112 protein-coding genes (2 of these 112 cut by a window edge) are annotated in these 112677 nt (G+C 59.8%); 38 read left to right on the forward strand and 74 right to left on the reverse strand.

The annotated features are described in order from the left end of the window. The 7 genes from IMCC20628_RS10125 to IMCC20628_RS10155 all read right to left on the reverse strand — a co-directional run. Positions 1–1004: the 5' portion of a BMP family ABC transporter substrate-binding protein gene (locus IMCC20628_RS10125; protein ID WP_047030108.1), read on the reverse strand. Its footprint begins 76 nt before the window's first position; only the first 1004 of its 1080 coding nucleotides appear in the window; its start codon is at positions 1002–1004; its stop codon lies beyond the left edge, outside the window. Between the two features lie 50 nt (positions 1005–1054). After that, entirely contained in the window at positions 1055–1975 is a 921-nt protein-coding gene (locus IMCC20628_RS10130; protein WP_047030109.1) for an ABC transporter permease, read from the reverse strand. Beyond that, on the reverse strand, positions 1975–3060 hold the full coding sequence (locus IMCC20628_RS10135; RefSeq protein ID WP_047030110.1) for an ABC transporter permease: 1086 nt from the start codon (positions 3058–3060) through the stop codon (positions 1975–1977). The genes IMCC20628_RS10130 and IMCC20628_RS10135 overlap by 1 nt, the downstream gene beginning before the upstream one ends. Continuing rightward, the gene (locus IMCC20628_RS10140; protein WP_047030111.1) at positions 3050–4639 is read right to left on the reverse strand and encodes an ABC transporter ATP-binding protein; all 1590 of its coding nucleotides are present in this window, start codon (positions 4637–4639) and stop codon (positions 3050–3052) included. The genes IMCC20628_RS10135 and IMCC20628_RS10140 overlap by 11 nt, the downstream gene beginning before the upstream one ends. A gap of 305 nt (positions 4640–4944) precedes the next feature. Further along, positions 4945–5682, reverse strand: a complete 738-nt coding sequence (gene pcsA, locus IMCC20628_RS10145; RefSeq protein ID WP_047030112.1) for a phosphatidylcholine synthase — start codon at positions 5680–5682, stop codon at positions 4945–4947. 26 nt (positions 5683–5708) lie between these two features. After that, positions 5709–6326 carry a DUF1326 domain-containing protein gene (locus tag IMCC20628_RS10150; RefSeq protein WP_047030113.1) on the reverse strand — a complete coding sequence of 206 codons (618 nt, stop codon included), beginning with the start codon at positions 6324–6326 and terminating at the stop codon, positions 5709–5711. Between the two features lie 18 nt (positions 6327–6344). Further along, positions 6345–7277, reverse strand: coding sequence for a DUF2182 domain-containing protein (locus IMCC20628_RS10155; RefSeq protein WP_047030114.1), 933 nt, complete (start codon positions 7275–7277; stop codon positions 6345–6347). 92 nt (positions 7278–7369) lie between these two features. On the opposite strand from IMCC20628_RS10155, the gene IMCC20628_RS10160 reads away from it, so the two are divergent. Then, positions 7370–8584, forward strand: coding sequence for a UbiH/UbiF family hydroxylase (locus IMCC20628_RS10160; RefSeq protein WP_047030115.1), 1215 nt, complete (start codon positions 7370–7372; stop codon positions 8582–8584). Here the strand turns inward: IMCC20628_RS10160 and IMCC20628_RS10165 are convergent. Then, positions 8561–9523, reverse strand: coding sequence for an AEC family transporter (locus tag IMCC20628_RS10165; RefSeq protein WP_047030116.1), 963 nt, complete (start codon positions 9521–9523; stop codon positions 8561–8563). The two genes, IMCC20628_RS10160 and IMCC20628_RS10165, sit on opposite strands and share 24 nt — an antisense overlap. Before the next feature lie 136 nt (positions 9524–9659). Here IMCC20628_RS10165 and hspQ point away from each other — a divergent pair, with 136 nt between their 5' ends. Further along, positions 9660–9989, forward strand: a complete 330-nt coding sequence (gene hspQ, locus IMCC20628_RS10170) for a heat shock protein HspQ (RefSeq protein ID WP_047030117.1) — start codon at positions 9660–9662, stop codon at positions 9987–9989. Positions 9990–10121: 132 nt separating this feature from the next. On the opposite strand, the gene IMCC20628_RS10175 is transcribed toward hspQ, so the two are convergent. Then, a complete protein-coding gene (locus IMCC20628_RS10175; RefSeq protein WP_047030118.1) occupies positions 10122–10730 on the reverse strand; it encodes an invasion associated locus B family protein in 609 nt (202 codons plus the stop codon). A gap of 300 nt (positions 10731–11030) precedes the next feature. On the opposite strand from IMCC20628_RS10175, the gene IMCC20628_RS10180 reads away from it, so the two are divergent. Together IMCC20628_RS10180 and IMCC20628_RS10185 are read left to right on the forward strand one after the other, a co-directional pair. Further along, positions 11031–12854 carry an extracellular solute-binding protein gene (locus IMCC20628_RS10180; RefSeq protein ID WP_082128098.1) on the forward strand — a complete coding sequence of 608 codons (1824 nt, stop codon included), beginning with the start codon at positions 11031–11033 and terminating at the stop codon, positions 12852–12854. Positions 12855–12891: 37 nt separating this feature from the next. Beyond that, on the forward strand, positions 12892–13572 hold the full coding sequence (locus tag IMCC20628_RS10185; RefSeq protein WP_047030119.1) for a DsbA family oxidoreductase: 681 nt from the start codon (positions 12892–12894) through the stop codon (positions 13570–13572). Positions 13573–13893: 321 nt separating this feature from the next. Here IMCC20628_RS10185 and IMCC20628_RS10190 read toward each other — a convergent pair whose 3' ends face one another. The 7 genes from IMCC20628_RS10190 to dusB all read right to left on the reverse strand — a co-directional run bounded on the left by IMCC20628_RS10190 (position 13894) and on the right by dusB (position 24213). Then, positions 13894–15363, reverse strand: a complete 1470-nt coding sequence (locus IMCC20628_RS10190; RefSeq protein ID WP_047030120.1) for a TrkH family potassium uptake protein — start codon at positions 15361–15363, stop codon at positions 13894–13896. A 4-nt stretch (positions 15364–15367) separates the two neighbouring features. After that, the gene (trkA, locus tag IMCC20628_RS10195; protein WP_047030121.1) at positions 15368–16744 is read right to left on the reverse strand and encodes a Trk system potassium transporter TrkA; all 1377 of its coding nucleotides are present in this window, start codon (positions 16742–16744) and stop codon (positions 15368–15370) included. Between the two features lie 54 nt (positions 16745–16798). Further along, positions 16799–18163: a sigma-54 dependent transcriptional regulator gene (locus IMCC20628_RS10200; RefSeq protein ID WP_047030122.1), complete on the reverse strand. Its 1365-nt coding sequence runs from the start codon at positions 18161–18163 to the stop codon at positions 16799–16801. Continuing rightward, on the reverse strand, positions 18153–20462 hold the full coding sequence (locus IMCC20628_RS10205; RefSeq protein WP_047030123.1) for a PAS domain-containing sensor histidine kinase: 2310 nt from the start codon (positions 20460–20462) through the stop codon (positions 18153–18155). Before IMCC20628_RS10205 ends, IMCC20628_RS10200 begins: the two co-directional genes overlap by 11 nt. Positions 20463–20580: 118 nt before the next feature. Continuing rightward, the gene (ntrC, locus tag IMCC20628_RS10210; RefSeq protein ID WP_047030124.1) at positions 20581–22032 is read right to left on the reverse strand and encodes a nitrogen regulation protein NR(I); all 1452 of its coding nucleotides are present in this window, start codon (positions 22030–22032) and stop codon (positions 20581–20583) included. Between the two features lie 4 nt (positions 22033–22036). After that, a complete protein-coding gene (locus IMCC20628_RS10215; RefSeq protein ID WP_047030125.1) occupies positions 22037–23200 on the reverse strand; it encodes a nitrogen regulation protein NR(II) in 1164 nt (387 codons plus the stop codon). Further along, complete coding sequence (gene dusB / locus IMCC20628_RS10220) at positions 23197–24213, reverse strand: tRNA dihydrouridine synthase DusB (RefSeq protein ID WP_047030126.1); 1017 nt, start codon at positions 24211–24213, stop codon at positions 23197–23199. Before dusB ends, IMCC20628_RS10215 begins: the two co-directional genes overlap by 4 nt. 160 nt (positions 24214–24373) lie before the next feature. Here dusB and IMCC20628_RS10225 point away from each other — a divergent pair, with 160 nt between their 5' ends. Both IMCC20628_RS10225 and IMCC20628_RS10230 read left to right on the forward strand, forming a co-directional pair. Then, positions 24374–25576 (forward strand): bifunctional 2-C-methyl-D-erythritol 4-phosphate cytidylyltransferase/2-C-methyl-D-erythritol 2,4-cyclodiphosphate synthase, encoded by a 1203-nt coding sequence (locus IMCC20628_RS10225; protein ID WP_082128099.1) that lies wholly within the window; start codon positions 24374–24376, stop codon positions 25574–25576. Beyond that, positions 25573–26127: a CinA family protein gene (locus IMCC20628_RS10230; protein WP_245307913.1), complete on the forward strand. Its 555-nt coding sequence runs from the start codon at positions 25573–25575 to the stop codon at positions 26125–26127. The genes IMCC20628_RS10225 and IMCC20628_RS10230 overlap by 4 nt, the downstream gene beginning before the upstream one ends. On the opposite strand, the gene IMCC20628_RS10235 is transcribed toward IMCC20628_RS10230, so the two are convergent. The 13 genes from IMCC20628_RS10235 to eno form a co-directional block, all read right to left on the reverse strand. Next, a complete protein-coding gene (locus IMCC20628_RS10235) occupies positions 26103–26564 on the reverse strand; it encodes a type II toxin-antitoxin system RatA family toxin (RefSeq protein ID WP_047030128.1) in 462 nt (153 codons plus the stop codon). The genes IMCC20628_RS10230 and IMCC20628_RS10235 overlap by 25 nt on opposite strands. Before the next feature lie 7 nt (positions 26565–26571). Next, entirely contained in the window at positions 26572–27561 is a 990-nt protein-coding gene (gene lipA, locus IMCC20628_RS10240) for a lipoyl synthase (protein ID WP_047030129.1), read from the reverse strand. 28 nt (positions 27562–27589) lie between these two features. Then, complete coding sequence (locus IMCC20628_RS10245; RefSeq protein ID WP_156174667.1) at positions 27590–27868, reverse strand: GlsB/YeaQ/YmgE family stress response membrane protein; 279 nt, start codon at positions 27866–27868, stop codon at positions 27590–27592. Continuing rightward, positions 27868–28119 carry a hypothetical protein gene (locus IMCC20628_RS10250; RefSeq protein ID WP_047030130.1) on the reverse strand — a complete coding sequence of 84 codons (252 nt, stop codon included), beginning with the start codon at positions 28117–28119 and terminating at the stop codon, positions 27868–27870. The genes IMCC20628_RS10245 and IMCC20628_RS10250 overlap by 1 nt, the downstream gene beginning before the upstream one ends. Next, on the reverse strand, positions 28116–29561 hold the full coding sequence (lpdA, locus tag IMCC20628_RS10255) for a dihydrolipoyl dehydrogenase (RefSeq protein ID WP_047030131.1): 1446 nt from the start codon (positions 29559–29561) through the stop codon (positions 28116–28118). Before lpdA ends, IMCC20628_RS10250 begins: the two co-directional genes overlap by 4 nt. Before the next feature lie 75 nt (positions 29562–29636). After that, a complete protein-coding gene (locus IMCC20628_RS10260; protein ID WP_047030132.1) occupies positions 29637–29873 on the reverse strand; it encodes a YdcH family protein in 237 nt (78 codons plus the stop codon). An 87-nt stretch (positions 29874–29960) separates the two neighbouring features. Beyond that, positions 29961–30602 (reverse strand): SGNH/GDSL hydrolase family protein, encoded by a 642-nt coding sequence (locus IMCC20628_RS10265; RefSeq protein ID WP_156174669.1) that lies wholly within the window; start codon positions 30600–30602, stop codon positions 29961–29963. Positions 30603–30644: 42 nt separating this feature from the next. Then, a complete protein-coding gene (locus tag IMCC20628_RS10270; protein WP_047030134.1) occupies positions 30645–31193 on the reverse strand; it encodes a DUF308 domain-containing protein in 549 nt (182 codons plus the stop codon). Positions 31194–31224: 31 nt separating this feature from the next. Next, entirely contained in the window at positions 31225–32589 is a 1365-nt protein-coding gene (locus IMCC20628_RS10275) for a pyruvate dehydrogenase complex dihydrolipoamide acetyltransferase (protein ID WP_047030135.1), read from the reverse strand. Positions 32590–32604: 15 nt separating this feature from the next. Beyond that, positions 32605–33993, reverse strand: coding sequence for a pyruvate dehydrogenase complex E1 component subunit beta (locus tag IMCC20628_RS10280; protein ID WP_047030136.1), 1389 nt, complete (start codon positions 33991–33993; stop codon positions 32605–32607). Between the two features lie 15 nt (positions 33994–34008). Beyond that, positions 34009–35046, reverse strand: a complete 1038-nt coding sequence (pdhA, locus tag IMCC20628_RS10285) for a pyruvate dehydrogenase (acetyl-transferring) E1 component subunit alpha (RefSeq protein ID WP_047030137.1) — start codon at positions 35044–35046, stop codon at positions 34009–34011. 134 nt (positions 35047–35180) lie between these two features. Continuing rightward, complete coding sequence (locus tag IMCC20628_RS10290; RefSeq protein WP_047030138.1) at positions 35181–35501, reverse strand: septum formation initiator family protein; 321 nt, start codon at positions 35499–35501, stop codon at positions 35181–35183. A 167-nt stretch (positions 35502–35668) separates the two neighbouring features. Continuing rightward, positions 35669–36943: a phosphopyruvate hydratase gene (gene eno, locus IMCC20628_RS10295; RefSeq protein ID WP_047030139.1), complete on the reverse strand. Its 1275-nt coding sequence runs from the start codon at positions 36941–36943 to the stop codon at positions 35669–35671. Positions 36944–37329: 386 nt separating this feature from the next. Between eno and IMCC20628_RS10300 the strand changes: the two genes are divergently transcribed. Further along, complete coding sequence (locus IMCC20628_RS10300) at positions 37330–39279, forward strand: HAMP domain-containing methyl-accepting chemotaxis protein (protein WP_047030140.1); 1950 nt, start codon at positions 37330–37332, stop codon at positions 39277–39279. Positions 39280–39386: 107 nt separating this feature from the next. Here IMCC20628_RS10300 and kdsA read toward each other — a convergent pair whose 3' ends face one another. Continuing rightward, on the reverse strand, positions 39387–40223 hold the full coding sequence (gene kdsA / locus IMCC20628_RS10305) for a 3-deoxy-8-phosphooctulonate synthase (RefSeq protein WP_047030141.1): 837 nt from the start codon (positions 40221–40223) through the stop codon (positions 39387–39389). Continuing rightward, the gene (locus IMCC20628_RS10310; protein ID WP_047030142.1) at positions 40220–41113 is read right to left on the reverse strand and encodes a VOC family protein; all 894 of its coding nucleotides are present in this window, start codon (positions 41111–41113) and stop codon (positions 40220–40222) included. The genes kdsA and IMCC20628_RS10310 overlap by 4 nt, the downstream gene beginning before the upstream one ends. Positions 41114–41252: 139 nt before the next feature. Between IMCC20628_RS10310 and IMCC20628_RS10315 the strand changes: the two genes are divergently transcribed. Continuing rightward, on the forward strand, positions 41253–42116 hold the full coding sequence (locus IMCC20628_RS10315; protein ID WP_245307914.1) for a D-alanyl-D-alanine carboxypeptidase family protein: 864 nt from the start codon (positions 41253–41255) through the stop codon (positions 42114–42116). Positions 42117–42174: 58 nt separating this feature from the next. Here IMCC20628_RS10315 and IMCC20628_RS10320 read toward each other — a convergent pair whose 3' ends face one another. Both IMCC20628_RS10320 and IMCC20628_RS10325 read right to left on the reverse strand, forming a co-directional pair. Continuing rightward, on the reverse strand, positions 42175–42585 hold the full coding sequence (locus IMCC20628_RS10320) for a hypothetical protein (RefSeq protein WP_047030143.1): 411 nt from the start codon (positions 42583–42585) through the stop codon (positions 42175–42177). Between the two features lie 1007 nt (positions 42586–43592). After that, entirely contained in the window at positions 43593–44999 is a 1407-nt protein-coding gene (locus IMCC20628_RS10325; protein WP_197078433.1) for a mechanosensitive ion channel domain-containing protein, read from the reverse strand. A gap of 376 nt (positions 45000–45375) precedes the next feature. Here IMCC20628_RS10325 and IMCC20628_RS10330 point away from each other — a divergent pair, with 376 nt between their 5' ends. Both IMCC20628_RS10330 and IMCC20628_RS10335 read left to right on the forward strand, forming a co-directional pair. After that, a complete protein-coding gene (locus tag IMCC20628_RS10330) occupies positions 45376–46044 on the forward strand; it encodes a hypothetical protein (RefSeq protein ID WP_052766383.1) in 669 nt (222 codons plus the stop codon). Positions 46045–46281: 237 nt separating this feature from the next. Further along, the gene (locus IMCC20628_RS10335) at positions 46282–46584 is read left to right on the forward strand and encodes a hypothetical protein (RefSeq protein ID WP_245307915.1); all 303 of its coding nucleotides are present in this window, start codon (positions 46282–46284) and stop codon (positions 46582–46584) included. 102 nt (positions 46585–46686) lie between these two features. Here IMCC20628_RS10335 and IMCC20628_RS10340 read toward each other — a convergent pair whose 3' ends face one another. The 4 genes from IMCC20628_RS10340 to tpiA all read right to left on the reverse strand — a co-directional run bounded on the left by IMCC20628_RS10340 (position 46687) and on the right by tpiA (position 51181). Beyond that, positions 46687–47853 carry an MFS transporter gene (locus IMCC20628_RS10340; RefSeq protein ID WP_047030146.1) on the reverse strand — a complete coding sequence of 389 codons (1167 nt, stop codon included), beginning with the start codon at positions 47851–47853 and terminating at the stop codon, positions 46687–46689. A 242-nt stretch (positions 47854–48095) separates the two neighbouring features. After that, a complete protein-coding gene (locus IMCC20628_RS10345) occupies positions 48096–49733 on the reverse strand; it encodes a CTP synthase (RefSeq protein WP_047030147.1) in 1638 nt (545 codons plus the stop codon). 157 nt (positions 49734–49890) lie between these two features. Beyond that, a complete protein-coding gene (gene secG, locus IMCC20628_RS10350) occupies positions 49891–50280 on the reverse strand; it encodes a preprotein translocase subunit SecG (RefSeq protein WP_047030148.1) in 390 nt (129 codons plus the stop codon). 130 nt (positions 50281–50410) lie between these two features. Beyond that, positions 50411–51181: a triose-phosphate isomerase gene (gene tpiA, locus IMCC20628_RS10355; RefSeq protein ID WP_047030149.1), complete on the reverse strand. Its 771-nt coding sequence runs from the start codon at positions 51179–51181 to the stop codon at positions 50411–50413. 180 nt (positions 51182–51361) lie between these two features. Here tpiA and IMCC20628_RS10360 point away from each other — a divergent pair, with 180 nt between their 5' ends. Next, positions 51362–52105, forward strand: coding sequence for an NYN domain-containing protein (locus IMCC20628_RS10360; protein WP_047032456.1), 744 nt, complete (start codon positions 51362–51364; stop codon positions 52103–52105). Between the two features lie 257 nt (positions 52106–52362). Here the strand turns inward: IMCC20628_RS10360 and IMCC20628_RS10365 are convergent, their stop codons facing one another. Then, positions 52363–53640 carry an IS66 family transposase gene (locus tag IMCC20628_RS10365; protein ID WP_047029005.1) on the reverse strand — a complete coding sequence of 426 codons (1278 nt, stop codon included), beginning with the start codon at positions 53638–53640 and terminating at the stop codon, positions 52363–52365. Between the two features lie 134 nt (positions 53641–53774). On the opposite strand from IMCC20628_RS10365, the gene IMCC20628_RS10370 reads away from it, so the two are divergent. After that, positions 53775–54611 (forward strand): hypothetical protein, encoded by an 837-nt coding sequence (locus IMCC20628_RS10370; protein WP_156174470.1) that lies wholly within the window; start codon positions 53775–53777, stop codon positions 54609–54611. A 77-nt stretch (positions 54612–54688) separates the two neighbouring features. Next, positions 54689–55072: a transposase gene (locus IMCC20628_RS25420; RefSeq protein ID WP_047030151.1), complete on the forward strand. Its 384-nt coding sequence runs from the start codon at positions 54689–54691 to the stop codon at positions 55070–55072. Here the strand turns inward: IMCC20628_RS25420 and IMCC20628_RS25090 are convergent. From IMCC20628_RS25090 to IMCC20628_RS25425, 4 genes are all read right to left on the reverse strand, one after another. Then, complete coding sequence (locus tag IMCC20628_RS25090) at positions 55050–55298, reverse strand: hypothetical protein (RefSeq protein WP_156174471.1); 249 nt, start codon at positions 55296–55298, stop codon at positions 55050–55052. The genes IMCC20628_RS25420 and IMCC20628_RS25090 overlap by 23 nt on opposite strands. 16 nt (positions 55299–55314) lie before the next feature. Beyond that, on the reverse strand, positions 55315–55650 hold the full coding sequence (locus IMCC20628_RS25095) for a hypothetical protein (RefSeq protein ID WP_156174472.1): 336 nt from the start codon (positions 55648–55650) through the stop codon (positions 55315–55317). 214 nt (positions 55651–55864) lie between these two features. After that, entirely contained in the window at positions 55865–56221 is a 357-nt protein-coding gene (locus IMCC20628_RS10385) for a YigZ family protein (protein ID WP_047030153.1), read from the reverse strand. A gap of 274 nt (positions 56222–56495) precedes the next feature. Next, a complete protein-coding gene (locus IMCC20628_RS25425) occupies positions 56496–56717 on the reverse strand; it encodes a hypothetical protein (RefSeq protein WP_197078434.1) in 222 nt (73 codons plus the stop codon). Between the two features lie 452 nt (positions 56718–57169). Here IMCC20628_RS25425 and IMCC20628_RS10395 point away from each other — a divergent pair, with 452 nt between their 5' ends. From IMCC20628_RS10395 to lexA, 6 genes are all read left to right on the forward strand, one after another. Next, entirely contained in the window at positions 57170–59059 is a 1890-nt protein-coding gene (locus IMCC20628_RS10395; protein WP_047030154.1) for a peptidylprolyl isomerase, read from the forward strand. Positions 59060–59088: 29 nt separating this feature from the next. Next, complete coding sequence (gene trpD, locus IMCC20628_RS10400; protein ID WP_047030155.1) at positions 59089–60123, forward strand: anthranilate phosphoribosyltransferase; 1035 nt, start codon at positions 59089–59091, stop codon at positions 60121–60123. A 4-nt stretch (positions 60124–60127) separates the two neighbouring features. Next, a complete protein-coding gene (gene trpC, locus IMCC20628_RS10405; protein ID WP_047030156.1) occupies positions 60128–60940 on the forward strand; it encodes an indole-3-glycerol phosphate synthase TrpC in 813 nt (270 codons plus the stop codon). Between the two features lies 1 nt (position 60941). Next, entirely contained in the window at positions 60942–61442 is a 501-nt protein-coding gene (gene moaC / locus IMCC20628_RS10410) for a cyclic pyranopterin monophosphate synthase MoaC (RefSeq protein ID WP_047030157.1), read from the forward strand. A 5-nt stretch (positions 61443–61447) separates the two neighbouring features. Further along, a complete protein-coding gene (glp, locus tag IMCC20628_RS10415) occupies positions 61448–62659 on the forward strand; it encodes a gephyrin-like molybdotransferase Glp (RefSeq protein WP_047030158.1) in 1212 nt (403 codons plus the stop codon). A gap of 111 nt (positions 62660–62770) precedes the next feature. Next, positions 62771–63487: a transcriptional repressor LexA gene (gene lexA / locus IMCC20628_RS10420; protein WP_047032458.1), complete on the forward strand. Its 717-nt coding sequence runs from the start codon at positions 62771–62773 to the stop codon at positions 63485–63487. A 165-nt stretch (positions 63488–63652) separates the two neighbouring features. Here lexA and IMCC20628_RS10425 read toward each other — a convergent pair whose 3' ends face one another. Then, entirely contained in the window at positions 63653–66112 is a 2460-nt protein-coding gene (locus tag IMCC20628_RS10425) for a ComEC/Rec2 family competence protein (RefSeq protein WP_047030159.1), read from the reverse strand. A gap of 314 nt (positions 66113–66426) precedes the next feature. On the opposite strand from IMCC20628_RS10425, the gene gltA reads away from it, so the two are divergent. Then, complete coding sequence (gene gltA / locus IMCC20628_RS10430; protein WP_047030160.1) at positions 66427–67716, forward strand: citrate synthase; 1290 nt, start codon at positions 66427–66429, stop codon at positions 67714–67716. A gap of 72 nt (positions 67717–67788) precedes the next feature. Here gltA and lpxB read toward each other — a convergent pair whose 3' ends face one another. The 14 genes from lpxB to IMCC20628_RS10500 all read right to left on the reverse strand — a co-directional run bounded on the left by lpxB (position 67789) and on the right by IMCC20628_RS10500 (position 82063). After that, entirely contained in the window at positions 67789–68949 is a 1161-nt protein-coding gene (lpxB, locus tag IMCC20628_RS10435; protein ID WP_047030161.1) for a lipid-A-disaccharide synthase, read from the reverse strand. Then, positions 68949–69830, reverse strand: coding sequence for a UDP-2,3-diacylglucosamine diphosphatase LpxI (gene lpxI, locus IMCC20628_RS10440; RefSeq protein ID WP_047030162.1), 882 nt, complete (start codon positions 69828–69830; stop codon positions 68949–68951). Before lpxI ends, lpxB begins: the two co-directional genes overlap by 1 nt. A 5-nt stretch (positions 69831–69835) precedes the next feature. Beyond that, positions 69836–70666 carry an acyl-ACP--UDP-N-acetylglucosamine O-acyltransferase gene (lpxA, locus tag IMCC20628_RS10445; RefSeq protein WP_047030163.1) on the reverse strand — a complete coding sequence of 277 codons (831 nt, stop codon included), beginning with the start codon at positions 70664–70666 and terminating at the stop codon, positions 69836–69838. Then, positions 70663–71136: a 3-hydroxyacyl-ACP dehydratase FabZ gene (gene fabZ, locus IMCC20628_RS10450; RefSeq protein ID WP_047030164.1), complete on the reverse strand. Its 474-nt coding sequence runs from the start codon at positions 71134–71136 to the stop codon at positions 70663–70665. The genes lpxA and fabZ overlap by 4 nt, the downstream gene beginning before the upstream one ends. Next, positions 71133–72206, reverse strand: a complete 1074-nt coding sequence (lpxD, locus tag IMCC20628_RS10455; RefSeq protein ID WP_047030165.1) for a UDP-3-O-(3-hydroxymyristoyl)glucosamine N-acyltransferase — start codon at positions 72204–72206, stop codon at positions 71133–71135. The genes fabZ and lpxD overlap by 4 nt, the downstream gene beginning before the upstream one ends. A gap of 50 nt (positions 72207–72256) precedes the next feature. Continuing rightward, positions 72257–74626: an outer membrane protein assembly factor BamA gene (gene bamA, locus IMCC20628_RS10460; RefSeq protein ID WP_047030166.1), complete on the reverse strand. Its 2370-nt coding sequence runs from the start codon at positions 74624–74626 to the stop codon at positions 72257–72259. A gap of 203 nt (positions 74627–74829) precedes the next feature. Further along, the gene (gene rseP / locus IMCC20628_RS10465) at positions 74830–75963 is read right to left on the reverse strand and encodes an RIP metalloprotease RseP (protein WP_047030167.1); all 1134 of its coding nucleotides are present in this window, start codon (positions 75961–75963) and stop codon (positions 74830–74832) included. A gap of 77 nt (positions 75964–76040) precedes the next feature. Then, positions 76041–76877 carry a phosphatidate cytidylyltransferase gene (locus IMCC20628_RS10470; RefSeq protein ID WP_047030168.1) on the reverse strand — a complete coding sequence of 279 codons (837 nt, stop codon included), beginning with the start codon at positions 76875–76877 and terminating at the stop codon, positions 76041–76043. Continuing rightward, entirely contained in the window at positions 76877–77632 is a 756-nt protein-coding gene (locus tag IMCC20628_RS10475; protein WP_280949433.1) for an isoprenyl transferase, read from the reverse strand. Before IMCC20628_RS10475 ends, IMCC20628_RS10470 begins: the two co-directional genes overlap by 1 nt. Positions 77633–77658: 26 nt before the next feature. After that, complete coding sequence (gene frr, locus IMCC20628_RS10480) at positions 77659–78219, reverse strand: ribosome recycling factor (protein WP_047030170.1); 561 nt, start codon at positions 78217–78219, stop codon at positions 77659–77661. A 57-nt stretch (positions 78220–78276) separates the two neighbouring features. Continuing rightward, positions 78277–78999: a UMP kinase gene (gene pyrH, locus IMCC20628_RS10485; RefSeq protein WP_047030171.1), complete on the reverse strand. Its 723-nt coding sequence runs from the start codon at positions 78997–78999 to the stop codon at positions 78277–78279. Positions 79000–79104: 105 nt separating this feature from the next. After that, positions 79105–80028, reverse strand: a complete 924-nt coding sequence (tsf, locus tag IMCC20628_RS10490) for a translation elongation factor Ts (protein WP_047030172.1) — start codon at positions 80026–80028, stop codon at positions 79105–79107. Positions 80029–80180: 152 nt separating this feature from the next. Further along, a complete protein-coding gene (rpsB, locus tag IMCC20628_RS10495; protein ID WP_047030173.1) occupies positions 80181–81050 on the reverse strand; it encodes a 30S ribosomal protein S2 in 870 nt (289 codons plus the stop codon). 278 nt (positions 81051–81328) lie between these two features. Next, positions 81329–82063 carry a tail fiber protein gene (locus IMCC20628_RS10500; RefSeq protein WP_047030174.1) on the reverse strand — a complete coding sequence of 245 codons (735 nt, stop codon included), beginning with the start codon at positions 82061–82063 and terminating at the stop codon, positions 81329–81331. 470 nt (positions 82064–82533) lie between these two features. On the opposite strand from IMCC20628_RS10500, the gene IMCC20628_RS10510 reads away from it, so the two are divergent. Continuing rightward, entirely contained in the window at positions 82534–82875 is a 342-nt protein-coding gene (locus IMCC20628_RS10510) for a hypothetical protein (RefSeq protein ID WP_047030176.1), read from the forward strand. 58 nt (positions 82876–82933) lie between these two features. Here IMCC20628_RS10510 and IMCC20628_RS10515 read toward each other — a convergent pair whose 3' ends face one another. The 5 genes from IMCC20628_RS10515 to IMCC20628_RS10530 form a co-directional block, all read right to left on the reverse strand. Beyond that, positions 82934–84238 (reverse strand): Hsp70 family protein, encoded by a 1305-nt coding sequence (locus tag IMCC20628_RS10515; protein ID WP_047030177.1) that lies wholly within the window; start codon positions 84236–84238, stop codon positions 82934–82936. Positions 84239–84497: 259 nt separating this feature from the next. Further along, a complete protein-coding gene (locus IMCC20628_RS10520; protein WP_047030178.1) occupies positions 84498–86054 on the reverse strand; it encodes a hypothetical protein in 1557 nt (518 codons plus the stop codon). A gap of 227 nt (positions 86055–86281) precedes the next feature. Beyond that, positions 86282–86452 carry a helix-turn-helix domain-containing protein gene (locus tag IMCC20628_RS24680; RefSeq protein ID WP_197078435.1) on the reverse strand — a complete coding sequence of 57 codons (171 nt, stop codon included), beginning with the start codon at positions 86450–86452 and terminating at the stop codon, positions 86282–86284. Between the two features lie 8 nt (positions 86453–86460). Next, complete coding sequence (locus IMCC20628_RS10525) at positions 86461–87657, reverse strand: NADH:flavin oxidoreductase/NADH oxidase family protein (RefSeq protein WP_047030179.1); 1197 nt, start codon at positions 87655–87657, stop codon at positions 86461–86463. A gap of 21 nt (positions 87658–87678) precedes the next feature. After that, a complete protein-coding gene (locus IMCC20628_RS10530) occupies positions 87679–88491 on the reverse strand; it encodes a cell envelope integrity EipB family protein (protein WP_082128315.1) in 813 nt (270 codons plus the stop codon). A 130-nt stretch (positions 88492–88621) separates the two neighbouring features. Here IMCC20628_RS10530 and IMCC20628_RS10535 point away from each other — a divergent pair, with 130 nt between their 5' ends. From IMCC20628_RS10535 to IMCC20628_RS25100, 5 genes are all read left to right on the forward strand, one after another. Then, positions 88622–89089, forward strand: coding sequence for a RidA family protein (locus tag IMCC20628_RS10535; RefSeq protein ID WP_047032460.1), 468 nt, complete (start codon positions 88622–88624; stop codon positions 89087–89089). A 5-nt stretch (positions 89090–89094) separates the two neighbouring features. Next, positions 89095–89826 carry a glycerophosphodiester phosphodiesterase gene (locus tag IMCC20628_RS10540; RefSeq protein ID WP_047030180.1) on the forward strand — a complete coding sequence of 244 codons (732 nt, stop codon included), beginning with the start codon at positions 89095–89097 and terminating at the stop codon, positions 89824–89826. 79 nt (positions 89827–89905) lie between these two features. Continuing rightward, positions 89906–91165: a GNAT family N-acetyltransferase gene (locus tag IMCC20628_RS10545; protein WP_245307916.1), complete on the forward strand. Its 1260-nt coding sequence runs from the start codon at positions 89906–89908 to the stop codon at positions 91163–91165. A gap of 111 nt (positions 91166–91276) precedes the next feature. Then, positions 91277–91702, forward strand: a complete 426-nt coding sequence (locus tag IMCC20628_RS10550) for an HIT family protein (RefSeq protein WP_047030181.1) — start codon at positions 91277–91279, stop codon at positions 91700–91702. A gap of 313 nt (positions 91703–92015) precedes the next feature. Next, positions 92016–92300 (forward strand): hypothetical protein, encoded by a 285-nt coding sequence (locus IMCC20628_RS25100; RefSeq protein WP_156174474.1) that lies wholly within the window; start codon positions 92016–92018, stop codon positions 92298–92300. 88 nt (positions 92301–92388) lie between these two features. On the opposite strand, the gene IMCC20628_RS10555 is transcribed toward IMCC20628_RS25100, so the two are convergent. Further along, positions 92389–93297, reverse strand: a complete 909-nt coding sequence (locus tag IMCC20628_RS10555; RefSeq protein ID WP_047030182.1) for an SHOCT domain-containing protein — start codon at positions 93295–93297, stop codon at positions 92389–92391. Between the two features lie 331 nt (positions 93298–93628). Between IMCC20628_RS10555 and IMCC20628_RS24240 the strand changes: the two genes are divergently transcribed. Beyond that, on the forward strand, positions 93629–94180 hold the full coding sequence (locus IMCC20628_RS24240; protein ID WP_156174475.1) for a hypothetical protein: 552 nt from the start codon (positions 93629–93631) through the stop codon (positions 94178–94180). A gap of 30 nt (positions 94181–94210) precedes the next feature. Here IMCC20628_RS24240 and IMCC20628_RS10565 read toward each other — a convergent pair whose 3' ends face one another. The 5 genes from IMCC20628_RS10565 to IMCC20628_RS10585 form a co-directional block, all read right to left on the reverse strand. Continuing rightward, positions 94211–94564 carry an AzlD domain-containing protein gene (locus tag IMCC20628_RS10565; protein ID WP_047030183.1) on the reverse strand — a complete coding sequence of 118 codons (354 nt, stop codon included), beginning with the start codon at positions 94562–94564 and terminating at the stop codon, positions 94211–94213. After that, on the reverse strand, positions 94561–95289 hold the full coding sequence (locus IMCC20628_RS10570) for an AzlC family ABC transporter permease (protein WP_047030184.1): 729 nt from the start codon (positions 95287–95289) through the stop codon (positions 94561–94563). Before IMCC20628_RS10570 ends, IMCC20628_RS10565 begins: the two co-directional genes overlap by 4 nt. 158 nt (positions 95290–95447) lie before the next feature. After that, the gene (gene clpA / locus IMCC20628_RS10575; protein WP_047030185.1) at positions 95448–97985 is read right to left on the reverse strand and encodes an ATP-dependent Clp protease ATP-binding subunit ClpA; all 2538 of its coding nucleotides are present in this window, start codon (positions 97983–97985) and stop codon (positions 95448–95450) included. 10 nt (positions 97986–97995) lie between these two features. Beyond that, on the reverse strand, positions 97996–98328 hold the full coding sequence (clpS, locus tag IMCC20628_RS10580; protein WP_047030186.1) for an ATP-dependent Clp protease adapter ClpS: 333 nt from the start codon (positions 98326–98328) through the stop codon (positions 97996–97998). A 249-nt stretch (positions 98329–98577) separates the two neighbouring features. Continuing rightward, positions 98578–98907 (reverse strand): phasin family protein, encoded by a 330-nt coding sequence (locus tag IMCC20628_RS10585; RefSeq protein ID WP_047030187.1) that lies wholly within the window; start codon positions 98905–98907, stop codon positions 98578–98580. 388 nt (positions 98908–99295) lie between these two features. Here IMCC20628_RS10585 and IMCC20628_RS10590 point away from each other — a divergent pair, with 388 nt between their 5' ends. Beyond that, positions 99296–100615, forward strand: a complete 1320-nt coding sequence (locus IMCC20628_RS10590; RefSeq protein ID WP_052766612.1) for a serine hydrolase — start codon at positions 99296–99298, stop codon at positions 100613–100615. Positions 100616–100696: 81 nt separating this feature from the next. Here IMCC20628_RS10590 and IMCC20628_RS25625 read toward each other — a convergent pair whose 3' ends face one another. Further along, positions 100697–100813, reverse strand: coding sequence for a hypothetical protein (locus IMCC20628_RS25625; protein WP_245307942.1), 117 nt, complete (start codon positions 100811–100813; stop codon positions 100697–100699). Between IMCC20628_RS25625 and IMCC20628_RS25630 the strand changes: the two genes are divergently transcribed. After that, on the forward strand, positions 100769–100972 hold the full coding sequence (locus IMCC20628_RS25630) for a hypothetical protein (RefSeq protein WP_245307943.1): 204 nt from the start codon (positions 100769–100771) through the stop codon (positions 100970–100972). The two genes, IMCC20628_RS25625 and IMCC20628_RS25630, sit on opposite strands and share 45 nt — an antisense overlap. A gap of 419 nt (positions 100973–101391) precedes the next feature. On the opposite strand, the gene IMCC20628_RS10600 is transcribed toward IMCC20628_RS25630, so the two are convergent. Together IMCC20628_RS10600 and IMCC20628_RS10605 are read right to left on the reverse strand one after the other, a co-directional pair. Then, complete coding sequence (locus tag IMCC20628_RS10600; protein ID WP_047030190.1) at positions 101392–102165, reverse strand: hypothetical protein; 774 nt, start codon at positions 102163–102165, stop codon at positions 101392–101394. Between the two features lie 133 nt (positions 102166–102298). Further along, on the reverse strand, positions 102299–102730 hold the full coding sequence (locus IMCC20628_RS10605; protein ID WP_047030191.1) for a DUF1489 family protein: 432 nt from the start codon (positions 102728–102730) through the stop codon (positions 102299–102301). On the opposite strand from IMCC20628_RS10605, the gene IMCC20628_RS25795 reads away from it, so the two are divergent. Beyond that, positions 102729–102857, forward strand: a complete 129-nt coding sequence (locus tag IMCC20628_RS25795; protein WP_280949435.1) for a hypothetical protein — start codon at positions 102729–102731, stop codon at positions 102855–102857. The genes IMCC20628_RS10605 and IMCC20628_RS25795 overlap by 2 nt on opposite strands. Before the next feature lie 22 nt (positions 102858–102879). Here IMCC20628_RS25795 and IMCC20628_RS10610 read toward each other — a convergent pair whose 3' ends face one another. Together IMCC20628_RS10610 and IMCC20628_RS10615 are read right to left on the reverse strand one after the other, a co-directional pair. Continuing rightward, positions 102880–103182 (reverse strand): hypothetical protein, encoded by a 303-nt coding sequence (locus IMCC20628_RS10610; protein WP_047030192.1) that lies wholly within the window; start codon positions 103180–103182, stop codon positions 102880–102882. Between the two features lie 46 nt (positions 103183–103228). Beyond that, the gene (locus tag IMCC20628_RS10615) at positions 103229–104629 is read right to left on the reverse strand and encodes an L-serine ammonia-lyase (RefSeq protein ID WP_047030193.1); all 1401 of its coding nucleotides are present in this window, start codon (positions 104627–104629) and stop codon (positions 103229–103231) included. A gap of 600 nt (positions 104630–105229) precedes the next feature. Between IMCC20628_RS10615 and IMCC20628_RS10620 the strand changes: the two genes are divergently transcribed. The 5 genes from IMCC20628_RS10620 to IMCC20628_RS10640 all read left to right on the forward strand — a co-directional run bounded on the left by IMCC20628_RS10620 (position 105230) and on the right by IMCC20628_RS10640 (position 108780). After that, positions 105230–105925: a DUF599 family protein gene (locus IMCC20628_RS10620; protein WP_047030194.1), complete on the forward strand. Its 696-nt coding sequence runs from the start codon at positions 105230–105232 to the stop codon at positions 105923–105925. Continuing rightward, a complete protein-coding gene (locus IMCC20628_RS10625) occupies positions 105922–106230 on the forward strand; it encodes a DUF3253 domain-containing protein (RefSeq protein ID WP_047030195.1) in 309 nt (102 codons plus the stop codon). The genes IMCC20628_RS10620 and IMCC20628_RS10625 overlap by 4 nt, the downstream gene beginning before the upstream one ends. Continuing rightward, the gene (locus IMCC20628_RS10630) at positions 106227–107156 is read left to right on the forward strand and encodes a DMT family transporter (protein ID WP_047030196.1); all 930 of its coding nucleotides are present in this window, start codon (positions 106227–106229) and stop codon (positions 107154–107156) included. Before IMCC20628_RS10625 ends, IMCC20628_RS10630 begins: the two co-directional genes overlap by 4 nt. 115 nt (positions 107157–107271) lie before the next feature. Further along, the gene (locus tag IMCC20628_RS10635; RefSeq protein ID WP_047030197.1) at positions 107272–108267 is read left to right on the forward strand and encodes a heparan-alpha-glucosaminide N-acetyltransferase; all 996 of its coding nucleotides are present in this window, start codon (positions 107272–107274) and stop codon (positions 108265–108267) included. 48 nt (positions 108268–108315) lie between these two features. After that, a complete protein-coding gene (locus IMCC20628_RS10640; RefSeq protein ID WP_047030198.1) occupies positions 108316–108780 on the forward strand; it encodes an isoprenylcysteine carboxylmethyltransferase family protein in 465 nt (154 codons plus the stop codon). Positions 108781–108795: 15 nt separating this feature from the next. Here IMCC20628_RS10640 and IMCC20628_RS10645 read toward each other — a convergent pair whose 3' ends face one another. Then, positions 108796–109722 carry a GlxA family transcriptional regulator gene (locus tag IMCC20628_RS10645; protein WP_245307917.1) on the reverse strand — a complete coding sequence of 309 codons (927 nt, stop codon included), beginning with the start codon at positions 109720–109722 and terminating at the stop codon, positions 108796–108798. Positions 109723–109936: 214 nt separating this feature from the next. Here IMCC20628_RS10645 and IMCC20628_RS10650 point away from each other — a divergent pair, with 214 nt between their 5' ends. The 3 genes in view from IMCC20628_RS10650 to IMCC20628_RS10660 are tightly spaced (at most 18 nt apart) and all read left to right on the forward strand, a layout consistent with a single transcriptional unit that may run on beyond the window. Continuing rightward, complete coding sequence (locus IMCC20628_RS10650) at positions 109937–110923, forward strand: TRAP transporter substrate-binding protein (RefSeq protein ID WP_052766386.1); 987 nt, start codon at positions 109937–109939, stop codon at positions 110921–110923. 18 nt (positions 110924–110941) lie between these two features. Next, a complete protein-coding gene (locus IMCC20628_RS10655) occupies positions 110942–111445 on the forward strand; it encodes a TRAP transporter small permease (protein WP_052766387.1) in 504 nt (167 codons plus the stop codon). 9 nt (positions 111446–111454) lie between these two features. After that, positions 111455–112677, forward strand: the 5' portion of a protein-coding gene (locus tag IMCC20628_RS10660) for a TRAP transporter large permease (protein WP_047030201.1). The gene runs 58 nt beyond the window's last position; only the first 1223 of its 1281 coding nucleotides appear in the window; its start codon is at positions 111455–111457; its stop codon lies off the right edge, out of view.

The following is a 112677-nucleotide window of genomic DNA, read 5'->3' on the forward strand; positions in this document are numbered from 1 at the left end:
CCATCAGCAAGCCATTCGGTACCGTCCTGCTTGGTGATCGGGCCGGTGAAGGGGTGGAATTCACCGGATGTGATCTTGGCCTGGGTTTCTTCAGCCATGGCTTTCACGTCGTCAGGCATGTTGGTGTAAGCCGCCATCACGACGTGGCCTTCGGCCATTCCGCCCCAAGTCCGCGACTGCTCCCAGGTGCCATCAAGCACGGCCTGGATGCGTTCGAGATAATAGGGGCCCCATTCGTCAACGATGGCCGTCAACTGGGTTTCCTTGCCGAAGTTGTACATGTCGGATGCCTGTCCGAATGCATGCGCGCCACGTTCGGCGGCCACCTGCATTGGTGCCGTGGAATCAGTGTGCTGGGTCAGGATATCGGCACCCTGATCGAGCAATGCCTTGGCAGCATCGGCTTCCTTGCCTGGGTCAAACCAGGTATTGGACCAGATTACCTTCAGCTTGAAATCGGGATTGACCGACTGCGCGCCGAGCATGAAAGAGTTGATACCCTGAATAACTTCGGGGATCGGGAACGAGGCAATGTAGCCTGCAGTGCCGACTTCGGACACTTTCGCCGCGATCTGGCCGAGGACATAGCGGCCCTGATAGAAGCGGGAATCATAGGTCGCAACATTGGGGTGTTCGGTCTTATAGCCGGTTGCGTGCTCGAACTTGATCTCCGGAAAGTCCTTGGCGACCTTGTTGGTCTGATCCATGTAGCCGAAGGACGTGGTGAAGATGATGTTGCAGCCCGAACGGGCGAAACGTTCAATGGCGCGTTCGGCGTCTGCACCTTCAGGCACGCTTTCGAGATAAGCGGTCTCGACCTTGTCGCCAAGCTTTTCCTCGACAAACTGGCGGCCCTGATCGTGCTGATAGGACCAGCCGAAATCGCCTACTGGTCCGACGTAAATGAAGCAGGCCTTGACCTTGTCCATGGCTTCGGCATTTGCCGGAGCAGAGAAGCCGGCGAGCGCAGTGGCCGCGGCGAGGAGAAAAAACGTCTTCTTCATTGAGTTCACCCTGTCTGGTTGGTTGTTGGTATCGTGCCGGAGATCTTTGTCTATCTTTCCGGTACAAAGGGTTTGCCGAGCGATGCCGGCGTGTTGATCAGCGTCATCCTCCGATTCAGCGATATGATAACCAGTACCGCAATCGTGGCGAGGTAGGGAAGAGCTGAAAGGAATTGTGATGGGATTCCAAGGCCCAGTGCCTGTGCATGCAACTGCCCGATCGAGACTGCGCCGAACAGATAGGCGCCGGCCAGCACCCGGCTCGGCCGCCAGGATGCAAAGACGACAAGCGCCAGGGCAATCCAGCCACGCCCCGCGGTCATGTTCTCAACCCATTGCGGCGTATAGACGATCGACAGATGGGCACCGGCAAGACCGGCGCAGGCGCCTCCGAACATCACTGCAAGATAGCGTGTGCGCACCACATTGACGCCCAGCGCATGAGCGGATGAGTGGTTGTCGCCGATGGCGCGCAGCCTCAGACCTGCCCGGCTTCTGAACAAAAACCAGTTTACGCCCACCACGGCAAGGATCGAGGTGTAGAAGATAGGATCCTGATCAAACAGCAACCGGCCGATGAACGGGATGTCGGACAGAAGCGGAATGGCAATAGATTCAAGTTTCAGCCCCGGCAGACCGATGAAGGACTCGCCGATCATGCCGGACAGGCCCAGCCCGAGGATGGTCAAGGCAAGCCCTGTGGCCACCTGATTGGCAACCAGCGTCAGAGTGAGGAAACCAAAAAGCGTAGAAAACAGCATGCCCGCGATCAAGCCGCCAAGAGCGCCCAGCCCGGCCGATCCGGTAATCTGGGCCACAGCGAAGGCTACAACCGCGCCCATGATCATCATGCCTTCGACGCCGAGATTGAGAACGCCTGAGCGTTCGACAACCAGTTCGCCGATGGCCGCCAGCAGCAGCGGTGTGGCCGCCGTCATGATCGTCAAAATAATAGCCTGGGTCATGTCCATCAGGCGGCACTCCCTTTGCGTGCCGAGCTGAACACCAGCCGGATGCGGTAATGGATCAGCGTGTCGCAGCCCAGAACGAAGAACAACAACAATCCCTGAAACAGCCGCGTCACCTTGTCGGTGATGCCGATCGAGATTTGCGCCGCTTCTCCGCCGAGATAGGTCAAGGCCAACACCAGGCCGGCAGCGACAATGCCGAGCGGGTTGAGCCGGCCCAGGAAGGCCACGATGATGGCGGTAAAGCCATAGCCAGGAGAAATCACCGGACGCAATTGACCGATGGCCCCGGAGACCTCGGAAATGCCGGCAAGCCCGGCCAGCGCGCCGGACAGCAGGAAAGCGAAATAGACCATCTTCTTGTCGGAAAACCCGGCAAACCGCCCTGCCCGCGCCGATTGTCCCAGCACGGTGATTTCAAAACCCTTCAGTGTGCGGCGCATGACGAACCACAGCACCACCGCCGCAATCAGCGCAAAGCCAAAGCCCCAATGGGTCTTGCCCGACTCGATAATGCGCGGCAGCACTGCGGACACATCAAAATTGCGGGTTTCGGGGAAGTTGAAGCCTTCCGGGTTGCGCCACGGCCCGCGCACGGTCCAGTCGAGTAAAAGCTCTGCCACATAGACCAGCATCAAGCTGGTCAGGATCTCGTTGGTATTAAGCCGTGCCTTGAGGAAGGCCGGGATCGCCGCATAGGCCGCGCCGCCAATCATGCCCATGATCATCATCAATGGCAGCACCAGCGGCGAATGCCATCCATGAAACACCACCGGCAGCACCGAGCCGGCCATCGCCCCGATAATGAACTGGCCTTCAGCGCCGATGTTCCAGTTGTTCGACCGGTAGCAGACCGACAGGCCGACCGCGATCAGGATCAGCGGCGCCGCCTTGATCGCCAGCTCGTGCAGCGACCAGGTTTCGGTCAGCGGCTCGATGAAGAAGCTATAGAGCGCCTGGATGGGGTCCTTGCCGAGCGCCACAAACAGGATGACGCCGGCAATCAGCGTCAGGCCGAAGGCAATGAACGGAGACAGGATCGAAAACAGCGATGATATGCCGTCACGTTTTTTCAGTTCAATGCGCATGGAGAGCCTCCGCGTGGGCTTGGCCGGTTCCATCGTGAAAACCGCCCATCAACAGGCCGATGCGTTCACGGGTCATGGTTGCCGCAGGTTCGGGAACGGAGAGCTGGCCTTCATTGATGACGGCGATACGGCTTGCAATCTCAAAGACTTCATCCAGATCCTGGCTGATCACAACCACGGCCGAACCGCTTTTTGCGAGATCGATCAGGGCTTGCCTGATCCGGCTCGCCGCGCCTGCGTCTACGCCCCATGTCGGCTGGTTGACGACCAGCACCACCGGCTGGCGGTCAAGTTCGCGCCCGACGATGAATTTCTGCAGGTTGCCGCCCGACAGCGAGCCCGCCATCGGGTCCTCGCCCGATTTGCGCACATCCATGATCTTGGAAATCCGTTTGGCGGCAGTGGCAACCGCGCCGGTGTTGATCAGTCCCAGCAGGCCGCCCGACAAGAACGCCGAACGGTCAGAAGCATGGCGCGACAGCACCAGGTTCGAGGTCAAGGGCATGTCGGTGACCGCCGCATGACCGTGGCGCTCCTCGGGCACAAATCCGCATCCCAGCAATCGCCGTCCGGTGATGCCCATCCGCCCGACCGCCTTGCCGCAGATCCGGATCGATCCGGCATCCTTGACCGTGTCCTCGCCTGACAGCACGTCGAACAACTCGCTCTGGCCATTGCCGGCCACACCGGCGATAGCCACCACTTCGCCCGCATGCACAGAGAGGTCGATGTCGCGCAAGGCGACGGCGAAGGGCGAACGCGACGGCGCACTCAGCTTGCTGATTTCGATCAGCAACTCGCCCGGCTCGCCCAATCCGGCACCGGAAATCTGAGCGACTTCGCCACCAACCATCATCTGCGCCAGCGACGACGGGGTTTCCAGCCGTGGGTCGCAGGCTCCGGTGATCTTGCCGTGGCGCAGCACCGTGGCGCGATCGCAAATCCGCTGGACCTCTTCGAGACGGTGGCTGATATAGAGCACCGACCGGCCTTCGGCCTTCAGTTTGGCCAGTGTTTCAAACAGCTTGTCGGCTTCCTGCGGGGTCAGAACCGAGGTTGGTTCGTCAAGAATGATCAGTTCAGGGTTTTGCAGCAGCGCGCGGACGATCTCGATGCGCTGGCGTTCGCCGACCGAGAGATCGGCCACATGAGCCGATGGATCGAGCGGCAGGCCATATTCCAGCGACAGCCGCCGCGCCTCTTCGGAAATCTTGTCGATCGGGATATTGCCATCGAGCGCCAGAGCAATGTTTTCGGCAACAGTCAGGGCTTCAAACAGCGAAAAATGCTGGAACACCATTCCGACGCCGGTGGCGCGGGCTTCGGCCGGGCTGCCGATCTTGACCGGCTTGCCCTTCCACAGGATTTCGCCCTCGCTTGGATCGAGCACCCCGAACAACATCTTGACCAATGTTGATTTGCCGGCGCCATTTTCGCCGAGCAATGCGTGAACTTCTCCGGGAGCGATTTTCAGGTCGATGCTATCGCACGCCCGCAAACTACCGAAGATCTTGGTCAGCCCTCTTGTTTCCAAAAGCGGCGTTTCGCTGTGTTGGTCTGGCACGTCACCCCCTGATATCCGTGATTTCCGCAGCCGCCCTATTGAAGGGCGTTACTCCCGAAAGCACATGACACAAGCTTCACTATCTTGCCTTGAAATTCAAGGGATCGTTTGGCTCGTACCGCTCGGACTCATGTCGCATAAAACGCAATATTTGTGCGCTGCACAAGGGGACGCGGACCGAAAATAACAAGTAATTTCATAATGCGGTGCATTTCCATCTTTCGACAAAGACGACAACCGTCGGCGTTTATCAAAATAATATTGATAGTGTTTCCTCTGACGCAAACCCGATTCGGCCTGTGAAGACCACAGGGGCGTCATCAGTCTGACGACCGGTGCCCCAATCCGGGAAACATCTGCATGATTCCGCCGATGACAAACAGGTAACCGCCAGTCAGCATCACCGCCCACATCAGCCAGTCCGGACTGTCGAAATGCAGCAGCAGCGCACAGGCCGACAGCACCGACCAGATCCCGAATATGGTCAGGTTGATCGGTCGCAATCGCGCGACGCGCACCGGATGCAGAAAATTGATCGGCAAGAACGTCATCACCACGGCTGCCAGCACGATCAGGAAGGCCACGGTTTGGGATGCGCCGATGACGAACAGGGTGAACACTAGCATGTTCCAGGCCACCGGGAAGCCGGAGAAGAAATTCTCATCGGTCTTCATGCCCATGTCTGCATAATAGATGGCGCTCGACACCACGATCAAACCCGCGGCGACAAAGGACAAGGGCTCGCCGATCATGCCGCTCTGGTAGAGCGCGAAAGCCGGAATCAGCACATAGGTGACATAGTCGATCACATTGTCGAGCATCACGCCCGACCAGTTCGGCAGCACTTCCTTGACATTGAGCTTGCGCGCAATCGGCCCGTCAATGCCGTCAATCAGCATGGCGACCGCCAGCCACCACCACAGATCGACGAACCGCCCTTCAGCGGCCGCAACCAGTGCCAGGAACGCCATGAAGGACCCGCTGGCCGTCAGGATATGGACGGAAAACGCCCGAATTTCCGCGTAGGGAACGCGACGGTATTTGAATGGAAGCTTCATGCCGCCAACTCCCTTTCCACGCTAACTCAGTTGGGACCGCTCCAGTCCAGTTTGCAAATTTCGGCCGATCGGCCGGCAAAATTCCAATTGCGGCCAAAGGCGCGCAGTTTGGACTTTTCCGATTTGGCGACGATGATCTCCGGCGCAATCCAGTATTCGGAATTGGTGATCACCGTGTCCTCGCCATGGTTTTTGCCCGGAATCGGTGAAACCACACCATCAATGATCTTGGGAATCTTGAAGACACGTTTTTTGTCCTCAACTTCGTAAGTGATCGGTTGCTGTTGAACGCCGAGGAAATTGCCGACCAGAATAGACAACAGCGCCGTTGTTCCACCGGCCTTGCCGGTGAAAATCTTGGTGAACGCCTTGGTGGCATAGATAGAGGCCCGCTTGTCGACAAAAAGCCCTGCCGTCCAGTTGCCACGGCTCATATAGCCCGGAATCTCCATGATCAGCCCGAGATTGAGTCCGGAAAGGTCCGTGTCGCCATAATAGCCGTTGTCGACCCGAAAGCCGGCCCAGGTCTGGCAATAGCCTTCGGTTGGCGGATGCTGGCCAAGCGAAATCACGCAAGGGCAAAACACGGTGCAATTGCACGACAGCACCAATTCGCCCTTCAAAGCCCATTCAACATCAGCCATGCAGACCTTCTCCCGAAATCAATTCAACGCCCCCCAAACGAGCGCGGATCCCCAAAGGATCACTATCGCCCCGCCGGTGCGCGTTGTCACCCGGCCCGCGCCGGTTTTTTCCACGAAAGTAAACACCGTGAGCGCTGCCATCCAGACCACATTCATGCTGCCGACTGCAAGCATGATCAGCATCAATGCCCAACAACATCCCAGGCACCACAGCCCCTGCTCCATACCAAGCCGGAATACGCCGCTTACACTGGTTTTCCAGCGGGCAAACAAAGTGGTGAACGGATTGCGGCACTTGGTCAGGCAGGCTTGCTTGATCGCGCTGAACTGGTAGGCGCCGGCGCCGATCAGGATCAGCCCGGCGATCACGCCGCCGACCGGTCCGGTGGCCGTGGCGCCTGTGATGGAGCTGATCAGCATCTGCACAAGCGTGAACACAATGGCTGCCAGTGCCCATACCAACAGATATCCGCCAGCCAGAACTGCAGGATGTACCACCGGTTCGCCGCGTGCGGCACCGGTATCGGCAATTTCGGCGTAGGTGCGGATCATCGGCGCTGCCGTCGGCAACATCATTGCCGCTGCCATCGCAAACCACATCATGAAAAGAGCCGACGCCACTGACAGCACTGAACCGCTGGCAAGCAAAAAACCCGAATCGCCCGAAAGGCAGAGATCGGCGATTCTTGCGGCAAATGAACCCGGATCCACCGGCAAGAACCGGGAAATGATCGACATGCCCGGCCCCAGCGGCTGCGGTGAGCCCTCGATCAATGCGATGGAACCGGCCATGGACAGCAGAAACCACCAGGCAATGGCAGCGGTGACCAGAACCATGGCCAGCACAGGCCAAACCGGTTTTCGCGCCAGAGTGGCGATCACGCGTCCCGACCGATCCAACTGGTCAAATTGGCCGTCGAGCGGATCTTTGTTGCCACGAGGCGTGAACATGCGCCAATTGATCCCATGGAGTTCGTTGGTCAGGCGATGTAAAGGATGAAAAGCCCGATAGGCAATCGGCAACTGACTGAAAGGCCGAACAAATGCACAAGCTCTATGATGTCGCGGTTGTTGGCGGCGGCCTTGCCGGATCGGTTGCGGCGCTGGCTGCGGCCGCTGAAGGCTGGAAGGTGGCATTCATTGCCCCACCACCGCCGCGTCAGGACGGACGCACCACTGCCTTGTTGTCGGAATCAATTGATCTGCTGATCCACCTCGGCATCTGGGACAAGGTGCTCCCGGTTTCGGCGCCGTTGCGCACCATGCGGATTCTTGATGGCACGGCACGGCTGTTGCGCGCGCCGCCGGTGTCCTTTCGCTCCAGCGAAATCGATCTTGATGCCTTTGGCTACAACATTCCCAACCAGCCGCTGTTTGACTGCCTTCAGGCGGCAACGTTAGCGTCTGAGTTGATTGAACGTTTTGAAAGCCCGCTCGTTTCGGCCGTTCAATCCGATGCGAACATTGGTCTGGCGCTCGCCGACGGAACGCAAGTGACGGCACTGACCGCGCTTGCTGCCGACGGTCGCGGCTCCAAACTGCGCGAATCGATCGGCATAAGCGTGAAAACCTGGTCCTACCCGCAGACAGCGCTGGTTCTGAACTTCTCCCACAGCATACCGCATGCAGACACTTCGACCGAGTTCCACACCGAACAAGGTCCATTCACCCAGGTGCCGCTGCCGGGCAACCGGTCGAGCCTCGTGTGGGCGGTCGATCCCGGCGAAGTAGAGGCTATTCTCGCCCTGCCCCGCGCGGCGCTGAACCGGGAGGTCGAAACCCGGATGCGCTCGATCCTCGGCGCGGTCGAAGTCGAAGGCGAGGTTCAGGCCTGGCCGTTGTCGAGCCTGATCGCCGAACGCTTTGGCGCAGGCCGGACCATGCTGGTGGGCGAGACCGGACATGCGTTCCCGCCGATCGGGGCGCAAGGTCTCAATCTCGGTCTGCGCGACATCATGCAGGCGATTGGATCACTCAACGAGGCCGGCGGGCCGGATCAGTCGCCCAAGGCGGTCAACGCATTCAACCGCCAGCGCCGGCTTGACGTTACCAGCCGCACCGCTGGCGTCGATCTGCTCAACCGGGCCCTGCTAAGCTCGTTCCTGCCGCTGCAGGCGCTGCGCGCTGGTGGACTGGCTGCTCTGTCTGCGATTCCGCCACTCAGGCTGCTGGCCATGCGCGAAGGCATGACGCCGGGGTGGCGCAAGGACCGGCATGATGGCGGCGCATCGGCGTCAGGGAAACAGGTCGGGCGGTAAGGTCCCGCTGGTAATCAGCCAAAGCAACACCGACACGGTTCCAACGCTGCTTACGGTGGTGACCAGCACCGTGGCCGAGGCGCGTTCGACCCAGACAGAATATTGCTGGGCGATGACGAACACATTGGTCGCCGTTGGCAGTGACGCCAGCAAGACCCCGGTGTAAACCCAGACCGGTTCAAAATTCCCGACCGCGCTCAATCCGAGATACATCATCACCGGGTGGGCGATCAGCTTCATCGGCACGATGTAGCCAAGTTCAACCGGCACCCGCTTGAGCGGCCTCAGCGCCAGCGTCACCCCCATGGCAAACAGCGCGCAGGGGGCTGCGGCCTGAGCCAGATAATCGATCATGCGGCCAACCGGCAGTGGCGGAACAAATTCCAGCCAGGCCGCACCGACACCAATGGCAGTGGCCAGAATGAAGGGATGGAAGGCGATCTTGCGCACCACTTCCAGCACCAGGCCTCCCGGAGTACGGCGGTCTCCGCCGGCCAGGGCCATCATCATCGGCGCGATGGTAAAATGCATGATGTTTTCAAAACAGAAGATCAGCGCCACAGGCACCGCCGCCGGTTCGCCGAAGGCCAGAATGGCAATGCCCGGGCCCATGTAGCCGATATTGCCGTAAGCGCCCGCCAACCCCTGAACAGTGGCCTCGCCAATCGGCGCGCGCCGCAGCAGGATGCTGGCCGCAAAGACCAGTGCGAACACCGTATAGGTCACCACCATGCTGGTTAGCACATAGTCCCAGCGCGCCAACTGTTCGATAGGCGTGCGTGACAACAACTTAAAAAACAATGCCGGCAGCGAAACATAGATGATGAAAGTGTTGAGCCACCCCATCGCCTCGTGCGGCTGCTTGGTAATCCGCGCAGCGATGTAGCCCAGCAGGATGAGGCCGAAAAAGGGGAGCACAAGTCCAGTGATTTCAGCCATGGTTCACGCCCGTAATAGCTGTTAAAACAACGCTTCAGCCTTCGGACGGCGTAGGTTCCCGGCGCGCCGCCGTCAAGGATAAACAGTTGAAAATCTCGTCAAACTTCCCATCTTGTGAAGCTAAAGGAAGCAAGACATGACACTCAGACACGCAAAATTCCGCATCGGTCAGGTCGTCAAGCACCGGATTTTCCCGTTCCGTGGTGTCATATTCGATGTTGATCCGGTTTTCGCCAACACCGAGGAATGGTGGAACGCCATCCCCGAAAACGTCCGGCCGCGCAAAGACCAGCCGTTTTACCATCTGCTGGCCGAAAGCGAAGACACCGAATATGTGGCCTATGTCTCGGAGCAAAATCTGCTGGCCGATGACAATGAGACGCCGGTGCGCCATCCCCAAGTCGCCGAATTCTTCGACGCCAATGTCGACGGCATCTACCGACCCCGCGAACGCGTCAGCCATTGATCCGCTAACCCGGGCGGTTGTCGACCTCTTGCCGACCCCGCACTCACGCTCGGAGCGTTCGAACGGTTGCTAAACGAAAAAAGCCCGGATGCGGTGATGCATCCGGGCTTTTTTGTCAGAGGCGTGGCGCAATCATTTGGTTTTGGCTGCTGCCTGTGCGTCTTCGAGCTTCTTGCGGGCCTCATCGGCCTTCTTGGTCATTTCTTCCTGCAACAGGCGCTGACGCTCCTGCAATTCGGACTGGGCGATCGGCGCACCATCCCAAACCTGGGTAAAGCCTTCAAGCGAGATCTTCAGCGGGTTCGGCGTGCGCTGGTAGTTGACCGAGGTCAGAACCAGTTCGCCACCCTTCTTGTAGGATGCGATCATGGCGTCGGTGAGCAGGATTTCCGCAACACAGGTTTCAGGCATGCAGATTGCATACTCGACGCGCTGGGCCTGTCCGCCATCCACCTGCAGGGCGACGCCCGGCTGGATCAGACGTGCGGTCGGAACCGTAATCTGAAGGATCTTGCGGTTGACCTTGCCTGTCACTTCGATCAGGCCGATCGCCGTAAGCAACTGACCTGTCGGTGCAGTGACAATGTTCTGCACGACACAGACGTCGTTATCTTCCTGCTTGGTGCAGGTCTTGTACCAACCCTGGTTCGGGCCCTGCGCAAATGCGGTTGCCGGCATGAATGCGGCGGCGATACCGGCCGACATGATGGCTGCGAAAACGGTCTTTGTGGTAACGTTCATTTGCGTCCGACTCTCCTGAATTGCGGCCCCCGGGGCGGCGGTCTTTTCGCGCGGTTTACGCGCCCTCAAGTGTATGCCGCGCCTTCTCGGTTGAAAATGCGGCGACAGCAAGGCTTGGCTCGTGTCCCTGTTAGCGCGTGAAGGCGCCAATTTCCAGCCCGCGGGCAGGCTTGAGGTCAAAAAAACCGCCATTCTGCTGGTGCGAGGTGGTTTGGCTGGCGAGCGACGTATATCTTCTGGCGGGGATTCGGCCGTTTTTATCTGCGACATGGCCATGCATCATCCCCTGGAGGATCGACTATGAGAAGAATGCTGGCGACGATAATGGTGATTGCTGGCGGGCTGGTAAGCGTCGTGCCGAACGCGGTTGCCGAACCCGTCCATGGTATCGCCATGCACGGCGCACCGGCATTGCCAGCCGATTTCAGCCATCTGCCCTACGTTAATCCCGATGCACCCAAAGGCGGCAAGGTGACCTATGGCGTCGTTGGCACTTTCGACAGTGTCCGGCCGTTCATCGTCAGGAGCATGCGCACCCATGCTCGCGGTGTTGTCGATCCGGAGTTCGGCAATCTGATCTATGAAACGCTGATGCAGCGCTCGCAGGACGAACCCTTCACGCTTTACGGATTGCTTGCCGAGTCAGTCGAATGGGATGAAGACCGCAGTTTCATCCAGTACAACATCAATCCCGCCGCGCGCTGGTCTGATGGCAAGCCGGTGACGGCAGATGACGTCATCTTCACCATGGAACTGTTCAAGGCCAAGGGCCGCCCGCCTTACAGCACGCGTCTCAATCGGGTGAGCAAAATGGAGAAGATCAGTGATCTGTCGGTGCGGTTCGCCTTCAACGAGGAGTCCAACCGCGAGTTCCCGCTGATCCTGTCGCTCTCGCCGGTGCTGCCCAAACATGCCACCGATCCCGAGACCTTCGACCAGTCGACCCTTGAACCCGGCATCGGCTCAGGCCCTTATCTGATCAGCGACATCAAGCCCGGAGAGCGCATCAGTTTTTCCCGCCGCGAGGATTACTGGGCAAAGGACCTGCCGATCAAACGCGGGACCGACAATTACGATGACATCGTCGTCGAGTACTTCCTGTCCGAGACGGCCCAGTTCGAGGCCTTCAAGAAGGGCGTTTTCGACGTCTATCCCGACGGCAGCGCCACCAACTGGACGCGCGCCTATGATTTTCCCGCGGTCACTGACGGCGAGGTCGTTCGCAAGGAATATGACAGCAAGACGCCGTCGGGCATGTACGGCTTCGTCTTCAACACCCGCAGGCCAATGTTCCAGGATGTGCGTGTACGTCGGGCTTTTACCCTGCTGTTTGATTTTGAATGGGCCAACCGCAGTCTATATAACAACAGCTACACGCGCACCCACTCGTTCTGGGACGGATCGGACCTGTCGAGCTATGGAAAGCCCGCCGATCAACGCGAACGCGAGATCCTGGCCCCCTTCCCTGATGCCGTCTCCGCCGATATTCTTGACGGCACCTGGACATTGCCGGTGACCGATGGCTCGGCAAGTGACCGCAAGGTGCAGCGCGCAGCGCTGACGCTGCTGCAGGAAGCCGGGTTCCAGATCAAGGGCGGCAAGCTTCTGGGGGCAGACGGCACGCCGTTTGCCTTTGATCTGATGACCCAGAATGAAGGCCAGGAGAAACTGGCGGTGGCCTATCAGCGCTCATTGGCAGCGCTTGGCATCGCCATGTCGATCCGCACCGTCGATGACGCGCAATACCAGCAGCGCTCGCAGACCTTCGACTACGACATGATCGTCAAATCCTACACTTCGTCGCTGTCACCGGGCGCAGAGCAGCTCACCCGCTGGGGATCGGCATCGCGCGACCGTGAGGGCTCTTTCAATTTCGCCGGGGTTGCCAGCCCGGCCGTTGACGCGACCATCGACGCGATGCTCAATGCCCGCACGGCCGATGATTTCCGTTCCTCGGTGCGCGCCTTTGATCGCGTGTTGATGTCCGGGCACTATGTGATCCCGGCCTTTCATCTCGGCAAGGCACGGGTGGCCCATCGCAGCCGCATTGCCGCGCCCGAAGGTGATCCGCCGCTTTACGGCTACTATCTGCCGGCCTGGTGGGATACATCAGCCAAACCCTGAGCCGCGAAAACGTTACAAAGACTGAAAAGGCATACCCATGACCACTCCCTCGCTGACCATCGACGTCGTCTCAGATGTCATGTGCCCTTGGTGCTACATCGGCAAGCGCCGGCTCGAAACCGCACTGGCAGACGTCGCGGGCGAGATCAATGTCGAGGTCCGCTGGCGGCCCTACCAGCTTGATGCGACCTTGCCCAAATCAGGCAAGGACCGGCAGCAATATCTCGAAGACAAGTTTGGTGGCGCCGAAGGTGCGACACAGGCCTACGCCGCCATACGAACCGCAGGCGCAGACGAGAACATCCCGTTTGCCTTCGACAAGATTCCGGTCTCGGCCAACACGCTGGACGCACACAGGCTGATCCGCTGGGCCAGCTCGCTCGGGCTTGAAGCGCAGGACAAGATGGTCGAGGTGCTGTTCAAGGCGTACTTCGAAGAGGGAAAGAACATTGGCGACGACGCGGTTCTGATCGAAGCCGGCGAGCAGGTCGGGCTTGAAAAGGAAGTTGTGGAACGGTTGCTGGCAGGTGACGCCGACCGCGACACCATCACCGCTGAAATCGACCAGGCGCGGCAAATGGGCGTCACCGGCGTGCCCTGCTTCCTTATCGACATGAAATACGCCGTGGTCGGCGCTCAATCGGCCCCGGCTCTGGCCGACGCCATGCGCAAGGTCGTGCTTGAAAAGAGCAAACAGGAGCCGGACGCGTCCGCGTAAGAGGTCTGGCCTTCCCTATCTTGCTCGCAGGTGGTTCCGAATCAAAGAGGCCGGGCGACCTGTGTGCGTCCAATTTGACGTGCAACGCTCCCGAACCGTTGATCATGACATGGAATCGTTTGAGCGCTGAGATATCGTGCTTTGGCAAGCAGCGTGCGGCGACGCGGTGTGAGCGCCGTTCGCAGTGGGCGACACAGCCCAGGGTGCGAAAGAACAAGCTCACACAATGGCCTGTCGGCCTGACGCTGCGATCATTGGAGTACCCCAACCGCCTCGTCTGGATGGATTTCCATCAACCGGTTCATTCAAAGGTGAACGGCTCTATCGGCTCATCCAGTAGCGAATGTTCAAAACCGCGAATATCACCATCACTTCAAGACGGCCCAATGTCATGGTGGCAATGGCAGCGAGCTTGGCCATGACCGGCAAGGCCGCGACTTGCGGCCAGACCTGGTTTTCCGGATCGGTCACATATGACGGCGGAACAAGGGCTTCATAGACCGGGCCGGAATTGGCAAAAAACGCGACCGCCATGGTGATGCCGGCTTCAAAATTGGTAGCAGTCAACGTAAAAGCCATGGCCGCCATGGCGATGACCAGCAGCGACAGCGCGAAATAGGTCCATATCGCCCGCATGCTTGGCTCATCGATGATTTGCGAGCCAAACCGCAGGTTGATGACGCTGCTGGGGTAGATCAGCTGATTGAGTTCGCGCCATGAATGAGCCGCCATGGCGCCGATCCGGTAGATCTTGAAGCCGCCTGTGGTGGAATAGATCCCTCCCCCGACCAGGACAATCACCAGGACGATGATGTCGGGCCACAGCGCGATCACGCCAGGCCGGCTCTCAATGCCGCTGGTGGCAATCAGCGAGCTCGCAGCCATCAGGCTTTCGGCAACAATCGGCCCCAGCGCAGCCCCGCCTGACACCGCCGAAAGCCGGGCGGCGAAAAGGGTGGCGATGATGAGAACGCCGGCGCTGATGATGATGACTTCCGTACTGCCGATGAAAAAATGTTTTGGCGACCGCAGCAAGCGCCTGCGCCAGAACACACTGACCGTGCCGAGCAACAATCCGCCGCTCAGCACCAGCTGCGCCATCGGCCCGGCATGGTTTTCAAGCGCCCCTTCGAAAGGAAGGAACCCCCCGGTGGCAATCGCCATCATCGACAGCATCATGGCGTAGGGCCCGGTGACGCCCGCCAGCGTCAGCGCGACAAAAACGATGAAGGTCATGAGCATGTACTGTCCCAAAACCTGGCGAAAATCATCAAGATCAACCGTCATTTCGCTCGATTGACTGGTGATGATGCGGCGGTCGCCTGCAGGAAGTCCGCCAAACCCACCCGGCGCCAGCACGTGAATGATCGAAACCAGCGTGAGAAACCCGCCGTACCACTCAATCGAAGCGCGCCAGAACAATATGGCACGGGGCGTCGTTTCGCGGATCAGCAGTGACGAACCGGATGTGGTGAACGCCGCGACTGCCTCGAACCAGGCATCAACCCAGCCCAGACCCACGAGGGTCTTGAAAGACACCGCAGCAATCAGCGGAAGCAACACCCAGACGGCGACAAGCGCCAGGTACCCCGTCGCTCGCCCCAGTCTGCGTTCAAACCCGGAGATGGCGCCCAGCACCATCAGGGCTGCGAAAACACCCAGTGCGCCGACCAGCAGCATCGACAAGGCAAGATCGCGCATGCCATCGGCGATGGCAAACAACACGGCCGGAACGATGAGTGCGAACAGCCCCACGACAGAAACGGCCAGGACGTGCAACAAGCCAAGCATCGGCTCAGAAAAACTCCAGGCTCACTCGGAACATCTGCTCGACATGGCGAACCGATTCGAGCGCCGCAAACATCACCACGCGGTCCTTGGCCTTGATCTTGAGCGATCCATCGGGACGCAACACCTGCTTGTCGCGGTAGATGGCGCCGATCCGCACGCCGTCGGGCAGATCCAGGTTGCGCAGCGGCTTTCCGACCAGCGGCGATGTCTCCAGCGCTTCGGCCTCGATGACTTCTGCCGAGCCCTTCTGAACCGAATAGACCGCACGGATACGGCCGCGCCGAACATGCTGCAGAATGCGGGAAATCGTCACCGCCCGCGGGTTGATATGGGCGTCGATGCCGAGCGTCTTGGTGAAGGACTGGTAGGACGGGTTGTTGATCAGCGTCAGATTGGCCTTGCAGCCAAGCCGCTTGGCCATCACCGAGGACAGGATATTGACCTGGTCGTCATTGGTCAGCGCCACCATCAGGTCAGCGTTCTGAATGTCGGCCTCGATCAGGATGTTCTGATCAAGCGAAGAGCCGTTGAGCACGACGGTTCGCGACAGCGAGTCCGCGATGACCACGGCACGGTCGCGGTCCGCCTCGATGATCTTCACCTTGGTCTTGGGCTGGCGTTCCTCGATCGCTGCGGCGACATAATAGCCGATATTGCCGCCGCCGGAGATGACAATGCGGCCTGCCTCCTGCTCCTCGTGGCCGAACAGGCCGAGGGTGCGGCGGACATGGTCCTTGTCACACACGACATAGGCAAGGTCGCCGGTTTCCAGCTGGTCGGAGGAATGCGGCACGAACAGTTTCTCATGACGCCAGACGCCCACCACGGTGGCGAGAAGATCCGGAAACAGTTCACTGAGCTGCAGCAGCGGCGTATTGACCACCGGGCAGTCTTCAAGACATTCGATGGCGACCATCGCCACCTTGTCATCAGCAAATCGGACAGCATCGGTGGCGCCCGGCAACGCAATGCGCCGCAGCACCATCTGGCCAACCTCGACCTCCGGTGAAATGATCACGTCAATGGGCATGTGATCGCGGGAAAACAGGTCAGCCCAATGCGGTTTGAGATAGGACTGTGCCCGGATGCGGGCGATTTTGGTCGGCACATTGAAAATCGAGTGTGCCACCTGGCACGCCACCATGTTGATCTCGTCATAGAGCGTGACAGCAATGATCATGTCGGCCTGATCGGCACCAGCCTGGGCCAGAACGTCGGGATGGGCACCGTGGCCGACATAGCTGCGCACATCCAGCGTGTCACGGATGGCCTGCACAAGTGTGGCCGACGTATCGATGACCGACACATCATTGTCTTCAGCGGCCAGCCGCTCGGCAATGCCGTAGCCTACTCGTCCAGCACCACAAATGATGACCTTCATTGCCGACCTCTCAAAAGCCTGTTCAAAGCCGCGACTTTGGCGGCTTGGCGCAGCTTATACGCCAAGCGATTTCAATTTGCGATGCAGCGCAGACCGCTCCATACCCACAAATTCGGCAGTTCTGGAAATATTTCCGCCAAAACGGTTGATCTGGGCGATCAGATAGTCGCGCTCGAACATTTCGCGCGCCTCGCGCAGCGGCAGGGTCATGATGTGGTTGGAGCCCGCTGCAGAGGTCTTGGGCAGCATGTCGGAGACGTCATCGGGCAACATGTCGGCGCTGATGACCGTCTCGGGCCCATCGGACCGGGCAAGTATCATCAGCCGTTCCATGTAGTTGCGCAATTGCCTTATATTGCCTGGCCAGGTGTGGGCCTGGATCACGGCCAAGGCATCATCGCCAATGCGGCGGTTTCTGATGCCGGCCTGTTCCGAGACCAGCCGCATGAAGGTGTCGACCAGAAACGGAATGTCCTCGCGCCGCTCGCTCAGCGAGGGAACCTTGACCGGAACCACGGCCAGCCGGTGATAAAGGTCTTCGCGGAATTCTCCGGATGCGATGAGTTCCTCGAGATTGCGCGCCGTTGAGGAAATGATCCGCACATCCACCTTGACCCGCTTGGTGCCGCCAACCCGTTCAAATTGCTGGTCGACCAGCACCCGCAGGATCTTGCTCTGGGTGCCGCGCGGCATGTCGGCAACTTCATCGAGATACAAAATGCCGCCATGCGCTTCCTCAAGCGCGCCGACCTTGCGTTCATGGCTGGCCGCAGCCTCGGTGCCGAACAGAGCGACTTCCATGCGTTCGGGTGTGATCGCAGCGGCATTGAGCACCACAAATGGCCCGCCGGACCGGGTGGATTTGCGGTGAATCAGCCGCGCAACCAGTTCCTTGCCCGATCCCGACGGCCCGAGAATCATCACCCGGCTGTTGGTGGGGGCGATCTTGTCGATGCTCTGCTTGAGCTGGGAGACGGCAATCGAGGTGCCGATCAGCTCGACCGGATCGCCCGAGCGCTTCTTCAGTTCGGTGACCTCCCGCTTGAGCTTGGATGTTTCGATCGCCCTTTCGGCGACCAGCAGCAACCGGTCAGCCTTGAACGGCTTTTCGATGAAATCATAGGCTCCGCGCCTGATCGCCGAGACTGCGGTTTCAATGTTGCCGTGACCGGAAATCATCACCACGGGAAGTTCGGGATAGCGCGCCTTGATCTCGTCGAGCAGCGCCAGACCGTCAAGGCGGCTGCCCTGCAGCCAGATATCGAGGAAAATCAGACGTGGGACACGGTCATTGATCGCCGCAAGCGCGGAATCGCTGTCGCCCGCGGTACGGGTTTCATGGCCCTCGTCGTCCAGAATACCGGCAACGATCTCGCGAATGTCGGCTTCGTCATCAACGACCAGAATATCAGACGCCATCTGCCGGTTCCTTTGCTTTGTCTTCTTCTTCGTCGTCGGTATGAACGGGCGCGTCCACCGGAAGGCGGACGGTAATCATGGCGCCCTTGCCTCCGTCAATATCAGCAGGCGCATCGCGCAACTGAATCGCGCCGCCATGATCATCGATAATCTTCTTGACGATAGCGAGACCGAGGCCGGTGCCCTTATCGCGCATCGTCATATAGGGTTCGAGCAATCGGTGCCGGTTCTCTCCCGGCAGCCCGCGGCCATTGTCGATGATATCAACGATGTATTCGCGGCCGTCATCGGAACGGTTTGCCCGGACGATGATGGTCTTTCCTGTACGCTCTGCATCGTCTGCAACCGCATCAATGGCTTCCGTCGCATTCTTGATCAAATTTGCAAACGCCTGTCCGAGCATGCGGGCATCGAAATCACCTTCCATCGGGGTTTCGGGAAACTCATTGATGAACTGAATATCATTGCGGCTGACTTCACGCAAAAACGCCGCGTCCTTTAGAATGTCACGCAAATCACCGCGCGCCTTGGACGGTTTGGGCATGCGCGCGAAGGAGGAGAACTCGTCAACCATGCGACCGATGTCCTCGACCTGGCGGATGATCGTGTCGGTGCATTGATCAAAAATGGCCCGGTCATCATCAGGGATCTGCCGGCCATATCGGCGGCGAATGCGTTCGGCTGACAACTGGATCGGAGTCAGCGGGTTCTTGATCTCGTGGGCGATGCGCCGGGCAACATCGGCCCAGGCGGTAGACCGCTGCGCGATCACAAGATCGGTGATGTCATCGAGTGTGACGACAAAAGACTCCAGCCGGTCGTGGGTTTGCTCCCGCGTGACCTTGACGTTGAGGGTTCGTTCCTTGCCATTCCGGTTCAACGTAACCTGCCCCGTGGCATCGGTCCATGGGCGCATCGCCGCCTCGGCCATCACGGTTTCGAATTCCGGAGCTAATTCCGCAAAGCTGCGGCCGGTCACGTCGGCGTCGGCGTCGGCGTCGCCGAGGATCCCGCGGGCCGAGCGGTTGGCAATTGTCACCGCGCCCTGATGATCGACGCCGACGACGCCTGCCGAAACTCCCGACAGCACGGCTTCAGTAAAGCGCCTTCGGTTGTCGATCTGGTCTTTCGCCGACAGGATCTCATCACGCTGGGTGCGGATCTGCACAATCATGTTGTTGAAGGTCTGCGCCAGGGACCCGACGTCGCCATCTGACGCGTGCACCGGCACCACCACGTCAAGATTACCGCTGGCTACATCGTCGGAAGCGCTGATCAGGATCCGGATCGGACGCACCAGACGGTCGGCAACGGCGATCGCTGTCCAGATTGCTGCCAGCAACACGATCAGCGCGAAACCGATATAGAGGATGCCGAACGCCAGTTGCAGGGATACCCGCCCTTGCTCAAGCGTCTGATATTCCTTTGTGGCTTCCTCCATCAGGCGCATCGAGCGCATCACTTCGGGATCAACCACGCGGACGGTGTACAAGAGCGTGCCGCTGATCTGCTGCAACGGTATCAGCGCACCAACCAGATTGGTGACACCGGGCGGAATAAGAGTTGGCTGACCCTTGATGGCGTCCTTTAGCGCCTGCTCGGGCACAGCCGGTAGCGGGCGTTCGGTTTCGATGTCAGCCTGCAGGATGACGCTGCCATCCTCGCGGACCAGAAATGCACCCAGGAGACCACGGCCCGTCGCCTGCCGGGTGACGAACTGGGTAAAGCCAACCCGGTCAAGGCTGTAAAGCGAACGCGCATTATCGAGATCGTTGGCCATGGAGACCGTCTGACCCTGCAAAAACCGTGCGTTTTCCAGAACATAGGCTTCCGCCACCGACAGCGATGAGTTGACGATCGACTTGGTGCGCATTGAAAACCACCGGTCGAGTCCGACATCGAGGGTGATTGATGCGACGATGGCAACGATAATGGCGGGAACGATTGCGACGATGGAAAACAGGGCGACGATGCGGATATGAAGCTTTGCCGCCGCCTTGCCCCGCCGCCGGGCTTTCAACAACGCGTAGATTTCCAGACAAACCAGTGTCACCAGTCCGATGACGAAGATCAGGTTGATCACCACGGCACTGTAAACAACCTGGTCGACCGGATCGATCGGGGTCAGTCCCAACAGGATGGAAAACGAGATCAATGCACTCAGGAAAGCGGAAGCGACCAGCGCTATCCCTGGCAGCGTAAACAGATTGCGGCGCTGCGAGGCCTCGTATCCGGCTTTCGGCCCTTGGGCCAGGGCTGGCTGGGTGTCCGACAAGTCCGATCCTGTGTCGATCGCCATCTTTTCCCTGCGCTCCAATTTTGCCGAGACGTTATCGTTGCGAACATGCAACATAATGTGGCGAAATTGCAACATTCAGGCGAGATGTGTCAAGCGCCGCGACAGACAGGCACTCCTGTCACGTCAGACGGGGCGACCGATAGACCGTTACACCGAGTTCGCGGATTTTCTTGCGCAGCGTGTTGCGGTTCAGACCGAGTAGATCGGCGGCCTTGATCTGATTGCCGCGGGTTGCCGTCAGCGCTGCAAGAATCAGCGGATACTCAACTTCTTCAAGCACCCTCTGATACAATCCCGGGGGCGGCAGGCCTTCGCCAAATTCGGCGAAATAGCGGCGCATGTTTTCTTCAACCGACTCGGCAACGGTCGTCGCACCCATGGATGCAGCCCCTTGCGGCGTGGCCGGTTCGGGTGATTCAATCCTGAGTTCGTTGTCGATGATTTCGCGGGTGATGACGTCCTGCGGATACAGCGCCATGACACGCCGGACGACATTTTCAAGCTCGCGGACATTGCCCGGCCATGGATAGGCTTTGAGCAGTTCCAGCGCTTCACCGTCAAACCGTTTGGCATCGAGCCCTTCGCCGACCGCGTGGCGAACGAAATGGCGCACCAGATCCGGCACATCCTCCGCCCGGTCCCTGAGCGCCGGCAAGCGCAAAGGCACCACATTGAGACGGTAATAAAGATCCTCGCGAAACAGGCCCTGGTTGATCAGGATCTTGAGATCCTTGTTGGTGGCAGCGACAATGCGGACGTCGGTCTTGATCGGCATACGCCCGCCAACGGTGGTGTATTCGCCCTGCTGAAGCACTCTGAGGAGCCGGGTCTGGGCATCCATCGGCATATCACCGATCTCATCGAGAAACAGAGTTCCGCCTTCGGCCTGCTCGAACCGCCCGGTGGATTTGTTTTGCGCGCCCGTAAACGCGCCCTTTTCATGCCCGAAGAGTTCAGATTCAATCAGGTCGCGCGGGATCGCTGCCATGTTGATGGCGACAAACGGGCCGTTGCGGCGCTTGCCGTAATCATGCAGCGCGCGGGCCACCAGTTCCTTGCCTGTTCCCGATTCACCGGTGATCATCAAGGTCAGGTCGGTCTGCATCAGCCGCGCCAGCACCCGGTAGATTTCCTGCATTGCCGTGGAGCGCCCCACCAGTGGCATGCCTTCGGTGGTTTCCTCAGGCTGGACCGAGAGCTTGCGCGGTTCCGACAGCGCCCTGCCGATGATGTTGATCATCTCGGTCAGATCGAAGGGCTTTGGCAAATAGTCATAAGCGCCGCCTTCAGACGCCTTGATCGCTGTCATGAAGGTGTTTTGGGCACTCATCACCAGCACAGGCAAATCCGGACGTGACCGGCGAATACGTGGCAGCATGTCGAAGGCATTCTCATCCGGCATGATCACATCAGTGATCACCAAATCGCCGTCGCCCGCAGAGATCCAGCGCCACAGCGTGGCGGCGTTGGAGGTGATGCGTACGTCATAGCCGGCCCGGGTCAGGGCCTGGTTGAGCACGGTCCGGATCGCCGCGTCATCGTCAGCGACTAGTATGGTGGCTTTGCCCATCGGTTCAGTCCTTTTGGCCGGACGCGCTGCCCTTGACTGACGGCAGCGGCTTGATTGGCCGGCCGTCGGGCGAGACCGGCATCAGAATTCGGAAGGTGGTTTTGCGGCTTTGGCTGTCACATTCAACGATGCCGCCATGACCACCGACAAGCTTGGCGACGAGCGCCAACCCCAGCCCAGAGCCATTTGTCTTGGTGGTGATGAAGGGGTCAAACAGATGCGGCACCAGGTCGGCCGGCACGCCTGGCCCGTTATCCTGCACGCAAAATTCCAGCGGAAGTGAAACCTTTTCCCGGGTGCCGGCAACCGACAGCTTGATGCCGGGGCGATAGGCGGTGGTCAGAACGATTTCGCCATTTGGATCATCGCCGACTGATTCAGCCGCGTTCTTGACCAGGTTCAGGAATACCTGAACCAGCTGATCGCGGTTGGCATAAACCGACGGCAGTGACGGATCGTAGAGTTCGGAGAACTTGATCTTACGGGCAAACCCGGCCTTGGCCACCGCCTTGACGTGATCAAGTACAGAATGGATGTTGACCGGCACCCGGTCCACCGGGCGTTCATCCGAGAAGATCTCCATGCGGTCGACCAGCGACACAATGCGGTCAGTTTCATCGCGGATCAACCGGGTCAGGGCGCGGTCCTCGTCGCCCACCGACATTTCCAGCAATTGCGCAGCACCTCGAATACCCGACAGCGGGTTCTTGATTTCATGGGCCAGCATCGAGGCCAGACCGGTGACCGAGCGCGCAGCGGCACGATGGGTCAGCTGGCGGTCGATCTTGTCGGCCATCGAGCGTTCCTGAAACACCACCACGACATTGCCCGGAAGGCCGGCAACCGGGGCGACATAGAGATCGACCAGTTTGTCGCTGCCCAGCCGCGGCGAACTCAGGTCGACGCGGTATTCATTGACCGCCGCCCGGCGCTCACGCACCTGGTCGATGAGCTCCAACAGCGGGCTGCCGAACGGAATGACCGAATCGATCGTGTGCCGGGCGAGATGCGCCGCGCTGGCAGCGAAAAAAGCTTCTGCCTCCCAGTTGGCAAAGCAGACGATGCTGTCGCCATCGACCATGATCACCGGGTGCTGGATCGCGTTGAGCACCATGATGGCGGTGTCCGCATCCGCGCCACCGATCTGAGCCGCCAGTTTTTCGCTCATGCCGCATTCTCCAATACCGAAGCTGAAGCGACGCCGCCGTCCAAAGCTTCGGCAAACCAGGTCCAGACCTGGTCGGCGTTGCGCGAGGTCATCATCGCGGTTTTGAGCGCCGCCGGCGTCTCCGGCGCCAGCGTCTCGAGATACCAGCCTATGTGTTTGCGGGCATGGCGGACGCCGACATCTTCCCCGTAATGGTCGACCATCAACCGGTAGTGCTCCAGCGCCACCGCATTGCGGGCCTCTCCGTGCGCAGGCACCGCATCGGAACCGGCCAGTTCACCGCAAATCCACGGCTGGCCGCGTGAGGCGCGGCCGACCATCACCGCGTCGGCGCCCGAGCGGCGCAGACACTCGGCAATATCGGCACGGCTGGTGACGTCACCATTGGCAATCAGCGGGACGGTGATGGCCTCGCGGACGCGGGCGATGGCATCCCAATTGGCAATGCCTTCGTAAAACTGCATGCGGGTACGGCCATGCACAGTGATCATCTGCACGCCAGCTGCCTCGGCGCGGGCAGCTATCAGCGCCGCATTGTGATTTTCATCATCCCAGCCAAGCCGCATTTTCAAAGTCACCGGCACCGACACCGCCTTTACCGTCGCCTCGATCAGGTCAAGCGCATGATCGGGATCGCGCATCAATGCGGATCCGGAATAGCCGCCCGTGACCTTCTTGGCAGGGCACCCCATGTTGATGTCGATCATCGCAGCGCCTTCTGCCTCGGCGATCCGCGCCGCCTCGCCCATCCACCAGGCTTCGCGTCCGGCGAGTTGAACCACATGCGGGTCAATACCGTCACCGCGCAAGCGCACCTGTGATTCGCGCCGCTCCGTGACAAGCTCGCGGCTTGCCACCATCTCTGTGAACACCAGCCCGGCGCCGTGTTTCCAGGCCAACTGCCTGAACGGCAAGTCGGAAATGCCCGACAGCGGCGCCAGGAACACCCGGTTTCGCGCCGTGACCGGTCCGATCTTCAGCGGCTCACTCAAAATGGCTTCGATTTTTTGCATGCGTATCGTGCAACCTTTTTTGTTGCCGCTTTTTTAGCCAATCATTGTGGGATTGCCAAGTCGAATTCACTCGACTGCCGAGAAATATTCAAAAGAGCTTTTTTCCGGTTAACGCAAGCTCTAAACAGGCAGGCAATCGTGTTTCGGGAATTGAATGCACATGAACAATACATCTGAGTTCGGGCTGGTCATCGTCGCGGCCGGCCGTGGCGAACGCGCCGGTCAATCTGCGGACGGGCCAAAGCAATACCGCCTGATTGGCGGGCAGCCGGTGATTGCCGGAACTCTGGCGAGATTTCTGGCACATCCGGGCTGCGGAGACGTCGTGGTGGTCATTCATCCCGATGACGAAGCGCTCTACACCAAGGCTGTCTCCGGACTTTCCGGCGCAGACCGGGTCCGCACGGTGGCTGGCGGCGCCACCCGGCAGGCCTCGGTCCGTGCAGGGCTTGAAGCGCTGTCCGGCGCAGCGCCGCCTTATGTGCTGATCCATGACGCCGTGCGGCCATTTGTGAGCCACGCCAACATTGATGGCGTGCTTAAAGCGCTCCAGGCGGGACATAGCGCCGCCCTGCCCGCTGTCGCGGTCTCCGACACGCTCAAGCGCGGCGACGCATCCGGCAATGTTGTCGGTACCGTGCCGCGTGAAGGACTGTTCGGCGCGCAGACGCCCCAGGGTTTCGATTACGCAGCCATTTCAACAGCCCATGCCCGGGCCGACGCCGCTTCTGATACGGACTTCACCGATGATTGCGCCATTGCCGAGTGGGCGGGCCTCAGCGTGCGGCTGACGCCGGGCAGTCCGTCCAATATCAAACTTACCACAGCCGAGGATATCGCCATGGCCGACGAGAAGCTTGCACCGGCACGGTTGCCTGATGTGCGCACCGGAAACGGCTACGATGTGCACCGGCTGGTTCCGGGCAGCTTTGTCACCCTGTGCGGGGTGGATATCCCGCATGACCAGCGTCTGGACGGGCATTCCGATGCCGATGTCGGCCTGCACGCACTGACCGACGCACTGCTGGCAACTTGTGCTGCGGGCGATATCGGCGATCATTTCCCACCCTCCGACCCGCAGTGGCGTGGCACAGCCTCGCACATCTTTCTAAGTCATGCCGCAGACATCGTGCGAAAGGCCGGTGGCGTGATCATGAATGTGGATGTCACGCTGATCGCCGAAGAACCGAAGATCGGCCCGCACAGGCAGGTCATGCGGGAGGCGCTGGCCGGGATACTCGGAATCTCGGTTGAGCGCTGTTCGGTCAAGGCCACCACCAATGAAACCATCGGTTTTGCCGGCCGCCGCGAGGGCATCGCCGCTATTGCCACTGCCACGGTGGTGTTTGGAGACTATTCATGAGCGAGGCCGAGATGCTTGCCGGGTTGCGCGCCGACTGCCGCGGACTGGCGCAGGAAATCATCGACACTTTCCCCGTACCTGGCGGACTGGTTGCCACCGCTGAGTCTTGCACCGGCGGACTGATTGCCGGCGCGATTACCGATATCGCCGGATCATCGGCAGTGCTGGACCGCGGTTTCGTGACCTACTCCAATGAAGCCAAGCAGGACATGCTCGGGGTCAAACCCGCCACGCTTGCCGCTTTCGGAGCGGTGTCACCGCAAGTGGCGACCGAAATGGTGCTTGGCGCCCGCCGCCGTTCGCGGGCTGACTTCGCCGTGTCTGTGACCGGCGTGGCGGGACCGGGCGGCGGATCGCCGCACAAGCCTGTCGGGCTGGTCTGGATGGGACTGTCGGGACCGGGTGATCTGACCAGCGTTGTCGAACTGCGCTGGGATCCGTCCTGGAGCCGCGACATGATCCGCGCCGCAACGGTGCGGGCCGCACTTGAGGCATTGATCGGCCGGGCGACGCTGCTGTCAGTCTCTCAGGACACGCCTGCTTCGCCGTAAATTTCCCGGGCGCGTTTTTCAAACGCCTCGGCGAACATGCGGAAGGCACGGTCGAACATGGCGCCCATCAGTGCGCCGAGCATCCGGCTCTTGAACTCGTAGTCGATGAAGAACCGGACCTCGCAACCGCCGTTCTCCTGAGCCAGAAAAGTCCATTTGTTGTCGAGATATTTGAACGGGCCATCGAGGTATTTGACATCGATAGCCAGATCATCGGGCTTGAGCAGCACCTGACTGGTGAAGGTTTCGCGGATCTTCTTGTAGCCCACTGTCATGTCGGCAATCAGCAGGGTCTTGCCGTCGCGTTCCTTGCGCGAGCGAACGCTCAGCGCCTCGCACAGCGGCAGGAACTCGGGGTATCGCTCGACATCGGCAACCAGATCAAACATCTGGCGCGGCGAATGCGGAACCGGGCGTGTCGTTTCGTATGTTGGCATCGTCGTATTATGCGTTCACCGCAGCTGCCAGCTTGGCTTCGCGATTGGCCTTGAGCCTGGCGAAATCATCGCCGGCATGGTGCGAGGAACGGGTCAGCGGGCTGGACGACACCATCAGGAAGCCCTTGGTGTAGGCGATCTTCTCGTAGCTCTTGAAGTCCTCGGGCGTGACAAAATCCATCACCTCATGATGCTTGCGGGTCGGCTGCAGATATTGGCCGATGGTCATGAAATCGACCTCCGCAGAGCGCAGATCATCCATCAGTTGCAGCACTTCGTTGCGCTCTTCGCCCAGCCCCACCATGATACCTGACTTGGTGAACATTGTCGGGTCGAGCTCCTTGACCCGCTGCAATAAACGCAATGAATGGAAATAGCGCGCGCCCGGACGAACGGTGAGATAGTTGCCCGGCACGGTTTCGAGATTGTGGTTGAAGACGTCGGGCTTGGCCGCAACGACGCGTTCGAGCGCGCCGGGCTTGCGCAGGAAATCCGGTGTCAGAATTTCAATCGTCGTCTCGGGCGACATAGCGCGGATGGCCCAGATGACTTTTTCGAAATGCTCGGCGCCGCCATCGTCAAGATCGTCGCGGTCGACCGAAGTGATGACCACGTGCATCAGCCCCATCTGCTTGACCGCCTTGGCGACATTTTCCGGCTCGTTCATATCAAGCGCATTAGGCTTGCCGGTCATGACGTTGCAGAAGGCGCAGGCGCGGGTGCAGATCTCGCCCATGATCATGAAGGTGGCGTGCTTCTTGTCCCAGCACTCGCCAATATTGGGGCAACCGGCCTCCTCGCAAACCGTGACGAGATTGTTCTCTTTCACGATGGCGCGGGTTTCCTGATAGCCCTTGGAGGTGGGTGCGCGGACGCGGATCCATTCCGGCTTGCGCTTGACCTCGGTGTCGGGGCGCGCCTGCTTTTCCGGGTGCCTGACACGCTTGGCGACAGAGGCGGTGGCGACAGGCTTTGTGACGTCGAGGATCGTGACCATCAAAAGGTCCCTTTATATGCGTTGTGAATCAGCTGCTCTTGGAGCGACCGAAGACCCAGAGTATCAGGACGGCGCCGGCGATGGCGACGACCAGATTTCCGGCAAATCCGTAGTAGTTGATGTTGAGCACACCGGCGAGCGCGCTGCCGACAAAAGAGCCGGCGATGCCGACAAGTATGTTGGTCAACAGTCCATGTTCGCGGTTCATGGCGCGTTCGGCGACATAGCCGGCAATCAGACCGACCAGCAGCAGGCCGAAAAAGCCGAGCCCCGGCATGGCCAGGAACCCCATCTGATATTCCATCATCATCGTTTGTCTCCGTTGGCCGCGTCACCAAGGGCGCGCATGATCAACCAGAATGTAAGACCGAGCATCAGCCCCATCAATGCCAGGATGGCAGAAAGCGCAAGAATTCCGGCCACTCCCTCAAGCCGAACCGATCCGAACTCGACCGCACCGCGGCCGCGAATGGCCGCCAGACCGGCCAAGGCACCCAGAGCAGCGCCGCCGATCACCGGCAGCACCACAGCCTTTGGCAAGCGGCTTATGCCGCTCACGCGTTGAGTGCCCGTCCGTAGGCATCGAGCACGCTTTCCTTGAGCGTTTCCGAGATCGTCGGATGCGGGAAGATGGTATGCATCAGGTCTTCCTCGGTGGTTTCGAGATTCATCGCCACGACAAAGCCCTGGATCAGCTCGGTGACTTCCGCACCGACCAGATGGGCGCCCAAAAGCTCGCCGGTCTTCTTGTCGAAGATGGTCTTGACCATGCCCTGGTCTTCGCCGAGCGCAATGGCCTTGCCGTTGGCGACAAAGGGGAAGCGGCCGACGCGGATGTCGAGGCCCTGTTCCTTGGCTTTGGCTTCGGTGAGACCGACGGAGGCCACCTGTGGATTGCAATAGGTGCAGCCGGGAATTTTCAGCTTGTCCATCGGGTGGACGTTGGGCAGACCGGCAATCTTCTCGACGCAGATGACGGCTTCATGCTCGGCCTTGTGCGCCAGCATCGGCGGACCTGCGACATCGCCGATGGCGTAGACGCCGGGCACATTGGTCTTGCCGTAGCCATCGATGACGATGCAGCCACGATCGGTCTTGACGCCGAGCGTTTCGAGGCCGAGATTTTCGATGTTGCCCTGAACGCCGACAGCCGAGATCATCCGGTCTGCAGTAATTTTCTCGACCTTGCCGTCCTTGAGTTCGACATGGGCGGTGACCGAGTCAGCGCCCTTTTCGACCTTGGTGACCTTGGCTTCGAGCATGATCTTCATGCCCTGCTTATCGAACTGCTTCTTGGCGAAAGCGGAAATCTCCGCGTCCTCGACCGGCATCACGGTTTTCATGACTTCGACCACGGTCACATCGACACCCATGGTGCGGTAGAACGAGGCGAACTCGATACCGATGGCGCCGGAGCCCATGACCAGCAACGATTTCGGCATTTTTTCGGGCTTCATCGCCTCGAAATAGGTCCAGATCAGCTTGCCATCGGGCTCGATGCCGGGCAGAGCGCGGGGCCGCGCGCCGGTGGCGACGATAATGTGCTTGGCGGTGTAAGTGCCCTCGCCCAGCGTGTTCTTGGGGATCGGGCCCTGCGGCTCGACGATCTTCTTGGTGGTCTTGGCAACGACAATCTCGCCGGGCTTGGTGAGTTTCGCCTCGCCCCAGATGACGTCGACCTTGTTCTTCTTCATCAGAAAGCCGACGCCGCCATTCATCCGCTCGGCAATACCGCGCGAGCGCTTGACGATGGCTTCGATATCCGGCGTCACTGTGCCTTCGAGCTTGAGGCCATAGTTCTTGGCGTGTTCTGAGAGATGCAGTACTTCCGCCGAGCGCAGCAGCGCCTTGGTCGGGATACAGCCCCAGTTGGAGCAGATGCCGGCCAGATGTTCGCGCTCGACCACGGCGGTCTTGAGGCCCAACTGGGCGGCGCGGATGGCTGCGATGTAGCCGCCGGGGCCGGAGCCAATGATGATCACGTCGTAATTGTTTGACACGCCTCGTCTCCTCTAAATCAGGGCGGACGGACCCACGTCCGCCCTGCCGTCAGTTCAGGGCGTGTCAGGACAATTTCAGCCCGCCAGCATCCCGTAGATTTCGTCCTTGAGCTTCAGGCGTTCTTTCCGCATTTCTTCCATGTGGAAATCGTCCGTCGGCTCTACATCGGTTTCGGCGCGGTGGATGGCCCGGTTGGCGTCGTGATAGGCATCAAAGAGTTTGGCGAAATGGGCATCGCTCTGTTTCATTTCATGCATTTTCGCGACGTGCTCGGGAAATTCCTCCGCCAACTCGTGGGGTGTATTTGACATCAATCATCTCCTCGTTGTTTTGGTGATGACTGCAGTCTATCCGCCCTTGGTCCCTGTTCTCCTTGACCCTGGTCAATTGTTCTAAAATCAGTGCCCCAACAAAAGCCGGGCCACCGGCACCAAACCGCGGCCAATTGCACGCGTGTTCCCTGCATCCAGATGTACGCCATCGATGGACGAGCACTGAGCCACAGATCCTGCATCGAAGAAGCCCGCGCCGGTATCGTCGGCCAGATCGGCATAGAACGATGCCAGCATCGCCGATTGGGCGACACCGCCCTCGAACATCGCGGCAAAATCCGGGTCAGCGGTTTGAACCAGCGGCGGCGGTGAGACCACCAGAACCTGCGGCGGTTCCTGATCCGTCACCGGCCAGGCATGCAGCCGAACCAGATCGAGCAAACGCCGCATGCCCTTGGATGAGGCATGCGCCGTACCGGCGACAACCGGCTTCATGTCATTCGACCCGAGCATGATGATCACCAGATCGAGCGGCGCATGGGTATGAAGCACAGTCGGTAACGTGCGAGCGCCATTGCGATCGCAATCGCCGGTGTGATCATCAAACACCGTGGTCCGGCCATTGAGCCCATCGGCCACCACATGAACGCCCTCACCCAGTGAAGCAGCCAGCACGGACGACCAGCGATCCCCGAGCGCATGCCGGGACCGGGCTTCCGGATCATAGCCCCACGTCAACGAGTCGCCATAGCAGAGAACGGTTTTCATCATTCCACCTTTCGACGGCAGATTATCGCCGCCGGCCCTGCGTCAGCCGCCAAGCTTGCGAAGCCCCAGCGCCACGAACAGGAACAGCACACCGTTGGACACAAGCTCGATTCCGAGCAACAGGCCAAGAATTGTCGTTGCCGAGGACGGAAGGCCGGCAAGGATCATCACGCCAAGCACCACCGAAATCAGGCCTGAGGCCAGAACCCAGACCCAGCCACTGGCGGGCTTCAACGCGAAAGCTAGCATGGTCTTGGCAACACCGGTCAACAGGAACAACACCGCCACCAGCAATGTCAGCGGGACGCTGCCTGCCAACGGATCGGCGACCAGCACGAAGCCGACGATGAGCGAGAGCACACCGAGCCCGAGCGACCACATGAAGCCCGGCCAGTCGCGGACGCGAAAGGCATGAACCACCTGGATGACGCCTTGCATCAGAAAGATCCAGCCAGCCAGAACGACCGCGAGAATGGTGGCCCCGAACGGATTGAGCAGCGCCATGAAGCCGCCGACGATGCACAGCACCGCCAGAACCGCCATCCAGGTCCAGGTCCTGCCGAAACTCTCGTTCACACCATTGTCAGCCATACGCGTTCTCCAGTGTTGATCGTCGAGTCTCTCAGACCAGCATGCCCATCGGGCTTTGAATGTAGCCCTTGAAGGCTGCGAGCAATTGGGCACCAAGCGCGCCATCGACGGCGCGGTGATCTGTCGACAGGGTGACGCTCATCACCGTGGCGATTGCCAGTGCGCCATCCTTGACCACTGGGCGCTGTTCGCCCGCACCCACGGCCAGAATGGTCGCATGCGGCGGGTTGATCACGGCGGCAAAGTCCTTGACGCCCATCATGCCCATGTTGGACACCGAGGAGGTGCCACCCTGATATTCTTCAGGTTTGAGCTTGCGGTCCTTGGCGCGCTTGCCAAGATCCTTCATCTCGTTGGAGATGGCAGACAGGGTCTTTTGTTCAGCCGAGCGGATGATCGGAGTGATCAGGCCGCCGGGGATCGAGACTGCAACGCCAACATCGGAATGCTTGTGCATCACCATGTTCTCGTCGGTCCAGGAGACATTGGCATCAGGCACATCACGCAAGGCCAGTGCCAGCGCCTTGATCACCATGTCGTTGACCGAAAGCTTGTAGACCGGCTTGTCGTCCTTGATCGGAGCAGCCTTGTTGAGCTGGGCGCGCAATGCCAGCAGCGCATCGAGCTCGCAATCGACGGTGACGTAGAAATGCGGGATGGTCTGCTTGGATTCCTGCAGGCGACGGGCAATGGTCTTGCGCATGCCGTCATGCTTGACCAACTCGTAGGAGCCTTCGGCGAAGTTCTTGAGGACTGCGTCGTCCGACATGCCCTTGGCGGCGGCAACTGGTGCGGCAGCGGCTGCTGCCTGCGGTGCAGCGGCAGCCTTGCCTGTGCCAGCGGCCATCGCCGCTTCGACATCGGCCTTGATCACGCGGCCATGCGGGCCGGAACCCGAAATCGCAGAGACATCGAGCCCGGCATCCTTGGCGATGCGGCGCGCCAGCGGCGAAGAAAACGTGCGTTCGCCCGAAGCAGAAACCGGTGCCGGAGGGGCAGCGGGCGCTGCGGGATTGACGTCGCGGATCGGCAGGTTGTCAGGCGTCGGGGCAGATTCCGTCTTGGCGGCTTCGGCCTTGGGCGCCTCGGCAGGTGCTGCGGCGGGCGCAGCAGCAGCTTCGCCACCGCCCTTGGCAGCATCCTCGACGCTTTCACCTTCGGCGGCGAGAATGGCGATCAGGTCATTGACCTTGACGCCCTCGGTGCCGGCAGCAACGACAAGCTTGGCAACGGTGCCTTCATCGATGGATTCGACTTCCATCGTCGCCTTGTCGGTCTCTATTTCGCAGAGAACGTCACCGGAGGAGACCTTGTCACCTTCCTTGACCATCCATTTGGCGAGGTTTCCCTCTTCCATGGTCGGCGACAGGGCGGGCATTGTGATGTTGATGGGCATCTTTCAGTCCTCCCTTTAAAGCCTGTAGGTGACGGCTTTGACCGCCTCGACAACCTCGGCGACATTCGGCAACGCCAGTTTCTCGAGATTTGCGGCGTAGGGCATCGGAACGTCCTTGCCGGCAATGGTGATGATCGGCGCATCAAGGTAATCGAACGCCTGCTGCTGCACCCGCGTGGCGATCTCGGTGCCGACGGAATTCTGCGGATAGCCTTCCTCGACGGTGACCAGACGGCCGGTCTTCTTGACACTTTCGATCACTGTCGGAAGGTCCATCGGACGGATGGTGCGCAGGTCGATGAGTTCGACATCGATGCCGAGTGCGGAAAGTTCTTCGACTGCCTTGACCGCATAATTCATGCCGATGCCGAAGGAGACGATGGTGACATCCTTGCCGGACTTGTGAACGCGGGCCTTGCCGATCGGCAGGACGAAATCATCCATCTTCGGCACATCGAAGGTGTGGCCGTAAAGGATCTCGTTTTCGAGGAAGATCACCGGGTTGGGGTCGCGGATGGCGGCCTTGAGCAAGCCCTTGGCGTCGGCTGCCGAGTAAGGCATGACAACCTTGAGCCCGGGAATGGCACTGTACCAGGCGGCATAGCACTGCGAGTGCTGGGCACCGACGCGGGAGGCAGCACCATTGGCGCCGCGGAACACGATCGGCGCACCCATCTGGCCGCCGGACATGTAGAGGGTCTTGGCGGCGGAGTTGATGATCTGGTCGATCGCCTGCATGGCGAAGTTGAAGGTCATGAACTCGACGATCGGCCGGAGACCGGCCATGGCCGCACCAACGCCGACGCCGGTAAAGCCGTGCTCGGTGATCGGGGTGTCGACGACGCGGCGTGCGCCGAATTCGGCCAACAGGCCCTGGGAGATCTTGTAGGCGCCCTGGTACTCGGCAACCTCTTCGCCCATCAGGAAGACATCCTCATTGGCGCGCATTTCCTCGGCCATGGCGTCGCGAAGCGCTTCACGCACGGTGGTCGGGACCATTTCGGTTCCTGCCGGGATATCCGGATCGGACGCGATGGCATTTTCAACCGGTGCCTTGGGCGCAGCTGGCACAGGGGCGGCGGCATCAGCCTTGGGCTCTTCCGCGGCAGGAGCCGGAGCGGCTTCCGCAGCTTTGGCAGAGCCGATGTCGGAGGCGCTTTCGCCCTCTTCCAGGATCACGGCAATAACCGCGTTGACCTTGACGTTTTCGGTCCCGGCAGGAACGACGATCTTGCCGAGCACGCCCTCATCGATGGCTTCCACTTCCATGGTTGCCTTGTCGGTTTCAATTTCGGCCAGCACATCACCGGAGGTGACCTTGTCGCCTTCGTTCTTGAGCCATTTGGACAGCGTGCCTTCTTCCATGGTCGGGGAAAGCGCGGGCATCAGGATATCAATCGGCATGGTGGTTCCCTCCCCTTAAAGCAGAATGTCGGTGTAGAGCTCGGACGGATCCGGCTCCGGACTGTTCTGGGCGAAGTCTGCTGCATCCGCCACCACATCGCGCACCTTCTTGTCGATGGACTTGAGGTCATCCTCGGACGCGTGCTTGAGTTCGAGGATGCGCGCCTTGACCTGTTCGATCGGGTCGTGCTCGGAGCGCATCTTCTGGACTTCGTCCTTGGTGCGGTATTTCGCCGGGTCGGACATGGAGTGACCACGATAACGATAGGTCAGCATTTCGAGAATGATCGGCCCCTTGCCCGAGCGGCAGTGAGCAACGGCCTCAACGGCTGCGGCGTGCACGGCGCGCACATCCATGCCATCAACCTGATGGCCGGGAATGCCGAAGGAATTGCCGCGCAGCGAGAAGTTCGACTGCGCCGAAGACCGCGCCGTGGATGTGCCCATGGCGTAACGGTTATTTTCGACGATGTAGATCACCGGCAGTTTCCACAGAGCCGCCATGTTGAAGCTCTCATAGACCTGACCCTGGTTGGCCGCGCCATCGCCGAAATAGGCGACCGAGACATTGTCATTGCCGCGATACTTGTTGGCGAAGCCAAGCCCGGTGCCCAGCGACACCTGACCGCCGACGATGCCGTGGCCGCCGTAGAAATTCTTTTCCTTGGAGAACATGTGCATGGAGCCGCCCTTGCCATGCGAATAGCCGTCACGGCGTCCTGTGAGCTCGGCCATAACGCCGCGAGCTTCCATGCCGCAAGCCAGCATGTGGCCGTGATCGCGGTAGCCGGTGATGACCTGATCGCCATCCTTGAGCGCCGACTGCATGCCGACGACAACAGCTTCCTGACCGATGTAGAGATGGCAGAAGCCGCCGATGAAGCCCATGCCATACAACTGGCCGGCCTTCTCTTCGAAACGGCGGATCATCAGCATGTCGCTGTAAGCCTTGATCTCGGCTGCTTTGTCGAAATCGGTAATTCCGCCGTTCAGCCCGCTTTTCTCGGCAGGCTTCTTGCGGGATGCGGCTGTGGCAGTTTTACGGGGTGCCATGTCATCCTCCCAGTGGTCATGTTGCATAGACCATATGGAAAATGACATCTGTCAGCAAGGGTATAAACGCATGGCTGGTATGATTGTTATGTCTTTGTAATTGCTAATTATTTCAACAATTAACTGAATTTCGGTTAATTAGTGGCGCCGGTGAAATACACAACTTCATCCTCGCGGGCCACGTTCAACAGCAGCCGCGCCCGTTCGTCGAGCATGTCGGCTTCCACCGCGCCATCGCTCAACAACATGACCTTGCGTTCGAGATGTTGCCTGCGTTCGGTCAGGCTTGCAAGCCGTTCGGTCAATTCGACACGCCTGATCTCCAGTGCTTCAGCCGAGTCGAGACCGAAGGCGCCATGCCATGAATGGAAACCGAAATAGGCGAAACATCCAATTGAAAGCGCCGGGATTACCCAACGGATCCATGATCGTTTCTTTTTGAACTGTGTCCGCATTCGAAAAACGCCTTACCCCTGCGAGGGGGCAAAGATGGCAGACCATGCTTAATATAGCGTTAGCCGATTGTGCGGGATGGTGCGTTGCACACGAAAAAGCCCGCGCCGATGCGCGGGCTTGATGTGACCTGGTGCAGGGGAACCGGATTGAACCGGTCGCGGGCGGCTTATCCGCGCAGGACGGAAGTCCCGGCATAGGCTGCTTCGACGCCGAGTTCTTCCTCGATGCGGATCAGCTGGTTGTATTTCGCCAGACGGTCCGACCGCGACAGGGAACCGGTCTTGATCTGTCCGCAATTGGTGGCGACTGCCAGATCAGCGATGGTTGAATCCTCGGTTTCGCCCGAGCGATGGCTCATCACGGCGGTGTAACCGGCCTTGTGCGCAGTCTCGACCGCATCCAGCGTTTCCGACAGCGTGCCGATCTGGTTGACCTTGACCAGGATCGAATTGGCGACGCCCATCTTGATGCCGTCGCGCAGCCGCGCGGAGTTGGTGACAAACAGATCATCGCCGACCAGCTGGCACTTGTCGCCAATCATTTCGGTCAGCGTTTTCCAACCGTCCCAGTCATCTTCTGCCATGCCGTCTTCAATCGAGATGATCGGGTATTTGGCAGCGAGTTCTGCGTAATAGGCAGCCATTTCCGCGCTATCGAGAATACGTCCCTCGCCTGCCAGATCGTATTTGCCGTCCTTGAAGAACTCGGTCGAGGCCGGATCGAGGGCGAGATAGATATCTTCGCCTGGACGATAGCCTGCCTTTTCGATGGATTTCATGATCAGGTCGAGCGCCTCGGGAGCACTCTTCAGATCGGGTGCGAAACCGCCCTCGTCGCCGACATTGGTGTTGTAGCCGCCGGCTGCGAGTTCCTTTTTCAATGTGTGGAACACTTCAGAGCCCATGCGGACTGCGTCGCTGAGCGTGTCGGCGCCGACCGGCATGATCATGAATTCCTGGAAGTCGATCGGATTGTCGGCGTGTGCCCCGCCATTGATGATGTTCATCATCGGCACCGGCAGCAACCGCGCATTGGCACCGCCGACATAGCGGTAAAGCGGCAGGCCGCTGGCCTGGGCGGACGCGCGGGCGGCTGCGAGCGACACGCCGAGAATGGCGTTGGCGCCGAGCTTGCTCTTGTTGGCGGTGCCATCGAGCGCGATCATCGCCTTGTCGAGCGCGATCTGGCCTTCGGCATCCATGCCGCAGATGTTGTCGCGCAGATCACCATTGACCGCAGCGACGGCCTTTTGCACGCCCTTGCCAAGATAGCGGCTGCCACCATCGCGCAGTTCAACGGCTTCATGAGCTCCGGTCGAGGCACCTGAGGGAACCATGGCGCGGCCCATGGAGCCGTCCTCGAGATGAACGTCAACCTCAACCGTCGGGTTTCCGCGGCTGTCGAGGATTTCCCGTCCGACAATATCGATAATGGCGGTCATGGTCTGGTTCCTTCCAATTTGTGGCGATGGCTCAAGTGGCGTTGCGCCGTCTTACCGCACTACGGCGAAAAATCAATTGTATCCGGCGAAGCACCCGGCGAACAGGCAATGATTGGTGTGGCGACCAGACTTCACGCGATGCCGGAACACCCGCGCCCTGTTGCCGACATCTCCCGGCCTTGTCGCGCCAACACTGGCTCAACAGCCTGTACCTGATTTATGAGCCGTTAGAATTGCAGTCATTTTGTTAACCCCGGCTTCACAGATCGGTAACCGCTCCGCTCTACATTTACGCAGATGGCGGGGGCAATGGCGCAACGCATGATGCGACAGATCCCGATGAAATTGATCCATGATCTTCAGATCTGACGAAGCGGAATTCCAACATGAAACTGAATATCGGTCGCAGTCTCGTAGCATTCGCAATCGTGATTTGCATCGGCCTCATCGGCTTGATCGCAGTCAACAGATACATCCTGTCGGAACTGAAAGTGAATGGCCCGACCTACCAGCAGATTGTCCAGGGCAAGGACCTGATCGCCGACACGCTTCCGCCACCGCTCTATCTGGTGGAAGCCTACATGCTGACCAACGAGATGACGGTTCATCCGACAATCCTGGACCTCAACACATCTAAGCTTGAAGCCCTCAAGAAGACCTATGACGAGCGCAAGGCCCATTGGCTGAAAACCGCTCTGGACCAGACACTTGCAGCAAAATTGCAGGAAGATGTCCTCGCCAGCGGGGATGCCTTCTGGGCCATCGTCTATGACCGGTTTCTTCCCGCCAGCATGGCTGGAGACAACGATGCTGCGACTATCGCGCTGGGTGATCTTCACACCGTCTTTCAAACCCATTCGGAAGCGGTGCATGCGTTCGCCCAGCTTGCCGCTTCGTCCCTCGCCGCGACTGAAACCAAAGCCCGCTCCACCGATTTGTGGTTTTCCAACCTGACCTTGCTTGCAGGCGCGGTTTCAATCCTGATTTTCCTGGCCGGTCTTTCGCTGTTCCGCAAACGGGCCATCGTGCCGCTCACCGACATGAAAAACTACATGTGGGTTCTGGCCAATGGGGACTATTCCGTTGCAGTGCCGCATGCCTCCCGCAAGGACGAAATCGGTCAAATGGCGCAGTCGGTCGCCCATTTCCGCCAAACCGCCATCGAACGGATTGCCGCGAAAGATCAACTCGAAAACGAGGAGGCCGACCGGCAGCGCCTGGAAGCCAATGCTGCTGAAACCAAGGCCGCCGCGGACCAGGATCGGGTTCGGGTGATTGAGGCGCTGACCACGGGGCTGGAGCACCTTTCGGCCGGAAACCTGGGCTACCGCATTCACGAGACATTTGCCCCGGATTACGAAAAACTGCGCACGGTGTTCAATGTTTCCATCGGTTCCCTCGGTCAAACCATCCAGGAAATATCCCTGACAACCGATTCGGTTCGTCTCGCATCCGCGGAAATTGGCGCTGCAGCCGACAATCTGTCGCAGCGTACCGAGCAACAGGCAGCCTCGCTGGAGGAAACAGCAGCGGCGCTGGATGAAATCACCTCGGCGGTGAAAAGCTCCGCACTGCGCGCCGAAGAAGCCAGCGACATGGTCGGACAGGCCAAAACCGGCGCCGAAGACTCGGGCAAGGTGGTTCAGACCGCGATTTCGGCGATGGAGAAGATCGCAGATTCGTCGAAGCGGATCAGCCAGATCATCTCGGTGATTGACGACATCGCCTTCCAGACCAATTTGCTGGCGCTCAATGCCGGCGTCGAAGCCGCGCGTGCCGGCGATGCCGGCCGGGGATTTGCGGTCGTGGCCCAGGAGGTGCGCGAACTGGCCCAGCGCTCGGCCAGTGCCGCCAAGGAAATCAAGACCCTGATCCACACTTCCTCGACGCAGGTTGGCACCGGGGTATCACTGGTCAATGAGACCGGCTCGGCGCTCGGAAAAATCGAGACCCAGGTGGTCCAGATCAATGATCTGATCCGGGCGATTGTTACCGGTGCACGCGAACAATCGGCGTCGCTTGCCGAAATCAACGCCGCCATCAATCAGATGGACCAGGTCACCCAGCAAAACGCCGCCATGGTCGAGCAAACCAACGCAGCCACGCAAGGCCTTTCCGGCGAGGCGGTCAAGCTCGACAGCCTGGTGGCGCGGTTTGATACCGGAGCCGCCTCCCGGGAAACGCGACTGCAGAATCAGGCACCTGTGGCTGCAAGCCCGTCGTCGCGCCCTGCACAGTCGCCGGCGCGTGCGCTGGGGGCCAAGGTGGCGTCGGCCTTCGGTCTGGGCACCACCTCGGCAGCCGCCAGACAAGACGAGAAATGGGACGGTTTCTGAACCCACCGAATTTCATAGGGTAACGCAACTCAGACCGCCGGGGATAAGACGGCGGTCTTTTTTCATGATCGCTGTCGTTGGCAGTGAAAAAATCGGGTTAAGCCGGTTTAACGCTTGGCCACCGCGTCGAACGCCATCAGGGTTTCGAGCAATCGTGGCAGATCCTTGAGCGGGATCATGTTGGGGCCGTCCGACGAGGTGGAATTGTCGGGATCCTCGTGGGTCTCGATAAAGACGCCTGCGACACCGACGGCGACAGCGGCGCGGGCGAGCGTTTCGACGAAACGGCGTTCGCCGCCCGAAGTGGCGCCCTGCCCGCCGGGCTGCTGCACCGAATGGGTGGCGTCGAAAATCACCGGGGCGCCGGTGTCGGCCATGATCGGCAGCGCCCGCATATCGCTGACAAGCGTGTTGTAGCCGAACGAGGCGCCGCGCTCGGTCAGCAGCACGTTTGGATTGCCCGAGCCGGTGATCTTGGCAAGCACGTTCTTCATGTCCCAAGGCGCGAGAAACTGGCCCTTCTTGACGTTGATGACCTTGCCGGTGTTGGCGGCAGCGACGAGCAGGTCTGTCTGGCGTGACAGGAAAGCAGGGATCTGCAGCACATCGACATGCGGGGCGACGATGGCGCATTGTTCCTCAGAGTGGATGTCGGTCAGCACCGGCAGGCCGAGTTCTTTGCGCAGATCGTCAAACACCGGCAGCGCTGCATCGATGCCCGCGCCGCGGGTGCTGGTCAGCGAGGTGCGGTTGGCCTTGTCGTAGCTGGATTTATAGACCAGCCCGAGCCCGAGCTTGCCGCACAGTTCCTTGAGCGCGCCAGCCATGTCGAAGGCATGACCGCGGGATTCGAACTGGCAGGGGCCGGCAATCAGGGTCAGCGGCAGATTGTTGCCGAAGACGGCATTGCCGACGGTGACTTCAGTGTTGGGCTTGATGCTCATCGGCTTTGCTCGAAACAGTAATAGGCGCCCTGTCCCGGCGCCGGATTGACGATCAGGCGGGAGCCGAACTCGCGCGCGGCAACGCCATTTGCGTGCAGCAGTTCGGTGAGCGCGACCAGATCAGCGACCCTGAACACCACGGCGCGCCCCAGCAACCCGCGTTCGGCAGAGCCATCGAGGACGCCGAAATGGGATTCCATACCGGCCTTGTTGAAGACGGTGACGGTGGTGCTTTCGAGCTCAACCGACATGCCGAAGGAATTGGCGTCGACCTCGCGGTTGCAGGCCAGTTCCTGAATGAAATACTGGAAATCGGTCGGATTGGGCTCCGACAGGATGATTTCGCAGACCCCGGTGACGCCATTGGCGTGGGCGGTCAGCGCCGAACGGTCGGCGGCTGGCATGTTGACGCGTTCGACGGCGAAGCCGAAGAAATCCGGCGTGCGCAGATCGGCGGCAAACGCCAGCTTGAAGCTGGCGTCCTGCCTGGAACCGTCGGGAAATGCCATGGCCCTCGAGAATTCGAGCAGGTCGCCGCCCGACATGCCCAGCGCGCGAAAGCGGTCATGATCGGCATCGGCATCGCTGGAGCCAACCACGAAGGCGCTGAAGCCGTTGTCGCCACGGCGGAACCGGTAGGCCTGGTCGCGGGCGACAAACACGTTGCCGCGGCGCGCAGCCTCTTCGCAGTCCTCGCGCGAGGCAATGGCCAGCGGTTCAAGATAGGTTCCGTCGTCAAAGAACACGCAGGCATTTTCGGTGCCGAAGGGGTGAAGTGCTTCGGCGGCCACGGTGAAGCCGAGAGCAGCGTGGCGGGCGCGCGCAGTCTCGAGATCCTCGACCGGCAGTACAAGATGATCGAGGGGACGGCGGGTGCGCGGTGATGGCATCGTCGGTTTACTCCATTTGGGTTTCCCTTATCAGCAAGCTTGGACCCGGTGCAACTGTTGGAACGCCAGCAAAGCCACCACCCTTGCGGGAATCACGCCCAGACGCTATTTGAAGGACCTGTTGGAACGGGAGTTGATCTTGACGGAGCTGTTTGCCGCCGCGCTGAAGCGCAGCCGTGTCGCGATATCACTGATGCTGGTGGCGCTGACGCTTTCGGCTTGCGCATCCTCGGGATCAACCGAGGCGGTGCTCAGTCCGGTGGCGCCGACAACTGAAAAATATGCGGCGATCGTGGTCGACGTAAAGAGCGGCAAGATGCTTTACGGCGCCAATGCCAACGAGCTTCGCTATCCGGCCTCGCTGACCAAGATGATGACGCTGTTCCTGATGTTCGAAGCCATGGATGCGGGCCGCGTCAACCGTGACGACCTGATCCCGATTTCCAAGAATGCCTCGCGGCGCCCGCCCTCGAAACTCGGCCTGAAGCCCGGCCAGACGATTCCGGTCGACACGGCAATCCGGGTGCTGGTGGTCAAATCCGCCAATGACGTGGCCACCGCAGTGGCCGAATTTCTGGGTGGCTCGGAAGCCCGCTTCGCCGAGATGATGACCGCCAAGGCGCGGACGCTGGGCATGAGCCGCACGACATTCAAGAATGCCTCGGGCCTGCCTGACTCGGACCAGGTGACGACGGCCACCGACATGGCGCGGCTGTCGATCGCGCTTCGGCGGACCTTTCCGCACTACTACTCCTATTTCAACCAGCGCGAAGTGACGGTGGCAGGACGCACCATCAAGGGCCACAACAAGGCGATGGACATGATCCCCGGCGCCGACGGGCTGAAAACCGGCTACACCCGCGCCTCGGGCTTCAACCTCGCCACCTCGGTGACACGCAGCGGCAAATCGGTGGTCGGCGTGGTGATGGGTGAAAACACCTCGGCGATCCGCAACGCGCGGATGGCGCAGCTGATGTCGACCTATGTGAAAAAAGCCAAATAGGCTTCGCCTGTCAACGGCTTGCGCGGCATGGCCACTCGAAGCCAAGGCCTATACCTGATCACGGGCCTTCGCAGGTGATGCCAACTGGCGGATCGTCCTCTATCTGCACAAAACCGATCTGGACCGGCATGGTGTCGTGATCGCCACGCAGCAACCGGATTGCCGCGACCCGCCGGGTCGCCTGCTGATCCATCAGATCGATGCGGAAGACCTCGCCATCATCAAAATTCTGGGCCTTGGACACCACCTCGCCCGGAAAACCGGCCTCGGTGGTCAATTCCCGGTCGCCCATGGCAATCCGCACCGACAGCACATTGGGCACTGGACCGGCGCCGAGCACGATCTCGATGCTGGAATCAAATTTCAAATCGGTGCAGGTGATCGACACGGTGGCATGGGCCGGACTTGCGAGCGGCACAGCCAGAGCCACGGCTGCAAGAGATGTCAGAAACGCATTTCGAAGTCGCATGGTTTGGTCCTCCTCAGGCGCAATGGTTTGTCTGTTCCGGCTGGCCTGATGATGACCAATGCCGCCGGGATGACGGGCGCGCCACGCTGATCAAGTGTCTCAAACTTCCGATTTCGCGGCAAGAGCGATCCATCGAACGCTCATTGGCTGTCGGGCGGCACGGGGTTCGATCCGGTTTTCCAACGCGAAATGCACCCGCGCGGTGCGCCGCCGGGGTATCAGATCAGGCAGGTATCCGGAGGGCCGCACGCGGGCTTTGCCTTACGGAATGAGGGGTAGAAGGGGTGGCGCAGCGCGCGCACGGCCCGAACTTCGCCGGATGATGTCCGCATCCGACAGGCGGCGCCTTGCACCCTCGGGAGTTCATCCCCGCCCGGATTGCTCCGGCCGCGATCTGGACCGACCGCGGGAGTGGTTCTCGACGTTCCGGCACGGACGCTGAAGGCCATCCGGCCCTCATGTCCGCCACAGGCCCGGACCGGTGTCGGCGCTCCTTAGCCGCCAGTTGGCTGGCACGGAACGAAACCCGGCCCGGTGGCTGGCTTTGCACGGTCACTTGCGACCGCCCGCCAGCGGAACCCCGATGGCCTCCGCCTCCTCCCGACAGTCACCGCACGTTACGGCAAGGTTCGAAAGGCATTCCTCCCGCCTGGTCCAACACGTTCGCGATCCATCCGGCAGCGGGAGCGACATGAGTGTGGCATGGGGTGGAAGGGTGGGGAAAAAATGGCGGAGGATTTTTGTTAGTGGACACCGATCTTCGTCATCCTCGGCCACCGAGCCGAGGATCCATTCCGTAATGCTTCCACGCGTCAACTGTTTGGATAGATCACTGAATGGATCCCAGGGTCGGGGCCCTGGGATGACGAATTGAGAGATCTTGCCAGAGACAGAGGGCGTCGCTTGAAAGCCGAAATGCTCCCCTCACCTGAAAAATCCATGACTTGGAGTTGCGCACCAGTATCATGATTTTTTTCCTCTCCCACCAGGGGACAGGGGAAAGCGCGTCACACCACCGGTCTCGCTCCGAGTTCATCCTCGGCCTCGGTGGAGAGCAGGTCGGCGCCGGGTTCGGCCTGGCGTTCGTCGTCGACTTTTTTCAGCACCGCCTCGTCAACACCGGTGTCGGTGACTTCGTCATTGGCCTGGTCTCTGGGTGCGGGACTTGACGGCGGTGTCGGAGGCAAGGCGGATTTGGGTTCGGGGGACGGTGTCTTGCCGGGTGCGGGTTTGGTGCCGGGCTTCTGTTTTGGCTGTTCGGCGGTGGGGACCGAATCGCCGGCGTCGAAGCGCAGGCGGTAGATTGGTTCGGGCAGCGCGAAGCCGGCGACTTCGAGCGCTGTCTTGACGGTGCGGATCGCCTCGGAGCGGGCCTTGACGAAATCAGTCTCGGTCTGGTTGATCCAGCCGGAGACGCCAATCAAGACGTTGGAATCACCGATTTTTTCGATCCAGGCGCCGGGCTCTGGCTTGGTGAGCACGAAGCCGAGGCCGACAAGGGTCTGCTGGCAGATGGCGAGAGCCTCCTGCAGTGTGCTGTCAGCGTCGACGCCGAGCTCGAAGGAGAAGCGGCGTTCGGGGTTGCGCGAGTAGTTGACGATTGTTGCCTTGAACACGGTGGCGTTGGGGATGCGGATGTGGTTGCCGTCGATGTCCATCAGGATGGTGGCGCGCGAGGTCAGGCGAATGACAAACCCCTCCATGCCCTCGAGCGCGATGAAATCACGCGGCTGGAACGGCTGGCGGATCGAAAGCAGGATCGAGGCGATGTAGTTTTCCACCGTGTCCTTGACGGCGAAACCGATGGCCAGACCGATGATGCCGACGGCGCCCAAAATGGTGCCGAGCACAGCCGTTGCGCCCAAAATATCGAGAGCCACGACGGCGCCGAGCATCAGGAAGGCCAGCCAGACAGTCTGGCGCAGCAGATCGGCGATAAAAGCGTTGGGGGTGAGCCAGCCCCAGGGTTGCTTGCGGGTGGTGATGAACCAGCCCAGCAGGCCGATCAGCAGCCAGACCATTGCTGCGACCAGCACCAGCGGCAGGTAATCTAGTGTCTGCTGCATCCGGGTTTCGAAACGGCCGATCACCGGCTTGAGGCGTTCGGTGACGGCGGTCTGTTCGGTCAGGCGGTTCTCGATGGCGACCACACCGGCAACACGGCTGACAAGATCTTCTGCCTTCTGGGCCAATGCCGCTTCTTCGACCTGGCCGCTGAGTCGGACGACTCCGGAGGTGACCGAGACGCCAAGGTGGCCGAGTCCGTCGATTTCGCGAAAGATGGTCTGGATACGGTTGCGGATCTGGGCATCGGCGGTGACCGCATCGCCGATCTCGATGACCGGGCCTGCCGGCTCCTTGGTCTCCTGCGCGAAAGCTGGGCTGGCAAGACCGAGCGCGAGGGCGAGAGCCATGATGGGTACGAGGAGGCGGGGGAAACAGCTGACATGCCGCATGGTGGCGTTCCTGATCTTGTTACTGCTGGTCTGGCGGCATACGGCATCAATAGCCGACCAGACCTGCTGCGGACCAAACTAGCCCGAACCGGCACCGGCAGCCAACCGTTTTGGGGAAATGCGCGCGTGCGGGTGTTCAAAGACGAATTTTGCGCGTCTTGCGGGACGGAACCGGCCGGGTGCGCTATGTCCTTTCCATCAAGCAAAAACAGTTTGTGACAAGACCGCGCCGAACAGCGAAAAACGTAGCAGATTCAAGGAGCGCAAATGCACGCTCCACTTAGGTGACAGGGCATGAAGCGGGACAATAGAGGATGAGTGCAGAGAGCGCCGAATGAGCACCAACATGACCAGGACCCGGCGGTGGACGAGGATTGCCTTGCTGGTGGCGTTTTACGGCTGCCTGATCGCTGGCGGACGCTGGCTGGGAATGGCAATCGAAAACAGCCTGCAGGTGGCGTCGATCACGCAAGCGGGCATGCCCTATCTCGGTGCGATCGCTGCCATTCTGGTTGCCTATGTTGTTCTGACTGCGATTCCGTTCGTGCCGGGAACCGAAATCGGCGTGGCGCTGCTGATGGTGTTCGGCGCGCCGATTGCGATTTTTGTCTATCTTGCGACCATCACAGCCCTGACGCTGGCGTTTACGGTGGGGCGGCTGGTGCCGGAACGCCGGCTTGCTGGATGGCTCAATCGCCACGGCTTTGTCCGCGCGGCGACACTGATCGAAGCGTTTGAGCGGCTGGGACCAAACGGCCGTGACCGCTACCTGACACAGCACGCACCGCGGTGGCTCAAGCCTTGGCTTGTCGACCACCGGATGATCACCTTCATCGTGCTTATCAACCTGCCCGGCAACACGTTGCTTGGCGGCGGCGGCGGCATTGCGCTGGTCACCGGGCTGAGTAAGCTGATGTCGGTTCCGCAGTTTTTTCTGGGCGTCTGCCTGGCGGTGGCCCCGGTGCCGATTGCGGTGATGGCGACGAGCTGGTTTGGCAGCTGACGCCTTCGCGTGAATATTTAACTTAAACCCGCATTGGTTGCAATTCAGTCGACCGAGACAATCGCCGATTTCTGGCAATATGAGCCAATTTGTCGCAGTCTGTAGGGCCATATGGCCGTTGCAGCACCGTTGCTGTGCAAGAAATTATTTTGGGGGAAAGACATGCGTGGAATCGGATTCAGCTTTTTTATTATCGGCGTACTTTGCGTAACACTTGGGATGATTTGGGGAATTCAAATGGCAATCTCGGGCGACCACATGCTGGCGCCCGCCCATGCCCACCTCAATCTGGTCGGCTGGGTCACCATGGCGCTGTTCGGGCTGTACTACACCTTGACGCCATCAGCTGCGGCGACGGGGCTGGCGAAAATTCACCTGGGATTGGCGGTCGCCGGCGTCGTGGTGATGGTTCCCGGCATCGCCATGGTGCTCAAGGGCGGTGGCGACGGGATTGCGGCGGCGGGATCGATGCTGACAGCAGCCTCGATGCTGGTGTTCCTTTACACGGTCTTCAAGCACGGTCTCGGCAAACAGGCCTGATATCACTGCGCGCCAGTGTTCGACTGAAGCTGGCGTGCCTGCCCTACCCGAACATCCAGCCGATGAAGAACCGTATAGAGGCTCCAGCCGGACCGAAATGAATCAGGCGGATCTGGCCATCACGCGCCAGAGGGCCATTGTTGCTTCGATCACAGCCAAACCGGCAATGAGAACCAGAAGCGGCGTCGCTCCGACTTCCACAATCATCCATCCTGCAATCAGCGGGAACCCGAATATTCCAACGAAATAGCTGAGCGCGAACACCTGAAGTGTCTGCGCACTCAGGTCGTCCCTGGCATCGTTGGCGGTCATGGCGACAAGAATCGGATAGGACACGCCGTAACCGACCCCAAACAGAACCGCGACGAGCAGATAAAGCGGCAGACTTGCGCCGCTGAAGATGAAAATCACGATACTCAGTGACATGACATACTGAAGCAGCGAAATTGTCAGGTAGGGAGTTTTGCCACCCTTAAAGCGGGCAAGGATCAGTCTGAGCACCACCACGGTAATGGTGTAGGTCAAAAAGAAATCGGCATAATCGAGGCCCCGCGTGTCCGCAAACACGGTCTGAAAATTATTCAGACCTGCGAAGATGCTTGCGCCAAGACAGACCATGGTCACCGGCAAAAGCGCGGGCGACTTCAAAACGCCCTGTAACGCGGCAATGGTGATCCGCGACGGAGCCTCGGCGCGGGGGCTGATCGCGTGGGCCTTGATCGGAGCATCCAGCAGTAAAAACAGGACAGCACTGACGATGCACAGTGTTGCAGTCACATAAAAAGCATCACGCACGGAGTATCCCGAACTCTCAAGAGCAGATGCGAGGACCGGGGAAAGCCCAAAGCCGGCCATCACGAAAACCGAAAGCAGGGTGAAAAACCGGACCCTCTCATCGGCACGGACGAGACGTGTCAAAACGATCGGGCAGAGCGAATAGGTCAATCCCCAGCCAGCCCCCAGCAACAGGCTCGCGATAACCAAACCGGAGCCCACCCGGTCAAGGGAGCCGAACAGAAAAAGCGACGCGGAAATGGCGATGCAGGCCACCGCCAAAGTGCGAAGCCGCCCGAACAAATCGGACAGGTGGCCCGAATAATAAACCGTCACCAGCGTGGAGATTGTCGTCACCAGGAGCATCGACCCGACAATTTTCTCATTTGCTCCGAAGCTATCAAACAGCCGCGGCAGCATGAATGTCAGGCCATAGGCTCCAGACTGCAGGAAAACTGCAGAAAAAAACAGAAGGAATACAAAAAAACGTGACATATCAGGCGCCTAGAGTCGCGAGGAAGCCCTGGCGTAGTAACAGGCGGCAGGTGGCTTTGAAAGCAACTTCGGCGCTGCGGATTGTTGGACGCTGACGCGCGCAGATGTTCGCCGCGGACAGAACCAATCGCAGTTTCTGGAACCGGCGTCCGGGCGCGACAACGCAACAGGCCATACCGCAGACCGCAGCAGGCCTCAATGCGGTCCTCTGACAGATTCGGACCGTTTAAGGAAACTTGATCCTAGACCAGCCGAGATTGCTCGAGTGCGGCATGGATGAAGCTGGCGAACAGCGGATGCGGTTCCAGCGGCCTCGACTTGAGCTCGGGGTGATACTGCACGCCGATGAACCAGGGATGGACGTCCTGCGGATATTCGATGGTTTCGGGCAGCAGGCCGTCAGGCGAGATGCCTGAAAACACCAGACCGGCGGCTTCAAGCTGTTCCCTGAAGGCGATGTTGACCTCGTAGCGGTGACGATGCCGCTCGGAGACTTCGCTTGAACCATAGATGCCGGCAATCAGCGAGCCGGACTTGAGCGGATGCGGATAGGCGCCGAGCCGCATGGTGCCTCCGAGATCGCCATTGGCGGCGCGGGTCTCGAGCTGGTTGCCCTTGAGCCATTCGGTCATGATGCCGACGACATGAGTGCCGTTCTTGCGGTCGAATTCGGACGACATGGCGTCTTCGATGCCGGCCAGATTGCGCGCTGCATCGAGCACCGCCATCTGCATGCCGTAACAAATGCCGAAATAGGGAACCTTGCGTTCGCGGGCGAATTTCGCCGCAGCGATCTTGCCTTCCGCGCCGCGTTCGCCAAAGCCGCCGGGCACCAGAATGCCGTGGACCTTTTCAAGCCAGGGCGACGGGTCTTCCTTCTCGAATATCTCGGATTCGATCCATTCGAGATTGACCTTGACCCGGTTGGCGATGCCGCCGTGATAGAGCGCCTCGATCAGGGATTTGTAGGCGTCTTTCAGACCGGTGTATTTGCCGACGATGGCGATGGTGACTTCGCCTTCGGGGTTGTGAATGCGCTCGGAGACGGTTTCCCAGGCGCCCATGCGCGGTGCCGGCGCCGGGTCGATGCCGAAGGCTGCCAGCACCTCGGTGTCGAGGCCTTCCTTGTGGTAGGCGATCGGAACATCGTAGATCGAGGGCACATCTAGCGCCTGGATGACGGCGGAGGCGCGCACATTGCAGAACTGCGACAGCTTGCGGCGCTCTTCAGCCGGGATTTCGCGATCGGCGCGGACCAGCAGGATGTCGGGCGCGATGCCCATGGCCTGCAGTTCCTTGACCGAATGCTGGGTCGGCTTAGTCTTGAGCTCACCGGCTGCGGCAATCCAAGGCATCAGCGTGAGGTGGACATAGACGGCGTTGCCGCGCGGCAGGTCGTTGCCAAGCTGGCGGATCGCCTCGATGAAGGGCATCGCCTCGATGTCGCCGACGGTACCGCCGATTTCGCAGAGCACGAAATCATAGTCCTCGTTGCCCTCGAGCACGAAGTTCTTGATCTCGTTGGTAACGTGCGGAATCACCTGAACGGTTGCGCCGAGATAATCGCCGCGCCGTTCCTTGTCGATGATGTCCTTGTAGATGCGGCCGGTGGTGATGTTGTCGGACTTGACCGCCGAGCGCCCGGTGAAGCGCTCGTAATGGCCCAGATCCAGATCGGTCTCGGCGCCGTCGTCGGTGACAAACACCTCGCCGTGCTGGGTCGGACTCATGGTGCCCGGATCGACATTGAGATAGGGGTCGAGTTTGCGCAGCCGCACCCGGTAACCACGGGCCTGCAGGACTGCACCAAGGGCGGCTGAGGCAATGCCCTTGCCAAGCGAGGAGACCACGCCGCCGGTTATGAAAACATATCGCGCCATGGGGTTGAACCGATACCTTTAGAATACTGATTCCGCCACCCCAAAATTCCGGTGGCGCATATTAGTGGTGCATAACAATAGGTCTGCCATGAAAACCACATGAAAAAACCGGCGGAGGCGTTAACGCGCCATCCGCCGGTCAAGCTGTCTTGCGGCCTTACTGGCCGGAAGGAATGTCGGAGCCGGGAACCGCTGGGGCCGCCGGAATGTCGGTGCCTGTTGCCGGGGTCTGCGCAGGCGTTGCCGCTCCGCCAAGCTGGTCAAGCACGCCGGAACCGGAACCATCGGTCTGAACCGGGATGCGGTCGAGAATGTCGGTGGGGCTCGAGCCGTAGCGGGCCAGCATGCCCAGCGCCAGCGATGTGACGAAGAAGGCCGCGGCCAGAATGCCGGTTGTGCGGGTCAGCGCGTTGGCAGCGCCGCGGGCCGACATCAGGCCGGAACCGCCGCCGATGCCGAGGCCTCCGCCTTCCGAGCGCTGAATCAGCACGATGCCGACAAGCGCCAGCACGATCATGAGATGAATGACAATCAAAACGGTTTGCATCGTGTTCTTTCCTGCCCATCAAGGGCGCAATCTTCTGAGCGTTTGGCGGCTCTTTACACGAGGCCAGCCAGCTTTCCAAGTCCCGTCTCGGCGGAACCACCGCTGTGGAGCGGTCAAATTCAGTATCCGGTCAGCCAATCAGGCTGCGGCAAGCCTTACAGATGGCGAGGAAGTCGACAGCTTTCAAGCTGGCGCCGCCAATCAAGGCACCATCGACATCGGCGATGGCGAGCAGCTCGGCAGCATTGCCGGGCTTGACCGAACCGCCATAGAGCAGCCGCATGGCCGCCCCCTCGCCCGCAAACCGGGTTTTCATTTCGGTGCGGATAAAGCCATGCGCCTCAGCGATATCGGCGACAGTCGGCGTCAGACCGGTGCCGATGGCCCAGACCGGCTCATAGGCAATGACCGTGTCGGCTGCGGTGGCACCATCGGGCACGGAGCCTGCGAGCTGGCTGCCAAGAACGTTGAGCGTGTCGCCGGATTTGCGCTGGCTTTCCGTCTCGCCGATGCAGATGATTCGCACCAGACCGGCTGACTTGGCGGCTTCGGCCTTGGCGCGTACCGTTTCGTTGCTTTCGCCATGCAGGATGCGGCGCTCGGAATGGCCGACCAGTACATAATCCGCCAGGCAATCGGCGATCATGTCGGCCGAAATGTCGCCGGTGAAGGCGCCGCTTTGTTCGGTGTGACAATCCTGGGCGCCGATGGCGAGCGAAGTCTCATCGGCAATCGCGGTGGCAACATAAAGCAATGTCGCGGGCGGGCAGATCAGCGCGTCGATCTGGTCAGAGATATCGGGGCCGAGACCGTCGGCAATCGCCTTGATCTGGTCCAGATTTTCACGGGTTCCGTTCATCTTCCAGTTGCCGGCCACAAGCGGGCGGATGTCAGGTGTCATCAAAAATCTCCGATCCGGTGTCTTGAAGCGGACTTAGCAGACCGGGGGTGATTTGCAAACGGCAGGGGTATGATGGGCAGTTGAGACGGCGTTGCGGGTATTGGCAATTCACGGTTGCCAATTGAAGGTATTGCATTCAACACTGACGCTCATGCCGTTCAATTTTTGGAAGGATGCCTGATGCGCGCCGACCCTGAATCTCCACGTCTGGCCGTCCTGATCGACGCCGATAATACATCGGCCAAGATAGCTGACGGCCTTTTCGAGGAAATATCGAAGATGGGAGAAGCCAGCGTGCGCCGCATTTACGGCGATTTCTCCCATACCCGCTCGAAAGGCTGGACAGAAATCCTCGCAAAACACGCAATCATTCCACAACAGCAATTCGCCTATACAACAGGCAAGAACGCCTCCGATATCACCTTGGTGATTGATGCCATGGACCTTCTGCACAGCGGCCGGTTCGATGGTTTCTGCCTGGTGTCATCCGATAGCGATTTTACCCGACTGGCGGCTCGCATCCGCGAACAGGGCGTGGATGTGTTCGGCTTTGGCGAACAAAAGACACCGGAGAGTTTCCGACAAGCCTGTCGCCGGTTTGTTTACACCGAAAACCTCTTGCCCTCCGCCGCAGCCAACGAGCCTGACGCAACAAAGCTCGCCAGCCCCTTGCAACCGCCGAGTGCCGCCACGCGAATTCTGAAAAAAGTCATCATGCAGATGGACAGCGAGGATGGCTGGGTACCACTCGGCGCAGTCGGCAGTCAGCTTGCCAATCTGTCTTCCGATTTTGATCCGCGCACCTATGGCTTCCGCAAATTGAGTGACCTGGTCCGGAAAACCAATGCTTTCGATCTTGATCATCCCGAGGGCGCCAGCATGCGCATCCGGATAAAGGGCACAAAAGCTGCCGCACGCAGCTAACTCAAGCATGAATTCAGAGGGTTACATCGGCCTTCGCTGCGTATGCGAAACATCGACACAACTGCGCCAGATCAACATCCCGTTTCGGCAGCAGCCCCGGCACGAGCCATAGTACGTCAAGTCGTACCCGGCGCGAAGACTATCGGCTGGGGGATATCGGCCTGAAAAAGGCCTGAGGTTCCATAAAATCCGGAAATGCTATAGATTTCTTGTAATTACCCACCCCTGAATTCGTGATTTCCGGTTCTTCTACCGGCCTATGCCAGGACGGATGCGATGACCTGGAAGGGGTTTGCGCCTTTGAGGCGTGCGGTATCGACTGTCGTGCGTATGTTCGCTTCGGCTTGGGCGGCCCACATGGCGCGATATCCGTTTGTCACCTTTCGCTGAATGACCCATGGACGGAGCTTTCGCTCAGATGTGTTGTTGGTGACATCGACTTCTCCGGGATAGTCGCAAAACGTCAGCAGCTGATCGCGGGCCCGCCCGATCTTGGCCTGGAGCTTTTGGGCCAGGTCGCATGAAGTCGGGGCGCATAGAAGCCCGGCAAGCTGTTTATCGAATTTGCGCTTCTTGCTTGCGACGGTAGACGCAGCGAATGTGCTTATGGCTCTGGCGAAATCAAACACACGGCCAAACCAAAGCTGGAAGCGAAGAGGGAGATCATCCTCGCCATGTTCCAGCGCAAAGGCTGTATCACGCGCCAAATGTGCAAGGCAGGTTTGATGTCGATGGCCGTGAGATTGCTGGGCTGAATACCGATCAGATATCCATACCTCGGGGACATGGCCGCCCATGGTCTCGTGAACGACCCGTGCTGCACGGGAGTAATCGGGCTGGTGGACAACGGCATCCTTGCAATGAAAAACCCAGTGTTGGGCATTTGTGCCCTCAATACGCACACCGGTTTCGTCGCTGGCGACAACGCGGGCGGCTCGAAGGCTGGCCTTGGCGGCCTGTGCTGTGGCCTGGAAGCTCGGACGGGAGCGGGCAAACATGTTCATGATCGCGCCCTCGCTCGCATGGAGGCCGAAGATATCCATGAACACACCGCTCAGGCGTTCGTAAGACAATGCATGGAAACTCTTGAGGTAGATCGCCAGCGCGTGAATGCCTGGCCCGAACGGCGTTGCGGTTGCCACGGCAGGTGCGGTGGCTTTTGTCGTCGTGCCGCATTGCGGGCAATGACAGGAAAAACGCCGATGCCGGGTGACATGAGGACGGATCGCAGGAATATCGATCTCGTCATAGGCCCCGGCCAGCACCATCGTATCATCACCGGAAAACGCATGGCCGCATCTCTTGCAGGCGGTCGGTTCATGATCGCGAAACATGTCGGCAAAATCCGCCAGCACCCTATTGTGGGGTTCATGCCCGGGCTTGGCTCCACCCGGTCGTGAGTTGACGCGTTTCTCTTTCTTGTCCGTAGAGGGCGGCTTGGAAGACGTCCGAGAATCCTTGGCAGGCCGTTGGAGCCGAAGCACCATCTCGATCAATTCGTCCTTGCTCAGCTGCTGCAAATCAGTCCGATCCATATCATCATGGATTCAGACATTGTGGTGCATGGCAAGGGGGTGGGTAATTACGATTTCTTTGTCAGTCTTGAAAAAGTACTGGTTGGCCGCTCGGGCCGTCCTGAATTGAAAAAGTGGATCAGGAACCCATCGCCATGCCCGTCAAAGAACGACCAGCCATTTTTCGCGCATTGGGCCGGCAGGATCCGCCACCAGACATACTCTGCAATGCGAAGACCTACAGTCTGCTCGAAGTATACAAACACGACAGCTGGGCTGCCACTGCGGCCTATGGTGCTGAAGACGGATCCAGGATTGTCTGCAAATTCAACCGCGCGTCACCGGTTTTGATACTGCCCATGGGATGGCTTGGCCGCATTCTTGCGCGGCGGGAAAACTGGTTCTACCGCAAGCTTGCCGATGTCGAAGGTGTACCGGAGATCGCAGAGGTCCGTGGAGCGGCAGGAGAATTGCTGCCGAATGTTTCGGCGCATGTGTTTGTCGAAGGCAAGCCGTTCCAGCACCCTGGTGAAGCCGACGATCAGTTTTTTGATCGGCTGACCACACTGGTTGCCGCGCTGCATCAACGCGACATTGCCTATGTCGATTTGCACAAGAAGGAAAACGTCATTGTCGATCTGCAAGGCCGCCCGCACCTTGTCGATTTCCAGGTGTCTTTTTCACTTGGCCGGAGGTGGCCCGCGAACGGGGCGATTGCGCGGTATCTGCTAGATGCCCTGACCTCGATAGACCGATACAACCTGAACAAACACATCATACGGGGCGAACATGGAAATGTATCGCCTGAAGAGTTGGCGCGACTGCTGCCGCCGCCAAGAATCCTGCGCTGGCATCGTCAAATCGCGGTGCCGTTAAGAACGCTGAGGCGCGCATTTCTTGTCAAAATCGGAATTCGGTCCGGAAAGGGGATGGCCACTTCGGAACTGAACCCCGAAATTGCGTTCAGAACCGATAAGCCGGAGACTGACTGACCGGATTCGGAAAACGGTCGTGATGTGAAAAATATATGGTTCGGCTGGTGTGAAGCGAGAAGCGGCGGGGGCCGGAGATGGCTGGTTGGGACATTCGCTGCACTGCACACTATGGTGACAAAGGGCGGGGAGCGGACTATCGCTGCAGTTGCGAGCCCGTTGGTGGTAGTTTCAAAAGCGGACCTACAAAAGGCAACGAATTCGACCCGAGGCCGCTTGCATGGCGCATATCCGGCGCAAGCATCGTCGATGCGCACAGGTCCCAGGGTTCGGCGATCGCCGAAGAAGCCATCAGGCGCATCGCTGCGCTCTACGGCATAGAGAAAGAAGGACGGGGCCAGTTGCCAGCAGATCGTGCCAGCATCCGACAGGAGAAAGCCAAACCGCTTCTCGACGGTTATGGGGATCTCGCGGTTTCTGCTGGCATGGGCCTAGGCTTTAAACACAATCACCAAGCATGATATTGTAGTAGGATGACACTGCACCAACAATACAAAGGCGTTCGGCCTCCAAACCGGCATCGGTCTTGGGGTATTGAGTTTTTGAGCAAAGATCCATTAGCTTTAAGTGTTTGCTCATGGCGTGGCGCATGCAGACCACTTGCGGGGTCGTGATTGCAAACGCGGTGGGGGCAAATAAGAGGCCAAGAGTTATTGTCACGGCGATAGTTGAAATAAATAAACGCATGGTTTTTTTCCTATACTTAATTGAAATCATTGGGAACTGGCTCGGACAAAACCAAAGGGTCATAAGACTTCGCTTTTGGAGAGAACACGGGCGCTACATAGATCTCGGCCAAAATATTGGCCACACAATCTACGGGCAAACCAAATTGGTGGTCCGAGAGCCCGAATTCGAAAAGCTCTTCATCGGTAAGCCCGTACGCGAAATCGCCTTCCCCCAGCCAGATCTTCAGGGTGCATGCTCTTTCGACGAACTCGGCTCTACTTTCCAGAGGGCCATGATACGAATCGGTTCCAGCCTCGACTCTGACCGCCGAAGCTATGAGAACGCAAACTGCGAAAGCTAGTTTTTTCATTCGGCTCTCCATTTCGACAATTGTATCCCGACTGGATTCATTGTCCGGGAGAGCAACAACCCTACACGGAAAGCAAGAACGGGCCAAACATTGCCCCAACCCGGGACCTGCCAGAATCGGTGCTGACACAGACACCCTTCCAAGGCGGCTTTGGGCCGATAACTTCAAAGATGAATTGGTAACTTTGGGCCGAATTGACGCTCGACAACTTAGCTCAGTTTGCGCGCAGATCGGAAAGGTAAATCCGCACCGCTTCCTGCACGTGCCGGAAGCGGTCGCCGCCCAGATGCTTGCCGCCAAACCATCGCGTCACCACGATGATATGGTCGCGCAATCCTTCTCGCTCCAGCATCCGCAAGATCACCATGCCCGCACCTGCCTCGCCATCATCGTTCTTCAATGGGGCATCGGCACGCAGCAGGGCCCATGTATTATGTGACGCCTTGGCGAATTTCTTCTTGCGGCAAAGCGCCTTGATAAAGGCTTTGGCCTCCGCCTCGGATGCGCAGGGTCCACCCGAGACTGCATATTTCGACCCGCGGTCACTTATGATGTTATCGAGAATACGCATCGCTCAGACTTAGAAGCCTCCAATGCCGGCGGCAAGGCGTCTGTGGCACATCAGTTGGTATCTTTGCATCTTCCCGCGAAGGGGCCGCCCAATGGCTCGTTCGGTCCAACTCGACCGTCGCTACGATTTTATCGCAATTACAGACCAACGGCAGAATGAGCGACAAACGGAACTGTTCTGCCGCTCGGGCGAACGGCGGCTTCGGGCCGATCGCTTTCCGGGACGTCGGTCCGCATGCTGCTTTCAAGCCACATGTTCAGCATGACTGTTGGACTCAGATATCTGCGTCCACGACTTCGGCGGAACTCCAGAATTCGACAGCCGCATTGAACTCTGCCGCGTAAAACGCTGAGGCCTCGGGTCCCGAAGGGTCGCCGTCGAAACGCCCAACGCACCGCGCGCAATCAAAAAAGCCCGGCGCGGGCAATCCACCCCGTGCCCTGCTGACTACGAGCGCTGCGATCAACGGGTGGGCGGCAGCGGCATCCTCCTCCATCAGGCATTCCAGTGCGACCGTGAGCTGGTGGATCGTGTTTGGCGGCGAAAGGTCCAACGCCCTGGCGAGAGCTTGATAGGTGATCGGAGTCGCCCGCCCGACAATTTGGCAGAGATGAGTCCGGATGCGTAGCGCCAACACATTGACTGTGCCCGTGGTGGTGCCAGCAGTAAAACCAACAGATCGCAATTATTTGTTCCAATTTGCACTAACTTGCGACGTCTCTTCAAAACAGTCAAATTCGGGAAGCGGACTAGCGTCAAGGCTCTCTGCAAACGTCTGTTTCGGCCCGGAAGCTGTGCGTAGTCGAATTCCCGTCGCCACCACCTCACCTATTCAGCACCCTCACTCTTCATTTCCCCGCAGCTTTGGTCTAAAGGGTCGGTGGAGAGGTTTGCGAGGTTGGCTTTTGGCTGGCGCGCGGCCGTAATGACAATGCTGCGGGAGCTTTGATGCTTGATATTTTGCGCAAGGGCGCCCAGGGCTGGGTTGCCAAATTTCTTCTGGTTCTTCTGGTCGCCTCGTTCGGCGTGTGGGGCATATCCGGTTCGATCCTGAATGCCGGTAGCGATGCGGTGATCACGGTGGGCGACACGGTGGTGAGCCCCAACGAGTTCCGGCTTGCCTATGATCGTCAGGTCGCAGTTGTCGGCCGACAGATCGGCCAGCGGCTGACCACCGAGCAGGCGCGCGCCTTTGGTGTCGAGAATCAGGTCTATTCGCAGCTGATCGCCGGCGCCCTGCTCGATGAACAGGCACGCAAGATGAATCTGGGACTGTCGGACGAGCGGCTGGCGTCACTGATTGCCGAAGACCCGGCGTTTCACGATTTCAACGGCCGCTTTGACCGCAACAATTTTCAAAGCGTGCTGCGTTCGGTCGGGATGAGCGAAGAAGACTATCTGAAGAACCGCAGCCAGGTGGCTGTCCGGACCCAGATCGTCGAAGCCATTTCCGACGGATTCAAGGCCCCCGATACCATGATCAAGGTTTTGGCGCAGTATGAGGCCGAAAGCCGCGACGTGAATTATCTGTTGCTGACCAAGGCCAATATCGACCCGATTGCCACACCGGACGATGCGGTGCTGAAAAGCTGGTTTGAAGACAACAAGGCCAAATATGCGGCGCCCGAATTCCGCAAGATCAATTATGTACGGCTGCTGAGCGAGGATATTTCCGACCCGGCGGCAATCACCGCCGAGGCGGCAAAGGCCGACTACGAAGCCCGCAAGGACCGTTATACCACGGCCGAAACCCGGACCATAGACCAGCTGGTGTTTGCCGACCGTGCGGCGGCCGATGCGGCGGCAGCGGAACTGGCGTCGGGCAAGAGCTTTGACGAACTGGTGACAGCCCAAAACCGCAGTGCTGCGGATGTGCGGATCGGATCGTTCAGCAAGGCCAGCCTTCCGGATCAATCAATGGCCGACGCGGTCTATGCCGTGACGGAAGCCGGTGGGACCACGCCGGTGATTGACGGCCAGTTTGGCCCGGTGATTCTGAGAGTTGCCGAAATCACCCCGGAAACGTCGAAGAGTTTTGCCGAGGTCGAAGCCGAAATCCGCCAGGAGCTTGCGCTGGCAGAAGCTTCACAGGTGCTGCTTGATGTGCACGATGCCTATGAAGACGCCCGCGCCGGCGGCATGACGCTTGCCGAAGCCGCCGCCCAGCAAAAGCTCACCCCGGTGACGATCGAGGCGGTTGACCGCAGCGGTCAGACTCCCGATGGCAAAGTGTTGAGCGATATCCCTGAATCCAATGCACTGCTGCAGGCAGCGTTCGAAGCCGGTATCGAGGTGGAAACACCGCCGCTCAACATCGGCTCCGACGGCTTCGTCTGGTTCGAAGTGGCCGACATCACCGAAGCCCGCGACCGGACACTCGATGAAGTGCGCGAGCAGGCAGTCGCCGACTGGACTGCGGAGAAAACCATCGAAGCCCTGGGCGTCAAGGCGACCGAGCTGAAGGAGCGCGTGGCCAAGGGCGCTGAGCTGTCCGCGATCGCAGAAGAGCTGTCCGTGGCGGTGGAGACCAAATACGGGCTCAACCGGCGCGGCGCTGATGCGGTGTTTGGCGATGCGGCTGTGGCCTCTGCCTTCTCCGGTCCGTCCGGTCTTGTCGAAGTGGCCAAGGATGCTTCGGGCGAAAACCAGATCCTGCTCAAGGTGACCTCGGTCAATGTTGCTGCGGCGACCACGGCCGGTTCGGTGTCGGATCAGCAACGGGCCCAGGTTTCGCAGCAGATGGCCGACGATATTCTCGACCAGATGGTGGCGCGGCTGCAGGCCGATTACGGCGTGTCGATCAACCGCGAATTGGCTGACCTGGCGCTGGCGTTTTAAGGATCTGACAGGTAACGGAGCCGATCACCATGGCTGATCTCAAGTCATTCATCGCCAAAGTGGCCAATGCCGAACCGCTGAACCGGGATGAGGCCCGCGCCGCCTTTGGCGTGATGATGTCGGGTGACGCCACACCGTCGCAAATCGGCGGCTTCCTGATGGCGCTCAGGGTGCGCGGCGAAAGCGTCGACGAGATTTATGGCGCCGTCAGCGTGATGCGCGACAAGATGCTGCCGGTCAAGGCGCCGGCAGACGCCATCGACATTGTCGGCACAGGCGGCGACGCGTCGGGCACCTACAATGTCTCGACCACAGCAGCGTTCATTGTCGCCGGCACGGGCGTCAAGGTTGCCAAACACGGCAACCGGGCGCTGTCGTCGAAGTCAGGCACGGCGGATGCACTGTCTGCGCTGGGGATCTCGCTGGAGCTTGATCCGAAAGGCATTGCTGCCTGCATCGATCAGGCCGGTGTCGGCTTCATGTTTGCACCGGCGCATCATTCGGCGATGCGCCATGTCGGCCCAAGCCGGGTCGAGCTTGGCACCCGCACGATTTTCAACCTTCTAGGACCGCTCTCCAATCCGGCCGGCGTCAAGAAGCAGTTGCTCGGGGTGTTCTCGCCCTACTGGCTCGACCCGTTGGCGCAGGTGTTGCGCGATCTCGGATCGGAGGCCGTCTGGGTGGTGCATGGCGACGGGCTCGACGAGATGACCACGACGGGTGTGACCCAGGTGGTGGCCCTGGAAAACGGCAAGATTCGCAATTTTGAAATGACGCCGGAAGACCTGGGCTTGGCACGGGTTTCGCTCGACCTGCTCAAGGGCGGTGATGGCGTGCACAATGCGGCGGCGCTGAAACGGCTGCTCGAGGGCGAAATCAGCGCCTACCGCGACATCTCTGTGCTCAACGCCGCCGGAGCGCTGGTGGTGGCGGGCAAGGCCGAGACGATGCCCGAAGCGATCAGCATGGCCGTCGCCTCCATCGACAGCGGCGCAGCGCTTGGAACTCTCGACAAGCTGATCAGCGTGTCGCATGCCCATGCGCCTGCGCCAAAGGCGGGATGAGGCGATGAGCGATATCCTGACCCGGATCGAAGCCTACAAGCGCGACGAGATTGCCGCCGCCAAGACGGCTAACCCGCTGGCTGAGCTCAAGGCGGGGGCGCGCGACATGGAAGCCCCACGCGGCTTTGTTGCAGCGCTTGAGGCCAAGCACCGTGCCGGCGGCTTTGCACTTATTGCCGAGATCAAGAAGGCCAGCCCATCCAAAGGCCTGATCCGTGCTGATTTCGATCCGCCGTCGCTGGCCAAGGCCTATGCGGCCGGAGGTGCAGCGTGTCTGTCAGTGCTGACCGACGCTCCGTCGTTTCAGGGCGCACCGGAGTTCTTGACGGCTGCCCGCGACGCCTGCGCCCTGCCCGCGCTGCGCAAGGATTTCATGTTCGACCCCTACCAGGTGCACGAGGCGCGTGCCTGGGGCGCCGACGCGATCCTGATCATCATGGCCTGCCTGAGCGATGACGACGCAAGGCGGCTCGAAGATGAAGCCCACGGGCTTGGCATGGCGGCGCTGATCGAGGTGCATGACGAGGCAGAGATGGAGCGGGCATTGAAGCTCGGCAGCCGGCTGATTGGCGTCAACAACCGCAATTTGCGCACTTTCGAGGTATCGCTGACGGTCTCCGAGCGGCTGGCGGCGATGGTGCCTGACGACCGCATTCTGGTGGGCGAAAGCGGCATCGGTTCGTTTGCCGACTGCGAACGGCTGTCCAGAAGCGGGATTTCGACATTTCTGGTCGGAGAAAGCCTGATGCGCCAGCAAGACGTTGCAGCGGCGACGACGGCCTTGCTCACCGGCAGCACCACGGAAGCGGCACACTGAGATGGCGGATGATAGCGGTCCACGGCTGACACATCTGGCGGAAGACGGATCGGCGACCATGGTCGATGTCGGCGACAAGGCCGACACGGTGCGGGTTGCCGAGGCCGAGGGCTTTGTGCGGATGAAGCCCGAGACGCTGGCGCTTATTCTTGCCGGCGACATGAAAAAGGGTGACGTCATCGGGGCGGCCAGAATTGCCGGGATCATGGCGGCCAAGCAGACCGCCAACCTCATTCCGCTGTGCCATCCGCTGGCGTTGACCAAGGTGAGCGTCGACATAAAGGCCGATGAGGCCCTGCCCGGCTTGCGGGTTCAGGCGCTGGCCAAGCTCACCGGCAAGACCGGTGTCGAGATGGAAGCGCTGACCGCCGTGTCGGTGACCTGCCTGACGATATATGACATGGCCAAGGCGGTTGACCGGGGCATGGAGATCGGCAGCATCCGGGTGCTGGCCAAATCCGGCGGCAAATCCGGCGACTGGACTGCGCAGACGAAGGGATAGTTCCAATGGCATTGATGCCGGTTGACGAAGCGCTCGCTCGGATACTCGAGACTGCGGCGCCTGCAAGCGAACCGGAGATGCTGCCGCTGGCAGAGGCATCCGGGCGGGTGCTTGCCCGTGACCTCAAGGCGTTGCGGACCCACCCTCCCTTCGCTGCCTCCGCCATGGACGGTTATGCAGTGCGGGCCAGCGAGGCGAGCGCCGGAGCCATTCTGACGTTGCAGGGCGAATCTGCTGCCGGTCATGGATTTGACGGCGCATTGGCCCCGGGATCTGTGATTCGCATCTTTACCGGCGCGCCGGTGCCCGAAGGCCCGGACGCCATCGTCATTCAGGAACATGCCGAAAGGCTCGAGGACGGATCCGTCCGGATCAACGAGGCGCCGGTCGCGGGCCGTTTCATCCGCGATGCAGGCAATGATTTCGAGACCGGCAAGATCGGCCTTGCAGCCGGACGGCTGCTCGATGCCGGCGCCATCACCTTTGCCGCAGCGATGAACCACGCATCGTTGCCTGTGACGCGCAAACCCCGGGTCGCCATTCTCGCCACCGGTGACGAATTGCGCCTGCCCGGCCAGGCGCTCGGCCCGGATCAGATCATCGCATCCAACACCTTTGGCGTCGCAGCCCTGGCGCGTGAGGCCGGGGCTGACATCATTGATCTGGGCATTGCGGCTGACCGCATGGAGGCGCTTGATTCGGCAATTGATTCGGCACTGGCGCAGGGCGCGGACGTGCTGGTGACCATTGGCGGTGCTTCGGTGGGCGATCATGACCTGGTACAAAAGGCGCTGACCGGGCGCGGCATGGCACTGGATTTCTGGCGTATCGCCATGCGCCCCGGCAAGCCGCTGATGTCGGGCAATCTCGGCCCTATGCGGGTGCTGGGCTTGCCTGGCAATCCGGCCTCAAGCCTGGTGTGCGCGCATCTGTTTCTCGAGCCGCTGGTGACCAGGCTTGGCGGCCGTCCGGATCCGGACCGGATGAAAAAAGCCATACTGACCAAGGACATGCCGGAGAATGACCAGCGTCAGGACTATATCCGAAGTGACCTTGCCACCGGACCGAATGGACAATTGACCGCAACTCCGGCGGCTCACCAGGATTCATCGCTGATCAAGGTGTTCGCAGACGCACGCTGCCTGATTATAAGGCCGCCTTTCGCATTACCTGCAAAAGCCGGTTCTACTTGCGACGTGCTCGTTTTGCGCCCCTGATGTTCTTTCATTGTTTCTTTAGCCCTTGCGGAACACATATGGAACATGCTAGCTGAGTTCTGGTTTTGTTTCACGCTCGACCAGCGAGCCGGCCACCGGGGTAAATCGACAATGTTGACGCGCAAACAGCACGAGCTTCTTCTCTTCATTCACGAACGGATGAAAGAAAGCGGCATCCCGCCTTCGTTCGACGAAATGAAGGATGCACTCAACCTGGCGTCCAAATCCGGCATTCACCGGCTGATCACGGCGCTGGAAGAACGCGGCTTCATCCGCCGGCTGCCAAACCGGGCGCGCGCGCTTGAGGTGATCAAACTGCCCGACAGCTACCAGGCCAATCTGCAGCCCCGGCGCGGCTTCTCGCCCAGCGTCATCGAGGGCAGCCTTGGCAAGACGCCGGAGCCAACCCGCCGCGCCACGGCCGCCAATGACGAGGCCTCGCAGGTGGCCGAAGTGCCGATGATGGGCCGGATTGCTGCCGGTGTTCCGATTTCGGCGATCCAGAACATCACCCACACCATCACCGTGCCGGTGGAGATGATCGGACCCGGTGATCACTACGCGCTCGAGGTCAAAGGCGATTCGATGATCGAGGCCGGGATTTTCGACGGCGACACCGTGGTGATCCGCAACGTGTCGACCGCAAGCCCCGGTGACATTGTCGTGGCCCTGGTCGATGACGAGGAAGCCACGCTGAAGCGGTTCCGCCGCAAGGGCGCCTCGATTGCGCTTGAAGCGGCCAACCCGGCCTATGAGACCCGCATTTTCGGTCCCGACCGGATCAAGGTGCAGGGCAAGCTTGTCGGCCTGATCCGGCGCTATCACTGACCCGATCTGCAAGCATGTGGCTGACCGGGCGATCCGGTCGGCCTGACGCCTTCAAGTTGTTGTGACGTCGCAACGGACACGGGTGAAGCGCAACTGGCCGATGCTATTGCATGTCGGCATCGCAAGACCGCTGCGCGCTCTCGCGCGACCCGCGGTGACTCCCCTTCAATCAGGCAGATCATAGCTTCGGGTTCGCCAGTCGTAATAGCGCTGGATCGTCCAGGGGCGGACGATACCTTGCAGCGCCGTCCTGATCCTGAATTCCGGCCTTTTCATTGTTTTCCCGACCCTGCCTCCACCCGACAGATCTTCTGACTGATCCTCTGCCGCGGCTGATGGCCTGGCCAGAATGGTGAGCGTCATAGCCCCGCTGCGGCGCAGGCTGCGCGAGGTGACGAGCACCGCGCCCGAGCGGCAGGTCCGCATATGGACAGGTATTGCCACCACCACGACGTCCGCCCGGTCGCAAGCTGCGCCGATCAGTGCCGCCTGATTGATGGCGATCAGCCTTGCCTGGTGATGCATGGCGGCGCAGATACCACGCCCGGCGCAATGGAACCGAGACGGGGCGCCTACGGCTGCGGCCAGCAAGCCATCGAGCAGTTTGACCTTTTCAACATCGTCAGCTGCGGCTTGAGGATAGTTCGCCGGCGGCAAATGCGGCGGCGACCGCAAGGCAGCCTGCCATTGCTCAAACACGAAAGCCGAAGGGCGCGCGGCATTGCTGGCCAAGGTCTCCGGCCCGACCAGCGCGACCAGCTTCCCATCCTCGCTGATCAGGATATCGGGACCCGGCCGTGCGAGCGGCGGCAGCGCCAAGGCGATACCCAGAGCGATCAAGACCGCACCCGACAGATGCAGCCAGCTTCTGAGAAACACAAGAAAGACAAGCCCGGCACCGGCAGTGGCGGTGGCGGCGAGCGGGATCTGGCCGACGGTGATATTGCCGCCAAGACTGTCGACATAATTGGCCATCGCGATGACACCTTCGATGCCACGTCCCATGAGTTGCAGCGGCATGGCATCAAGGCCGAACGGCATCAGCAACATCGCGGCCAGCCCCGCAGGCATCACCACCAAGGTCACCAGCGGCATTGCCAGCAGATTGGCCAGAAGCCCATGGCCGGCTACCCGGTGAAAATGGTGCGCGGAAAACAGCCCGGTGGCCACTCCCGCGACCAGCGAGGTGATGGCCAGGCCCAGCATGAGTCTGGCCAGAGCAACGAACCAGCGAACAGGCATCGACCCGCCAAGCAAGCCGGGCGCAGAGACCGGCCGGTCGCGGGCGCGGCCTGCAAAGACGGCATAGGCCGCTATCAGCGCGGCGGTGGCTGCAAATGACATCTGAAATCCTGGACCGACCACTGCGGACGGCGTCAGCACGATGATGACAATTGCCGAAAGGGCGACATTGCGCATGGTCAGCGCGCTGCGATCAGCCAGCACGGCAATCAGCATGACGGCCAGCATCACCCAGGCGCGCTGTGTCGCGACGCTGCCGCCGGAAATCAGCAGATAGGCCGTGGCCGTCAGCAGCGCGCCGATGGCTGCGATCTTCTTGACCGGGAACGCTTCAACCAGCGTTGGAAACAGCGCCAGGCCTTTTCTCAGTCCGATGTAGAGCGTGCCGGCGGCGAGCGCCATGTGCAGGCCGGAGATCGCCAGAATATGGGCCAGACCCGTGGCCCTGAGCGCATCCTGTGTCGCCTTGGAAATGCCGCGCCGGTCCGAGACAGCAAGGGCTGCCGCGACCCCGCCCGGATCGCCCGGCAGCACGGTGCGAATCCGCATCGAAATCTGTTCGCGTACCGTTCTCAACCGAAGCTTGAGGAGGTGCACCAGACCGGTTTGCCGCAGCGTCGGTGCGGCGGTCTCTGGTGTGCTGTAAAAAAAACCATGCGCCCCGATCCCGTCGACAAAGGCCTTGAATGCAAAATCATAACCGCCCGGCATCACCGGACCGGAGGGCGAGGACAGGCGCGCCCGGCCGGAAATCAAGGCTCCGACCGGCACCGGCTGGTGCGGTGCGCGCGCGACAACCCGGACCCGCGCCGGCGGACGGCGGATTTCCGGATCCGCTGTCGAAACCAGATCGATCAAATACCAGACCCTGCCCTGACCATCGAATTCACGTGCGTCAACCCGTCCGTCAATCCGGGTTGTCACATCCGAATCGAGCAGAACAGCGCCGCGCTGCTGCTCGATGCCCGCAGCAAGGGCACCGGCTAACAATGCCGCCAAAAATGTTGCGCAACGGGCTGCAGCAATGTGGTTTTGCCGCGACAGCGCTGCCAACAACAGCGCAATCAGCATCCCTGCCCCCACAATGAACAGGTCGGGATCAGTGGGGCTCATATAGAATAACCCGGCACCACCGCCCATGGCCACCGGCAGGAACAGAAACGCCAGTCCGCAATCGCGCTCACGGCTGGCAGCCTGCGAAAGTGCACCCCGGAGCCGCTGCGGGGCCGCCCTGACCGCCGAGCGTCCCAACGGGGTCAGGCGATGCGGCTCTGGCAGGGATACAAGCGCAGGGGCGGCATCGGCACGCATCTGCGCGGGGCGGAGCGGCCTGTCAGCCCCATCCATGTGGTGGTTCAGCCCCATGCGTGTTGCCTGCTTCATGCACGCCTCGCTTGAAGCATTCAAGACTACACCCGGCGCCTGAGTAAATGCCACCCTAAATGGCAGCAACGGCTGCGCACGCCTTGCGCCCGGCGCCGCCGGCCTGTTGGATTTCACAAGATTTTTCGCGCATTTCCAATATCTTATCGCAGCGCGCTAAAAGTCGATCCCAAGCATCATATTTCAATTTTGCGATGTGGAAATTAGCCTTCCGCATAGCTTGGCAGGGTGAGGGAAATCATATAGCTAACCCATGACGGTCATCCAAGGTCGCGGCTATGCGCTGCGGACCTGCATTTGTGGAAGGACATGCCATGGCAGACAGACAAGCAAAACTCAGTGTGGACGGCAAAGAGGTCGACCTAACGGTCAAGACCGGGACCATCGGTCCTGATGTCATCGATATCGGCACGCTTTACAAGAATACCGGAGCGTTCACCTATGATCCGGGCTTCACCTCCACGGCTTCGTGTGAGTCCAAGATCACCTATATCGATGGTGATGAAGGGGTGTTGTTGCATCGCGGCTACCCGATCGAACAACTGGCTGAGCACGGAGATTTTCTCGAGGTCTGCTATCTGCTGCTTTATGGCGAACTGCCGACGGCGACGCAGAAGACTGATTTCGACTACCGGGTGACGCGCCACACCATGGTGCATGAGCAGATGAGCCGGTTCTTCACCGGATTCCGCCGCGACGCCCACCCGATGGCCGTCATGTGCGGCTGCGTTGGCGCGCTGTCAGCGTTCTATCACGATTCAACCGACATCACCGATCCGCATCAGCGCATGGTCGCTTCGATGCGCATGATCGCCAAGATGCCGACGATCGCGGCGATGGCCTACAAGTACCATATCGGCCAGCCGTTCGTGTACCCGACCAACAATCTCGATTATGCCTCGAACTTCCTGCGCATGTGCTTTGCAGTGCCGTGTGAAGATTACGAGGTCAATCCGGTGTTGGCCCGCGCCATGGACCGCATCTTCATCCTGCATGCCGATCACGAACAGAACGCCTCGACCTCGACCGTGCGTCTTGCCGGATCGTCCGGCGCAAATCCGTTTGCCTGCATTGCAGCCGGCATTGCCTGCCTCTGGGGTCCTGCGCATGGCGGCGCCAACGAAGCCGCGCTCAACATGCTCGCGGAAATCGGCAGCGTCGACAAAATCCCTGAATTCGTCGCCCGGGCCAAGGACAAGAACGATCCTTTCCGGCTGATGGGCTTTGGTCACCGGGTCTACAAGAACTACGACCCGCGCGCCAAGATCATGCAGAAGACCTGCCATGAAGTGCTCAGCGAGCTCGGCATCAAGGACGATCCGCTGCTCGAAGTGGCGATGGAACTCGAGCGGATTGCGCTGACCGATCCCTACTTCATCGAGAAGAAGCTCTATCCGAACATCGACTTCTATTCGGGCATCACGCTGAAGGCACTGGGGTTCCCGACCACCATGTTCACCGTGCTGTTCGCTCTCGCCCGCACCGTCGGCTGGATTGCCCAGTGGAGCGAAATGATCGAAGATCCGGGCCAGCGCATCGGCCGTCCCCGCCAGCTCTATATCGGCGAACCGTCGCGCGATTATATACCGGTGTCCAAACGCTGAAGCGATTTGGCTTCAACTTCGAAAAAGGCGCCTTCGGGCGCCTTTTTTCATGCCCGAGCCTCAGTCCGCTGATCAGCGGCCGATGACTGAAAGCAATGTTTTGGCAGCGAGTTCCGAGGCGGGTTGGCCGGTTCGCATGCGTGACCAGATCAGGTCAAAATCCTCAAGCGCGGCGGCGCGATAGAGTGTGTCCCCGGCCAGTTGATCGGCCATGATCGCCAGACGTGCGGCGCGCACCTGATTGTCGTAAAACTCGGAAATGACGACGTGCCCGGCAATCAGGTTGGGAAGCGCACCGGTCCATGTGGTGATCTTGTTGAACAGCATACGGGCGATCGGATCGAGTTTGTAGCAGGACATGTGCGGGACACCGGTCAAGGCCAGTTCCAGCAGAACCGTGCCGGAGGCCGCAATCGCAACATCAGCCCGGCCAAAGGCCTGCCACTTGGCTGTGTCGCCGGTGACTATCTTGCAAGCGACATCCCAATCCAGAACCTCGTCGCGGATCTGGCGTTCGACGTGGGCGCCGGCGGGAAGCACGAAGGTCATCTCCGGATTGATCTCGGCAAGCAGTCTTGCCGCCTCGCCAAACGCCGGTGCAAGCCGCTTGACCTCGCTGCGGCGCGAACCCGGCAGGATCAGGCACATCGGCGGCTCATCTTGCGCTCTGCTCTGCCGCCGGGCCACCTGAGCCTCATGCGCGGCAACCAGGCCCGGATCATCCATCAAGCGGTGCCCGACATAGGTCAGCGGTGGCCCGCCAAGCTGCGCGACAATTTCCGGCTCGAACGGGAAGATCGACAGCACGTGATCCACATAGGCGGTCATTGCTGCCGCCCGCTCCGGCTTCCAGGCCCAGACGGTGGGACAAACGTAATTGATGATCTTGAGGTCCGGCAAAGCCTGGCGAACTTTTCGAGCAACGCGATGCGAAAAATCCGGACTGTCGATGATCACCAGGCAGTCGGGCCTCGATGCGATGATCGCGTCGGCTGTCTGGCGGATCCGCCGGATCAGTTTCGGCAATCTTGCGATGACCGCGGTAAATCCCATGATCGACAATTCGCTGTAATCAAACAGCGATGTCAGGCCCTGGGCTATCAGTCGCGGACCGCCAACGCCAACCAACTCCGGCTGCTGACCTGTTTCGGCGGCTATGGCACGGATCAGATCCGCGCCGAGAATATCGCCGGATGGTTCGCCGGCAACAACAGCCAGTTTCAGCGTTGCCATCAGCCTTGTCCTTCCGCACCCGGTATTATGCCGATTACGAACAGGCCCAACCTGTCCGCCTCGGCAACCACAGTCTCGCGCTCGAGTACCAGCGCCCGTCCCGCTTCGACCGCGATCCCGGCGAGTCCGGCTGCATGGGCGTTGGTCACCGTGTCTGGACCGATGGACGGCAGATCGGCACGCTCATCCTGGCCTGGCTTGCACAGTTTGACCAGAACCCCACCACGTCCGGCTGAGAGCCGCTTGTCGACGCGCAGACCTGCCACGCGCTCCAGCATGGCATCAGTCCCCTCAAGCCCTTCCAGGGCAACCACACGGCCGCGCACGGACACCGCCCCCTGCCCGACATCCAGCCGGCCAAGCGCCAGCGCCGCCTCGGACGCGGCGGCGATATCCTTCAGATCGTTCTTGTCCGGACGCACCAGTCCAAGCGGGCCGACCTGCCCCAGCAATCCTGGCGCCACCTGTTGCGCGCCCAAAACCTTGACGCCTTCATTTTCCAGAACCTTGATGGCAAAGCGCAGCAGCTTGTCGTCGCCTCCTGAAGCAAGCAGCCGCAACGAGGCCGGAGACGCCAGCAGAGATCGCCAGGTCGGGCGGACGTCCGACATTTTGGGCCGACGGCCGATGCCGCCCGCAAGCACGATGGAGCCTATCGCCTCGCGGCGCACCAGTTTTGAAAAAGCCGAAAGATCGGCGATGCTGATCTGAAAATGGTCAAAGCCGGACCAATCCTGGTCAGACTCACCCTTGATCCCGAAAATATAGGGGTCATGACCCAACTGCCGTGCTGCCTTGGCGATCAGGACAGGAAACTGGCCCTTTCCCGCAAGGATTGCCAGCCGGCCTGAGATTTCAAGCGCACCCGTTGCAGCGGTCACCGGCGTCAGCCTCGCTTACCCCGCGCCGGAGATGACAGCGCACGTTCGCTTTCGGCGTCGATAAAGCCGATGATATCCATTACGGCTGCATTGTTGTCTGGCTGTTCGCGTACCCGGGCAATGTTTTCCCGGATCGGTGTTGCCGGATCAAAAATCATCTTGAAGGTCCGGCGAACCGCGTGAATGGCCGGTCGGTCAAAGCCGGAGCGCTGCATGCCGATGATGTTGAGGCCCATCAGCACACCCGGATTGCCGTTGAGCATGCCATAGGGAATGACATCGTTGCTGACCGCTGCCAGACCGCCGATAAAGGCATGGTGGCCGATACGGGTGAACTGGTGCACGGCTGCACCGCCGCCCATGATGACGCGGTCACCGATGGTGACGTGGCCGGCCAGCAAGACATTGTTGGACAGGATGACATTATCGCCGACGTGGCAATCATGCGCCACGTGCGAATAGGCCAGAAACATCGAGTTGTCGCCGACCGTGGTCTGGCCGCCAAAATCCGGCATGCCGGGGTGCATGGTGACACCCTCACGGATCGTGCAGGACCGGCCGATGATCAATTCTGTGTCTTCACCCTTGTAGTGGATGTTCTGCGGCGCGCAGCCGAGCACAGCATTGGGGAAGACAACGGTGCCATCGCCGATGGTGGTGTTGCCGTCGATGACGACATGGCTCATCAGCCGGACATTGTCGCCGAGTTTGACTTTGGAACCAATATGACAAAACGGGCCGATTTCGACATTCGATCCGATTTCGGCACCCGCTTCAACAATGGAAGACGGGTGGATGCGGGCCGGATGCAGACCGGCTTGCGCTGTGATTGTCATTCGGTCTCGCTTTCTGCCGGAGCAAGCATCGCTCCGATGTCAGCTTCGGCGACTTTGACGCCCTCGACCATTGCCTCGCAATGGAAGCGCCAGATGTTGCCGCGCTGCTTGGTTTTGGTCACATGATATTCAAGCCGGTCGCCAGGAATGACCGGCTTGCGAAATTTGGCGTTGTCGATGGTCATGAAGTAGACAATCTTGTCGTTGCCGCCCACCGCCTTGGCGCAAATCGCCCCTGCGGTCTGGGCCATGCCTTCGATGATCAAAACGCCGGGCATGATCGGATTGCCGGGAAAATGCCCGGTGAAATGCGGTTCGCTGGCCGTCACATTCTTGATACCGATGGCCGAATTGTCGGCATCGATGTCGATGATCCGGTCGACCAGCAAAAACGGATAGCGATGCGGCAGCAGGCGCATGATTTCACGAATACCGGCGGATTCGAGTGTCGTCGTCTCAGCTTGTGTCATTTGCCATCTCCGCGCTTGTCTGTGTCTGTCTTGCCGGGCCTGCCAAACGCGCGCTCGTTGGCAGCCGCCGCATCACGCAGAAACCCCATCAGCGGCCGGGCAGGAACGCCGCCCCAGCGAACGCCGGCAGGCACGTCGCCTGCCACGCCACTGAAGGCCGCAATCTGTGCGCCATCGCCGATGCTGATATGCCCGTTGATGGCCGATGCCCCGCCGATCATCACGCCATTGCCGATGGTGGCGCTTCCGGCGATCCCGACCTGGGATACAATGACACAATGCTGTCCTATGCGGACATTGTGCCCAATTTGAACCAGATTGTCGATTTTTGTGCCTTCGCCAATGACCGTGTCGTCGAGCGCGCCGCGATCCACCGACGTGTTGGCACCGATCTCGACGTGGTCCTGAATGATCACCCTGCCGATTTGCGGGATCTTGACCAGGCCGCGAGGTCCGGGGACATAGCCGAAGCCATCCTGACCAATGCGGGCGCCGGGATGTATGATGACATTGTTGCCGATCAAGGCGTGCTGCACAGTTGCAGCGTGCCCAATATGGCAATTGCGGCCAATGCGCGTATCCGGACCGATGGCCGCACCTGCTGAAATGACCGTGCCTGCGCCGACTTCTGCCCGGGCGCCAATGACGGCACCGGCTTCAACAATGGAACCCTGTTCCAATTTTGCCGAAGGGTCGACTTTGGCAAATTCGGAAATTCCGACGACAGTGGTCAGTTGCACCGGCCGCACGGCGGCGGGCGTCAATGCGGCGCCAGCCAGCGCAAAGGCAAGTTGCGGCTTGGCTGTGACCAATGCTGCGACGCCGTCGGGGACATAGCTGACCAGCTTGCTGGTGACGAACACGGCCGCAGCCACGGACTTCTTCAAATCCGGCAAGGCTACCCGAGACCCGGCAAAAGCCACTTCGGCACCGCTTGCGCGCGACAGAGGCGCTACGCCGACGACCTGCCGATCGCCGAACGCCGGATTCGCCAATTCAGCTCCGCAAAGACCGGAGAGGTCTGAAAGCGAAATGCCTTCATGCGGAGGGAAAAAACGAACTGTGTCCATAAGGAAACCAAAGCGAGGGACCGGGTGGCCAAGCCGCCACCCGTGTCAAATCAGAAGCGCGTTGAGGCGCCAAAGCCGAATTTCTTGACCTCGTCAAAGTTCTGCTTGACGACCGGTTCGGCGTAATAGACCCGCAACGGACCGAACGGCGAAGCCCAGGTGATACCGGCACCGACCGAAGCGCGCCAGTCCATGCTGTTTCCGAACAATTTCTGGGTATTGCCACCAACCGTGAAATCGCCAGCTGCAATGTCATTGCCATACAACGTCGCAGCATCGGCAAAGACATTGAAGCGAAGGCCAAGATCGCGCGAAACCAACGGCATTGGGGCCGAAACTTCGACGGTTCCGTTGAAATAGGTCGTACCACCGGCCGAGCCGACATAGGTATTGCTAACGGTATCAAACACGCGCGGGCCGACGCCACGGGTGTCGAACCCACGGATGGTTTCCTGCCCGATAAACATATGGTCGAACACGTTCAGGCTGTTACCAGTCGATACCACGTGCCCGGCACCAGCGGTCACCTGGCCGATCAGATCGGCAGATTCGGACAGCATGTGGAAGTAGCTCGCCTTGGCCGTGGTCTTGAGATAATCGGCATCCCCACCCAAACCAGCATATTCCTGCGTCAGACGTGCCGAGATGCCTTCGCGTGGCAACGTCCGGTCATCCAGCGTGCTGTAAGCCAGAGTGTAGGACAGCGCAGCAACGTCATAGCCGCCATTGGCGATGTTGCGGGTAATCACGCTCGCCTCCGGATTGGAAGCAATGGTCGAAATGCCGCTGTATGAAGTCTGCGTAAACTTGAAGCCGGTCTGGAAATACAGGTTTTCAGTGATCGGCGCACCGATGCGCAGATTGATACCCTGTGTCTCCTCTTCAAAGCCGCTGTAGCTTGAATCGATTTTCTTGAAAACATCGAAGCCGGCAGCCAGGCGATAGCCAAGGAAATAAGGCTCGGTGAAGGACAGGCTGTATTCACGCGTGTCGGTGCCGCCGCCTACGGAAGCGCGGATGTACTGGCCACGACCGAGGAAGTTGCGCTCGGTGATGTCGACAGTTGCGGTAAATCCATCGGTATTGGAATAACCACCACCAACGCCAAATTCGCCGGTTGCCTGATCCTTCACATCGACAATCAGAACCACGCGGTCAGGCTGCGAGCCCGGCTGGGTGGAGATATCGACAGAGGAAAAGAACTTGAGGTCTTCAAGACGCTTCTTGGCGCGACGCACCAGAACCTGGTTAAAGGCATCGCCTTCAGACAGATCAAATTCACGACGGATGACATAGTCGCGTGTGCGGGTGTTGCCGCGAATTTCAATCCGCTCGACATAAGCGCGTGTGCCTTCGTCAACCAGATAGACCACCGAGATGGTGCGATTGTTGAAATCGCGATCGCCGCGTGGCGTGATCTGCGCAAAGGGATAGCCCTGGGTGGCGACGCGATCGGAAATCGCCATGATCGTGTCTTCGACATCCTTGGCGCTGTAGACCGAACCGCTGCGGGTTTCGATCAGGCCTTTCAGGGAGTCGGAATCAATGCCCGGCACGGTGCTTTCGATGCTGACATCGCCAAACACGTAGCGCTCGCCTTCTTCAACCGTGATGGTGACAACATATTCATTGTTGGCTTCATCAAGCTCGGCAAAGGAAGAGATGACGCGGAAATCAGCGTAACCGCGATTGTAATAGAACCGGCGCATCAACTCTTCGTCGGCGCGCAGCTTGTCTTCGTCGTAAACGTCCTTGCGGGACAGGAATGACAGCATGCCCGAGCGCTTGGTGGTGATGACGTCAGCCAGACGGCCATCGCCGAAAGCCTGGTTTCCGACAAAATTGATCGAAGAAATCTTGGTGCGATCACCTTCGTTGATTTCAAACGCGATATTGACGCGGCCGCCATCAACAGGGACCAGACGCGTGGTCACCACGGCGTCGCTGCGACCGATGGCCGAATAGGCATCCTTGATCGCCTGAACGTCAGCCTGCAGCAGAAGATCGTTGTAAGCACCAAGCTGGCGGCTTTGCACGACCTGCGAGAGCGCAACGTCCTTGAGCTTCTTGTTGCCGTTGAACACCACCTGATTGATGATCTGGTTCTCGGAGACAGTCACGATCAGGGTCGAGCCGGACACGCTGATCTGAACATCGGAAAACAAGCCCGTGGCGAACAACCGCTTCACCGATTCGTCGATGTCATTGTTGTTGAAGCTGGAACCTGGAGAGATCGTCAGATTGCCGCGGACGGTCGATGCGTCAACACGGGAATTCCCCCGAACATCAATGCGGCTGATGACAGACGCCTCTGCAATTGTAACTCCGGCAAGCGTCGCAACGCCTGCACCTGTCACGACGATCCCCGCGGTCAGCGCTACCGCCGACACTGCGTTCAAAAGGTTTGAACCGGCCTTCATTGATCTTATTACCTTTTTTTACTCGAATACCCCAAACGGAGGCACGCATCGTGAGTCATGACTTGCGCCCGTTTTACCCGCTTTTATTATACAAGCAAGGGACGGAGTTAAATTCTGTTTACTTCCTTCTCAACCGTGGCGCTTTCGCCACGTTTGATCGAATACAGGGTTAACAGTCAGTTAGCACGGCTACCCCAGTGATTTCAACCGATCAACATGGTGACATCGTTCCATGTTGCAAAAAGCATGAGCGCCAACACCAGCGTCAAGCCGACCCGGTAGGCCCATTCCTGCGCCACTTCGCCCGGCGGGCGGCCACGCACGGCCTCGATGGCGTAAAACATCAGGTGTCCGCCATCCAGCATCGGAATCGGCATCAGATTGAGCAAACCGATGGAGACGGAAAGCACCGCAGCCAGCTGGATCAGCGCAGCCAAACCAAGCGTCGACATGTCCTTGGAATATTTTGCGACCCGAATCGGTCCACCCAGCTGATCGGCCTTTTCACGACCGGTGATGATATTGCCGATGTAATCCACGGTGCGGGTGACGATGTACCAGCTCTGGGCAGCCCCCTCGCCGACCGCTTCGAGCGGACCATATTCGCGGAGCCTGAAATTGCCGGCATCATTGTTGGTCACCACACCGATTCGGCCGACTTCCATCTTGTTGCCGAAAGGGTCGGAGATTTCGGTTCGGGCCGGCGTCAGTGTCAGGTCGATCAGCGCGCCCTGACGGTCCATGGTGACCGTGATCGGAACTTCGGGACGGACGCTGACATAGCGCTGCACGTCGTCGAAAATCTCGATCTGCACGCCGTCAATGGCAACAAAGCGGTCGCCCGGCAATATGCCGGCAGCTTCGGCAGCGCTTGCGGGCTGGACCTGGGCAACGATGGGATCGGCGATCATGCGGCCATTGGTGCAGAACATCACGGCGAAGATGGCAATGGCCAGAATGAAATTGGCGATCGGACCGGCTGCGACCGTGGCGGCGCGGCGCCACAACGAGGCTCCGGGGAATGATCCGGGAACCGCGGCTTCGCCCTGGGTCTGCGCATCAGCGCCCGATGGCATGCTGGCGGCATTTTCGTCGCCGAGGAACTTGACGTATCCGCCCAACGGGATCAGCGAAAGCTTCCAGCGTGTGCCGTGACGGTCGTTGCGGCCAAATAGTTCCGGTCCGAAGCCGATGGAAAAGACCTGGGCCTTGATGCCGCACCAGCGGCCGACCAGATAGTGGCCCAGCTCATGGAAGAAGACGACAATGGTCAGCACCAGCAAAAACGGCGGCAAGGCGCTCAGCACGTTTCCAACCGAGGTTGTCAAATATTCCATGAAGTGAAGTCCTTTCATGACGCAAGCACACTCGCGTCAGCTTCGTTCGAAGCGGTTTTGGCCGCTGGTCCGCGTTGCTATAACCCGAGCAACCTTGCCGCAAGCTCGTCCGCCACGCCGGCATGATCGGAAAGCGGCAGCAGATTTCCCAACAAGAAGGCCGCAAATGCGGCAAAGACAAGACCATCGACCCGATCCATGACACCGCCATGACCGGGAATGAGCTGGCTGGAATCTTTTGCGCCAAAACGGCGTTTGACCCAGGATTCAAACAGGTCTCCGGCCTCAGATGCGACCGACAGAACCAGAGCCACCACTGGAATCATCCAGCCGCCGCCATGACGGATGGCCAGTGCGACGCCAACCCCTGCGCCAACGCCCGCGGCAGCCCCGAAAATGGCGCCCGACCAGGTTTTTCCGGGCGATATGCGCGGCGCCAGCTTGGGACCACCCAGGGCCCGGCCGCAAAAATAGGCCAGAATGTCGGTGGCCCAGACAATGGCAAGGACAAACAGCATGGCAAACAGGCCAAACAGCCCCTCGCCGCGAATCTCCGCCAGCGCCAGACCGGAAAACCCTGCATAAAGCACCGCGACCGCCGACCAGGGGCCTGCGCCACGCTTGATTCCGGCAAACGCCGCGCCGCCTGCGCCGATAAAGATCGCGGCCAGCGCCATCACCGGCAAGGAGGTGAGCACAAACACGGCGGTGGCCAGAATGGCAAGCCAACCAATTGCATTGGCCAGCGGGGCCTTGACCGGCGCGTTGGCCATCGTGGAAAATTCATAATGCATGAGCACCATGATCAGGACAGCGAGGAATGTGAACCAGATGCCGCCGATCCAGGTCGCGGCCAGCACCAGCACACCAAGCACAACGCCTGACATGATCCGAAGCCGCAGTTCGCGCGACATCAGGATCCGACCGCCATGTTTGGCGTCGGCACCGCGCCGAAACGACGGTCCCGGCGATTGAATTCGGCGAGCGCATCGTGAAATGCGTTGCGGTCAAAATCCGGCCACAGACAGGGCATGAAGACAAACTCCGAATAGGCCGCCTGCCACAGCAGGAAATTGGAAAGCCGCTGTTCGCCACTGGTGCGGATCACCAGATCCGGATCAGGAACTCCAGCGGTATCGACGAAGGCCGACAGGGTCATCTCGTCAATGGTCGCGTCATCCAGTTGACCGGCCTTTACCGCTGCCACAATCTGGCGGGTGGCACGCACCAATTCGTCACGGGCACCGTAATTGAAGGCGATCACCAGTGTTACGCCTGTGTTGTCGCGGGTCCGATCCTCTGCTTCGTTGAGCAATGCGCGGATATCAGGCTCTATAGTCTGGCGACAGCCGATGACGCGCACAATGACGTTTTCACGGTGCAGCTCGGCTAGATCCCTGCGAATGAAGAACCGCAGGATGCCCATGAGGTCAGAGACCTCTTCCTTCGGCCGGTTCCAGTTCTCGGAGGAAAAGGCAAACAGGGTCAGATACTGGACTCCGGCCTCGGCGGCGGTGCGCACCGCCTCGCGAACGCGCTCGACGCCGGCGCGATGGCCGGCTGTGCGCGGCAGGCCGCGCGCATTGGCCCAACGGCCGTTGCCGTCCATGATGATGGCGACATGCCGAGGCGTGTTGATGGGGACTGCGGATTGCATTGCTTTGGCCATTTCCCGACTAGTAGCGTGAGTCGTGCCTAAACCTGCATGATTTCCTTTTCCTTTTCGACCAGCAAGTGGTCAATTTCGCCGATCTTCTCGTCGGTCATCTTCTGGACCTGGTCGGACTCGCGGCGGCTGTCGTCCTGGCTGATGTCGCCGTCCTTTTCCGCCTTCTTGAGCGCGTCCATGCCGTCGCGGCGAACATTGCGAACAGCGATGCGGGCATTTTCCGCATAGGTATGGGACACCTTGACCAGTTGCTTGCGGCGCTCTTCGTTGAGTTCGGGCAAGGGAATGCGAAGGTTTTGTCCGTCGACAATCGGGTTGAGCCCCAGATTGGCTTCGCGGATACCGCGGTCGACTGCGCCGACCATCTGCTTGTCCCAGACCGAGACGCCGAGCATACGCGGTTCCGGCACGGTGACGTTGGCCACCTGATTGAGCGGTACACGTGAACCATAGGCTTCAACCATCACCGGATCGAGCACGTTGGGCGACGCACGGCCGGTCCGCAAGGAGGCCAGATCACTCTTGAAAGCGGTAATGGCGCCTTCCATGCGACGTTTCAGTTCTTTCAAGTCAGCACCTTCACTCATCCCAAGTCCTCCTTGCAGGAACCCCTGCTTCTCTAATGCAGCGCGGTCGCCCGCGTTCTAATGATCGCGAACGATGGTCGCGCGGCCTTCTCCAACCATAATCTTGGCAAATTCGCCTTTTTCGTGGATGGAGAAGACAATGATCGGAATAGAATTTTCACGCGCCAAGGCTACGGCGGCGACGTCCATGACGGCAAGCCCCTTGTTGAGCACTTCGTCATGGGTGATTGTGTCATAGCGGGTGGCTTCGGGGAACTTCTTCGGGTCGGCGGAATAGATGCCATCGACCTGAGTTCCCTTGAGTATGGCTTCGGCGCCCATTTCGGCTGCCCGCAAGGCCGCAGCGGAATCTGTGGTGAAAAACGGATTTCCGGTGCCGCCGGCAAAAATCACCACCCTGCCCCGCTTGAGATGGTTGAGGGCCGCGCGTTGCGAGAAATTCTGGCAGATATCAGGCATCGACACCGCTGAGACCACTTCGGTGTCAACGCCGAGCTTGCGCAGTGACGTGGCCAGCGCGAGCGCATTGATCACGGTTGCCAGCATGCCCATGTGGTCGCCGGTCACCCGGTCACCACCCTTTGACGCGACGGCGACGCCGCGGAAAATATTGCCGCCACCAACCACGACACCAACTTCGACGCCCATGGCGTGAACCTCGGAGATATCGGCGGCAATGCGGTCGACCACTGCAACATCAATGCCGAAACCCTGGCTACCCATCAGGGCTTCGCCCGAGGCTTTGAGGAGAACGCGCTTAAAGAGGGGCTTTGATGTCATGGAATGGTCCGGATCTGATGTGTCAGGTCCGGATACACGAAGGGCACCGCGTTGTCACGCGATGCCCTTGTGCTTTTTCAACAATGCGGCGTCTGGCGCCCAGTGTCAGCCCTTTACAGCGGCAGCCACCTCGGCGGCGAAGTCGCTGGTTTCCTTCTCGATGCCTTCACCGAGCTGGAAGCGGACGAATCCGGCGATTTCAACAGGGGCACCAGCTTCGGCAGCGGCAGCCTTGACTGCCTCACCGACGGTCAGGTCGGGGTTCATCACGAAAGACTGCGAGAGAAGGGCTACTTCCTCGAAGAACTTCCGCATACGGCCTTCGACCATCTTCTCGATGATGGCTTCCGGCTTGCCCGATTCGCGCGCCTGCTCGATGAACACATTGCGTTCACGGTCGGCGATGGCGGCATCGACGTCATCGGAGGTCAATGCCAGCGGGTTGGTGGCGGCGATGTGCATGGCGACCTGACGGCCAATGGCGTTCAAAGCCTCGGCGTTGCCGGTCGACTTGACGGCGACGATGACACCGAGCTTGCCAAGACCGTCGGCAACCGCGTTGTGCACATAGGTGGCAACCACACCGTCATCGACAGACAGCTTGGCCGAACGGCGGAAGCTCATGTTCTCGCCGATATGACCGATGGCGTCCTTGACGGTGTCGGTGACCGACTTGCCGGTGGACGGTACGGTTGCAGCGGCAACAGCAGCGTCGGACCCATCGGTGGTCAAAGCAACAGTCGCGATCGAGCGGGCCAGATCCTGGAAGCCGTCATTGCGGGCGACAAAATCGGTCTCGGAGTTAACTTCGACGACGACAGCTGACTTGCCTTCAGACGCAACCGCGATCAGGCCTTCAGCGGCAGTGCGGCCCGACTTCTTGTCGGCCTTGGCAATGCCCTTGGCACGGAGCCAGTCGACTGCGGCTTCCATGTCGCCAGCGTTTTCGGCCAGCGCCTTCTTGCAGTCCATCATGCCGGCGCCGGTCTTGTCGCGCAGCTCTTTCACCATTGCAGCGGTAATGCTCATAACAGCCTCTTCATTCTTTGGGCGTCCGGTCCGGCCTTTGACGGCACTTCAGACCCGGAATCGCCTGGCGGCATATCAACCATGCCATTGAAATGTGACAGCCCGGCAAAGCACGATGGCTTGGCCGGGCCGGTTTTGTCCGAAACCCGGAATTAAGCCTTGGCGGCTTCTTCTGCAGGTGCAGCTTCCGCAGGCGCAGCTTCAACGGCTGCGGCAGGTGCGGCTTCAGCAGGTGCAGCTTCGGCTGCTGTCGGAGCTGCAGCTTCAGGGGCTGCGGCGAGCGCTGGCTCGACCGGTGCTTCCATGGCGCCGAGATCGACACCGGATGAACCCTGCTGACGGGCGATGCCGTCGATGCAGGCGCGGCTGATCAGGTCGCAATAAAGCGAAATGGCGCGGCTGGCGTCATCATTGCCCGGGATCGGGTAATCGACAACATCGGGATCGCAGTTCGAATCGATGATCGCAACGACCGGAATGCCAAGACGCTTGGCTTCCTGGATGGCAATGCCTTCCTTGTTGGTGTCGATGACGAACATCAGGTCGGGGGTGCCGCCCATGTCACGGATACCGCCAAGTGCGCGGTTGAGTTTTTCACGTTCGCGCTCGAGGTTGAGGCGTTCCTTCTTGGTGAAGCCGGTGGCTTCGGAAGCAAGGATCTCGTCGAGCTTGCGCAGACGCTGGATCGAATGTGAAATGGTCTTCCAGTTGGTCAGCATGCCGCCGAGCCAACGGGCGTTGACGTAATACTGAGCCGAACGGGATGCTGCATCGGCAACAATCTCGGAAGCCTGACGCTTGGTGCCGACGAACAGCACGCGGCCGCCCTTGGACACGGTGTCGGACACAAGCTTGAGAGCCTGGTTCATCATCGGCACGGTCTGGCCGAGATCGAGAATGTGAAGATTGCTGCGCGCACCAAAGATGTACGGCTTCATTTTCGGGTTCCAGCGGTGAGTCTGGTGTCCGAAGTGTACGCCTGCTTCAAGCAGCTGGCGCATGGTAAATTCCGGCAATGCCATGCCTATTACTCCTATTTCCGGTTGAACCTCCGCAGGGCGTGAGCGCTAAGCGCCACCGGCGGACCAATCCGGATTTCTCCCGGATCAACCCATGCCCCACGTGTGGAATAGGGTTCGCTTACAGGCAACCAGGCGGTATTGCAAGCGACAAGAGCTGGAAAGGCCGGAAACAGCCGCTTCCATTTGGTTCCCGGCTCCCAGCGCGCAGCCCGTCGGAAGCGCCGCGTGCCGTCCGGTAGGTGATCCTGTCGTTCATGCAGCCTTGGCACCCCCGGAATTCAGTTGTGTGGCGGGTAATATCCACCGTTGTTGATGCACCATGTCATGCCCGGCGCGGGTGAGGCCAAATCAGGCACGTTAAAGCTGCCTTCACCGTTGCTCCGACTGTCGCCGCCATATGCGTTAGACAAAAGCGTCCAAAGCTTTTCATTTTCCATCGCAATGAAGGCGCGGCCATCCGCAGGGACAGCCAACGACGTCAAACAGCCATCCCCCGAACCCAATTGCATTTGGGCGAGGTAATAATGTGAATCGTCACCGGCATACCCGTTCTCCAATGCCTTGCACCACGTGATGCTGTCTTGATATGGGAGCGTCGCGGCGGTTTGGATTTCCCAGCCCTCCATGCAATAGCCAGTAACGAACGCCACGATTTCACCAGGCATTCTATCATCGGATCGGTTGCTGCCTGACCCTCTTGGAGGAATAATACCAGATTCGACAACGCACCATCGCATCGAGCCACTGTCACGAAGATCGGGCAGGACAAACGGGTTGCCGTCATTGAACATGTTGAGCGCTCCGTTATTTCCGAGTGATCGACCATTAGCTTCAATCGTGCCCCGCGGGCAAAAACGGTTCGCCATCAATACAATCTCGCCCAAATATTCTTCTGCCTGTGCTTCGGATGGAGCAAAGCCGGCAAGGCCGGACCCGTTTGCCAGTGCCGCAATCACCAGAATTCCCAGCCCGCGCGCCAGTTCTCCTAACCGTCCCAAATCAAAAATATACATCGAAAAAGCCTTTTCGCTTTGCAGCAGAAGTCTCCACGCAAGCTGATTTTGACACGGGAAACACGCAAGGACGCTAACAGACAGCTGATCAGCGACCTAACGCTAAGATTTGCCAATTCCGGCACCGACCATAGCGTGTCAGCGACAGGAATCTGTCCGGCTGCCCGGCAAATCAGGTACGCGCGCCGTGGGAACCGCACGAAAAGAGGTAACGGCACGCGATAGGTCGGCTGCCGAATGTCTCTGCCGCAATTGCTTGCGGCTTTGGCCAACCACATTGCGCATACAGCGTTTTTCCAGGATGGTGCTAATGTCCTAATCCAATTGTTCTTATTGGCTTCAGCGGAGGAACCGGCGATCGACAGGCACCACCCGACTGCCGCGAAACCCAGCATGCATCAAGCCGAAACGTATGTTCTCATACCGATTAACGCTACCATCCATTTTCACTGACCCAAGGACTGTCCACCATGACCCGCTCGCGCCTCACCGCCACCCTGTATGCCGGTCTGCTCGCTTCCGGCCTCTGCGCAAGCATTGCCGCTGCCGCACCTGCCGGAGCCGATACAAGATGTGAGCCGCAGATCATCTGCTATGCAACTTGCGTTTATGGCAAAACCAATGGCTTCGCCGATGAAAGGGTAAGGAGCCATGAGCGGAGGGAATACAAGCAAGCGGCGAAGAAGGCGGACGAAATCTGCGCCGCACAATGCAGCGACGAACCCGGGGGGCGGACCGCAGAGGTTCGTCAGGCATGCGCAGACGAATCCTACAGGGCACTTCTGCGAGGCGAAATCAGGCTCGTCGACTAGAGTTGGCAGAGCATGGAATCGGTCGATGCAATCGTGAAAGCCGCTCCGACCGTGTCTGTCACGCCCCTACTGGCACGGTCCATTGCGCGATGTCGTCGCGCTCGCCGATCAGCGCCAATCCGTGGGCAATCGAGATCAGCTCGCCGCCGGTCTCGATGCGGCTGGCGTCAAAGCGTTCGGTGAAGATGCGGCGCACGGCGGGCACGAACGAGGTGCCGCCGGTCAAAAAGATCTTGTCGACATCGGCAGGTGCGGTGTTGGTCTTAGCGAGCACATCATCAAGGGCTGCGGTGATGCGGCTGAGATCACCGGCGATCCAGCTTTCGAAATCGCTGCGCCTGACCGATTTCTCTCCGGCTTTGCCGAGCGGCGCAAAGCGGAATTCAGCCTCTTCCTGCCCGGACAAGGCCATCTTGGTTGCGGAAATTGCCTGGTTGAGCGCGTAGCCCTCATCATGTTCGATCAGGTCGATGAACAGTTCCAGCTTGTCGGGCTCCACCGCCTGGCGCACCAGGTTCTTGAGATCGGCATATTCCTTGGTGGTCTTGAAGATCGACAGCTGGTTCCAGCGCGAGAAACTCGAATAATAGCTGCCCGGCACATCGAGCTTCTTGCCAAAACTCGAAAACTGGCTGCCCTTGCCGATTTCGGGCGCGATCAGATGATCGATCATCCGCGCGTCAAACTGGTCGCCGGCAACACCGACACCGGAATGGCCGATGGGAACGGCACTGATCCGCCCTGCCCGGGTCTCGAAGCGGATCAGCGAAAAGTCGCTGGTGCCGCCGCCGAAATCGGCAACCAGAACGGTGGCGTCATGGTTCAGGTTCTGAGCGAAATAGAAGGCCGCGGCGACCGGCTCGTAGACATAATGCAGCTCCGGAAAGCCCAGCCGGGTCAGCGCCTCGGTGTAGCGCTGCATGGCCAGATCGGCATCGGGCCGCGAACCGGCGAAATGCACCGGCCGGCCGGTGACGACGCGCTTGACCGGCTGCGGCCAGTTGTCACCGGCATAGCTCTCGAGCCGCTTGAGGAAGACTTCCATCAAATCCTCGAACTTGAAACGGCGGCCATGCACCATGGTGCCCTGAAACAGCGCCGAGGCGGCAAAGGTCTTGATCGACTGCAGGAAGCGGCATTCGCCCGGATTGTCGATGAAGGCGCGAATGGCGGCCTGGCCGGCTTCGACCTGCAGCGCGCTGGCGCCGAGCTTCGGATCCTTGATGAAAGACAGCGCCGTGCGCATGGTGTCGCTCTGCCCGGCATCCGAGTTGAAGCGGACCGATGCAGTGTCGGTGCCTGTGTCCAGCTGAGCCAGAACAGTGTTGGTCGTGCCGAAATCTAGCCCGAGCGCATTGGCCATGGCTGCGGCTCCATCATGTCTTGCAGTTGAGGTGGAAACGGTGCGCCGGTGGCGGTTGCCGCTGAAGAGCGGGCCTGATGCCACACTCAGGCTGCGCCGTCCACCCGCAGGCTGCAGCTTGTGCTGTGTGTGTACGTGACTTAATGCCGTCAATCGCCGAAACAGGTCACCGATCCGCACGCCGCATCTGACACGCGCCCGCCGCACTACTGCGAGGCGTATCGCGGGTGTTCCAGCGCCTCGAAACAGTCGGTGAGTTTTATCCGGAAAAACCCGCATAGGCGCTCTGGTAATCGCTGAGCAGTTTCTTGCGGGCAGCCGTCACCGGACAGGTCGGCAGCAGCACGATGTCGGTTTGCGACAGGGCCTCCGCTTCCTCGCCAGTCAGCGGCAGGACCGTCCTGTAGGGATCGCCGCCAATCGACACGCCTTTCGCCGGGGTGCGCCCCATCACCGCGGCGATCGGATTGGCGAAATCGCGCAGGTCAATCACCTCGTAATGGCGGTCCAGCCGTGCCTCGCGCTCACGGATGGCTTCGATCACCTCGTCCATGGTCTTGAGCACGGTGACCTGAAACCGGTGATCGAAATAGAGCCAGTAGGTCGGCAAGATATTGAACCGGGCGTAGCCCTCATAGGTATCACGACCCTCGGCCATCACCGGACGCGCCTTCTCGGCCGCCTCTACGGTCAAAACCTTGGCACTGAAACTCATGCTCGGCGGCAGGTTTTCGGTCTCGATCGAGGCGTCCCTGACCGATGTGGCCGCGGCCCGCGCAGTCGAATGCAGCATCTTGGTGACCGTCGGCAGCGATACCAGCGCGATCAGCACGATCAGGGGCGAGAGTTGCGCCCGCCTTTGTGGCGCGGTGGCGAGAAACAGCACCAGCAGGAACGGCCAGACAGAGACAAAGGCTGCGCCGCCAAAATTCTGCGATTCAAACAGCGCATCGGCGATGATCAGCGCCAGCAGCCAGAGCCAGTCCTGATCAAGCCGGTTGGGTGACGGTGTGAGGGGATGATCGCTGTCGAATACTGCCAACAGGTTTGAACCGCCCCAATAACGGCAGGCAAACAGATAGGCCGAAAGCAGCGTGGCGGCGAAGATGACATCGAACCTGGCGCTGACGGTGGTGACCAGATTGGACAGCAAGACCATCTCATTGTTGGCAAACAGCCGCATGACCGATTGCAGATAGGCCGACACACTGCCGCTCAGCAGTTCCAGACCGGCCACCAGCCCCAGGCAGATGGCAGCAATGATCATCGATGTGGCAACGCCAATCCTGTGTGAGACCACAGCCATGGCGAGGATCAGTCCGGCCACCGCAAAGCCATTCATCTTGATGAAGGCCAGGGTGAGCAACAGCGCCGAGATCAAGCCGATCAGCGTCGGGTGCGAGCGGACGAAAAACAGTGTGGCGACGAGCAGATAGAGCAAAACCGCACTGTGCCGGTTGTAATAGGCAAAGCCTTCAACACCGGGAAACGCGTTCCAGGACATGATGTTGAGCGGCAGGATCGAAAACAGCAGAAAAGGCAGCAGCAGGGCAAAGGCTCCAACGGGCCCACGCTCGAGCGCAAACCAGCAGATGACTGCGAACATCGGAACCGTGATCAGCATCCTGCACCACTGGATGGTCAGCGCCACATTGCCATGCGGAAACAGGCTGCTGAGCAGGTCGAACAGGAGGTAATTGAGCGGTCCGACCGGGGCATGAATATCGGTGTAGATTTGCTGCCCGACGGACAGACGGTAAGCCCCGTCAATATAGTTATAGGTGTCCAGAAGCTCTCCCCCCAGAGGCAACTCCAAAAAAAACTCCGGCACAGTCCGATCAGCACGACAACAGTTGCAAGTGTTGCATATAGCAGACGCGCCGGACGCCCCAGATATTCCCGCTTCATACTTTACCGCCCCCCTTCACTGCTCTGTCATGCCCGGATCAAAGGGCAAATTGCTGTGCATTGGCTTCATTTTCATTAAAAATGAAAGCTTTCAGGCGTTTACCAGCCGACGGCGGCGACCGAAGCGCACCAGTCTCAGTCGTTTTCGGACGGTGCCTCGTTTTTCAGCCGCGAAATGGTGCTGCGGCTGACACCGAGCATGCGGCCGATCGCGGCTGCCGATTTTCCCACCCGGAGCAGCGACAGTGCCTTGTATTTTTGCTGGTCAGAGAGTTTTTGCGGGCGACCGGCGGAGAGGCCGGGCACTACATTTATCAGCCCGAGAAGCGGGCGTTCCAAAGTGCGGCACGCTTGTTATCGCGCAGGTCATACTCCCTGATCGCTTTTTCAAGCTCGGGGATTTCGGCTGTTTCCCGGTCTTCGCCAAGCTCGGTCAGGCGCATTGAGTACCAGGCGGTAATTCCACCTTCGGGCGAGGTCGTGAACCGCGGAAAAGCGGGGTCGCCGGATTTTCCAGCCTGCCAATTGTCTGGCAATGCCGGGTCAAGCGCCAGTGCCCGCGCCAGGCCGATCACATCCGCGATCCCCTCAGACACGGCATCCGTGGCCTGTTGCAGGGTCTTGAAGCCACCGGTGACCATTAAGGGGATTTTAGTCAGCGGGCGGGCGCGTCTGGCGAAATCGACAAAATAGGGACCGCCACCCGCGCTGTCGGAAGCGGATCTGGCGCCGGGGAAATAGGTGCCGCCGCTGATGTCGATGAGATCAATGCCGGTCTGGTCGAGCGCCGCGACGACTTTCAGCGCATCTTCGGCTTCAAGCCCGCCCTGCAACTGATCGGATGAATTCAGTTTCACCGCCAAGGGAAATAGCGGCCCGACTGCGCTGCGCACCGCGTCTATGGATTCGAGCAGCAGTCGCATGCGGTTGGCGATGGATCCGCCATAGTCATCGTCGCGGTGATTGAACAGCGGCGACAGGAACTGGCTGAGCAGAAAGCCATGGGCTGCGTGGATCTGGACGCCGCCAAAGCCGAGATTTTTGGCAAGGCTCGCGGTGCGTGCGAATTCGGCCGGCAGGCTGCGCACCTCGTCAAGCGTCAGTGCGGCGCAGGTCAGACCCGGAAGATCAAGCGCGCTTGGACCCTTGGGTGTGCTGATCGGCGGATGCGCCATGGCGCCGGCTTGGCCAAGCTGCAGCCAGAGCCCGGTGCCGTTGGCGCTTCCCCGTTGGGCAAGGGCCTTGAACGTGGCAGCATCCGAGCTCGCATCGAGCACCAGATTGCCGGGCTTTTCGGCAAAATGAGGATCACCCTGAACCTCACCGATGATCGAGACGGCAACGCCACCCTCGGCCCAGCGTTCATAAAGCCGGAATTGGGCTTCGGTCGGGTTTCCACGCCCGTCGCCAAGCGAATCCGACATCGCCGATTTGACGATCCGGTTCTTCAGGACAGTGCCGCAGGGCAATTCGAGAGGCTGAAAAAGCAGGCTGTCTCGCGGCAGTGCCATCAGAAATCCTTGAATGCCGCCCTACTCCTTGCAAGGCTCCGGTTCATACATGTCGAGCTGGGCCAACTGGCCTTCGAGCACGAAGTCGCCATAGTCCATGGTCAGATCACGGGTGACGCCGTTGTCATAGAGCTTGAAGGCAATGGAGTAGACCGGAAGCTCATCACCACCGGTGTTTTCCTCGAAATAGGCCATCGACACCGGCCAGAAGGAATCGTCGGCGAGGTCGCCAGCCTGCTTGGCTTCGGTGTCGCCGCTCTCGACCGGCTGCTTTTCACCAACAATGGTGGTGGTGAGCATCGCCCTGTCGCCTTCGTCAGACCCGTCATAGATGCGCGATTCATAAAACCGCTCGCCATCACGGGCCTTCTTGAGCATTTCAATCATGTGCTCGGTCGGAAAGCGCGCAGTGGCTATGTCGAGCGCCAATTTGTCAGGCTGCTCAAGCGTGACCGCCAATCCGTCGCCAGCAACCTCAGCCGAGCCGCGAACCTCGTGATCAAGCTGCTGATCGACAAACGACCGGGTGACGAACCGGAAGGTGTGATTGCGGACATCCTCGAACGTGGTGGTCTGCTGGTCGGTGATGCGCGACGAATCTGCCGTGGCAATCTCGGTGACAAAACGGAAGCTGACGGTGTAGCCGTCGCAGGCCGAACCGCCGAATTCATAGACCATACGGCCGACCATGCCGGAAATCCCCGATCGCTCGGATGCCTCCTTGAGCGATAGGTCATAGACCGCGCGGTGGGTGGCGAGGCCTCCCGGGCCGGCCTGGGCCGAGGTGATCGCCGGCGTGGCTGCCACAATGGCAAGCGACGCGATAACAAACATGCGCATCAGGTTTTCTCCTGTCGAATCCTAAGCTGATGTTATATGACCAGACGCGGCCAAGCGAGGCGGAACTTGCAAGATCAGGCAAAACGCTGGCGCAGCCTTAACAGAGACAGATATGGAGCCCTTCATGACCGATAGCGTTGAGTCCCGCCTGGCCGCCCGCAACATCGTGCTTCCAGAAGCGGCAGCACCGGCTGCCAACTACCTGCCCTATGTCATCAGCGGCTCGCTTCTGTTTATTTCAGGCCAGTTGCCGACGGAAAACGGCGCGATGTACGCGACGGGATTGCTGGGCCGCGATGTTGACGTTGCCAAGGGCCAACGCGCCGCGGAACTCTGCGCCATCAACATTCTGGCCCAGGCCAAGGCTGCACTGGGCGGTGATCTCGAGCGCATTGTCCGGGTGGTCAAGCTTGGCGGCTTCGTTGCCTCCGAGTCCTCCTTCACCGAGCAGCACCTGGTGATCAACGGCGCGTCGAACCTGATTGCCGAGGTGCTTGGGGATGCAGGCAAACATGCCCGCGCCGCTGTCGGCACTGCCAGCCTGCCGCTTAATGCAGCGGTTGAAGTCGACGCCATAATCGAGATCCGGTAATCCCAATGACACACAAAGACCTTGGCTGGCTGACCGCCCGCCCGATCGCCCATCGCGGCTATCACGACATGAACCAGAGCATCTGGGAGAACACCGCAACCGCGTTTTCCCGTGCGATTGCAGCCAATTACGCGATCGAGTGCGACATTCACATTGCCACCGATGGCGTGCCGGTGGTGTTTCACGATGATGATCTGGAGCGATTGTGCGGGTTATCGGGCGATGTCCGGGAACGAACGTCGCAGGAACTGGCGCAATTGCGGGTTGGCGGAACGACGGACGGAGTGTTGTCGCTGCCAAAACTGTTCAAGCTGGTTGCTGGCCAGGTGCCGCTCGTTATCGAGCTCAAGGGCCGGCCCGGCGATGATGAAGGCTTTGCCGATGCGGTGGTCGAGTGCCTGGAAAAATATGACGGGCCGGTGGCGTTGATGAGCTTCGACCACGCTCTGCTGCGCGACCTCAAAGCCTGCGGCGCCACCTGCCCGCTGGGACTGACCGCCGAGGGGGTCAAGCCGGAAAAATTCTTCGAGCATGAGGAGGCGATGCAGATGGGGCTGGATTTCATTTCCTACTGTGTGCATCACCTGCCCAACAGCTATGTCGAAGGCCTCCGCAAACAGGGCGTTCCGGTGATCACCTGGACGGTGCGCGATGCCGAGGCGCGAGCACTGACCAAAGCCCATGCCGACCAGATGACATTCGAGGGCTTTGATCCGGACACGGTGGCGGACGCCTGACCTTGTCAAACGGCGTTGGCAACTTACGTTGGAAGACAGGCCGGACCACAGGCATGGGCCCTGTCCGGAACGGAGTTGCATGAGCACTGAGACCCCAGAACACACACTGTCGACCATCGAAGGCATGGCATCGGTCAAGGCTAAGGAGTGGAGCCGGCTTGGCGGTGCATCGCGCGGCTCGCGGTCTCCATCAAGCGGCTCGCAAACGGAATCAACAGGTTCTGATACTGAATCCGGGCTTGTCTATAACCCCTTTGTCAGTCACGCTTTTTTATCATCGTTGGAGGACTCAGGGTCGGTCTCGGCCGAGGTCGGCTGGTTGCCGCGCCACATCGTGCTGCGCGGCCCGGACGGAGCGCTTGAAGGCGCGATGCCAGCCTATATCAAGAGCCATTCGATGGGCGAATATGTGTTTGATCACGCTTGGGCCGATGCGTTCGAGCGCGCCGGCGGGCGCTATTATCCGAAGCTGCAATGCTCGGCGCCGTTCACGCCGGCTACCGGGCCGCGGTTAATGGTGCGGCAGGGTCCTGGCGATGAAGCGCGCAGACGGGCGCTGGCTGCTGGCGGACGCTCGCTGTGCACGCAACTGGGGCTGTCCTCGGTGCATGCGACCTTCGTGCCCGAAGCCGAGATCCCGGCATTCGAGGCCGAGGGCTATCTGCACCGAACGGACCAGCAGTTTCATTTCCGCAATCCGGGCTACAAAACCTATGACGATTTCCTCGACACGCTGGCGTCGCGCAAGCGCAAGCAGCTGAAGAAAGAGCGCAAGGCAGCACTTGAAAACGGCATCACGATTGAATGGCTGACCGGCAGTGACCTGACCGAAAGCGTCTGGGATACATTTTATGAATTCTACATCGACACCGGCGGGCGCAAATGGGGGCGGCCCTATCTGACGCGCGAGTTCTTCTCGATGCTCGGCGCGCGCATGGCTGACGATGTGCTTTTGGTGATGGCGCGGCGCGAGGGCAGGTTCATTGCCGGCGCGATCAATTTCATCGGCGGAGATTGCATCTATGGCCGTCACTGGGGTTGCGTCGAGGATCACCCGTTCCTGCATTTCGAAGTCTGCTATCATCAGGCGATCGATTTCGCCATCGCCAAGGGTCTCGCCCGGGTCGAGGCCGGGGCACAGGGTGAACACAAGCTGGCGCGCGGCTATCTGCCAGCCACCACCCATTCGGCCCATTACATCGAGCATCCAGGGCTACGGCGCGCTGTTGCCGACTATCTCGAGCGCGAACGCCGCGATGTCGAACATATCGGCCAGATGCTGAGCGAGCACGGGCCGTTTCGCAAAGGCGGCACGGAGCCGGACGCCGGTCAGGATTGATCAAGGCCCGGCGCTTTACCTTGCGCTTGCCCCTTGCGTTTGGCCCCTGCGCTTGACCCCGGCCCTGCGCCGGATACAACCATGTGAAGACGAACAACCGGAGACCGCCCGATGACCGCGCCCAGCTATGACGACAGCAATGTGTTTGCGAAGATCCTGCGTGGCGAAATGCCCGCCGAACGGCTCTATGAGGACGAGCATACGCTGGTGATCATGGACATCATGCCGCGTGGCGACGGCCATTGCCTGGTGATCCCCAAAGCCGCGTCGCGCAACATTCTCGATGTCGATCTCGACAGTCTCGCGGCCGTTATGGCAACAACACAGCGGATGGCGCGCGCAGTGATCAAGGCTTTTGGCGCCGATGGCGTGACGATCCAGCAATTCAACGAAAGCGCCGGCGGCCAGGTGGTGTTTCACCTGCATGTGCATGTCATTCCGCGCTTTGACGGCGTGGCGATGAAACCGCACACTGGCACCATGGAAGACATGGGCGTGATCAAGGCCACTGCTGAAAAGATCCGCGCCGCACTCTGACCCGTATTTCAGGGATTGATTGATCCGGCGGGACAATTGTGAGGAGACAATCTAAGCTGAAGACCAGCTACGGGGCTGTCGTAGCCCCATGTAGGGGCTGATAACCGCACTCGACCGGACGCGGTAGTTCATTGCTGTGCATAAAGCGGCAAGCAACAGGACCTTCCGGTCTGCAAGAAATACGCGCAACCGGATCAGAATTCCGGACATCCAGTGGACTACCCACTGCGAATCAGAGATTAAGCTGTGTTAGTTTTGATCGATGATTTGTTGATTTGTTGATTTGGTTCTTTTCCAACCTGGTGTTGCAAGCATGCTTAAAGGCCGCATAAACGCGTTGCGAAAATCCTACAACAAAAATGCTCGAAAGATTTATCGGCTTTGTACCGCGCCAAATACACCTGCTGAGAGATTGACTGAGTTTTTGCCAATTCTAGACAAAATTTGCGCAACGGCTTGGGTGCTTTGTGTCGAACTTTCGAAAACAACGGCTAACCCTGTCTTGCTCCGGGAGGCGGTGCGGCTGGATCGCGCCTGGGATGATTTGCGCGCATTGGTTGAAGCCGCCATCCTGCGCAGAACGGCGAAAGCCGCTTAACTGCCTCCCCAACGCCGCCTCACGCAGCGAGCTTTTGCCGTTCTCCGGTCTCTTCCTGATTCCGGCAAAATCCCGCGACCTCGAAGCATCAGATCCGGGCCAGTAGTTCGGCCTTCTTGGTCTGATATTCTGCATCGGTAAGAATGCCTCTGTGGTGAAGTGCGGCCAGTCGTTCGATCTTGGCGAAGATATCGGTCTCGTCAGTGTCCTTCGGTGTGACAGGCACTGACGGCGGGACCGTGGTCGAGTGAAGCGATGCCGGTTCGTGTTCTGACGGTTCGGGCGGTGCTGTCAGGGTTTCGCTTCTCTGCTCGCTGGCAGATGTGTTGAGCAGCGCTTCGGACAGGGATGGCGAGGTGTGGTGGTTGCCGGTGCCATCGTTCCGGCGAGTGGCGTTGACCTGCCGCAGCTCCGACAGTTTGACGACGCCATGCTGCGAGGTGAAGCGCAAGGACTGATCGCCTGATTGCTGCTGCGAAAAGCCGCCGATACGATGATCGGCGGTGTCGTAGATTCTGACATTGCCATCACCTGAATCAATGGCGAGCCGCGACGTGTCGGGGAACCAGGCGTAGCGCATCTGGTTCTGCGACCCGGTGGAGGCAGCCTGGCCAAGACCCTCGGGCCACCAATTGCCGGCGGAGAAGCCGGAGACGAACAGACTGACACCGGCACGATCAGAGCCTTGCGACTGTGTTTGGGTGGATGAACTTGACGGCACCTGCAACGGTGCTGACTGGCGCATCATTTGTGCCACATCGTTGCAGATGGCGTCGACCTTGGCTTTCAGCCCATTGTTGAACATGTCGCCGACCATGGTCATGCCGCCTGACGACCATTGCCCCATGCCGCCAAGTTCAGGGTGATTGAACTGGGCCTGGGTGCCCTGCCCGGCGATCAACGCCATCAGCAGATGCTCGACTGCATCCGGACCGACCCCGTGACGGCTGGCGATCTCGGCAAGGGCCTGGCGGGTCTCTGGGGTCAAGTCTGCCACGGGATGGTGTCTCCTGTCTGGGTCAGTGCGGGTACCAGCCGTGCTGGCCGCAAGCAATTATAAGATATCGCCACTGATGTGTTGTCCAGCATTGATGGCGGCACGCTTGCGATCAGGCAGGTCAAACTACACTGGTGAGCGCCTTGTCCGGAAACTGAGTCCATTCAGGGCTTTGCATTGATACGCAAATGTTGAACGCAAAGCGGCTGAACCGGCGCAGGAGGTTGGGGTCATCCCGGCGCATGAAATACAGTCTTTGTCTGGCGCCTTGGTTTTGCGGCATTTTCCGCGCATCAGAGCGGGCAACAGCAGATTCTTTTACGAGGCCCTCATGCAAGCCGCTCTTATCATCATGACCATTCTTGGCTGCGACGACACCGCGACGCAATGCCATCATGTCGAAATGCTTCAGGAACGCTGGGCGACGATCCAGGCCTGCGACGCCGTGTCGGAAGCCAAACTCAGGACCTTTTCAAATCTCGACTATCCGGTGGTCGTTGCTGTTTGCCAGACCCCCGGCGACGCCGGGCTGGAGGAGGTGGCCAACGAACCTGCCGGAGCCGAGACCGATGTTGTTGCCAGCAGGGTGCCGGCTGATTCGGCTCCCTGGGTTCCCAGTGCCGATATTCCTCCGCCGGTCGCAATGAGGCCCATGTTCGATATCCCGACGCCAAAGGCCGACATTCCTGCCCCGGTCACGTCTTTCAACCAGAACCAACCCACGGATGCCGCAGCGGCTGATGATCCGGGTCTGGCAGCCAGGTTGCTGCAGCGATTTACGGCTGTGCTGCCCGATTCCGGAACACTCAAGACACTGGCTTCCGAACCGATACATGTCGTCACCGACAGCTATTCCTGGGTGGCTCGGCGGTTCGACAAATAGAACCGCTGAGCGACGCCCATCGGGCGGCGCTCAGCCGAGCAGCAACTGGCCGCCGATCAACAATCCGAGCGCCACGGTGATGCCGACCCAGATGCGCTTGCCGCTGACCAGAAAAGCCGCAAAGCCCACCAATGTCGCGATCAGCCGCAACGCCAGCGGAACATTGTTCAGCTCTCCTGTCGGATAGACAATCAGCTTGGCGATGACAGCCGCAAGCAGCGCCGTGGCGACCGCGCGAACCCAGGTCAACGCGGCGGAATCCTGCTTCAATCGATTGCCGACCAGCACACCGAGCCAGCGCCAGATATCGGTCGCCAGCCAGCCGGTGATGGCGATGAAGACGTAGGGCCACCACCAGGTGTCAAAAGCCTCGTAGCCGCTCATGATCCCGCTCCGCGCCTCCAGAAACGGTCAGCGAAGAATGCCAGGGTACCGCCAATGACTCCGGCATAGAGAATGTCGAATTCAGGTGCGACGAGATGGAACACCGGTCCGAGCGCCAGGCCGAGGATCATGGCGATGTGCCCTGCCCGATCCCGAGTCGATGCCCAGATCGAAGTCAGGAAATAGACCGGCGTGAGAAAAAACAGCGCACCGGCCAGCATCGGCGGCAGATTGGCGACCGTGGAATAGATCACCGCCACCAGTATGATGTTGGCGGTGGTGACGGTGATGGCGAAGCCTGCGAAAAACGCCACACGATGGTCACGCGGCACATCCCGGATGCGCTCCATGGTGAACACATAGGCCGTGATCGCGACAAAATGCGACAGGAACAGCAGCAGCCAGGTCGGGGTCTTTTCGGTGCGAATTTCCGGGATCAATGCCGCGACCATCGGCATCATCCGGATCGAAGACAGCGAGACAGTGATGAAGGCGGCGGGCAGCGAAGCGCCGGCAAGGATGGACCCCACGAGCAGCACATTGGCAGGCAAAGCCCAGACCAGCCCGGTCATGAACACGGTCTGGCCAAAGGGAATCCCGGCCTCGGCAGCAAAGCCGCAAAACCCGACAAAGGCGCTCATCAGAATGATGGCCGGCAGCGAGACGATACCGCGCGCGCCTTTCAAAAACCAATGGACGCCGCGGGGGCCGGACGAAGTGCTCATGCTCTTGTGTTAGAGATTTTGTGTGCCGCCGCAACCTGTTTTTGACGCACCCGATGAGATCCCTGCAGCCGAAGCGCGTCGCGTCCCGACAGCGTTCCAAACGCAAGACACCCCGGCGCGAACCGGGGTGTCTGATCTTCTGAAAAACCGCTCGCGGCCTATTTCTTGCGCGGAACCTTGGGAACGGCGCTCGACGGCTTTTTCGGTGCGGGCTTTTCCGCAACGTCTGCCTTGGCCTCAGCCGCACTTGCTGATTCCGGCTGCGATTTAGGGGGTTTGGGACCCTTGCCCGCCGGTAGCTTGCGCGTCGTGGTCTTTGCCGCAGCGGTCTTGGCCTTGGCCGGTGCGCGCTTCTTGGCGGGCACCTTTTCCTTCTTTGGCTTGACAGGCACTTCTGCCGGAATAGCCTCGAGGATCAGGCCGTTTTTGCCATCGGCCTTCTCGCCAACGGTGACCTTGACCGTGCCGCCATGCTTGAGCTTGCCGAACAGCAGTTCATTGGCGAGCTCCTTCTTGATGTGCTCCTGGATCACCCGGCCAAGCGGCCGCGCGCCCATTCGCTCGTCGTAACCCTTCTCTGCAAGCCAGGCGATCGCATCTTCTCCAAGGTCGAAGGTGACATTGCGTTCGGCCAGCTGGGCTTCGAGCTGCATGACAAACTTCTGCACGACCATGTGCACGACCTTGGCCGGCAGCGCGCCAAAGGCGATGATGGAGTCGAGACGGTTGCGGAACTCCGGCGTGAACAGCCGGTTGATCGCTTCCATGTCGTCGCCTTCACGCTTGGACGAACCAAAGCCGATCGCCGATTTGGCAGCATCTGCCGCGCCCGCATTTGTGGTCATGATCAGTATGACATTGCGGAAATCGATCTTCTTGCCGTTGTGATCGGTGAGCGAGCCGTGATCCATGACCTGCAACAGGATGTTGAACAGGTCGGGATGGGCCTTTTCGATCTCGTCGAGCAGCAGCACACAGTAAGGATGCTGGTCGACGCCATCGGTGAGAAGGCCGCCCTGGTCAAAGCCGACATAGCCCGGAGGCGCGCCGATGAGACGCGAGACCGTGTGTCGCTCCATGTATTCCGACATGTCGAAGCGCAGCAGCTCGACCCCGAGCGAAGCAGCGAGTTGCTTGGCGACTTCGGTCTTGCCGACGCCGGTTGGGCCGGAGAACAGGTAGGAGCCGATCGGCTTGTCGGGTTCGCGCAGTCCGGCGCGGGCCAGACGGATTGCCGCCGTCAATGCTTCGATTGCTGCATCCTGGCCGTAAACCACCGAGCGCAGTTCCTTGTCGAGATTGGCCAGAACCGTAGTGTCGTCTTTCGACACGGTCTTGGCCGGTATCCGCGCCATGGTGGCGACGGTGTTTTCGATCTCGATGTCGGTCAGTATCTTCTTGCGCTGTTTTTCAGGCAGCAGCATCTGCGCCGCACCCGATTCATCAATCACGTCGATCGCCTTGTCGGGCAATTTCCGGTCAGTGATATAGCGCGCCGAGAGTTCGACCGCTGCCTTGATCGCCTCGTCCGTATAACCGACCTTGTGGTACTCCTCATAATAGGGTTTTAGGCCCTTGAGGATCTCGATCGCATCGGGAATCGTCGGCTCGGCAACGTCGATCTTCTGGAAACGACGCACCAGGGCCCGGTCCTTTTCGAAGAACTGGCGATATTCCTTGTAGGTGGTGGAGCCGATGCAGCGGATCGCACCCGACGACAGAGCCGGCTTGAGCAGGTTGGACGCGTCCATTGCCCCGCCGGATGTGGCGCCAGCACCGATGACGGTGTGGATTTCGTCGATGAACAGCACTGCGCCTGGCAGATCCTCGAGTTCCTTGACCACCTGCTTGAGGCGCTCCTCGAAATCGCCGCGATAGCGCGTGCCGGCCAGGAGTGAACCCATGTCGAGCGAATAGATCACCGCATCAGCCAGCACATCGGGCACATCGCCTTCGACGATGCGCTTGGCCAGGCCTTCGGCAATCGCAGTCTTGCCAACGCCGGGATCACCCACATAGAGCGGGTTGTTCTTGGAGCGGCGGCAGAGGATCTGGATGGTCCGGTTGACCTCCTCGACGCGACCGATCAACGGATCGATCTTGCCGGTCTTGGCTTTTTCATTGAGGTTGACACAATAGGCGGTCAGGGCATCCTGACCCTTCTTCTTGGCGCCCTCTTCGCCGCCGGTGTCCGGCTTGACGGAATCCGGCTCCGGCTCTTCCGAGCCACGCACCGGACGCGCTTCTTCGGCGCCTGGACGCTTGGCGATGCCGTGGGAGATGAAATTGACCGCGTCGTAGCGGGTCATTTCCTGCTCCTGAAGGAAATAGGCAGCATGGCTTTCGCGTTCGGCGAAAATCGCCACGAGCACATTTGCGCCGGTGACTTCCTCGCGGCCGGAGGACTGGACGTGAATCACCGCGCGCTGGATGACGCGCTGAAATCCGGATGTCGGCTTGGAATCCTCGTCATAGCCTGTGATCAGGTTGCCAAGTTCCTTGTCGACATAGTCGCTGACCGTGCGACGCAACTGGTCGAGATCAACATTACAGGCGCCCATGACGGCCGCCGCATCGGGGTCCTCGATCAAGGCAAGCAGCAAATGCTCAAGCGTAGCATATTCATGATGCCGCTCGTTGGCATAGGTCAGCGCCTGATGGATCGCCTTTTCGAGACTGTTTGAAAAGCTAGGCAATTTCAGGTCCTCATTTCTTTTCCATCACGCATTGCAGCGGATGATGATTATCGCGGGCGCAATCCATGACCTGGGTCACTTTGGTTTCAGCCACCTCGTAGGTGAAGACGCCGCACTCACCGACCCCGTGATTGTGTACATGCAACATGATTCGTGTGGCCTGTTCGCGGTCCTTTTGAAAAAAACGCTCAAGCACATGAATCACAAACTCCATCGGAGTGTAATCGTCATTGAGCAGCAAAACCCGGTAGAGACTTGGTTTTTTGACTTGCGGTTTTGTACGGGTGATGACGGAGATGCCCCTGTCGGGCCCTCCGTTTCCGGTTTTCTTGTCCGCCTGCATGCGAGTCCGGTTCGTGCTGTCTTTCACTTAGCCAACTTCCTGTGAGTTCCAACCGGCGCAGCGTCACAACGAAGCGCCAGACATTGTCCTTAACTTAGTCTTTCCTGCGCGGATTTTAAGCCCCCTTGTCGAGGGATGAAACAGAATTCCGTTCGCAGCCCCAAACATCAAAAAACCCGGCTGCATTTCCTGCAACCGGGTTTCCATCATTTCACACATCCGCCGCGTTGGGCAGACGCAGTCTTATCTTCAGGCGCTGACCTTGGCGGCAGCGGCTTCGAAAGGCTTGTAGGCCTGCTTGGCGAGGTCTGCATAGAGTTCGCTCATCTTGGTAGCCTGGGCAACAAACGTCTCGTAGGAAGACTTGGCGAAGTCGGTCTGAATTTCGATGGCCTTGTCGAGGCTCTTGGCCGAAACTAGCTTCTCGACGACGGCTGCGTTGTCTTCATAGGACTTCTTGGAATAATCGGTGGCTTCAGCAGCGATCTGCTGGAAACCCTTGGTCATCGAGGAAGCCGCAGTCAGCATGCTGTCCATGGCTTCTTTATTCATTTTCGATGTCGCATCAAAGTTCATCATGTCGCGGTTCCTGTCGTTGGGGAGAATGATTATTGATACTTATGTGCACTGCAGCATTTTGTCAAGAGTCTTGTGCGCTGCACCAAATAAATTCGCCGCCGCCGTACAGTGCACAATGTCCCATGCACCGGAACAGAACGGTTTTTACCAAATCGGGACAGGTCACCGGCCAATTTTTGGAAAGGAATCATTCATCATAAACGGATTGGTAAGAACGTGTGGCTAAGATTGGACACAATGACTGATCAGGGAGGGCGGCAGTCAGAAATCCTTACACCCGTCTGTTCAAGAGTGAGTTGTCGTGTCCCAGAGTAACTCCAATACCCCCGGCAGGTTTGTCCCGATTGTCGCAAAAGCGCTCAGCTTGCTGGTCGTGATCGGCATTGCCATGGCAGTGGGATCAGCACCCGCATCGGCAAATTCCAAATATGCAGGCATCGTTGTCGATGCCAAGACCGGAAAAACGCTGTACGAAAATGACGCCGACGAGCTGCGTTATCCGGCATCACTGACCAAGATGATGACCCTGTACCTGACATTTGAAGCGTTGGATCGCGGCGCGATCAATCTGAACACAAGGGTCAAGTTTTCTGCCAATGCAGCCAAAGAGCCGCCAACCAAACTTGGCGTCGGCACGGGAAATTCCATTACGGTTGAACAGGTGATCTATTCGCTGGTGACCAAATCTGCAAACGACGCAGCAACCGCGATGGGTGAATATCTGGGTGGGTCGGAGAAGAAATTCGCTTCGATGATGACTGCCAAGGCACGGTCGCTCGGCATGTCGCGGACCACATTCCGCAACGCCCACGGACTTCCGAACTCCGAACAGGTCACCACCGCCCGGGACATGGCCAAACTCGGCATTGCGCTGCGCGAGCATTTTCCGCGCCACTATAAGTATTTCTCCACCCGATCGTTCAAATTCGGCAAGACCAGCATGGGCAACCACAACCGGTTGCTGGGTGTCGTGCGCGGTGTCGACGGCATCAAGACCGGCTACACCCGCGCTTCGGGCTTCAACCTGGTCTCCTCGGTTGTTGATCGCGACCGTTCGATCGTTGCCGTGGTGATGGGTGGACGCACCGGCGCGAGCCGCAATGCCCAGATGAAAGACCTTATCTCGCGGTATTTGCTGAAGGCCTCGACTTCCGGAAACGGTGACCTCATCGCCAAGCGCGGTTCGTCCAATTTCGGTATCGCCGCCGCCGTGGCAGCTCTCGAGCTCCCCAAGATCGGACCTGTTCCCGAACGCCGGCACGAATCGGGTCAGCGTCTGGCCCTGGCTTACGCCGACACCACGCCGGCACAGGTTCTCGGGCGTGACGCGCTGGTCAAGTCGTTGAAAGCCCAGAAAATCGCCATTCCGCAGCCCGCACCGGCCTACATTCCGCCAATGCCGGTTGAGACTGCTTATGCACAGTCGGTCGATCCGGTGACGACTGCTTCCACCGCTCCCAGAGAGGGCTGGATGATACAGATCGGTGCAATGCCGGACAAGAATGCTGCGGTAGACCTGCTGAACCGCGCCAAGGGTCTTGGCGGCCAGGCACTCTCATCAGCAGAGCCGTTCACCATGGCCTTCGCCAAAGACAACCAACAGCTCTACCGCGCCCGTTTCGGCGGCTTTGACGGCCAGACATCGGCCACAAATGCCTGCAAGGCGCTGAAGAAGAAGGGTTTTGCCTGCTGGGCAACAGCCAAGTGACCCGCAGCATTTGTTCAATGCTGCGGCCGGATCGTTCGGGTCCGGAACCATCCACGTTTTTGTATTGCGTATTCGGGGAATTCAGTCATGTCGATTCAACAGGACAGCTTTGGCTTCACTAATCCGGCCAGCAAGAAAGGCCGAGCCTCCCGCATCGGGATGCATCCGCTTCATGAGGCGGCGATGCGCCTCGCGGATCTCGGTTTCACTCGCCCCCGCAGCAAGACCAAGGACCTCGTAGGCCTCCTTATGTGTCATGGCGCCCGGGCTTGGCGGAGTGCCCAGCCCCGCACCCTCATCCATGTCAAAGCCGGCACGCCAGTCGGGCGCGCGGCGGTCAAGATACGCCTCCAATAGCGCCAGGCTTTCCGGATCGCCGATCAGTTCAGCGTGCAACTGCATGAGGTCCGCCTCATCCAGAGCGTTGAGCTCGCGTCCTTCATAGGATCCGGCCAGAACCAGTCCGTTCATTTCGCCGGTGTCGAGGTCCAGCTCCATTTCGAGCGCGGCAGAGCGGACATAGGACTGGCCTCCGGGCTGGCGTGTGGCGCGCGCCGCACTTCGGGCGCGGGCAAACATGGCGGCAGCAAAGGCCAGCAAGGGCACACCAAGGCTGGCCCGCCCGACAAGTGTCATGACAACGCCCAGACCGGCTGTAGCCACCGGAAGCGCGTAACGCAAGGTGGTGGCAAGGGCCGAGGGCTTGACACTCATCAGTCCGGCGGCCACCGCCAGCAAAATCAGAACTCCGCCAAAGAATATTGCGATCGCACTCATTAGCGCTTGGCCCCTCCCTGTGGTTTGTCCTTGGGCGGCCCCATCTGCTCAAGCAGCAACCGCGCCGCCGAGCCGCCGGATTTTTCAAGCGCCGGACGTCCGCCGGTGGCATAGGCAGCGACGGCCCGCAGCAGCGCTGCAAGTTCGGAGGCGGCGTTCTGGTCGAAGCGGACATAGGCGCCACCGGTCACGCGGGCGATCTCGCGAAAGCCGATTGCCGCAGCCGGATCATGGCCCTCGTGAAACATGAAACAGGGAACTTTTCGCAACGCCAGCTCGCCGGCAACCACGGCCAGCTTGTCGATGCTTTCCTCCATGGCGTCGCCGATAAAGACCAGCGCGCTCACAGGGTTTTTGGTCGCCTCGTCGGCCACATGCCGCAAAATCCGGCCAATCTGGGTCTGGCCGCCCCGGCAATCGATGCGGGTCATCAGGTCCGCCAGCTGGCGGGTGTCGTTCACCCACCGCGAGGCACGGCATTCGCCCAGGCCCCTGAAATAGACCAGTTGGACCTTGAGCCCACCGGTCTTGCCCACGGCGTCAAACATTTCGGCCTGCAATTTGCAGGCGCTGTCCCAGGTCGGCTGGCGGCTCATGGTGGCATCAAGCGCAAAGGCCAGCCGTCCGGATCCGGCATTGCCTGGAACAATCGCCTTGGCCGCGGACAGGAATTCGGCAATCTGCGACCGGGAGGACACGGGCGTGCCCTCCGGTACAGAAGCAGCCCCGGGCTTGATTACCTGCTTGTCGGATCCGGTCTTGTCTTTGGCCATGGCTGAAGTATTCTACCGTTTGACTGACCACCGCCACCACAGGGGTGCTGCAGCAGTGCCTGTGGGAGGAGCATACATTAAACAATGTGGCGCTTTATCGAGCAAACACAAGGGCGTGTGCAATCGCGCCGCGTTACAACAGCCCGAGACCGGCCAGTTCGCGCCGAAGCTCGGCCGGCATATCGCTCGCATCCGAGCTGCCGAAATCCGGCGGCGCGTCGTCCGGATCAAGATAACGCCAGCCCTGGAACGGACGCCGCGGCGCCCATGAGGTCTCGTGCAGGACCGGCTCGAGAACCAGATGACAGCGCGAAATCCCGTCGACATCGACAAAGGGGCGGACATCGAGAAAGCGTTGCCTGGCCTGGATGTTGCCCTTGATCACCCAGTAGAGCGACCCGCCATCGATGAGCTCAGCCGCCCGCTTCGGGACCATCCGGGTGGTATGGAACTGTTCCGGTTTCTGTCCGGCAGCAGCCATCATCGCCAGACGGCGCTGAACTGAATCGCGTTGATCTTCGACGCTTTCGGCGCCGACGCAGAGTTTGAGCATGTGAAGAGCCATGTCTGGATACATTGGGCTTGAGGCTACCGGGGTCAACCCGCAGATGTGCGAAACCCGCAACAGTCCACAGGCGCGGCCCGGCGCCGCCATGCAGGACGCGGCGTTGGCCGGGCGCATCGATGGCTGATGGGATACCGGCGGTCCGGTGATCAGGGTTTGAACAACCGCATCGGTTTGCTCAGTTCTCGCTGGATGATGCCCTTTGCTTCCAGATCCAGCTGGGCGGCCTTGAGCCACCAACCGGCCTTTTCTCCGCCCGGAAACAAATCCTGCGGAAGTTTCGGAAGCAGCAGCGCCTTGGCCTCGGCAACCGAGATGCCGGGCTTTGCCGATGGCAAGACCGCCAGCAGCGCGTCCCGCATGGCTTCAAACTTGGCACGGTCAACCCGGTACACCCGGCCGGGTGAGGTAAAATTCTCGATTTCGATCTTGTCTTCAGCCGCGCTTGTCACTTTGTCCTCCCTCAAACCCGGTTACCGGTGCCTTGGCCGGAGGATTTCAGCACTCCACGACATTGACCGCAAGTCCGCCGGTGGAGGTTTCCTTGTAGCGCTCGTTCATATCGAGGCCGGTCTGGCGCATGGTCTCGATGCAGGCGTCAAGCGGCACGAAATGCTGGCCGTCGCCCTTCATCGCCAGCGAAGCCGCTGTGACGGCCTTGACCGCACCCAGCGCATTGCGCTCGATGCAGGGCACCTGGACCAGTCCGCCGACAGGATCACAGGTCATGCCAAGATGATGCTCCAGCGCGATTTCAGCTGCGTTTTCAATTTGTTCCGGAGTGCCTCCCATGACCGCAGCAAGGCCTGCCGCCGACATTGCTGCAGCCGAGCCGACCTCGCCCTGGCAGCCGACCTCGGCGCCCGAGATCGAGGCATTGTGCTTGATGATGCCGCCGACCGCGGCGGCTGTCAGCAGATAGTCGCGAACCGAGTCCTGATCGGCGCCATCGTGAAATTTCAACACATAGCGGATGGTGGCGGGAATGACGCCGGCAGCGCCATTGGTCGGTGCGGTGACAACCCGGCCGCCGGAAGCATTCTCCTCGTTGACCGCCATGGCAAAGACGCTCAGCCAGTCATTGGCGAGCAGCGGGTTGCGCCGGTTCTGCTGCCATTCCTCCTGCAGTTTCTCATAAATAACCCGGGCCCGACGACGGACCTTGAGGCCGCCCGGCATGATGCCCTCACCTGCCAGGCCGCGGTCGATGCAACTGTTCATGGCGCTCCAGATCCGGTCCAGCCCGGCGTCGAGCTCTTCCCCCGACATGTGGGTTTCCTCATTGGCCCGCTTCATCTGGGCGATAGAGAGCCCGGACCGTGCGGCCATCTCGAGCATCTGTCTGGCGTTGCCGAAAGGATAGGGCACGGCCTTGTCGATCACGGCCTTCTTGGTGCTTTTGAGCGCCTCAAGCTCGGTGTCGGTGACGACAAAACCGCCGCCGACCGAATAATAGACCCGCCGCAGCAACATCGCGCCGTCGCGGTCAAAGGCCGTGAATGCCATGCCGTTGGCATGACCGGGCAATGGCTGCTTCTTGTCAAAGACCAGATCCGTGGCCGGATCGAAATGATAGGTCGGGTGGCCGGGTGGGTTGATCTGGCGGCTTTTCTCGACGCCGGAGATGATGTCATCCATGCGGTCTGGATCGACCTGATCGGGCAGTTCCCCGGTGAGGCCGAGTATCACGGCCCTGCCCGTTCCATGACCTATGCCGGTGAACGCCAGCGAGCCATGCAGGCTGACCTTGATACTTTCGACCTGAGCGCCGGCCGGACGCGGCCAGTCGGGACCGGCAACCTCGTCGAGAAAACGCACAGCAGCCGACATCGGCCCCATGGTGTGGGAGCTCGACGGTCCGACGCCGATCTTGAAGACATCAAAAACAGATAAAAACATGGCTTGCGGCGGCTCCTGTGATCACCGCCACATTACATGCGCGGCCTGTGAACAGCCGTCAATCCACCGACGTCCGGTGCCGCTCAAACGACAGCCGCAGCCGCCCATTCCCAAGGCTGTCGGGTGGACAAAGAAAAGCAGCGCCGACCGAATTGGTCAGGCGCTGCCTAGGATCGTCAAACTTTAGTTCAGATGCCGCCGAAAAGGTAGGCCAGTGCGAGAAGTCCAGAAAAGCCGATAACTGCACGGGCTGTAATGCCCCAGCAGGATTTGTGTACGGTGTCTTCCATGAGTACTCCGGTTGAAGTGCCAAAATTTCGGGCCGCGTCATCCATTTTGGATTCGCTCAGCGCAGGAGGGGCGGTTTAACGAATTGGTAGCTTTTCGCAACTGCAAAAAAGGCGATTTCGGGGCCAGTTTTACACATCAGTCATGCCGTTTTTGCATGGGTGCATGCAAAATCAAAGACTTAAGCGAAATCACCTGAAAACCGTCATGCCAAACCACCCACAGTTCGACCACATGAATGAAAGAATGGTTACCGTGGATGGCGTCAACATGGGCTTTGCCATGCGCGGCGCGTCGTGCCAAAACCACTAAATGACAAATTTGGATTATGTGGCGATTGCCTGGTTCGTACTGGTTTGGGTCGGATTCTCCTTCGTCACCAACAATCATCTTCCGCATGGGCGGGTCAGTCTGACCACGGCAATGAACCAGCACCGCAAACGCTGGATCCATGTTGCGGCACGACGCGACCTCAGAATGATCGACACCGCCATCATGGCGGGCCTGCAGAATGGCACCGCCTTTTTCGCCTCAACCACCATTCTCGCCATCGGTGGATGTTTCGCGCTGCTTGGCGCAACCGAGGAGGTGCTCCGGGTTGCCGATGACTTGCCAATTCCGCTGGTCGCCGACCGGGCGCTGTTCGAACTCAAGGTATTTGGCCTGATCGCGATCTTCGCCTATTCCTTTTTCAAATTCGGATGGTCCTACCGGCTGTTCAACTATTCCTCGATCCTGTTCGGCGCGATTCCGATGAAAGACGACCTGCCCGATGACTGCATCGAGCTCGACGCCGCCGCCAACCGCGCCGCCTCGCTCAACATTCTGGGCGGCAAGCATTTCAATGCCGGTCTGCGCGCGATATTCCTGTCGATCGGATATCTCGGCTGGTTCGCCGGTCCGTGGGTTCTGATGGGATCGACGACGCTTGTCATCCTGGTGCTGCTGCGGCGGCAATTTTTCTCAAACGCGCGCTCCGCGATCATCAAAGGCACCCCCCTCCCGTGAAATCCCAATCTTCTCATGCGCCGGCGTCTCATGGCCCGGCCGCCTTGCGCACCGCCATCCTCGATCTGCTTTCCGCACTGGAACCGGGAAAAACCATCAGCCCCTTCGACGCCGCCCGCGCGCTGGTCGGCTCGGATGAGCAGAAGTGGAGCCGTCTGATGAAGCCGATGCGTTCGGTGGCAATCGACATGGCCAAGGCCGGCGAAATCGAAATCCGGCGCAAGGGCAAGGCCGTGGACCCGACCAGCTTCCGCGGAGTCTACAGGCTCGCCCTGCCCACAGCCCAGGTCTCCGGCGACGCATGAGCCAGACCTCGACGTTGCGTGCGCCGACCCGGCTGGATCTGGCGCTGATGACCCTGACCGCGCTGATCTGGGCCTCGGGCTTCATCGCCATTCGGGTCGCGGTGCCTGAAACCGGACCGTTCTGGCTGGCGACGATCCGGGTTGGCGTCGGCTTTCTTGTTCTTTTGCCCTATGCGATCTGGCGCGGCATGGTGTGGCCACAAAGCGCCAATCAATGGGCTCTGATCATCGGCATGGCGGTGCTCAATGTTGTCATCCCGTTCGTGATGATTGCCTGGGCCGGCAAGACAGTCAGCGCCGGCGTACTGGCGCTCCTGATGGGCACCGGGCCATTCATGGCGCTGGTTGGCAGCCATTTCATGACCGATGACGACCGCTTGTCGATTCGGAAGCTGGTTGCGGTGCTGCTGGGCTTTACCGGCATTTTGGTGTTGGTGGGGCCCGGCGTTGTCTCGGGGCTGGCGGGCTTTCCATTGCTGGGCATTCTGGCGGCCGTCGGTGCGTCGGTCTGTTATGTGACCGCGGGACTTTTGATCCGACGGATTGTCATGCCGCCGGTGCGCCTAGCCTGTCTGGCGCTGGGGATCGGCACGGCTGCATTATTGCCGCTGGCCCTGCTCATCGACGGCCCACTCGCGTCGGGTCTTTCCACCCCGGCGCTGGCGTCGCTGATTTATCTCGGTGTGTTTCCGACCGGCATCGCCTATATCATGCGTTTCACGCTGATCCGGGCGATCGGCTATTCCCGGTTTTCGCTGTCGATCAATATGGTTCCGGTCTTCGGCGTGGCGCTGGGCGTAGTCATCCTGGACGAACCATTGTCGCTGTCGCTGGTCATTGCGCTGGCGCTGGTGCTGGCGGGATTACTCGTAGCCAGCACCGGAAAGAAAGCTGCGCCGGTGGCCGAGGCCAACCTAAATCCGTAGCCGAAAATGCATCACCGTACCGTTCTCAAAGATGATCGGCTCCGCGTCATGCTTTTGCTAACATCCCGTGGTGAGTCGGCGGCATGAACACACGGTCACGTCCTGGGAGACACGCTTGAACGACACAGCCAACACAGCTTCGCCACAAAAACCGGGACAACGAATCGAAGTGCTGGACCTGGCGCGCGGCCTGGCGCTGCTGGCCATGGCCAGCTACCATTTCTCCTGGGACATTGAGCAATTCGGCTATCTCGATCCGGGCACAACCACGCACGGCCTGTTCAAGGTCTACGCCCGCTCTATCGCCGGCAGTTTTCTGTTTCTGGCCGGCGTCAGCCTGATGCTGGCCCACGGCTCAGGCATCAGGCCAAAGTCATTCCTGAAACGGCTCGGCATCGTCGCCGGCTCCGCGGCGCTGATCACCATCGTGACGCTGTTTGCCACACCGGACACCTTCATCTATTTTGGCATTCTGCACGCGATTGCCGCATCAAGCGTGATTGGCTTGGCCTTCCTGCGATTGCCGGCTCTGCTCACGGTTCTGGCGGGTATCGCCTGCATCGCCTTGCCGATGTTTTACCGGGACGACATCTTCAACGTGGTCTGGCTGCACTGGGCGGGATTGTCGACGATTCCGCCGCGTTCCAATGACTACGTGCCTCTGATGCCGTGGCTGGGGCCGTTTCTGATTGGCATGGGAGCCGCCAAGGTCGCCGTCGCCACGGGGTTGACCGGGCGATTGGCCGCACTCAGTACCGGGGACAACCGGCTCTCCCGCGCGACGCAGTTCTTCGGTCGTCATAGTCTGGCCTTTTATCTGCTGCACCAACCATTGCTGCTCGCATTGGTCTGGACCGTAGCGCAAATGGCGCCGCCCAAGCAGATAGATCCGCTGCCCGGGTTCATTGCCGAATGCGAGGCGAGTTGCGTCGGTGAAAACGATGCGGAATTCTGTACCCGGTTTTGTGTGTGCGTGACGGACGAGTTGCTCTCCAGAGGGATGTTCAACGCATTCATGGCAGGTGAAATCACGCCGGAATCAGACGACCGCATTCCAGCCATCGCGGATCAATGCACGGTATCGTCGGGCCAGGTGGTAACGCCGGACTAGAAAATAGGAAACGGGCAACAGCCCGCATAAAGCAAAGGACGCGATCTCATGAACGCCTACCGGGCGAGACCCAATTTCATTCCCTGGCCGCCGCTGCTGCTTGTCGGACTGACCTTGACCGCCATCCTGTTGAACATGATTTCGCCGCTCGCCCTGGAATTCACCGGCGTGAGACCAGCAGGAATCGCGCTGATCGGGCTGGCGCTGAGCATCGACCTGTGGGCGATGAGCACGCTGCATCAAAGCCACACCACCATCTTGCCCAACCGCCGATCGAGCCATCTGGTCACCCAGGGCCCATTCCGCTTCAGCCGCAACCCGATCTATGTCGCCAACCTTGTGCTGCTTGTCGGCATGGGCTGTGTGTCGATGAACGGCTGGTTTGCCTTGCTGGCGCCAGTGGACGCGCTGCTGACGCATTTCCTCGCGGTCAGGCGGGAAGAAAACCATCTGCTTGCCAATTTCGGATTTCAGTACGAAACCTATTGCCGCAAGGTCCGCCGCTGGGTTTGACGGGCAATGCTCCTATCACAAGGGGCGCTCACCGGCAGTTGTCTTGCGATATCTGTTAGGCGAGACATCAAACTGTTTACAAAACTCGCGATGGAAATGCGATGCGTCTGAAAAGCCCGCGTCCAGTGCAATCTGAGTGACAGTATCGGTGGTATGGATGAGCCTCCAGGCACCGTAACGCAGTCGAACAAAACGATAATAACGTGAGGGAGGTTGGCCGAGGCTAGCCTGGAACCGCCTGGCAAGCTGTCGTTCGCTCATGCCGGATTGCTGCGCGAGTTCGGCCATGGAGATCGGCACATTCAAAGTCTGCTCCATGATATTGATGCAACGCCGGACCACCGCATCCAGAATGTTTTGCGTGTCAGTGACGAATTGCGGCTGCGGGAAAGACGCGTCGCGCTGGCGATTCAAAATCATGTGTCGCAGGCTTTGCTGAGCAAGTTCGGCTCCGCAATGGCGTGAAACAAGATACAGAGCCAAATCTGATGCTCCAGTTGAGCCTGCGCAGGAAATCCGGTTTCCGGCATCCAGGAATATGCGATCCGATACGGTTCTTATTCCCGGAAACTGGTCACGAAACTCCTCATGCACGTTCCAATGCACGCAGGCTGTCCGGCCTTCCATCAAGCCGGCACGTGCAATGTTGAAGGTGCCGGTACACAGGCCGATCAGCGTGGTTCCGGCGGCGTCTGCAGCCTGCAGATAGGCATCAAGCCATTGAGGCTGCTGACGTAGTCGGTAATCGTTGCCGCCGGCTACGGCAATATAGTCAACCGTGGAGGGATCAGGCAGCACCTGATCCGGCGTAACCGCCAAACCGCAACTGGCGCGAACCGCGTCATGCCCAACGATAGACCAGCCGCATTCAATCTGCCGGCTGCGTCCGCCGGCATCCGCTGCCAACCGCAGGGCGTCCACAAAACCCGAAAAGGCATTCAAGGTGAAGTTGTTGAGCGGGAGAAGCGCAACCCGAAACTTCTGCCGGTCACCGCCCCTGGCTTTCCCGTTATGTGCCGCCGTTCTCTCCATCTTTCACCACGGTCCGATTTTGATATGTCTGAAAAATACAATTTTGCGACTGTTTTATCCTATTTCTATCAGCCGACCCTGTCTACCTTTGTGAATGGGAACAACAAAAATGGGATACCGAAAAATGACTATACGCGCATTTTCCTTTGCCACTCTGGTCGCTGGATCCATAGCAATTGGCTTTCCGGCTGTCGCTCAAGAGCATTCGTTCAAGGTCAGCATTCCTGGAAATGAAGAATCGATTGCCTATCAATCGGTAGAGCGTTTCCGTGAAGTCCTCGCCAAACAGACCGACGCCAGTGTCGACGTTCAGATATTTGCTAACAGCGCACTTGGTGATCAGGAGAGTTCTCTGGAAGCTATGCAGACCGGCTTGCTGGACATGGCTACCGTGGAAACACCCATTACGAACATCCTGCCTGAGCTGGGGGCCACTGCGCTTCCCTATATCTTTTCGGGTCGTGACCATGTGAAGGCCGCAGTCGACGGCGATGCCGGCAAGAAGATTGAAGAGATGCTGCTGGCCAAGGGTCTGCGCGTTGTTGCATTTCTCGAAGGCGGATTTCGCCAGATCACCAATGGCGTACGCCCGATTGTTACCCCGGACGACCTGAAGGGCGTCAAGATGCGCACGCCCGGCAGTGCGTTGCGGATCAAGATATTCAACCATTACGGCGCAAACGCCTCGCCCTTGCCGTTCAGTGAATTGTACTCGGCGCTGCAAACCGGCGTTTTCGATGGCCAGGAAAATCCGGTGATCTGGGTGAAGTCCCAGCGTTTCTATGAAGTGCAGGACTATCTGTCCCTGACCAACCATCTTTACACCATCACCTATCTGCTGATCAGCGAAGACAAGTTCCAGGCCTTGTCTGCCGAACAACAAGAAGCGGTGATGCAGGCAGGCGATGCGGCTGAAGCATACTCGGTCGAGTTGGGCACCAAGGCCGATGACGAGATTGTCACCTTCCTCAAGGACAAGGGCATGAATGTGAACGAGGCTGACATCCCGGCCTTCACCCAGGCCTCGACGGCGATCTGGACCGAATGGGCGTCAGAGCAACCTGCGGACGCACAAGAACTGATTGATCTTATCGCCGCTGCACGGCCTTAAGAAACAGGAGGAAGCGCCGTGATCATCAACAAGATACTTGAAGCCATGATCGCGGCGCTCCTTGTCGCCGCGGTCGGGGTTGCCTTCGTCGCGGTGATCTACCGCTATGTCCTTGACTCCGCCTTGAGCTGGAGCTTCGAAGTCTCACTGGCTCTGCTGACCTACATCACCTTCCTGGGGGGCTATCTGGCGCTGCGCCGGAACGCCCATCTGAAAGTCGATCTGCTGGTCCGTCGCCTGCCCTTCTGGGCACGCGGAGTGTTGTTTTTGTTCAATCAAGCCGTGATCGCAACAATTGGCTGGATCATGGCGTGGCATGGGGGACGGCAGGTGCTTCGTTTTGCGGACCAGACGACCAACGTGCTGGAGATATCCACGGCCTGGTATTACATCGCCATCCCGATCGCGGGTGGATTGATCTGCCTTGACGCCCTCTGGAACGCCGTGCGCGGCCTGCTGCGCCTGACGCGCGGGCAAGAACCGGTCGACTCCGCGCCCGACGCTCTGTCAGCAGAAATTTGAGGCGCGGCCATGACCCTACTCCTGACACTCTGTGTTCTTCTCGGCCTCATCGGACTTGGCGTTCCGATTGCCTTCGCTCTCGTGTCGATTGCCATTGGCATCTTCTGGCTAGCTGATGTTGACCAGCTGATCGTGGCGCAAAGGCTCTATCGCGGCGTTCAGAGTTTCCCGCTTCTGGCTGTGCCGCTGTTTATCCTGGCCGGGCAAATCATGACCCGCAGTGGAATTTCCGGCCATCTGGTTGAATTTGCGAAAACGCTTGTCGGCCAGATGCGCGGGGGCCTGGCTGCCGTCAATGTTGTCACCTCCATGTTTTTTGCCGGCATGAGCGGCACCTCGATGTCGGATACCGCTGCTGTTGGCGGCATGCTGATCGATCCGATGGTCAAGCGCGGATACAGCCGCGCCTTTACCGGCGCGGTCACCGCTGCCTCGTCCACGATCGGCATTATCATCCCTCCGAGCGTTCCAATGGTAATCCTTGGTGCCTATCTTGGCATCTCAACCGGTGCGCTGTTTGCTGCAGGTCTGATCTCAGGCGTTTTGCTTGGGTTGTCACTGATCCTGGTGGCGTGGCTGATTTCAATCCGTGAAGGCTACCCGGTCGAAGCACCATTTTCCGCAAAGCGCGCCGTTGTTGCCTTTGCCCACGCCCTGCCTGCCCTGTTGATGCCGGCGATTATTCTTGGCGGCATTCTCGGCGGCGTGTTTACAGCTACCGAAGCATCCGCCGTGGCGGTGGTCTACGGCACGGCGGTCGGTGTCTTTTACTACAGGACCCTGACGCCGAGAATGCTTTACCAGACCCTTTGCGAAGCAGCGGTCCTCAGCGGCGCGGTCATGCTGGTCACCGCGGCTGCACATGTAATGGGTTACGCCTTTACCTATGAACAACTGGCACAGAGCATCCTCAGCCCGCTGGCGGAAATGGATCTTTCGCCTGTGATGTTCCTGATCCTGCTCAGCGCCGTCATGATTGTAGCTGGAACGTTCCTGGACGGGATCGCGATGATCTTCATCATCGTTCCGCTGTTCTTCCCAGCCATCAATCTCCTGGGAATAGACCCTGTCCATTTTGGCATGGTCGTTGTGCTTTGCTGGGGTATTGGCCAACAGACACCCCCTGTCGGTGCGGCACTGTTCATCACCAGCGTTATCGCCAAGGTGGACATGCTGTCGCTGACGCGCGCCAACCTCCCCTTCATTGCCGTGATGGTGCTTGTTCTGCTGGC

Origin of the sequence: Hoeflea sp. IMCC20628 (assembly GCF_001011155.1) — a bacterium.
In the GTDB taxonomy this organism is placed as follows: domain Bacteria; phylum Pseudomonadota; class Alphaproteobacteria; order Rhizobiales; family Rhizobiaceae; genus Hoeflea.

Excerpts from the sequence above, each read along its gene's own strand:
- moaC (WP_047030157.1), top strand. The coding sequence starts at position 60,942 with ATGGCGGATGATAGCGGTCCACGGCTGACACATCTGGCGGAAGACGGA.
- pcsA (WP_047030112.1), bottom strand. The coding sequence starts at position 5,682 with ATGAAGCTTCCATTCAAATACCGTCGCGTTCCCTACGCGGAAATTCGG.
- IMCC20628_RS10190 (WP_047030120.1), bottom strand. The coding sequence starts at position 15,363 with ATGCTTGGCTTGTTGCACGTCCTGGCCGTTTCTGTCGTGGGGCTGTTC.
- lpxD (WP_047030165.1), bottom strand. The coding sequence starts at position 72,206 with ATGGACACAGTTCGTTTTTTCCCTCCGCATGAAGGCATTTCGCTTTCA.
- IMCC20628_RS10470 (WP_047030168.1), bottom strand. The coding sequence starts at position 76,877 with ATGTCGCGCGAACTGCGGCTTCGGATCATGTCAGGCGTTGTGCTTGGT.
- IMCC20628_RS25795 (WP_280949435.1), top strand. The coding sequence starts at position 102,729 with ATGTCTGGATACATTGGGCTTGAGGCTACCGGGGTCAACCCGCAGATG.
- IMCC20628_RS10320 (WP_047030143.1), bottom strand. The coding sequence starts at position 42,585 with ATGCGACTTCGAAATGCGTTTCTGACATCTCTTGCAGCCGTGGCTCTG.
- hspQ (WP_047030117.1), top strand. The coding sequence starts at position 9,660 with ATGACACTCAGACACGCAAAATTCCGCATCGGTCAGGTCGTCAAGCAC.
- trpC (WP_047030156.1), top strand. The coding sequence starts at position 60,128 with ATGAGCGATATCCTGACCCGGATCGAAGCCTACAAGCGCGACGAGATT.
- IMCC20628_RS10360 (WP_047032456.1), top strand. The coding sequence starts at position 51,362 with ATGCGCGCCGACCCTGAATCTCCACGTCTGGCCGTCCTGATCGACGCC.
- IMCC20628_RS10385 (WP_047030153.1), bottom strand. The coding sequence starts at position 56,221 with ATGCGTATTCTCGATAACATCATAAGTGACCGCGGGTCGAAATATGCA.
- IMCC20628_RS10300 (WP_047030140.1), top strand. The coding sequence starts at position 37,330 with ATGAAACTGAATATCGGTCGCAGTCTCGTAGCATTCGCAATCGTGATT.
- IMCC20628_RS10265 (WP_156174669.1), bottom strand. The coding sequence starts at position 30,602 with ATGAAAACCGTTCTCTGCTATGGCGACTCGTTGACGTGGGGCTATGAT.
- IMCC20628_RS10365 (WP_047029005.1), bottom strand. The coding sequence starts at position 53,640 with ATGGATCGGACTGATTTGCAGCAGCTGAGCAAGGACGAATTGATCGAG.
- IMCC20628_RS10335 (WP_245307915.1), top strand. The coding sequence starts at position 46,282 with ATGGCAATCTCGGGCGACCACATGCTGGCGCCCGCCCATGCCCACCTC.
- IMCC20628_RS10395 (WP_047030154.1), top strand. The coding sequence starts at position 57,170 with ATGCTTGATATTTTGCGCAAGGGCGCCCAGGGCTGGGTTGCCAAATTT.
- trkA (WP_047030121.1), bottom strand. The coding sequence starts at position 16,744 with ATGAAGGTCATCATTTGTGGTGCTGGACGAGTAGGCTACGGCATTGCC.
- IMCC20628_RS10215 (WP_047030125.1), bottom strand. The coding sequence starts at position 23,200 with ATGAGCGAAAAACTGGCGGCTCAGATCGGTGGCGCGGATGCGGACACC.
- pdhA (WP_047030137.1), bottom strand. The coding sequence starts at position 35,046 with ATGGCACCCCGTAAAACTGCCACAGCCGCATCCCGCAAGAAGCCTGCC.
- IMCC20628_RS10525 (WP_047030179.1), bottom strand. The coding sequence starts at position 87,657 with ATGGCACTGCCGCGAGACAGCCTGCTTTTTCAGCCTCTCGAATTGCCC.
- IMCC20628_RS10200 (WP_047030122.1), bottom strand. The coding sequence starts at position 18,163 with ATGGCGTCTGATATTCTGGTCGTTGATGACGAAGCCGACATTCGCGAG.
- rpsB (WP_047030173.1), bottom strand. The coding sequence starts at position 81,050 with ATGGCATTGCCGGAATTTACCATGCGCCAGCTGCTTGAAGCAGGCGTA.
- IMCC20628_RS10500 (WP_047030174.1), bottom strand. The coding sequence starts at position 82,063 with ATGTATATTTTTGATTTGGGACGGTTAGGAGAACTGGCGCGCGGGCTG.
- IMCC20628_RS10615 (WP_047030193.1), bottom strand. The coding sequence starts at position 104,629 with ATGTTTTTATCTGTTTTTGATGTCTTCAAGATCGGCGTCGGACCGTCG.
- IMCC20628_RS10605 (WP_047030191.1), bottom strand. The coding sequence starts at position 102,730 with ATGGCTCTTCACATGCTCAAACTCTGCGTCGGCGCCGAAAGCGTCGAA.
- IMCC20628_RS25425 (WP_197078434.1), bottom strand. The coding sequence starts at position 56,717 with ATGGAGGAGGATGCCGCTGCCGCCCACCCGTTGATCGCAGCGCTCGTA.
- IMCC20628_RS10370 (WP_156174470.1), top strand. The coding sequence starts at position 53,775 with ATGCCCGTCAAAGAACGACCAGCCATTTTTCGCGCATTGGGCCGGCAG.
- rseP (WP_047030167.1), bottom strand. The coding sequence starts at position 75,963 with ATGGAATATTTGACAACCTCGGTTGGAAACGTGCTGAGCGCCTTGCCG.
- IMCC20628_RS10620 (WP_047030194.1), top strand. The coding sequence starts at position 105,230 with ATGACAAATTTGGATTATGTGGCGATTGCCTGGTTCGTACTGGTTTGG.
- eno (WP_047030139.1), bottom strand. The coding sequence starts at position 36,943 with ATGACCGCCATTATCGATATTGTCGGACGGGAAATCCTCGACAGCCGC.
- IMCC20628_RS10550 (WP_047030181.1), top strand. The coding sequence starts at position 91,277 with ATGACCGCGCCCAGCTATGACGACAGCAATGTGTTTGCGAAGATCCTG.
- IMCC20628_RS10130 (WP_047030109.1), bottom strand. The coding sequence starts at position 1,975 with ATGGACATGACCCAGGCTATTATTTTGACGATCATGACGGCGGCCACA.
- IMCC20628_RS10185 (WP_047030119.1), top strand. The coding sequence starts at position 12,892 with ATGACCACTCCCTCGCTGACCATCGACGTCGTCTCAGATGTCATGTGC.
- IMCC20628_RS10600 (WP_047030190.1), bottom strand. The coding sequence starts at position 102,165 with ATGGCCAAAGACAAGACCGGATCCGACAAGCAGGTAATCAAGCCCGGG.
- IMCC20628_RS25100 (WP_156174474.1), top strand. The coding sequence starts at position 92,016 with ATGCTTAAAGGCCGCATAAACGCGTTGCGAAAATCCTACAACAAAAAT.
- tsf (WP_047030172.1), bottom strand. The coding sequence starts at position 80,028 with ATGAGCATTACCGCTGCAATGGTGAAAGAGCTGCGCGACAAGACCGGC.
- IMCC20628_RS10345 (WP_047030147.1), bottom strand. The coding sequence starts at position 49,733 with ATGGCGCGATATGTTTTCATAACCGGCGGCGTGGTCTCCTCGCTTGGC.
- IMCC20628_RS10515 (WP_047030177.1), bottom strand. The coding sequence starts at position 84,238 with ATGGCCAATGCGCTCGGGCTAGATTTCGGCACGACCAACACTGTTCTG.
- IMCC20628_RS10235 (WP_047030128.1), bottom strand. The coding sequence starts at position 26,564 with ATGCCAACATACGAAACGACACGCCCGGTTCCGCATTCGCCGCGCCAG.
- IMCC20628_RS10310 (WP_047030142.1), bottom strand. The coding sequence starts at position 41,113 with ATGCCATCACCGCGCACCCGCCGTCCCCTCGATCATCTTGTACTGCCG.
- IMCC20628_RS10535 (WP_047032460.1), top strand. The coding sequence starts at position 88,622 with ATGACCGATAGCGTTGAGTCCCGCCTGGCCGCCCGCAACATCGTGCTT.
- IMCC20628_RS10280 (WP_047030136.1), bottom strand. The coding sequence starts at position 33,993 with ATGCCGATTGATATCCTGATGCCCGCGCTTTCCCCGACCATGGAAGAA.
- lexA (WP_047032458.1), top strand. The coding sequence starts at position 62,771 with ATGTTGACGCGCAAACAGCACGAGCTTCTTCTCTTCATTCACGAACGG.
- IMCC20628_RS10510 (WP_047030176.1), top strand. The coding sequence starts at position 82,534 with ATGACCCGCTCGCGCCTCACCGCCACCCTGTATGCCGGTCTGCTCGCT.
- IMCC20628_RS10330 (WP_052766383.1), top strand. The coding sequence starts at position 45,376 with ATGAGCACCAACATGACCAGGACCCGGCGGTGGACGAGGATTGCCTTG.
- kdsA (WP_047030141.1), bottom strand. The coding sequence starts at position 40,223 with ATGAGCATCAAGCCCAACACTGAAGTCACCGTCGGCAATGCCGTCTTC.
- secG (WP_047030148.1), bottom strand. The coding sequence starts at position 50,280 with ATGCAAACCGTTTTGATTGTCATTCATCTCATGATCGTGCTGGCGCTT.
- IMCC20628_RS10290 (WP_047030138.1), bottom strand. The coding sequence starts at position 35,501 with ATGCGGACACAGTTCAAAAAGAAACGATCATGGATCCGTTGGGTAATC.
- bamA (WP_047030166.1), bottom strand. The coding sequence starts at position 74,626 with ATGAAGGCCGGTTCAAACCTTTTGAACGCAGTGTCGGCGGTAGCGCTG.
- IMCC20628_RS25090 (WP_156174471.1), bottom strand. The coding sequence starts at position 55,298 with ATGCGTTTATTTATTTCAACTATCGCCGTGACAATAACTCTTGGCCTC.
- IMCC20628_RS10630 (WP_047030196.1), top strand. The coding sequence starts at position 106,227 with ATGAGCCAGACCTCGACGTTGCGTGCGCCGACCCGGCTGGATCTGGCG.
- IMCC20628_RS10570 (WP_047030184.1), bottom strand. The coding sequence starts at position 95,289 with ATGAGCACTTCGTCCGGCCCCCGCGGCGTCCATTGGTTTTTGAAAGGC.
- IMCC20628_RS10180 (WP_082128098.1), top strand. The coding sequence starts at position 11,031 with ATGAGAAGAATGCTGGCGACGATAATGGTGATTGCTGGCGGGCTGGTA.
- clpS (WP_047030186.1), bottom strand. The coding sequence starts at position 98,328 with ATGCAGGCGGACAAGAAAACCGGAAACGGAGGGCCCGACAGGGGCATC.
- IMCC20628_RS10175 (WP_047030118.1), bottom strand. The coding sequence starts at position 10,730 with ATGAACGTTACCACAAAGACCGTTTTCGCAGCCATCATGTCGGCCGGT.
- IMCC20628_RS10245 (WP_156174667.1), bottom strand. The coding sequence starts at position 27,868 with ATGATGGAATATCAGATGGGGTTCCTGGCCATGCCGGGGCTCGGCTTT.
- dusB (WP_047030126.1), bottom strand. The coding sequence starts at position 24,213 with ATGCAAAAAATCGAAGCCATTTTGAGTGAGCCGCTGAAGATCGGACCG.
- IMCC20628_RS10530 (WP_082128315.1), bottom strand. The coding sequence starts at position 88,491 with ATGTTTGTTATCGCGTCGCTTGCCATTGTGGCAGCCACGCCGGCGATC.
- IMCC20628_RS10155 (WP_047030114.1), bottom strand. The coding sequence starts at position 7,277 with ATGTTCACGCCTCGTGGCAACAAAGATCCGCTCGACGGCCAATTTGAC.
- IMCC20628_RS10340 (WP_047030146.1), bottom strand. The coding sequence starts at position 47,853 with ATGTCACGTTTTTTTGTATTCCTTCTGTTTTTTTCTGCAGTTTTCCTG.
- lipA (WP_047030129.1), bottom strand. The coding sequence starts at position 27,561 with ATGGTCACGATCCTCGACGTCACAAAGCCTGTCGCCACCGCCTCTGTC.
- trpD (WP_047030155.1), top strand. The coding sequence starts at position 59,089 with ATGGCTGATCTCAAGTCATTCATCGCCAAAGTGGCCAATGCCGAACCG.
- pyrH (WP_047030171.1), bottom strand. The coding sequence starts at position 78,999 with ATGACATCAAAGCCCCTCTTTAAGCGCGTTCTCCTCAAAGCCTCGGGC.
- IMCC20628_RS10565 (WP_047030183.1), bottom strand. The coding sequence starts at position 94,564 with ATGAGCGGCTACGAGGCTTTTGACACCTGGTGGTGGCCCTACGTCTTC.
- fabZ (WP_047030164.1), bottom strand. The coding sequence starts at position 71,136 with ATGACACAAGCTGAGACGACGACACTCGAATCCGCCGGTATTCGTGAA.
- lpxB (WP_047030161.1), bottom strand. The coding sequence starts at position 68,949 with ATGGCAACGCTGAAACTGGCTGTTGTTGCCGGCGAACCATCCGGCGAT.
- IMCC20628_RS10275 (WP_047030135.1), bottom strand. The coding sequence starts at position 32,589 with ATGCCCATCAACATCACAATGCCCGCCCTGTCGCCGACCATGGAAGAG.
- IMCC20628_RS10225 (WP_082128099.1), top strand. The coding sequence starts at position 24,374 with ATGAACAATACATCTGAGTTCGGGCTGGTCATCGTCGCGGCCGGCCGT.
- IMCC20628_RS25095 (WP_156174472.1), bottom strand. The coding sequence starts at position 55,650 with ATGAAAAAACTAGCTTTCGCAGTTTGCGTTCTCATAGCTTCGGCGGTC.
- IMCC20628_RS10270 (WP_047030134.1), bottom strand. The coding sequence starts at position 31,193 with ATGGCTGACAATGGTGTGAACGAGAGTTTCGGCAGGACCTGGACCTGG.
- IMCC20628_RS10640 (WP_047030198.1), top strand. The coding sequence starts at position 108,316 with ATGAACGCCTACCGGGCGAGACCCAATTTCATTCCCTGGCCGCCGCTG.
- IMCC20628_RS10650 (WP_052766386.1), top strand. The coding sequence starts at position 109,937 with ATGACTATACGCGCATTTTCCTTTGCCACTCTGGTCGCTGGATCCATA.
- IMCC20628_RS10540 (WP_047030180.1), top strand. The coding sequence starts at position 89,095 with ATGACACACAAAGACCTTGGCTGGCTGACCGCCCGCCCGATCGCCCAT.
- IMCC20628_RS10205 (WP_047030123.1), bottom strand. The coding sequence starts at position 20,462 with ATGGCGATCGACACAGGATCGGACTTGTCGGACACCCAGCCAGCCCTG.
- IMCC20628_RS10150 (WP_047030113.1), bottom strand. The coding sequence starts at position 6,326 with ATGGCTGATGTTGAATGGGCTTTGAAGGGCGAATTGGTGCTGTCGTGC.
- IMCC20628_RS10135 (WP_047030110.1), bottom strand. The coding sequence starts at position 3,060 with ATGCGCATTGAACTGAAAAAACGTGACGGCATATCATCGCTGTTTTCG.
- IMCC20628_RS10165 (WP_047030116.1), bottom strand. The coding sequence starts at position 9,523 with ATGGCTGAAATCACTGGACTTGTGCTCCCCTTTTTCGGCCTCATCCTG.
- frr (WP_047030170.1), bottom strand. The coding sequence starts at position 78,219 with ATGAGTGAAGGTGCTGACTTGAAAGAACTGAAACGTCGCATGGAAGGC.
- IMCC20628_RS10590 (WP_052766612.1), top strand. The coding sequence starts at position 99,296 with ATGGCAGTGGGATCAGCACCCGCATCGGCAAATTCCAAATATGCAGGC.
- IMCC20628_RS25420 (WP_047030151.1), top strand. The coding sequence starts at position 54,689 with ATGGCTGGTTGGGACATTCGCTGCACTGCACACTATGGTGACAAAGGG.
- IMCC20628_RS10425 (WP_047030159.1), bottom strand. The coding sequence starts at position 66,112 with ATGAAGCAGGCAACACGCATGGGGCTGAACCACCACATGGATGGGGCT.
- lpxA (WP_047030163.1), bottom strand. The coding sequence starts at position 70,666 with ATGACAATCACAGCGCAAGCCGGTCTGCATCCGGCCCGCATCCACCCG.
- tpiA (WP_047030149.1), bottom strand. The coding sequence starts at position 51,181 with ATGACACCTGACATCCGCCCGCTTGTGGCCGGCAACTGGAAGATGAAC.
- glp (WP_047030158.1), top strand. The coding sequence starts at position 61,448 with ATGGCATTGATGCCGGTTGACGAAGCGCTCGCTCGGATACTCGAGACT.
- IMCC20628_RS10260 (WP_047030132.1), bottom strand. The coding sequence starts at position 29,873 with ATGTCAAATACACCCCACGAGTTGGCGGAGGAATTTCCCGAGCACGTC.
- IMCC20628_RS10585 (WP_047030187.1), bottom strand. The coding sequence starts at position 98,907 with ATGATGAACTTTGATGCGACATCGAAAATGAATAAAGAAGCCATGGAC.
- IMCC20628_RS10325 (WP_197078433.1), bottom strand. The coding sequence starts at position 44,999 with ATGGCTCTCGCCCTCGCGCTCGGTCTTGCCAGCCCAGCTTTCGCGCAG.
- IMCC20628_RS10475 (WP_280949433.1), bottom strand. The coding sequence starts at position 77,632 with ATGGCCAAAGCAATGCAATCCGCAGTCCCCATCAACACGCCTCGGCAT.
- gltA (WP_047030160.1), top strand. The coding sequence starts at position 66,427 with ATGGCAGACAGACAAGCAAAACTCAGTGTGGACGGCAAAGAGGTCGAC.
- IMCC20628_RS10230 (WP_245307913.1), top strand. The coding sequence starts at position 25,573 with ATGAGCGAGGCCGAGATGCTTGCCGGGTTGCGCGCCGACTGCCGCGGA.
- IMCC20628_RS10545 (WP_245307916.1), top strand. The coding sequence starts at position 89,906 with ATGAGCACTGAGACCCCAGAACACACACTGTCGACCATCGAAGGCATG.
- ntrC (WP_047030124.1), bottom strand. The coding sequence starts at position 22,032 with ATGGGCAAAGCCACCATACTAGTCGCTGACGATGACGCGGCGATCCGG.
- IMCC20628_RS24240 (WP_156174475.1), top strand. The coding sequence starts at position 93,629 with ATGCAAGCCGCTCTTATCATCATGACCATTCTTGGCTGCGACGACACC.
- IMCC20628_RS10160 (WP_047030115.1), top strand. The coding sequence starts at position 7,370 with ATGCACAAGCTCTATGATGTCGCGGTTGTTGGCGGCGGCCTTGCCGGA.